Below are 115,343 nucleotides of genomic sequence, written 5' to 3' on the forward strand. Positions count from 1 at the left end.
CAAGGATTTATGGAATGAAGGGACGAATACTAGGTGAGGACTGTCTGCTTGACAATTTCCTTTTTAAAGGGGTTAGGCATTGTTACTTTTCTTCTTTAAGCTCATCCATTAATTGGTTGTGCACTTTCTCAAACTTTTCTTTTACATCATAACTACTTCCAGTTAGTCTTTTATTGTATGCTGAAAGTAGGTAATTAACATTTTTTGACCACCAAATCTTAGCTGAGATTAGAAGATCGAATTCATTTTCTTTCACAAATAAATCAGCACTTTTCTTGGGATGTGTGATTCTATTTCTGATGTCAATAGAATCTTGTAATTCTCTCCATCCATTATTTGAAAAATCAATTAAATCCTTTTCACCAGTTAGTTTCTGGAAAATTTTTAGAGTTCGTTTAATATTAGTTTTAGTTGGATGGAAGGTATCTTTTAAAATGACATCATCGTCAGTTTCCTTTGCCCTTTTATTTAAAAGAAAAAGGACTTCATCATTTGAAAGGTCAATAGCACCATTTTTGTAATGAAACAGAGTAGCTACTTTGAATTGATGGCAAGTTCCATCAATATGAGCAAACATAGTTCGAATGAATGCTCGCCATTCATAGGGATAGCCTGTTTTCTGTAAATTTCTGACACATCTGGTGAGATCTTCTTTGAAGATTTTTTGCATCTCAAGGAAGTCAAACCTGTTATTTTTCATACGAGATGATATTTATTGACTTGCCTAACTACATTGCGCATAAGCTGCGTGCAGATCAACGTCGAACTAAAAACAAAATGTACTACAGAAATTGAGGAACTAAAAATTCGGCAGGGTAGGGCGAGGCACGTCCGCTTAATGCGCTGGTTAGCAAGCTTTAATTATTTATTTTTTTACTTACTGCTTTGTTTATTTCATTTTCAGCACGGCGCTTTAATCGATTAAATTTCATATGAACTTCTTCCATCCTTTCTAGCATTTTATCTTTAAAAGAAGACCCCCAGTAAGAACTTCCTTCATTTAATATGTAATGTAATGCATGGAATATTCTGTCAATTGGAGGTTCAATTCTTGATACATTTTTAGGATCAGACTCATCCAAAATTTCTTCAATACTGACTATTACATCAGAAAATGCTGCAGGCTCAAAGAAATCTCCTTCCTTATTTTTCTTAGCTATCGAAAGTTCACGAGATAAGAATAAAATTTCTTCAAGTATATCTCGATCAGTTCTTAGATCTTTGCTATCATCGATTTCTGCCTTTTTTATAGCTTCCGATATTTTTTCTTCTAAGTCTGGCCACCATTTATTAAAGACACTATCTAAAACACTGTCATCGAGCTTTTGGTCGTCTAACTCATTGTTAATCATTTTAATTACCTTCTTCATTTCAGACTTAGAAAATTTAGCAGCCTGAAATTGAACAAGTGGACCTTCGATATCTGAAGGATCAATTCCAAAAAGTAGAGGGCAAACTTTTGATTTTTCTAAATTCTTGGAGAGGGCCCCAGCTTCGAACATAACCCATGGGCTATTAAGATTTTCTTGAGTTAAACATATTATCCCAATTTTTGATTGGTCTAACTCTTTGGAAATTTCACTATTCCATCTAGTACCTTTGGATACATCATCAGGTGAATAATAAGGTTTTGCAGCTTGGATAACTCCAGGTATCCATTGTCTAAAAATGTCTGCAATTGACTTTGATAAATCCCCTGACCAACTAATAAATATTTTCATAAGTGAATTTGAATTAAAAAAGTTTCTATTAAGCTTGCTAACCTATAATTATCGCAACAAGCCTGGTACATAATAACATTATGCTGCAGGCTTCATATATCTCAAATAATCGGTTTAAATACAAATAGCGTATTATTTGCCGATATTATGCGACGTGGCACGCCGCTCTTGTTGATATAACATGTTGACATAACATTCCCGCATACATCAAAAAAGAGTGGGTAAAACAACGACAAATAATCTCTTGATGAGCTGGATCCTCCCCAAAAAGTGGTTGGCAAATTAATTCACCGGACGGCGATTCCAGCCGCCCGATGAAAAATGTATCTATTGAATTTGAGCTCTGCCGAGGTAGTTGGTGTCGGTACCGAACCAGATAGAATTGGTCGGCTCATGGAACACCATATGCCGCACCGTTCCTCCGCCGCTCTCGATCTCTGTAGAGCTTACAAACTCTTTTGTTTCGGTATCAAATCCTACAAACAGGTTGGGATCAACACCCGTCTCAACCAGCCAGATACGATCCTGGTCATCAACGGTCACGGCATAGGGTCGTGATTCTTCACCCGAAGGCATTGGCCATTCTTCGAACGATTCGTCATTTGGATTGTACTGGCCAATATATCCGCGGGCATAATCGCCGTACCAGGTTGATCCGTCGGATGTCTGTGCCAGGCGCCGCGGACGTGCATCTTTATTGGGCAGCTCGATCTCTTTCAGCTCCATCGTCTCGGGATCCACGGTGGCCAGCTTGTTTGTACCAAACAGGCAGATCCAAGGCCGCTCCTGGTTTTGATCCATGATAATACCATACGGACGAGCCCGCTGCGTTGGCACTTCAATAATTTCGGGCTCACCGCTTTCTACATCCAGCTTGCCAACCGAGTTAGCACCCTGTGAAGTAAACCATAGATCACCATCTTTATTAAAGGCCATCGTATGCGGATCGCGGGCGCTGTTGTCATCCGGCATCATATACTTTTTAATATCACCATTTTCCGGATTAACAGTGCCGATATGATTGGCCCGGTTACCGGCATACCAGGGCGTGCCTTCATCATCGACAACAACGGTATGCGGACCCGCGCCGTCTTCGAGATCAAACTTCTGAAACTCCTCGGTATCGGGATCAAACTCCGCCACATAATGAGACCGCTGGCCTACAAACCAGATATCACCATCCGGCGCTACATAAGGGTCGCGCGGCCTCGATTCTTCCCACGGTACCTCCCATTCGGTGATGGTGACATCAACCAGAGGCTCCTCAGATGATCCCGTAAAAACAAATACTGCCACACCAACTGCTATTAAAACAAAAACCGTGATTATTTTTTTCATAACTAGACAGTTTTATTAACTATTTAAAAAATCATGAAGCACTGACAATGATTATTAGGTAAATCTGCTTTCATATATAGTATAATTAAAGCCGGACATCTCTGAAACGTTTAGCCGGGTAAAATTTATTTAATTTCAGTTTGTAAATTGCCTCTGCATATCCGGCTGTCGTTTTTACAGACAAAGTTTGTCAAAAATTAAGCTGCAGGAACTAAAATTTTGCCAAAATTACAAGTACATCTTGGTTGGCACAGGGTTTGTAATAAACAACAGTGAAGCGTGATGGACGTCCATCACACTCATGAGTAACTAGTAAACTGCTAAATGAAAACTTTAGGAGGTAATAGCTATGCTGATGAGAAGAAACACAACAAACTTTCCGACATTATTCAACGATCGAAACCGTTCAACACTTCGATTCTCTGATATGTTGGACGAAATAATGGAAGATGCATTCTCGTGGAGCAAAGGTACGTTTGTTCCTGAACTCAATGTTTATGAAACAGAAAAAGAGTTCGAGATAACACTGGCTCTTCCGGGAATGCGCAAGGAAGACATCAACATTAGCTTTGAAAACAATACAATAACTATTAGCGGTGAACGCGAACTGAAAGAAGAGGAAGGTACCAAGTACCATCGCATTGAAAGTCGTTTCGGCAAGTTCGAGCGTTCACTGCCACTGCCGAACGTGATTGATGAAGAAAACATTGACGCCACTTATGAAAATGGCGTATTGACGGTCACTGTGCCTAAGATCAAAGAAAAAGCAGGCAAAAAGATAGAGGTCAAATAACCTGTAATTACAGACATCATTAATCGAAAGCCGTGGTCTGCACCACGGCTTTTTTATTTTGAGAGATCCAGTTAGGAAAACTCCGTTGGTCGGGAGCAGAGCTACCCTCCCAACTCATAGACTAGTAAGAATATAAGAAGGATTATTTATCAGTAGCGCGCGATTTAAATCGCGCGCTATAAATAAATGCTGGAACTCGGATAGAGATTTCCTAATAATTACTTGACCTCCAGAAATTCCGGAGGTACATTTTTTGTCAACCAGATGCACGGCTCACTGTCAGACTGATAAAAATGATAGCCCTCCCTGCACATCTTCTTCGCAGGCACTTTTAATATTACCGGCTTACCATGTCGACTACCTACAAATTGTGCATCATCCGACATAATGGATAAATGCACAAAGTTCCGACTTCCTGGCTGAATGCCATCAGCAAGTATGGAAGATAGGTTTTTCTTGGCCGTACCATGGTAAAGCTCATCCGGCGGCACAGATGGATTTAGTTCCAAATTCACTTCAATGGAGTGGCCGTATCCCGCGCGAATGTATTCTCCGTCATCGCTAAGAATAAAACGCTGTTTCGAACCATTTGCCATAATTTGTTTTAAATCATTTCGCGAAATAGGTCGGCCGTGCATCTCTGCTTTCTCAATTAATTCATCAACGTTGGCCCAACCATTCTCATCCAGCTCTAACCCGATTTCCTCAGGATGATGGCGCAGTAAATAGCTGAGAAATTTGCTGGTGGATACAAGATCGGTAGAAATTGCCATGGTCATTACTTCTCTCATTACTTCTCCTTTAACAGCCTTATCTCTTAAACAATAACAGCGTGGGCGTCAATTCCCACACTATTAGCTGTTATAGGGATTTATTCAGGGCAAACTTAATTTCTCACAACGTTATCCACCTCAAGTTTGACCTCCGGCGGCTCACCACCTTCTCCTTTAAGATACTTGTCAAACCAGCGCATCATACGCAGATTGTAATCCAAACGCGCCGTAGAATTTACATTTCCGTGCCCTTCGCCCGGATACAGTACCAGTCGTACCGGCGTATCAGTACGTGTTTTTATATGACGATACATTTCGTAAGATTGACTTGGACTAACCCGAGTATCTTCTTTACCGTGCATAATCAAGAGCGGCGTTTGTGCCTGTCCGGCATAGTAGATCGGGCTGCGCTCCAGAAATCCCTGGTAATCTTCCCAAATTCGCTCGCGTGCATGCACCAGATATAACTCCTCAGGAATATCGCTGGTGCCCCATTTTGAAATGTTATTACTGATTCCGACAAACATTACGCCGCCCGCGAAACGATCAGTATAGCGTGTAGACATCCAGCCGGTGGCATATCCTCCATACGACCCACCGGTAACACCAACTTTGGAAGAATCAACCAGTCCTACGTCTATCAGCTCATCAACGCCCGCGACGATATCGTCAAATTCAGCTCCCGCCAGATCACCCTGGCTGCTTTTAAGAAACTCTTCTCCGCGACCGGTGCTTCCGCGATAGTTCGGGTAAAAGACAAAGTAACCTTTCCCGGCAGCAATTTGTCCGGGATCGGAATAGCTGGTTACCCAACCATCGTTGTAGTGGCTTTCAGGTCCGCCATGTACCACGGTTATCATGGGATATTGCTGCCCCTCTTCAAAATCTGTGGGATATACTAGGATACCCTGTAGCTCCATTCCATCTTCTGCCGTCCAGCGCACTGCTTCTTGCTGGCCAAGCTGCAGATCATCCAGCCAGGGATTACTATTTGTTATTCTAACCAACTCTTCCGTCTCGTCGAGGCGATACAGCTCGTAGGGATGATTGGCAGAGTTACCTGCAAAAATGGTAGTCCCATCAGAGGCACGCGCAAACTCTGAAAGATTTACTGATCCTCTGTCGATAATTGTACTTTTGTTTGTACCGTCTGCACTAATGCTTCCGTACGTAGACCAAACGCCCTCACTTGTAATATAGTGGAGACTGTCATTGTCAGTCCATCTAATCTGCTCAAACATTCCCTCGTATTGTGGTTGAAGCTGGGTCGGCTCTCCACCCTCAGAGGACACAACGAGCAGGCGTCCGGCTATAGGATCATGAACGTCGGCGGCAGCAAGCATTGCAAGCTGCTCTCCATTGGGACTCCATTGAATGTCGCCTAATTTTCCTTCGTGGTCTACCTCTCCGAGTACTTCTTCACCTTCCCGATTAATGATCATTACCTTTTGACTCATATAAAAGTCATCGACCAGGGGAGTGGGAGCTACCGCTATAGCTAATCGTTCCCCATCAGGACTCCATTCCATCTGATAGATAGAGCCATCAACCTGAACCTGTTTTGGATCCTGATCTCTTGAATCAACATCTTTTATATAACCGCGACGTTGTTTCAAATTCTCTTCGTAAATTTCGGGATGGTATGGTAGTGAAGATCTTTCATATGTAATGGTATCTTCGGCCATAAATGCCAGATGACTGCCATCCGAAGCCCAGGAGTAAGAAGCGATTGAAGTTTTAAATGAAAATAGCTGTTGCGCCTCCCCCCCGTCCAACGAAATTTCATAAAGACTTGTCGGCTCGTCTGAGGCCCGATTTGCGAGAAATGTTATAGAATTGCTGTTTGGCCGAAAAGCTATGTCACTCACACTCATAGCCGTTACAAATGCCGTTGTACTGTCATTCCGCAAATCAGCAAGATATAAATAGTTATTGGCCGGCTTATTTTCTTCTGTAGGATCAGCCTGTACCCTTACCGTATATGCAGCCTGATCGCCTGAAGGCGCTATAGCAATTTCATTCACCTCTTTCATTTTGGCCAGCTGCATCGGCGTTAAACCGCCTGAACTCGATTGAGCCAGGACATAGGCCGGTAACATCAAGCCGAATATCAAGAATGACAACAGCAATTTTCGTAATGACTTGGATCGCATAGTAGACCTCTCATTTTTGTTCAAGTTGAAAGGGGATATTTGCAACAGAATTTCCTGAATCACAGCTTTTATTATCAAACATCTTGATTCTCTTTTTGGAGCAGTTACTCTCTGCTGATAGGAATCTGTAAATTGGATCCCGTAATCAAAAATATAAGTATAGTAATTACTGATAAAAAAGACATCCTTTATACAGGGCTACCTATAGTATATGATTGTACATACAATTAAATTTACGAATATCCTTTAGCAAAGCTTAAACATTTCAGAGAACTCTCAACATATGGTTTTTGGTCGATGGTTCATGAAATGAGCACTGATTTTGCTATGTTTCCCGGCAGCCTCTTTCTGTTTATTGAAGGAGGCTGAAAATGCTCGATCGTCCGCACATTATCAAAAACTGAAAGTAATCAGTTCCTTTGTCTAAAATTCCAAACATATCATTTCGGGACGTAAGCTTTAGTATCGACAGTGAACAAGTGCTCGATCATTTTTCGTTTATAGCTGATCCGCACAAACACACCGTTATAAAAGGAGAGTCCGGATCGGGAAAAAGCACGATTCTCACGCTTTTATTAGGATTCAACAAGCCCGATTCCGGAACTATATCGCTTGGTAACTCAGATTGGAATACCCAGACTCTTCGCCGCCACACGGCCTGGCTGCCGCAGGATTTGAATATGGGAGATGGACAAGTCAGAGAAGTGATAGCCAACCCCTTTAAATTCGCGGCAAATCAATCCGCCCAAAAAAACCTGCGACAACAAACCAGCATATTACAACAGCTGGGGTTAAGGCCAGAAACATTGGATAAACAGTTTCGGGATCTTTCTACGGGCCAGAGGCAGCGTGTGGGGTTGGCTATCTGCCACATGTTAGATAAGCCACTAATGTTACTCGATGAACCGACATCTGCACTCGATCACAGGTCAAAACAAAAAGCCGCCGAGCTGTTACTAACCCCGGACCGGACTATCATTTCCACTTCGCATGATTCGTTCTGGGTAAATAAAGCTGATAACGTAATAGAACTAAACTGATGGAAATAATTGATCTAAGCTGGCTGCAACTGGGTATCGGATTTTTAATTTTGGTACTGCCCGCCTATATCCTTTGGAAATATAATACCGGCTTAAATAGAAAACTGCTTATCGCTTCAATACGAATGGTATTGCAGCTACTTTTTGTGGGATACTACCTGGAGTATTTATTCGAATATGACAACCCGTGGATTAATGCCGCCTGGATTTTCATAATGGTAGCCGTAGCAGATGTTGCCACCGTTGACCGCAGCAATTTGCGCCAAAAAGCCAAGGTTCTGATTCCCATTTTTGCAGCCACATTTTTGGGAATTATTGTTATCGATCTCTTCTTTCTGGAAGCAGTTATCCAACTGCCTAAATTTTTAGCAGCTCAGTATACCATCCCTATAACCGGGATGGTGCTGGGCAACTGTTTGCGTAGTAATGTTATAGGGATTAATGCGTTCTATTATAGCCTGGATGAACACAAAGAACGTTATCAATTTTATCTTTCCTGTGGAGCACAACGATCCGAAGCTCTAAAGTCTTTTATCAGTGAAGCGCTCCAGAAATCTGCAAATCCAACATTGGCCTCGATGGCAACTATTGGATTGGTATCACTTCCAGGTATGATGACCGGACAGATCTTGAGCGGCAGCTCACCGCTTATTGCTATTAAATATCAAATCATGATTATGGTAGCAATCTTCTCCGGGACAGTACTTTCGGTTTTCCTGGGGATTTTCTTTACCAACTACTTTGTGTTTAAGGATACAGATATGCTGGATGAATCAATTCTCAAAAAATAGATATTACCTAAACAGTTTGTTAACTTAATCAGGAGATTCTTTAAACCAGCCCTTACTGTTATGAAACTATGTAATATCTTATACTCGGTCATTTTGGTGGGATTTTTAGCTGTAGCCGTGGGCTGTTCATCCAGTGGCGGCGCAGCAACCCAAGAAAATTCAAAAAAATATAGCGGCGAAGAAAACTGGACTCTCAGGGATTATCTGAGAAGGGAAAGTTCGGTACGCCTTACCGGCTCTAAAGGAAGCACCAGGGTTATTATACGCGGAGAAAGTTCATTGGTGAATCCAAGCACTCAGCCCTTATTTGTCATAGATGGTCAAAAAGCAGGACGGGATTTTAACTCTGTAAATGAAATGCTTGCTGAAGGAGAAATTAATTACATTGAAGTGTTGCCACCCTCTAGAGCGGCACAATATGGCATGGAGGGGAATTACGGAGTTATCCGCATTTATACTGGTGATGAATGACTAACCAGCCTTGGTTTACTTCTTTATTACTGATTGCCGCAGCTGTTGCCATGACAGAGCTATGTGCCTGAGACATACAGGAAATACTATTTAATCAGTTAGTTAGACTGCTAGTGGTAAGCAACCTTTGGTGGAACGTCGTTTTCCTGGTTAGTGAGACACAACTCCCCATATTTCACAAATTGATCAATCTCACCCATCTTGTACAAGTACTGCGCGATACCGATCCCTTTTTGTTATAAACGATATGAATCCGTTCTGTTGAGGGGATGCACGACCTGCTATTTTCGAAGAGGCAAGCCGCCAGCATTTTTTGGATCTGAAACCGGTTCGCAGCAAAGCTTTGTGCAATTGCCACTAACAACATGAATCCAGTCCATGAATTGTACAGCGGGCGCGATATTTAAAGGCGAATCGTGAAAAGTGAAGCAAGCTCAGTTAAAAAAGGATTTACAGCTAAGTCATTTATTAGCGATAAGAAATTAAATTGCAGAAGCAGATGGATGCATCCTATACTAAAAACGCAATCTTCGGATTTTTTGATATACAATTTTTACTGTATGCTTATCACACTCACTAGCAGGAGTTGAGAACTATACAGATGTATGTTCATATATTACACTAATAACAGAAAATATTTTCTTTAAAAGGTCTCTATAGATGCAGTATATCTAAAAGCTTCAACTTTGCTTCAAAATCATCTATTATGTTCTGATATATGAAACTTTTAATTATTGAAGATAACGAAGATCTTCTGCAGAATATCCGTACTTATCTTAAGCGGGAAGGGTATATCTGTGAGGCGGCCAAGTCCTACAAAGAGGCTTTTAATAAAATAATGTCGTACACCTACGACGTGGTGCTCATCGATATCATGATTCCGGGCGGATCGGGACTGCAGGTTCTTCGGGAGTTAAAATCGGTTAATCCCAAGACAGGCACTATCATCATTTCGGCCAAGAATGCACTTGATGATAAAGTACAAGGCCTGGAGCTAGGGGCCGATGATTATATTACCAAACCGTTTCAGTTGCCTGAACTGCATGCGCGTATCAAAGCTGTCAATCGCCGGAATCAGCGTGATGGACAAGAGATCTTAACCGTCAATGAAATTACTATCAATACCGACACCATGGAGGTCAGGGTAAATGATACTATTGTCGATCTAACTCCTAAAGAGTTTGATTTGCTGCTGTACTTTGCCTCAAACAAAAACCATGTTCTGTCGAAACAAACCATTGCTGAACATTTGTGGGGCGATTATGTTGATCATCTGACGAATTTGGATTTTGTATATCAGCATATCAAAAATCTGCGTAAAAAATTAGAGGAGGCCGGCGCCGAAAATTATATAGAAAGTGTTTATGGCATCGGATATAAATTCAAAGTTACAAATCCCGTATGAAGCTGACTACTAAATTTGTGCTGATCTATATAGTGGTTACCATTCTTGTACTGGGAATCGGTGGCTATATTTCCTATTTCGTTATAAAAGGAGAAATGGATAATGAACTCAAATGGCGATTTATTGACCGCGTTGATCGCGTAACCTACCTGATGGAGCGTGGCAAGATGTTTCACAAACGAGGAGGTGACCAGGAAGACAGAAATATGAAAGTTACACAGCTTCCGAACAAGGTAGAACCAAGGGTTGAAATTCGTGATACTCTTGTATGGAATGAGCGGCTGCAACAGGAAGAAACCAATTTAAAATTGGTGGCCCATCGTAATGTTGGTGGCAATTCATATCGTATTGCGATCCATGGGGCTTTGGTTGAATCAGATGACATCACGGAAGCTGTTACAGAAATTTTACTATGGATTCTTGGGATGCAGGTTATCGGAGCTATTGGTGTGGGATTTATAGTATCGAATCGTCTCTTTAAACCTTTCAGAGATACACTAGACCGCATTAAAAGTTTTACTCTGCAGGATAAAGAACCTATTGAATCCGAAAAGACAAACGTTAAAGAGTTTGATGATCTGAATAGATTTATAGAGGATATGACTCGAAAAGCGGTAGCTGACTATATCAACTTGAAAGAATTTGCAGAAAATGCTTCTCATGAGTTACAGACCCCGCTTTCGATTATAAAAGGAAAATTAGAGCTACTGACAGAAACAGACCTTTCACCCGAACAATATAAATATGTAGAAGACAGTCACCGATCTATAAAAAAACTGTCGCGACTTAGCGAATCTTTGGCGCTGCTTACCAAAATTGAGAATCATGAATTTACCGAGACGGAAGAAGTCAATTTTACTAAGTTGATTAGAGAGAGTACGCAATCTTTTGATGAATTCATCAAGCTTAATGGGTTGAATGTTGAAACAGAACTCGAAGAAGAGGTAACAGTAGAAATGCATCCTGTGCTGGCTGATATCCTCTGGACCAACTTATTTCAAAACGCTATCAAGCATAATGTAGAGGGAGGAAGTATCAGGATTGAACTCACGGAGGAAAACCTCACTATTTCCAATACTGGTAATCCGCTGGAAACAGATCCCGATGAGCTATTCGGGCGATTTAAAAAAGATGATCAGAACACTGCTTCTATCGGACTTGGCCTTTCTATAGTCAAGCGGATTATCGATCAGAACAATTATCAAATCTTCTATGACAATGAGGAAGATTGGCATCAAATAAGAGTCAATTTTCAATAAGCAGAATCCCTGTCCTGTACCTCATATGTACATGTAAATAATTGTTATAAAGTGACCGGTCCGGGAAATCTTCAATTTTCCTTCAGGTTTCGTACAACGTTGACATAAGTTCGTTTGTTAGATTCAATTCGAACTCAAAAAAATACTTAAAACTGATTCATCTGATGAAAAAGCTATCCGCATTTTTCGCACTCCTGCTTTTTTCCGGAAGTACCCTGTTTGCGCAATCTGATAAAGCGACAGTTAACGGAACCTTAATAGATCCGGATGGTGAGCCTATACAATCTGCTTCGGTTGCAATTTATGACTCAACTGAATCGGATATTATAACCGGAGTGGCGAGCGATGAATCCGGAAGTTTTGAAATTGAGTTGGACCCCGGCAGTTATGTACTCAAAATAACCTATGTATCTTATGGTGCAGTTACACATTCGTTTGAGGTTTCGGAGGGAGAGATTTTAGATTTAGGGGAAATTGAAATGGCACAAACCTCCCAAACCCTTGACGAGGTAGTAATCCGGGGTGAACGTTCGCAAATGGAGATGAGTTTTGATCGAAGGGTTTTTAACGTAGGTCAGGATATTACCAGCCTGGGTGGTTCAGCTGTGAATGTTTTAGATAATGTTCCGTCTATCAGCACTGACATTGACGGAAATATCAGTCTGCGTGGTAATGAGTCGGTGCGTGTGCTAATTAATGGAAAGCCTTCGAGCATGGTTAGCGGAGATGTTGATGCACTGCGAAGCATACCGGCTACAATGATTAAAGAAGTAGAAATTATTACGAATCCTTCCTCGAAGTATGCAGCTGAAGGCTCCGCCGGTATTATTAATATTATTCTAACGGACAATCAGGAACTTGGACTCAACGGAAGTGCCAGCGCTGGCGGCGGGTATCCTGAAGAGTATGAAGGATCAATAAACCTTAACTACCGTACAGAAAATGTCAACTGGTTTGCAGACATTGGCGCTGATTACCGCTCTGAACCTGAAAACGGTAACTCATTTCAACGGTTTTCGGGGCCGGATACAACATATATGTATCGCGAACAGACCGATGCCTATGAATCAGAAATTGACGGCGACTTTCGCTTTGGAGCTGACTTCTACCTTTCTGATAGTGAAGTCCTGACCGCCAGTAGTTATATCAGCCTTGAGCAAGAGACCAACGATGAAGATATGCTTTATACTGATATGGAATATTCTGAAGGAGCATTCAGCGGCGATGTATTGCAACGCATCAACAGGAATACTGAAGAGGAGGGCGAAGAAAGTAATTTTGACTTTAATCTTGAATATGAAAATAAAATCGAGGGTGATGAGCATAAGCTGGTAGCTGATGCAAGTTTCGACATCAGTCGGGAAAACGCCAAAACCAACATAGAAGAAATTATTCAAGAAGGGACGGCGGACCCACTTCAGCAGCGTGCAGAGGATACGGAAGAAGAAATGGATCTGCGATTTAATGCCGAATATGAACGGCCACTGGGCGCAGATGGAAAGTTGGAAGCCGGGCTCCGAAGCGACACTGAGTGGATGGATACCGGATACAATGCAGAAACACTGGTTAACGGAAGCTGGCAGTCAGAACCAGCTTATACGCAGAACTTTCTCTATATGGAAAATGTAAATGCGGCCTATATAACTTTAGGCAATGAGTTTGGCGATTTTTCAGGGCAACTCGGCTTGCGTGTCGAAAACACGAATATCCGCACAGAAATAAAAGACACGGGCGATGTAAATGAGCAAAAATATATCGGCCTGTTCCCCAGCGTGTTCTTAAACTATTCATTCAACGAGCAGCAATCGGTACAGATAAGCTACAGTCGTCGGCTGCGACGGCCGTGGTCCCGATCATTGTTACCGGGTATAGATTTTGATGATAATCGAAGTCAATTTACTGGGAATCCCAATTTGACGCCGGAATACAGCAATTCATACGAAGCAGGTTATTTGCACTACTGGGAGACGGGATCGCTGCTAACCAGCTTTTACTATCGCTATCGGACAGACGTAATCGAAGATATCACTGAACAAAGAAATGGAGTCCAGTTTCGATTCCCCATCAACTTTGCCAGTGAAAAAGCATGGGGCGTTGAATTTTCAGCTGACCAGGAGATTGCTGACAGATTCACAATAACGGGGAATGCTAATCTATTCCGGTCTCATACAGATGGGAGCTATCAGGATTATGTATTTAGTAGTGAATCAGAAAATTTTCAGAGCCGTATGCGTCTGCGATGGGAGATAGTTGACGGATTAAATTATCAAGCCTCTATGCGCTACCGCGGACCAAGTGATACACCGCAAGGTTCGCGCGATGGTATGACGATGATGGATACCGGAATTGCTTACGATGTGTTGGATGGAAGAGCCAAACTTACCTTCAACGTCCGCGATGTATTTAATGCCCAAAATTTCAGCAATACGGTAACAACCGATGGTAATCCTAATACCAATTATTTTGCCCAGCGTGAATTTAGCTGGTCAACTCGTTCCTTCTCTCTGAACTTCCAGTATTTCTTCGGAGGCGGGCAACAAAGTCAACGCGGCGAACGCGGTGGCGGACGAGGTAACTATTGATTCTCCCCCCTGACGGTGGGCGCCTACCCCTGGCGTCTGCCGTCTCTTTTTACTCCGGATGAGGATTAGGTTTTATGCCTCTATTTCCATTTAATCTGGTTGCGTACCTCCGGTGCGCAATCTTATTTAATATTTTATTTCATTCCCAAGCTCCTGACTGGGAATGAATATCTCACAGAACTCTAAACTGTTGACCATCCCGAAACAGGAGCTTCGGAAGAGATGGGTGGGGTGATTTAAAACCTTTCCAGATTATCTTCCTTAAAAATTCAAAAGGAGCTCAAATGTGATTATCTTTGAAAAAAGGAACTAAGCCAATACTACATGAGCTCTGTTATAGATTCATATAAACTTGGGGATATCAGCGTAGAAATCAGTAAAACTGATCATCCACAGAAATTAAAAGTAGATTGCAACGATGGGAACTATCACTCAGAGTTTACCATCCGCGAATATGAATACAAAAATTATAAGCGCCATATGAATCAGCGGATCAAAAACGCTTATGATGATCAATATAAAAACGAGGAGCAAGAGTAACGGCCTAATTTTACCTCTGTTTTATCTTCTGAAGATACTATTCCCTCCTCCGGCCTCTGACTACCGTATTAAATTTTTATAGTACTTCTTGCTTATAATTTAATTACTTGCGTAATTAGTAAATATCCGCTAAAAATTAGAGGATTAACAACATCTTGAGCATTGTCAGTGGATTGATGTATAAATGGGGGATTGAGTGATGAAAAAAGTTTTATTTTCAGTATTGGGAATAATTGTATTGGGGATAGGAGGTGGCGTTATTTATTTATTTGCAGCTTTTCCTAATGTACCGCCACCGCCGCAAATAACCGTGGAAGGAACCGAGGCACAAGTCGAACGGGGTAAATATCTTGCTAATAATGTTGCCGTCTGTATGGACTGTCATTCTACGCGTGATTGGACCAAATTTTCCGGACCCATTCAACCAGGGACATTCGGCAGAGGTGGTGATGTCTTTAATGAAGATATGGGGATGCCCGGCACTTTTTATGCCAAAAATATCACTCCGCATAATCTGGGTGATTGGACAGACGGAGAGATCTATCGCACAATAACAACAGGAGTAACTAAAGATGGCCGGGCGATGTTTCCGGTGATGCCTTATCCCTCTTATAATAAAATGGATCCCGAGGATGTCAAAGCTATTATCGCTTACATTCGTACGCTGGAGCCTATTGAATACAACTCACCTGATTCTAAAGCAAACTTTCCCATGAATTTAATTTTACGCACTATGCCCCAGCCACCCGATCCGATGGATCGTCCTGATCCGGCAGATTCAATAGCCTATGGGAAATATTTAGTTACCATAGGTGGTTGTGCCGATTGTCATACTCCAAGGGATCAGGGAGCTTTTATAGAAGGTATGGACCTGGCCGGGGGATCGGAGTTTAAAGCACCATTTGGCACCGTGCGTTCTTCTAATATTACTCCAGACAAGAAAACAGGTATCGGCAATTGGAGTAAAGAGACATTTGTCCAACGCTTTAAGCAGTACGATGTGCCGGTAGATTCTCTGCACGAGGTGGACGGGAATCAATTTAACACCGTAATGCCGTGGCAGATGTATGCAGGGATGACCAAGCAGGATCTGGAAGCTATCTATGTATATTTACGAAGTGTAGCACCAGTGGAAAACTCCGTAATAAGGTTTACTCCGGCATCGGAAAGAATAGCTTCGGAGTAATTTATCGCAACATCCCGATATCTTCGATGATCGGGTGGGGATTGATCCGCAATCCGTCAGTAGTCGGTCACAATCGGGTGCGGGATGACGTTATGCAGGTCTTTCCCTGTTTCCCCTCGTTCCGAAACTCCTGCTTCGGAACGACTCTTATGAAGCTCTGCTTCCACGCAAATAAATACATTCCCAAGCAGGAGCTTGGGCATCAGGTAACCAATTCACTTTTTATGATTATTCCCTGTTGTCTAATGCCTGAAGATGAATCATCAGGCTAAGAATATAAAAATCGAAGCTCACTTTAAGTGAGCTTTTAATATATAAGTTTTACCCACGGATTCATCCGTGGGTAAAAGTAACCGTTGAAAATTCTGGCCGAAACAACTGGAATCCTGCCCTTTTTAAAACAGCTACGCCAGCCATCGGATTAGGATCTGGTGCAAAAGCTGTACTAAATGCCTCTAAAGAAAAATTGCTGCAGATGCTGAAGAGAGCCTGAGTCAAGTTCAGAACCGGGCGTGACATGAATAGTTTCCGTTACGCATCAGAGGTACGGAATGAGAATTAAGTGGTGGAATCAGTTCTTCGTTGTGAAGCTCCGCCTACAACAGAAACTACATTCCCAAGCAGGAGCTTGGGCATTAGGTAAGAGGTGTACAAATTCATTTTTTATGATTATTCCCTGTTGCCTATTGCCTGAAGATGAATCATCAGGCTAAGAATATAAAAATCGAAGCTCACTTTAAGTGAGCTTTTATTATATAAGTTCTAGCCCACGGATTCATCCGTGGGATCGGCTAGTCAAACTGGTATTCGCCCGTTCTTGCCATATGCATCAGCCGCTCCACCCGGTCTTCGGTCTCAGGGTGGGTAGAGAACAAGCTCATAAATTGTCCGCCGCTAAACGGATTCACCGGAAACATATGTGAGGTCGATCGCATAGCAGTGTCCGATACCTGCATCGGAATCTGCTGTGCAGCTTTTTCGATCGTCTGCAGTGCTGAAGCCAGCTGTTGTGGTTCTCCACTTATTTCGGCTCCCACGCGGTCTGCTTCATATTCACGGGTACGACTAATTGCTGCTTGTAACATTGTGGCGGCAATAGGCGCCGTAATTAAGACAATCAGCGCTACCAGTGGGTTCGAGCCACGGTCATTACCTCCAATCGGGATAAAATATGCGAATTGAGCTAACATCGTCAGTGCACTCACAACAGTTGTGACAATAGTTTGCGTTAGAATATCCCGATTTTGGATATGAGCCAGCTCGTGGGCAATGACTCCGCGAAGCTGCCGCTCATCCAGGGCTTGTAAAATTCCCCGGGTTACAGCTACAGCCGAATTCTCGGGATTTCGCCCGGTAGCGAAAGCGTTGGGCTGTTGTTGTGGGATGATATATACAGCCGGCATCGGCAGATCAGCCTTCCGGGCCAACTCCTCGATCATACCATAAAGTTTGGGATGTGAATTGCGATCTACCGGCTGGGCATCATACATCCGCAGCACAATCTTATCTGATTTCCAATAGCTGACAAAGTTCATAACCATTGCCAAAATAAAGGCTATAATCAATCCCGTTGAGCCGCCCAGGACCTGGCCTACCAGCATGAAAAGTACCGCGGCCAACGTCATTAAGAAGACTGTCCGTAAACTATTTCTGTTCATTGCTGTCACTAATAATTTTTTGTTCAGGTTTTATCATATCTAAAACGTAATATCTACAGCTTTGTTTTAGTTCTAAAACAATATTTACGTTTAAAAATGTTCGCTTGTTGCTACTTTCCGAGAGTGCATCTTTATGGAATGGCAATGCCTCTTCAGCTTGTTTAATGATGCTGTATTTGTGAGAACAAATATGGAACCAAATCTACAGAGGTGATTACTATGCCACTTACGATGCAACGCATATCAGCAGAAGATCTCCATACTCGAATGACGAGTACAGATCGTCCTGTTTTAATTAATGCGTTATCGGAAGAAGCCTTTAAGGCCAAGCGCATCCCAGGCTCTATTAACATCACAGAGCACAACCTTGAATGCGCGCAAAATGTAATTCCTGACAAAGATCAGGATATCGTCGTCTACTGCGCCAACTCAGACTGTGATGCCTCTCCCAAGCTTGCTGAAAAGCTCATGGATATGGGCTACAGCAATGTTTGGGATTTTGAAGAAGGCCTTGCCGGATGGCGGAGCGAAGGCTATCGCCTTGAAGGTACAGACGTAAGTTAAAAATATCACTTTCTGTTTTTTGGGGCCGCGGTGATTACGTTTGCCGCGGCTTTTTTTATTTTAGGATAAATTGCTAATCGGAACTCCTGGCGAAATTAGATGGAACAACAAATAAAGAAACTAGAGAAACAGGCAAAAAAGCTCCAAGTCCCTTCTGAACAACGTGATCGATTGTTTGAGAAAGCAAAAAATTATGGTCAGAATTTTCTCGAGGAACTGTCAGAATTGCCAGCTTTCTACGAGTCGGAAACAAAGGGACAAGCAGTCTACAATCTACCATTCCGTGATCAGCCGAGGGATATCGATCAGCTGTTGGAGAGCTTAAAATCAGAAGTCGATACACCGGGGCTTAATCCTGCTTCGGGAAAACATGCCGGCTATATTCCAGGCGGAGGGCTGTATCCTTCGGCTATTGCTGACTATCTGGCGGCCATTACCAATCGTTACGCCGGAGTCTATTTTTCCTCTCCGGGCGCAGTCCGCATCGAAAACATGTGCATTCGATGGATGTGCGATCTGCTTGGCTATCCTGGTGAAGCAGCGGGAAATCTCACTTCGGGCGGGTCAATTGCCAACTTAATAGGGCTGGTGGTTGCCAGGGACGATTCTGGTATTAAAGCCTCAGATTTCAATCGCGCCGTAATCTATACTACTCATCAAGTCCACCATTGTGTTATAAAAGCTATTAAATTTGCCGGACTCCGCGAAGCTACAGTTCGCACGATTCCGATGGATGACCATTATCGCATGAATTCAGATGCCCTTGAAAAACAGATTCAGCAAGATAAAAATGAGGGTCTTATTCCGCTAACGATCTTTGCCTCGGCCGGCACTACTGATTTAGGTGCCGTGGATCCACTTAACGAAATCGGTGATATTGCCCAACAACACAATCTCTGGTTTCATGTAGATGCGGCCTACGGCGGCTTTTTCCTGCTCTCCGATCACGGCAAAAAAAAGATGAAAGGAATCGAAAAATCAGATTCGGCTACTATCGATCCCCATAAAGGATTGTTTCTGCCTTATGGATCAGGAGCGCTTCTTGTTAAGAACGGGCAGAAACTATACGAATCGCAGCATATGACTGCCAATTACCTGCAGGATACGCTCAAAGCCACCGAAGAAGCTTCACCTGCTGATCTCTCACCGGAGCTGTCGAAACATTTTCGCGGACTGCGGATGTGGCTGCCGTTACAGCTTTTCGGTGTTCAGCCTTTCCGTGCAGCCCTGGACGAAAAGCTGCTGCTTACGCGCTATTTTTATAATCAGATAAAGGAAATTGACGGCTTTGAAGTGGGTCCCGAACCCGAACTTTCAGTAGCGTTTTTTCGGTATGTTCCTGATTCAGGCGATGCCAATAAGTTTAACAAAAGATTGACTAACGAAATCCACCGTGACGGACGTGTTTTCCTATCTTCAACACACATTAACGGGACGATTTACTTGCGGCTGGCGGTCTTGAATTTCAGAACTCATAAAAAGGAAGTGGATTTAATTCTTTCTGTCCTTCAAGAAAAAATTGAAGAGCTTGAAGGAAGCTAATATTTGTCGTCATTGCGGACTTGATCCGCAATCTCCTGCTGCACTATCTCGTAAAATTCCCAAAGTAATTTCAGCGCTGGTACCTTATCAATGCTGGCCCCCAAGCAATTTTATCAGCTTACGCCGTAAGCCAATTGAGAATCGTATCTAAAATTATTCCCTTTCTCTTTGAGTTATCACTCACATTTTCATCCGAGGAATTTCCATTCAGCATGGCTTCGTTAATACTTACTGACAATGTCGGATAATAACAGAGCGAAAATATGTTGAGCAATAAATTCTGAGGATTCACCGAAGCAATCTGGTAGTTTGATGCCGCTTCATCGAGCTCATCTTTAAATGCATGCAGTTCCAGCTGCACCTGCTCCTTAAAAATAGGTTGCAGCCAGTCAGGCTTTCGGTTGCTTTCGGTAATTACAAATGCCAACACTTCCGGATTTTCCTTCGACTTTTCAAGGCAGACATCTACCAACCGTTCTATCTTTTTAAAGAGAGGAACATCTTCTTCAATCACTTTATCCAACTCTCCGAATACTTCACTTACCGACTGGTTAAATACATGTTCAAAAAGCTCTTTCTTTGTATTAAAATAATAATGTATCATCGCTTTGGTAACGCCTATGCGATCCGAAATCTTTTGTAATCGTGCCCCTTCATACCCATGGGTGAAAAACTCTTGCCGTGCGGCCTCCATAATCTCACTACGTGTATCACTAGTCGTGTCTGGCATAGCGGAACTAATTGGTTAGTTAAAATTCGTCTCAATATAATAGCTTGATCAGACAGCAGCAACTTACCTGCCACAACAGATGAAGAAAATTGTTTCTAAGCTTATTTTGTTCTATTGTTTCCATGCTGCTTTTTAATAAGTTTAAGATATGAAGAGACTAATTTTCATAGCGTTGCTGCCTTTTTTGATCGCAAACGATGCGACTCAAACTGATACCACTGAAGCTGAACCTGACAGTGGCCCTGTTGTTACTATGATTTCTATTGAAGGATCTATTTCTCCCACCACTACAAATTACATCAACCGCGGAATCAGAATTGCTCATGAACAAAGTGCTGAACTTTTAATCATTCAGCTTGATACACCGGGCGGATTGCTTGAATCCACTAAAGATATCGTACAGGCATTCCTTCAATCTGAAGATATGCCTATCGCTGTGTATGTGGCACCTGAAGGAGCCAGAGCTGCCAGCGCGGGTACATTTATTACTATGGCTTCTCATATAGCGGCCATGGCACCAACCACCACAATCGGAGCAGCATCACCAGTGCAAATGGGTGGAGGGCAGGATTCCGTGATGCAGAAGAAAATCTTCAACTATTCTGAGAGTTTCATCGAAAGTATAGCAAACCGACGGGATCGTAATGCGGAATGGGCGCGCTCTGCTGTTCGGGACGGTGAAGCCATCACAGCCGAAGAAGCGCTGGAGCTTAATGTAATTGATCTAATAGCGAACAGTCGCGATGAATTGATCGAACAAATTGATGGCCGTGTTATAAATGATGATACCCTCAATACAAATAATGCAACAATCAATGAGGTGCCCAGGAACCTTGCCGAGAAAATTCTGGGATTTGTAATGCGTGCCGAGGTTATGCTTATCCTGACTATGATTGCCATCTATGGTATAATCGGGGAGGTCACCAATCCGGGGGGTATTATTCCAGGGGTAGCCGGCATTATCGCGCTTATTCTTGTGCTGTATGCCTCTGCCGCCATGCCGATTAATCTGGCTGGCTTTGCACTCATCGGACTGGCTATCATTCTCTTTATTGCTGAGGCTTTTACACCAACATTCGGCCTGCTCATTGCAGGGGGATCAGTCTCGTTTTTTCTGGGTGCGCTCATGCTTTTTCAGGATCTGCCGGAATCGATGAATATCTCGTGGGCATGGCTAGTGCCTGCCACTATACTTACAGCTCTGTTTTTTGTCTGGATTGTTACCGAAGGTATCCGCGCCCAATTTGCCACTCCCAACAAGACCGGCAAAGAATCAATGATTGGAAAACGGGCAGAAGTCGTTGAAACCATTAACAGCCAAAAAGGACGTGTTTTTGTTAATGGTGAATACTGGAATGCGGTAAGCGACGAGACTATTCAAGAAGGGCAAATATGTGAAATAGAATCAATCAAAGGGCTTACGATAAAGGTCAAGCCCATTTCTGATTCCGCTTAATCGACGTTATTATTATATGTATATAATTTAAAATTAACTCCACGAGGCTTCTTATGGAAGATAGCAATGCACTTTTCGATACATTAACTTGGGTCATTACAATAGCTGTTCTGGCAGCCATTATTCTGCCACAGATGTTCAAAATATTACGGGAATATGAGCGTGCTGTTGTTTTTCGACTCGGTAAATATTTAATGACTAAGGGTCCGGGCTTGATCTTCCTCATTCCCTTTATCGATAAGATTGAACGCGTTGACCTGCGGGTACTGACTATTAATGTGGACCGACAAGAAGTTATAACCAAAGATAATGTTACGGTTCATGTTGATGCCATTACCTTTTTTCGGGTTGTCGATGCTGAAGCTGCTGTCATACAAGTTGAGAAATATATTCATGCTACTTCTATGCTTGCTCAAACAACACTGCGGAGTATTGTTGGTCAGGTTGAGCTCGATGAACTATTAGCCGAGCGCGAAAAGGTCAATAAGAATATTCAGGAAATTATTGACCGTCAGACTGATCCATGGGGTATCAAAGTAGTATCAGTAGAGGTTCGTGATGTTGTCTTACCTGAAAATATGAAACGCGCTATGGCCCGACAGGCCGAAACTGAGCGTGATCGTCGTGCTAAAGTGATTAATGCACAAGGTGAATATCAAGCTGCCGAACGACTTGTTGATGCGGCTAATATGATGAAACAGGCACCGATGGCCCTGCAGCTGCGTTTCCTTCAAACGATGAATGAAATCAGCGAGGAAAATGCGACTTTTGCATTCCTTCCTCTGCCAATGGAGATGCTGGAAGTTTTCAAAGATATGTCGGGTATAGAGTTACCGTCCGGCTCTGGAAGTGGAGGTAAAGAACCAGATGAAGGATGATGATATCAGTACGAGATAAGAAGGTATTTGCCGGGGGATTTCAAAATTGCCATGATAGATTCCTCGACTTCGCTCGGAATGACGTCGGAGAGAGACAGGTTTCTGACTTTTGACGTCATCCCGATTGGAGTTCCGAAGTTTTCGGAACGTAACAAAGGGATCTATTATGGCCACCATATTTTCTCGCTACGTAATAGAAGTGGTAACTAAGTTTAATAAGAGTTGTCTGATCACATCATTTCTACATCTGTTCGAATCAGTATCTCTGGAATTACTATTATCTATTTAAACGTTATCTTTTTTAGAAGTGGCTGATCTTTTCGATCGAGTAGATATATAGATTTATTATCCACATCGTGTATGGTAACATTAGCTTGTTCCATTGAATCAATCACTCCATAATAGAGAAGCTCTCCTTCTGGATTAAATTGTTCTGCAATCAAATCCAGCTTGTCACCGGATCCATCCTCCTGCAAAGAAAAATGCATAAAAGTATCTGTCCCACTCCAGAAGAACCCTTGTGAACTGGAGTGAAACTGGGCGGCAAAACGTCCATCGGATAGCGTTAAGGGGGCATCAACACGATCAGCTTTCTCATAAGGACTAAAAGTTACTGGATTATCATGTCGTCCATATCCATCAACGGTTCCTGAAAATTGCCAGTCTCCATTTGTAAGCTTATAACTATACAGCTTTCCAGAATAAATTGAGGGTGCATAAATAATGGATTGCTTCGAAAGCATAAGAGCTCGGCCGGGATCAAATTGAATCCATATTTCTTCTAACTGCTCCTTGGTATGAAGGATATCCTCAACAGAAACCAAGCTCGCTTGCACATTCTTAAAACTGCTATCAACCAGATGTACAAGCTTTCCGCCATCATAACCGACAAGCAGATATCCACTGGCGGGCATTTCAGTAATCTGACTTACATCAGCAATAGGCAACCTGTTTGCTGATGGTAGTTCTCCTTCCAAAGAAAAAATACTAATACGACCCCGATTGGGATCTGCTGCAATCAACTTATCATTTTTGTTTATATGCAGAGCACTGATATCCTGAAACTCACCGGGTCCCGATCCTTCCTGACCGATATATCTCAGGAAGTTCCCTCTTTCATCAAAAACATGTATTCGCGCCTCTCTTGCGTCAACTATATACTGCCTACCCTTATCATCGGTCACAAATTCTGTTATGAAACTAAACAACTTATCATCAGAAGCATTGCTGCTGTCAGTATTCAAAAGTATCTCTTCAGTTGTTTGAAGATTTCTTTCGAGATCAGGTTCAGTTGCGTTGCAGTGAATTAGAAAGAGGATCAAAATACCTGCCACTAGTACATTTTGACGGAGTTGAGATTCCACAACAATAGTATTTTAATAGTATTAGTTAAGTAGTATTATAAGGATTAGCTGACTTAAATCAAGAACTGATTTGAGCAAGATGAGTCTTTTTTGGCTTGAAATAGAAAATTAAGATTTCCCACTTCGTTCGAAATGACACAAGCGGTAATGGTGAAGTGCAGCAACAGCTAAGGCACACAAAAGTCCCCCCTCGAGAGAGCCGCGACGTAGAGTTAGCATCCCTGTAAAATCTTTCGGCACGGTTGGGGTATGTTAAACAAATGAGCCTTAGCCCGGCCTTTGCCTGCCCCGAGAATTCGGGGAAAGACCGGGCTAAGAAGCAAAACATAGAAGCTGTCTGAAGACAGCTTTTTTACCTTTCTTAGCAAGAAAAAGCGGGGAGATTCATTGCGCTACAGCGGGGCACACAAAGTATCTCGTTCGTACCTCTGATGCGAAACGGTTGTTTAGTAAAATCCTTTTATAGTCATCGGATGACAAACTCAGTCATCCGATGAAGTTACTGGTATTTACGTTTTGGCTTTTCTCAGATATACATTCCCACTTACCGATTCAAGCGAAACTTCGGGCCCGCCCGTGCCAATAGAGCCTCTCAGCTCATAGCCAACGAGGGGGACATGCGGCTTTTTATTTTTGAAATTCAGATTATCCAGATTGGTAAATGCTTCCCCGGATACTGTTTTCACACTTATATCTGCTGAATTACCGGCAGGCCAGCTCATATCCACATATCCGCTTATCGACTTTGCCCGAACAGGTCCGACAAGACCCACCAGCTCAATATCTCCGCTAATGGATTCCACATCAAGATTGATATTACGGGGAACTTTAAGCTCATATCGAATCTTACTACACACTACACGGTGATCGTCATCAGTATTCCAGCTATAGTTGGAGTACTGATCAGGACAATCCTCGCGGCGTCCTTCTTTCAGCTTCTCCTCGTTATAGTCGGACGCAATTTTGAGCCCATCACCCTGATCGTATTCCAACTCCAGGGCATCATTTAACTTACCACCATTAATCTCAATTACCGCCTTAAATGCTACCTCATCTCTGTCCCAGGCACTGACATCAATGGTTTCTCCAAAGCGGAGATCAAGGCGAACCTGCTGATCCGGATGAACTTCAAACGACCGTTCTTCTACACGTTCCTGGGCAATAGCTTGCATCAAAAATCCGCAAACGAATACTGCTAGCAAAGTTAACTTCTTCATATTATAACCTCCCTCAGGATTCTGCTTTTCGCAGATAAATGTCTCCACTTACCGTCTTAAGCTCGATTTCAACGCCGCCGCCATTGAGCGTGCCCTCAATCTTTCGTCCACCGCCCAGACGCTTCATATCACCATTATTGCCTCTCATTGAAAGATCCATATTCGTATAGATCTCTCCGGAAACAGAACTCAAATACATATCCGTTGCCGTAGATGCCGGCATCGTTACATCGATATAACCACTTACCAAAGAGATAGAAGTAGGATTGGCATCAGACACGCTGGAGAACACTATATCTACATCTCCGCTGGTGCTGTTGGCAATTACCGGACCCGTAATATTCTCCAGCTCTATATCTCCGTTTTTCGACTGTATTTCTATTTCACCATTGTGATTACTGATCTTTATATCTCCGCCGCCCCAGTTTACCTCTTCAATCATAACGCGTACATTATTGGGAACTCTGACTTCATAGTCTCCACCGGAGGCCGTTGCCTGAACTATTTCGAGCGCACCATTTGTCTCTTCCACGGATAGGCCGATGCCGGTATTATCCTGACCGCCTCCATATAATGGACGCAAGCCCTCGGCTCGTTCCGGGGGAGCGCTGTAATCCCTGTTCCGAATAACCACTTCATTGCCGTCATGCCCTTCAATCGATATTTCGCTTCTTGACAGGGAAAACGTAATGCTGTTTTCACTGCTATTACTTAACTGATGGGTATATTCCTGGGCCAATGTAAGCTGCGAAGCCAAAACCATCAGGAGAACCATTACCATTATTCTTAGTTGCTTCATGATATTTATATTTGATTGTTTTCTGTTGGATTTTCTTCCGGAAGAACCCGCCGGCAACTGTGTTGTCACCGACGGGCCTTTGTATTGATCAAGTTCTTAATTCTGCAATTCCAGCTCGTAAGCGATCACGTACAATTTCGCGGGTTTCAGAATCCATAAGAAGCTTGTTCATTTCATTGATCGCCCCTTTGGCCTTTAACTGAACCAGCATATCGATCAGCGTGATCTGCATCTGCGGATTTTCTTGTTGTGTTAGTGAGTTCACCAATGCCTTCTGAATCTGAATGTCATCCCTAAAAAGGAATAAAGCTTCAGCTGCAGCCATACGTACATTCACACTTTTGTCGTTATTCATTGTATAAATCAGGATATCTGTAATCTGCTGATCCACCTCTGCCTGATCAGATACAAAACGAGTCGACGACTTCACGGCCGAAAGACGTTCTCCCGCCGAAGCCTGCCGGTAGTTTCCACCGTAAACCAGCGCTTCTTTCATCTGTTGCACTTCCTGCTGGAGAGCCGCAACCTGTTCTGTCGAAGCTTGATTGCCGTTCAAAATCTGTCCCGCTGCAAAGCCAATCAATAAAAGGAGCAATCCTGCCGCTACGCGCAATGACCATATCAGGATCTTGTTATTCGTTCCTAATCTGTTATTTGCTCCCTTCTGACTGTCTAAAGGCACTACATTTTCTTCGGATTGATCCTCGAGCTCGACAAAGGGATCGAAGCCGGATGAAGTTGATTCTTCTTTCACTGTCTCAGCGTACCGAAAGTACTCAGCATGAGACTGCAGCTCCTCGGGAATTTCTTCCCGCTGGAAGTACTCCCGTAACTGCTGCTCTTCTTTCAGTGAAGTTTGTCCCTCGTAAAATTTATTGATCAGTTGTTTAACTCTTTCCGTATTCATTGCTCTGTTTTCTTTAGATATTCGGTTCGGACGTTTTTACGTGCCCGAGAAAGTGCGACACGTATATTATTGATCTTCAAACCGGTCATATCAGCTATTTCTTCATAGCTGTACTGCTCAATATCCCGCAGCTGGATAACCAGTCGCTGTTGATCAGGCAACTGCTGAATTATTTTCTGGATATGTTGCATGCTTTCATCTAATTCCAAATTGTCTACCGGGTCATAACGGCCACCGGCGGCAAGTTGTACATGGTCCAACCCGCCGTCATTTTGCTTACGCCTGCGGTACGAGCGCAGCCGATCGATACATAAATTTTTTGTTACCGTTACCGCCAAAGCTTCTACGCTATTGTACTGTGAAAGACTGTCTCGCATATTCCACAGCTTCAGGTACGATCCTGTATAATATCCTCTGCTTCCTGCCGGCTGTTAAGCAGTCTCAAAGCCAACCGAAACAACTTGTCTTTGGTCGGCAATACGCATGTTTTAAATTCTTCTTTTGTCATCTCTGTTGGTTAGACGAGTGATCGGCAATTTCATTACACCAACGCTACGGGTTTTTGTGAGAAGGGTTGTAAGAAAACTTAATCAACAATAAAAGAATAGCCTGTTTACTCCAGCCCAAACGTACGCTCCAGCAACCTGCTCCACATTTCTTCACGGGAATCAAAACTGGGCTCAAATTGCTCAAAGCCGGTTACTCTGGTTGAATCATTATTGAATTCTAAGCGATAGTTCCAGACATAGGGGTGGGCTCCATAATTATCCAGCCAAAGGTCGGATCGGCCGAATCGTAAATCGTGAACGAATACTTCATCACCCTGCATAGAAGCGGCATAATATCCCTGCGAAAACCAGATCAATCGCTCAACCGGCAATTGATCGCGGTATGGTTCGAGAAGTGATTTGTTTTGGGGAAGCGACTGGAAAGAAATGTTTTGATCATCATCAAAAACAGAATACAAACCTGCATAGAGTGAATCATTTTCGACAGCATAGCCCGTCCATAAAAATATGGTAAACGGGGCGGGTGTGGTCATATATATTTGGGGATGAATTTGCTCGCTCTCAAAATTCTGCTCGAATACTGAATTCACGTGTGCCTTTATTCCAAAACCGGCCAGCAAATACAACGTGCTGAAGATAAGCCCGATTCTGTTGGCCCATTTTCTGTGAAGGGAATTTCTTCGGAAAAACAGCGCTGTCACAATACCTGCCATGAGCGGCAGTGTATAGAATGGATCGATAATAAAAATTGAATTCAGGCTCAATGAATAGTTGCTGAACGGCTGCAAAACCTGCGTTCCGTAACTCGTACAAACATCAATAAAGATATGAGTGAACAAGACCCAAAAAACTAACGCCGACCATCCTTTCCAGCCGGCCTGCTCTTCTTTGTAATATCGATTCAACAGCCATCCACAAAGAGGTGCTGCCAACAAACAAAAAAACAGGGAATGTGTAATCCCACGATGAATAGCCAAAGCCTGAACTTCACTCACAAATGGAGAAGTCAACACATCCAGATCGGGAATAACTCCGAAAACAGCTCCCCACAAAGGAGCTCTGTTTCCCATTTTCTTACCAAGTACAGCTTCGCCCACAGCCGCACCAAGGGTAATTTGTGTAGCGGTATCCATATAACTGATTTTTGAACAAGGGGTAAGCTCGTTCTAAGATAAAAGAACTCTGTGATAAACGGATCTACGAATACAAATCTAAATCTCCTGTCATACTAATTGGCCGAAAACCAGTATGTAAATTTAAGGCTGAAGATATTATCTCCAGTTTCGCCGAGTGCATTGACCAAATCACCCGGCTCTACAAATCGATTTTGTCGGCTCTCTGCAAAACGATTCTGTTGCCAGACAAGAAAAAATGTGCTTCCCGGACGCCATTGATAACGTAAGACAACGCTGCTACGGAACGATTTAACCAGAAAGTCATTATTTGGGACAGTAAATTCAGTGGTCCCATCATTAACTACAAAATCTCCATCTGAATTCTCCCCTTGTACATCATAATAATCCAGCTGGTAGGACTTTGGTTGTGGTAACTCTCCCGGATTATAATAGTTACCACTCGCTACAAAAGGTTCGGCATACATTTCAAGGGTCAGATCCGGAGTAAATGCATAATCCAACCTGGTTTGGAGAGAGAGAGTTGTTCGATCAATACTCGAAAAGATATATCGATTACCGTAGGTTGCCTCGCTCCCTCCGGATTCAGTTGTAATGTACTGGCGCGTCTCTGTCTCTCGAGAGAACTGTGGTTCCAATTCAAGCTCCCACTTTCCACCGGTCCTAAGCTGAATAGAAGGTCTGATGCCCACGTCCCAACCTCCAAATTCATCGCTGTCATAGCTAAGGAAAAGCTGTCCAAATATATTTGAACTTCTGTTTGTAAACAATCCAGTTCTAACACCATAGCTCGCTGGTGATCCCATTAAGGGACCGCCCCTGGCCAGACGATCATCATAGCTTCTCGGGCTATATTCGATATTGAAAAAATTTGACCAAAAATTACTCCACTCGATACGAGAACTCAGCTCAAATTCATTTCCCAGAAGTACTCCACCATAATTCCATTCTCTGTTAGCTGTAAGTTCGAATCGGTATGATTGATACCAAGAGCTCGGAGTATTTTCGCGATAGGTTAATTCAGCCCGAGAACTTATCTCGTCAGTTCGAAATAAAATGCCGGCATCATTCAAATCGAAACCCGGCGATTTAGTACTGGCTTGTACTTCCCAAAGCCAACGATCACCACTGTTTTTAGAAAATTCCAGTTGTCCACGATATCCGGAAAGAGATGTTTTGGTTGAATCGAGATCGAGATAGGAGGCATCGGGTCGTTGATAGTAACGTGCACTCGAACGCTGAGCATCAGCGATTGATGACGGCTCACCCGAAATGTAACTAAATCCAGCATCACCTGCGAGAACATACTTTCCTTCCTGGAATCTGATATTCCAGTCACTTCCTCCTGCCAGGGCCGACCTGTTTAGCATATTTGATAACTCTGAGCCCGGCTCAAGATTGCGATTTACACCAGTTAGTACCAATCCGGCTGTAGAAGCATTCCCGCCAAATTCTTGTTGTAATCTTACTATACCATAACCCGTAAGTGGTTCAACTTTTACCTCATCGTAGGTATCGGCATCAAGATCATAAACTTCCGCGTTCTCTTGTGCTGTTACAGCTGCTACACCACCTACCGACAATCCGGAAGGAAAACGACCCGATAGTTTGGAAGCACCCAGAATTGAGGTATTGTCTGTCTGGTCTACATAGTCAATACCTTCTTCATCATCATCCGGACGCAATGAAGGAGATGCACCAATCCGTCGGGAATAAAAATATCTGTCAGACCGGCCACCCCCACCGCTTAATACTTGAAACAGTTGCTGGTTTTCAGTGAAAAATGGACGCTTTTCTTCAAAAAAAGTCTCAAAAGCCGAAAGATTTACCTGTGCAGGATCGGCCTCAACTTGTCCAAAATCAGGATTGATCGTGCCATCCAGCTTCATATTCGGACCCAATCCAATTTTAAAGTCGCCGCCAATTCGGGCATCCAGGTTAAGTTTGTCAGTAAAAGGATTTTCCGGATCGGGGGATCCATCCAAAAATGCATTCCCCGCAAGATAAGGTATAAACTCAATTTGTCTCGCTCTGGATATTCCATTTATTCCCTTTAACAGACCAAACTGCGATGCCCACCCTGTTTCATCCTGGGGTATCATAACCCAATATACATCCTCATTTTTATGAGGTAAAAATCTGTTGATATTCAATCCCCATACCTGATTTTCTTTCTCGCTATAGCGCAGTTGAGAAAAAGGGATACGCATTTCAGCTGTCCATCCGACAGAATCGATATTACTCTTTGCAGTCCAAACCGGATCAAAGGAATAATCTCTACTGCGATAACTCATTTCATCTTCAGGCTGAACATAATCGGCCCTGACACCTGATGCAGTAATAACAAAGCTTCGGGCAGTTCGCCGATCAAGGTAGGCATCCAAGGAAATAACCAGTCGCTCGGCATTTCCTGTATTATCTCGTCGATTAAGCTGTGCATTTATGTTTTCAGGATCATCGCTGTACATCCGTGCACCAACGTAAAGCGCTTTGTCATCATAAATAAATGCCACCTCTGTTTTTTCGGTGGCGTTATTTCCTTCATTGGGCTCTCTTTGTATGAATCCCGAGGTGAATGATACGTTACTCCATATTTCTTCTGATAACTTGCCGTCAAGTTCTACTTCAAAACCATCTTTTGCATAAGCCTCTGCGGTCCGTTTAGGATTTTTTACCGTTTTCTCTGAGGATTGCTGTGCAAGAACTCCCGGGGCCAAATTCATTCCCCACAAAACCAAACATAACAGACTGATCAAACTTTTATCGTTGAGAATCTTTCTAGTGTGATTTAATTAAACTTTTTTTCCAAGGATATTAAAATACGATATCGCTTCGAATCATTTCGTCCGAATGCTTTTTTAATCGTAAAAACAATTTAGATGATGTAAAATCCTAATAAGTATCTTCTTCTATTTAACCTTTCAAACCACAAAAAACAGGAGGAAAGGGGGACAATTATCCATACCCTGGCAGGTAATAATAAATAGCCCAAAAGTGCGAAAAGGTACCCGCAAGCACAAACAGGTGCCAGATTTCGTGATGTCCAAACCAGTCGGGAATAGGATTCGGTTTTTCAATTCCATAGATAACAGCACCAAAGGTATAAGCGAGACCACCGGCTGCAATCCAGCCTAAAAAAGCAGGAGGCAGTTTATCAATCAGTACCGGAAAAAGAAAAACAGCAAGCCATCCCATCCCCAGATAAAATGAGGTGGAAAGCCAACGCGGCGCGCTCATCCAGAGAAATTTCTTGATGATACCTGCCACGGCTAATATCCAAACCGTGATGAAAAAGCCCCATTTCCATCCACCATCGAGCACCAGCAGGCAAATAGGTGTATAAGTGCCGGCAATAAGTATATAGATCATGCTGTGATCGATCTTCTGTAATAACTTGAGCGTTTTTTCTTTAACGGGGAGCGCATGATATAACGAACTGGCGGTGTAGAGCAGAACCATGCTCAGACCAAACATCGAGAAGGCGATAAGCTGGCTTAATGAATCGTGCTGAATTGCTTCATAGAGCAAAAAAATTAATCCAATTACGGACAAGATTGCTCCAAGTCCATGTGTGATTGTATTGATGGGTTCGCGGATGTAGCGTTTCATTTATTCAATCAAGATTTTTAGTAGTACACATAGCTAACGAAACGAAAGTTCGAATCGTTTGCAGGGGTTCAAATTAATTTTGTCCCGATTCCTGAAGTCGCTGCTCATAGACTTCTTCCATCTTTGAATGTACCGACCAAAACCCTTTGGGGGCGCATCCGTTCAGTCGATCCACTAAGATACCCAGATGTGTATGCCAGCCGGCACCTACACTAATGAGTGTTGACGGATCATCTCCCAGTCTGCGGTGTGTTAACCGAAGTAGTACTTTATTATTCTTTTTAGGAATTAATTCATAGGTCACACTGGATTCTTCTCCCGTCTCTTCGCCCCAGGTGTAACTGAGTTTGTGGGGCGGATCATATTCAGTTACTCGTCCTTCAAAATATGTTCCATCTTCCATATGCCTATACTTTCTGGGGATGGGATCATCGGATTCAGAGAGATTGCTGTGTTTGAATTTGAATTCCACTTTCCCGCCCACCCGTGGCTCCACATCTCCCGCAGCCAGCCATTTTTCTTTTAATTCCGACTTGGTTAGATAATCCCAGATTCGTTCTGCCGGACCGGGAAGCAGTCGCTCGAATTGAATGGTGCCTGGTTCAGTAAAAATGCCATAGTCATCCATGGTTTTCACTCACTTGTGTTGTAATTGTTGATGTTAACACCACAGAGTTACACGGAGGAATCCGCAGAGTTACGCAGAGGAGTTCGCAGAGAAAATGTTATATTCCTCAGGACGCCTCTAGGTTAATATTTTCAGCATAGTAGCCACACCAAGAAAAAGTTTTTCTTGGTGGTTTTTCGTGTCTTCTCTGAGGCTCTTTGTGTTACAGCATGCAAAATTAAATTAGGTTCTTCAGCATAAAATCATTGCGGATTATGGTCTGCAATCAGATTCAAATCTAAGCCGTGCTCCATCCAGGCTTTCATAGAAGAGAGCACCAGGTTCCATCCGCCGTTTTGTCCTAACATCAAGTCAATTTTTTCTTCCAATTGTTTAGCATCAGCGGGATTGGTTTTCCCGAAACCGCGCTCCCTCACTTTAACCAATGTCGATTGATCCGAATGTTGCTCAAAAAACATTTCGACAGTCGTTGTCAGCTCCCCTATAGACCAATTCAGGGAGATATATTCATTGGACTTAACTTCCAGGATATCCACGGTATCCTTTACGCCGAATTGTCCCCATTCCCATTCAAGCGTTTTGCCCGGTTCCACCCGACCACTGCCTTTGGTAAACCAAAATTTTGAAGTTATATCGGGATTAACCATGGCCTCAAATACATCCTCAACAGGTTTACGGATGAGCATCTGTGCCTCAACAATTGGATAATCGTTTTTCTTATTCATATTCTGTGTCTAATAGTTTTAAAGTTTCAGTCTTCATCTTCATCAGCCAAAGCTGCTTCCAAAGCATCCAGCTTTTCATTCCAGAATTTCTGGTACTTCGCCGCCCATTCTGCCACTTCTCTTAGCTTCCGCGGATCAGATCGATAAAATCGTTTTCGCCCCTTTTTGCGGATAACCATCAAGCCGGACTCGTCCAAAATTTTCAGATGCTTTGATACGGCCGGCCGACTAATATCAAAATTTTGTGCTACCTTATTTACTGGCATAGCCCGATCCGACAGCAGATCAATAATTTCTCTTCTGGTAGGATCGGCGATAGCCTGAAAAACATCTCGTTGCATCATCAACAAATTTATTTAGGATTTCTGCATGTTGTACCGCAGAGTTACACAGAGGAATTCGCAGGGAATGCATGAAATTCATATCCCTCAGAGTCCTCTTTTTAATATGATTCTCCGTGCCTCCTCTGAGATTATTTCTCAATAATGGACAAGTCTCAATTGGCTAAGGCAAAGATTATATGTAACCGTTCAGTTACTAATATAATTGTAACCTTTTGGTTACGCAAATATTTTCTTGAATATAAGTTCAAGTTTACTACTTGAAATCAAGGGAGGTTCTGAAAAGAAACGCTTTACTTACTAGAATATAGCTAGAACAGATCGACATTTCTTCACCGAAGATTAGTGGCGGGGAGGGATCTGCTATTACCTTGCTCAAAAAAGCAGCTTTCATTGCGGCCCGGACTCATCCGGGTAAAAGTAAAAGTTCTACTCGTTCCGAAGCTCCTGCTTCGGAACAGGCCTGAAGAAGCTCTGCTTCTACAAATAGTTACATTCCCCAAGCAGGAGCTTGGGAATGAGGGGATAGGGGTTTGCTGTAAAGCCTGAAGATAACTCATCCGGCTAAGAAGCAAAAAACCAAAGCTCACTTGAAGTGAGCTTTTAATGAAATTTTTAGCCCATGAATTTATCCGTGGGTAAAAGTTTCTATTTAGTTAAATAGCTATTGTGAATCAATAACGCAGCGGTGGGATCTTCTTCTGTTCTTCACAAGATTCAATCAATATTTTCAACCGGCGCTGACATGTCTTTTCCTGTTTCGCGCTCATTACCCAGTGCACCGATGTTCTCGTATAGCCGGGAGCCAAATCCTGGAAAAACTGCCAGGCTTTTTCATTTGATTTAAGCTTATCCCGATATTCCTTTTTCAACTCAAAGGAGTCCTTCTCATATGATGCATTGGCTGTTTGGGATGGTCTCCGCTTCTCGTAGGCCGCTCTACCCGGCACACGCATTTGGCCGTTTTCGATGAGTTCTTCAGCCATTTTAATGTTTTTCTTACTCCAGTGGCTGCCGGGTTTTCGCGGGGTGAAACGTATTTTATAGCTCTCCTCATCAATAGATTTACGCAATCCATCTATCCAGCCGAAACAAAGTGCTACGCGAACTGCTTCCTCCCATCGCATGCTTGGTTTCCCAGAAGCTACTTTATAAAGACCAACCCAAAGAACCTCTTGGTTATCGTGATTAGCTTCCAACCAGTTCCGAAACTGACTGGCGGATTCGAAGAAATTCACTTCTTTTGCCATAATTTCACCTCCTTATTCAAAGGAATAATCCAGTACCAAAGTAACCTCATCATGTGTCGCTTCATAGCTGCCCTCACCTCGAATCCCGCTGAGTTCATCCGTCCCCGAGCCGGGTACTATTTGAAACGATGATTTGGCCACACCATCCTCATGGATTCCCTCGTGATTGAGTATAAAACTTCCCGAATGTCCATCCAGCTTCCCCACAAATCGCTCTAAGCCAATAAAACTGCTGAAATCTTCGCTAAAAGTAGTTATCAGATATTCCAATGTTCCCTTGCCTTCAATATCTCCGGAATAAGATTGTGTCACGCTGGCTCGAATCAGCCTAGGCCCATCAACAACTTCACCAATTGTAGTTTCTTCCCAGCTTTCGATATTAAATTTACCCGATTCCATAATAAAATAATTGCTTTATCCTTGACTTCATTGCAATTTAGCAATTACTGATTTATTGCTATTGGAAAAATGCGACAATAGGAGTCCAGTATGGTGAAACTGAAGTCATCAAAACCCAAAGGCGTATTAAATCCCAAAGAAGCCCAACAGCATTTTACGCTGAAACGCTTTACTCCTTCGGATCCCGTTGCTTATTTCGTCGAGCATTTTTGGATTGTCCAGTGGGATTTACCCAAGGACAAAATCTTTCGTCAGGATGTGCTTTCACATCCCTCGGTTCATTTAGTTTTTGAAAAGCAAAACACAAAGGTATATGGAGTAGTCACTGGCAAATTCACCCGCGAACTAAAGGGGACCGGCAAGGTACTGGGAATCAAATTCAGGCCAGGCGGCTTTTATCCTTTTTACCAGTCACCCGTTTCTTCTTTTAGGGATGATATTCTTGCCCCAAATACTGTTTTTGAAACTGATATTAAAAATATGGAGCAGTCGATTCTTTCAGCTGATCCTGAACGAATGGCAGAGCTGGCGGAGGAGTTTCTTAATGATATACTTCCCGAAAAAGACGAGTACGTACAGCAAGTTAATGCTATTGTTGAGACAATTATTTCTGATCAAACGCTTATCAGAGTAAAACAGGTGGCAGAGCAACTCGGTATCAGCAAACGTACGTTACAGCGCAGGTTCAAGCGGTATGTGGGGGTGAGTCCCAAATGGGTAATTAAACGTTTTCGGCTTCAGGAGGCTGCCGCCAGATTGGATGAAAATCCAGAGGCAGACTGGACGGAAATTGCCCTTGAATTAAGTTATTTTGATCAGGCTCACTTCATCAACGATTTCAAATCTATTGTCGGACAAACACCTGCCGAGTATGCTAGAGATTAGCTTATTTCCCCGCACCTTCATCGGATGATTAAGTTTGTCATCCGATGAATACGAAAGGATTCTATTAATCAACCGTTTCGCACCAGAGGTACGAAACGAGATATTGTGTGTGCCCCACCATAGCAATTAATCACCATCTTATTATAGCAAGACCAAAAGAGCTGTCTTCAGACAGCTTTGGTTTTTCTTCATAGCCCAGTCTTTTAAGGCTGGGCAAAAGTGACAACTACCTGATTTTTATTAAAACCTGAGGCTTATATAAAAAGGCACCGGCTGTTAAACCGATGCCTTTTAAAGAATTAATACTCATCTATCATCAGGCGTAGCGGAAAATAGCTGCAACGGAAGAATCTTTAGGCATCTCTTCGCGATTCAGAGCATAAACGTTGCCGCTTTGGGTAATGGTTTTGATCGCTGCCATATTTATCAGATCGTGTTCGCCGTTTTTCTGCCCCTTGCTGTGGTGAACCACATCCCGTTCTTCATCAAACCACCCCCAGCTGTGTTCTCCGATAGTGACAAACAGCGAATCTATTTTACCGTAATAGGCAGCTTCCACGATCTGGGTAAGATTATCAGATTCACGTCCGCTGCCAGAAAGATCTCCCAGACGATCAATATCATTGTACATATCCTGCAGAAAATAAGATTGTATAATATCCCAGCCTTTATCTTTAAGCTGTTCATCTTTTAAATCATCGGGATTACGAATAATGGCATCATCCATCACGCGGCTGTAATGATTGATTTTTCGGTATTCTGCCACGGCTTTATTTACTCCTGCTAAAATTAACGGATCATTCCGACGCCGCATTATTGAAGTGACCTCATTTTCGATCTGTTTTAGGTAATTTATTGTCTCACGGTGATCAGTCTCTCCATCGGCTCCATGCCCATGGAAAATATCACCCTCTCCATGAGCACGTCCGGCTCCTTGTCCTGAATGATGCTGTAACGATGTCTCCTGCACATTATATTTGAGGAACTCTTCCATATTTGTTGGTGCCTCTTCCAGAGCAATGCCGGAAACTTTATCACGAGTTGCTGCCAACAGACGTACTTTTTTCTGGCTCAGAGCTAAAATGCAGAAGGTACCTTCCAGCGTGACCATAGGCAGCAGGGGAGTAATCAAAAAATGGTTATCAACCATAACACGCTCATTAAAATTCTGTGGTACACGGTAATAATCAAATCCTTCTTCACTGACAAATACTGCTAATCCCTCATCATTATTTTGCCAGAACATCTGTTGATCCAGCAGTTTCCGGGGTTCCTCGAGTAGATCATCTATCTGCTGAGGTGAAATCTCATGCTCTTTAAGCTGTTTCTCAGCTTCATTAAGTAAGTTTTTAAATCGAATGGGATCCTGCTGCACATTTTCACCCATTTTGTGCGTCGGCATATAAATAGACAAACAAACTTCCCGTTCCTTGTCTGCGATGTCGAGGATATTTTTACGTGTAATCATAAGCTATTCCTCCGAATAATTTTTCAGATCTACTTAGGTACTGGTAATCAGATAAACAACATTACAGAATTTACAATTCGCTGCGGATTCTGGTTTTAGTTTAGCTGATGTTTAATTATATAAGAGAATCTATAACAAAATAAAGCATTATTCATTGTGTAAATGATTACTGAAGATATATATGAGAAGTTCTGATATAGTTTAAAAACCGGGACATATTCAGGATGTTCCGAATCTCTGATTTTTATATGCCATAAGATAGATGCTATAAATCTAAATGATCACAATTGCTGGCAAATCCAACTGTTTAATTTCATCATGAAAATATGTATATAGTTCGATAATCGGGATTTAGAACAAACCAATAGGTATGAAAACAGCAGAGACTGAAACCAAAAGCCCTTCTACCACCAGCACCTGGGATGGAATCAAACAAAGTTTAGGACCGGGATTGTTAATGGCGGCAGCAGCCATTGGTGTTTCACATCTCGTTCAGTCCACCCGCGCCGGAGCCACTTACGGGTGGGCGCTTGTATGGGCCGTCGTGCTGGCAAACTTTTTTAAATATCCGTTTCTCGAATATGGCCCCCGGTATGCTATTGCCACCGGCGAAAGCATGATCGAAGGTTACAACCGACTGGGCAAATGGGCTATAGGAATCTTTGTGCTTTTTACCATCGGTACTATGTTTGCCGTACAGGCAGCCGTAACTGTGGTCACTGCCAGTCTTGCTGCAGAATTAACCGGAATTATATTATCGCCGGCTATATGGAGTGCCATAATATTAGCTATTTGTGTTCTATTGTTGATGTCAGGTCAATATTCTGCACTTGATGGTGCCATTAAACTCATCATGGCGGTTCTGGCTATATCTACAGTTATTGCCGTCGTCGGTGCCATATTTCAGGGTGGACATCAACCCGGCGTAGATTACTACCCGAACATCTGGAATATTGCAGGGGTCTCTTTTCTTATCGCACTAATGGGGTGGATGCCTATCCCCATTGATGCTGCAGCATGGCACTCGTTATGGACGCTGGAACGGGAAAGACAAACCCAATATCGTCCCAAGCTCAAAGAATCCTTACTTGATTTCAATATCGGCTATCTCGGCGCTGCATTTTTGTCATTGGGATTTCTTGCCCTGGGAGCACTGGTGATGTATGGCAGTGGTGAGGATTATGCCAGCAGCGGAGCTGCTTTTGCCAGTCAGCTTATCAGCTTATACACCGAAAGTTTAGGAGATTGGTCGTATACCGTTATTATTATCGCCGCCTTTACCACAATGTTCAGCACCACGCTAACTGTTACTGATGCCTATCCACGGGTAAGCCGCCGGATGCTGGAAGTACTTATGTCTGATACTTTTGCCATCAAAAATAGTACCCAGCTTTATCGCGTTCTGCTAGTGGTAATATCATTAGTCACGCTGGGTGTACTTTATTTTATGGGTGATTCTTTTACGCTAATGGTTGATCTTGCGACCACACTTTCTTTCCTGACGGCTCCAATTCTTGCATATCTCAACTACCGTTTGGTTACTGCGCATCATATGCCGGATAACTGTAAGCCGGCGCCTTGGCTTAAGTGGCTTAGTTGGAGTGGAATCGCCTTTTTAACAGGATTTGCACTTTTATATCTTTACTGGATGATTTGGTTAGGATAAATTAAATTGGTTTAAGCATCCGAAACGATAAAATAGTTTGGATTGTTTAACTAATGGCGTAAATTTCGTTGGCTAAGCCAGAAAACCCAACCCGAACCTAAATAAGAGGTGGTAAATATGGCATTACATGAGAGAAAGAAGGCAAAAGCAAATCTAAAAAACTATTACACACTATTTTTAGAGATAGGTTTGCTTTTGGTAATGGTAATATTTTTAGTAGCTACCAAGATCGAAATTCGATCTCAAAATCAGGAGGTTGACTTGGTTGAAGAACAGGAAGTTGTCCAGATGGAGGATATCGTTCAGACTGAACAGAATGAAACACCTCCTCCGCCACCACGTCCTCAAGTGCCGGTAGAAGTTCCGAATGATGAAATAATAGAGGACTCAGAGATTGCACTGGATGCTGACTTTAACATGGATCAACCACTTGAGATGCCGGATCCTCCCGAAGATGATGCAGATGAGGAAGAAGATTTCTTTGTAGCTGTAGAGCAAATGCCAGAACTCAAAGGAGGACTTGCTGGATTGCAACAGTGTGTAGAATATCCTGATATGGCGCGCAAGGCTGGTATTGAAGGCCGCGTTGTTGTACAATTTATTGTAAACGAACAAGGCAAGGTCGAAGACCCGCAAGTAATCCGCGGAATAGGCGGTGGAACTGATGAAGAAGCACTCCGCTGCGTCAAGCAGGCAGAATTTGTGCCGGGACGTCAACGCGGTGAGCCTGTTCGTGTTCAGTATAGTTTGCCGGTATTATTTAAGCTTCAAAATTAGTAAAAGCTTACCAACCATTGATGGGGTTTCGGGGATTATCCCAAATAAACCAGAGGGGTCTAACACATCCCTAAGTCCCTCCCGAAGCTTTCGGGAGGAGCTTTCTATCCTGCTTAAAAAATGAGGAGTTCTTCCGAAAGCTTTCGGAAAGGGGACAGGGGGTCGGTCAGAGTATAAATGACCACTTGCTCATGAAATTATTTGGGGCCATCGCCAGTAAAATTATAATTAATTTTACTGGTTAACTGTATGAATCCGACTCACCCTCTTCATCTCTAAATATCAACCTTCGTATTTTTCCAGAACGGCATTTACTACATTTTCAGGGGTAATCTCACTTTCACCGGTAAATGTTTGTAACTCTTTCTCCAGTAAAGCCCCGGCAGCTGTTAGTGCCTCATTTATTTCATCCCGATCATTGCTATGTAGTCTCTCTCGAAATTCATTAACAAAACCGGGATTTTCTTTAATCAATTTTGTGACAAGATCTTTTTGAAATGCCTCGAATTTGCGCATTTCCTCTTCAGTCTGCAGGTGATCATATACTTCAGCCTGTATTCCGGGAGCAAAAGAGAGAAGATCGCCGTCGGATTCAACAGCAGACTCGTATAATGTTTCACCCGAATATTGATCCAGACTTATCGCCAAATTCGAGCAGTTAGTTAAAAAGAAGGACGATCCTACCAATACGATCAACACCAGTCGTCGCGCTACAGAAGATGGATATTTATTGTTCATAGTTTTTTTCCTAGTCATTAAAGGTTTTACGTTTCCTGTTCTAAAATTCTGCTGATTTTGTGCTTTGCATTTTCCAGGTGCATGCGAGTCATTCTGTCGTCGGTTTTAGAAATAGCAGATGATATCTCTTTATTGAGCGAGCGAAGCAAATATCTTGCTATCGCAGGAATATCTGTTTTTGAGACATTGCCGGATGGACCCATCATCTCCTCAAGCAATCCATCTGCCGAGGATTGGAAGGACATCGTCAGCTCTCCCACCTTATTGATATAGGAATTCTGCAAGTTCCTGCGGTAATTGGAGATAGCTTCACCCTTTTTTAATTCTGACCACAAAGCCTGCTGTATATCCTCCATGTATTCAGCCAGGGTATACACATTTTCTTCTCCATACCTGTTGGCTGAATTATTCAGCCTGGAAAGCCTTTTCGAACTATACAGTTGGTCCATTATATAACTGGATATTTTAGAAGTAAGCTCATTTTCAGGGCTCCACACCTTGTTGAGTATGCCTTGATTATAGAGCCATTCCGGTTTTTGAAGAGCGTATTCGGCAACAAAACTCATTGCTTCTTTCTGACGCTCTTTCGGAGTAATTTCATATACTTCTCCAGACTGTCCCGATAATTTTGGCGTATAATATACCCCTCCGATATTTTCGATAACATGGAGCGTATATTTCAGATATTGATTAACTACCTCCTGATAAACTACTTTTAACGTCTCATAATCATCGCCTTCATCTGTCACCCAATCAGAGAGTCGAGGAACAAGGTATTTTAAATTTTCAATACCATAAGCACTTGCCTCCATAGCATTGTCGCCTAAATCTTCTGTTTGGGCACGGGGATCCGAACGTCCTTCTTCACCAGAAACAAATCGGAGACGAGGATCTGAAACTTTCTCGGTGGTCAAATCCGCTAAGAGTTCTTTCTGTTCTTCTTTTGTTTTATCGGGAAACCGTTTATAGCCCCATTCGATAGCCCAGAAATCATAATCATTAATGCGCGGAAATAATCCTTCGCGACCAACACTGTCTTCGGGTTGGGCCACATAATTAAAACGGGCATAATCCATAATAGAAGAAGTATGGCCATTTTCTTTCAGCCACTCTTTGTCACGCAGCTTTTCAACCGGTGTGGCGTTAGAAGCCCCCATATTATGACGAAGCCCGAGTGTATGGCCCACTTCATGGGCTACTACAAATCGTATAAGCTTGCCCATTAATTGTTCATCAAAGATATCGTTACGAGCTGCCGTATCGCTGGGAGCTGCTTGTACCAGGTACCAGTTTCGCGCCAGCTCCATCACATTATGATACCAGTTTATATGCGATTCTATGATCTCGCCACTACGCGGATCGTTAACATGAGGACCGGAAGCATTGGATATGCTTGAAGCTTTATACACGATAGCTGAATAGCGGGCATCCATCAGGCTCCAGGTAGAGTCTTCTTCGGGAGCCTCCTTTGCCATAATAGCGTTCTTAAATCCTGCTTTCTCAAATGCCTTTTGCCAGTCACTAACCCCCTTCTTTAAATAGGGGATCCACTTCTCGGGAGTTGCGGGATCAATATAAAATACGATCGGCTTTTCAGGTTCTACCAGCTCTCCACGCCTGTATTTTTCCACATCCTCCTCTTTGGGCTGCAGGTTCCAGCGTGTAATCATATACGTTTCATCTACACCCTGTGGATTGGAATCGTAATCCTTATATCCTGTGGCAAAATATCCTACTCGTTCATCATGGAAGCGAGGCTGCATAGGCTCTTCGGGTAACAGAATTATTGAGCTGTTAATTTCTAATGTGCTAATATCCGCACTTGGTGGCGTGCCCTGAGACGGAGCTTTTTGAGGCACACCTATTGCTGCTTTATTGGGATGCTTTCTCTCATATGTTCGTACCGTTTTGATTTCGGTATTTTCCGGATAGCTGTTGATTTCATTTACATAAGAGCGATCTTTTTTCAACCGTGTTAGATTCATCTGATTTTTAGCTTTAGATCCAAATGAGAATAAAGGATCATCTCGCGTTAACAGGTCTGTCATGTCTACAACAACAGACGAATCCTCACCTACAGCTTCTATATCCAATGAGTTTATTATCGGCTGCGTATTGGAGTTAAGCACCGACTGATACATTGAACTGCTGGAATCCGGAATTACAGAGTAGGAAATTGCTCGGATAAAAAGCTTCTTATCTGGTCCTTTTTCAAACCTGATGAGCGTTTTGTTAATACGATCCCCGGCATACCCAATCATACTGCTCATAGTGCCACGATCATCGGGCTGATTGTCAATAGGTGCCTTCGATAGCCGATTTACAACGAGGAGATCACGTCCCAGCAACGAGTCTGGTACCTCAAAATACCAGTTGTCATCCACTTTGTGAATATCCAGCAACCCTTCATTGGTAATAGCATCCTCGGTAATTACTTCGTCATAGGATGAAAGGTCCGAATCAGCTTTTTTGGCAGATGTTTCTTCGGATTCTTCTTTTTGGGCAATACAGCCATCTGTTGCACATCCTCCCAATACCAGACCTAATATCAAAGGAAGGAACTTTATGAGATTTAAGCTTTTGGTCATTGTTAATTTCATAATAGAACTGTAGACGGATTTAGATCACTTTTAACTTCTGATTGTATTAATCGGCAGATTCATAAAAGTCTATTGTGTTAAAAAAGCACCCGGCGGTTTTAACCATTTAAAACTGCTGCTGCTTGCTTTTTTGTATTTGATGTCAAGCATAGTGGCAATAGTTTGCACGGTGGCTTCTGCATTTTTTGTTTTCAAATCAGCGGTTAGATTTAACTCTTTAAGCTGTTCCGACTGAAATTCTATATTAACGTCGTAGATGCGTTCAAGCTTTCGGCTGATTTTCCATAGTGGCTCATCCTCAAAGGTGAGACGATTATTTATTCCAGCAGTATTATGGTTTTCCACTGATTGCTCGTCAGCTTTAATACTGTCCAGGATTCGATTAAAAACGCCTTTGGTGTCGATGTCGCGACAACGAAAGGATTTTTTATTTTCAGTTAGTCGATGACAATCCTTTCTGATTTGTTCGCGCAAAAAAGCTTGTCCTTTTCGGGTTTGAAACCAATTTAAAACCTGTATTAGCTCTTTTTCAGAGCAGTTACCGCTGAAATACTTTGTAATTAATGATGGATACAAAAATCCAGTGATTTATTTCGAATCTGTCTTACTATTTACTACAAATGGAAAAGCAAAAGTATTACGCTAAATGTGAGTTTTTTTATAACGGCAGAAATAATAGCAGTCGGAGAAAGAAAAGGAGTTAAGAACTGCTAAGGGGGATTGGTTGGGAGAGCTTAGAGAAAGCGAGTATTAATCACCAAAATAGATTCCACTGGTATGCTGTGAAATCCACTTTCTATGTTCCAGTATTCTCATCAGAATGTTCACTTACATACTCTCTGATAAATTTAGATGCTTTATAAAACTGCGACTTTACAGTGTTGACAGAGATATCCAGATATTCGGCAACCTCATTATTGGTTAATCCTTCTTTCATGCGTAATTCAAAAACTTTTTTCCGGGCCTGGGGCAGTTTATTTACAGCCTCTTCGTATACTTGTTGATATTCCGAAAAGCGGATTACAAAGTCAGATGCTTTTTCATCCTGTTCTTTATCCTTAGAGAGCTTTTCCTTCTTTCCCATCTTTCTACGTTGGGCATCAATCATATTAAGAACATGATTCTCAATAGCTGTAAAAAGGAACCCCGATAAAGACCCTGCCTGATCCAGCTTTTCACGATTATCCCACAACTTCACAAATACATCATGTACAGCATCTTCAGCAAGTTCTTTATTACGAAGATACTTTAAAGCCACAGTGTATAATTCTTCGTGATACTTCAGATAAACAGCACGAAGGGTCTTTTCGTCACCTTCTTTGAGCTTTTGTATTAATCTCTTCTCTTCATTTCCTTTATCCATATTCTCCGAGCCAAGGCAGTTTTTGTCGTTTGGGCTCTTGTTTATAACTCCTTAAAGAGGAGGGAAGATTATCTGGCTTGCTAACTAAAACGCTTACAGCAAGGCTATATTTCTTAAGAAGTTAGAGTTTACAGTCCACTTTTTTGTTTCAGGAATTTCACCTGCTCTTTTTTGATCGCAAACCAAAAAAAGCAGATAATCCAATCTTGTTGTACTGCTTAAAAATTAAACTTTCTTAAAACTATAACATCCACCTGCATTTATTTTTATTTTTATTTTCTGTTAAATAAACTAAGAGAGAGGGAGTAAGAGTGGTATGACAAAAATGAATAAGAAGTTCCGCATCACTTTTACGGTTGTCTTCCTGTGCGCATTCGTTCTTTTGCTCACATCGTTTTTATCCGACAAAAAAAGAATTCGGCAATCGATCGAAAGGGGCGGCGTGGTGTTAACTTTTGACGATGATTATGTAGACGATTGGTACAATGTTAATAAAGAGCTCCAGGAATACGATTGGAGAACAACCTTTTTTGTGTCTGAATTTCACACTTTTGAGGAAAGTGAAATCAACAAATTAAAAGAATTACAGTCGCAGGGACACGAAATTGCACTACACGGAAAAAACCATGCAAATGCTTTGGAGTTTACTTCTGAAAATTCCCTGAATGAATATATTGATACCGAAATTCTACCATCCCTCAACGCCATGGAACAAGAGGGATTTGATATAAGCTCTTTTGCCTATCCTTACGGTGCTAAAATCCGACCAAATATTTTCGAAAAGGTTAAAAGATTTCTTTATGCGGATTATAGCGATAGGATGGATTATTTACTTTTGGAACATTTCGACATCCTCAGAGGAACTACCTACGCCAGAGAAATTCCTTCCAAGCAGCGGAGTTATGCAAATGGCTCTCGTCTTGTTTTTGGATTGGGAATTGATAAAAGCTACAACAAAGATATTGACTATCTGCTTAAACTACTGCAGCATGCAAAAGAAAAAGATAAAATTGTCATCTTTTACGGACATCAACCCCGCCCCAAAATTGATACTTTGCAATATTCCATCACTTACGATATCCTGGAAAGAATCTGTCAATATGTTGTCGAAAACGACATGCATTTTTTAACCATGCGGGATCTGGTGATCGATTGACTGGTTACTTTCCTCCTATTATCCGCCCCGTACGATCATTTTTACAAGTATGGTAAAATTGTGTCAAATGATTAATACCATTCCTTCTAACTATTTGTAGATGCCAAACAGTACACCGATATTAGGTGTCTGAATTACGGATAGTTAACAAAATTCTTGTACCGGCGGGTTAAACCCAAGTTAGCTCTCTTATTTTACCTAATAAAATATAGCTTAAAAATGTATCTACGGATCTTTAATCTCCCACTCAGAACAGTAATCTTGGCGTTAATTGCCGTTGTAGCACTTCCAACTTTGTCTGTTGCCCAAACCGATTATTATTTCCCGGATGCGGATAAAACAGCATTTGATAAACAAATACCCTCTCCCAAAGAATTTTTAGACTACGACATTGGCACGCACTACACACGGCACGACCGTATCGTCGCTTATTTCAAAAAGCTGGCTGAGATTTCGGATAAAGCAAGCTTTCAGGTAATCGGAGAAACCTACCAAAAACGACCACAGGTAGTTCTTACAATTTCTGCTCCCGAAAATCATGAGAATATCGAGCAGATTCGGCAGGATCACCTTACACTACTCGACCCCGAAGCTCCGCTTTTGGATCCTGAAGAAGGGAAATCGATCGTGGCACTCAATTACAGCGTCCATGGTGATGAAACCTCCAGCGGCGAAGCAGCGCTGCTTACCGCTTATTATCTGATTGCCAATGAAAGCGAAGAGACACAACAGTTTCTTGATGAAGCGGTTGTTCATATCGATCCGGCGCAAAATCCCGACGGACGTGATCGGGCGGCACACTGGCATAATAGTTATAAATCTTTTCCACCTGTTGCCGATCCGGCCGATGCCGAACATAACCAGGCTTGGCCGCGGGGGCGTACAAATCACTTTCTGCACGACCTGAATCGCGACTGGTTTCCTATTACACAAAAGGAGAGCGCGAACCGCATCGATTTTTATCACCAGTGGTACCCCAATGTACAGATTGACTTTCACGAGATGGGTACAAACAGCACCTATTACCTGGAACCCACTCAGCCGGAGCGTACCTGGAATCCTGTCATTCCCGAGCACCACTATACTGAGATGAACCCACTACTGGCACAGTATCACACTGATGCGCTGGATAACCTGGGCGCATTGTACTGGACAAAAGAAGTCTTCGACAATATATCACCTATTTATGGTTCCACCTATCCCGATATTCAAGGTGGCGTGGGAGTTACTTTTGAGGTCGGAAGCTCGGGGGGATTGGTGCAGGAAAGTGATGCCGGAGAAGTCACATTCCGCTCTACCATCCGGAAACATTTGCATACAGGCATCGCGACCGTTCGCGGTGCGGTTGCCGAAAAGGAACGCTTCCTCGAGTATCAGAAAGAATATTTCCGGTCGGCTCTCGACCAAGCCGATTCCCAGCCGGTCAGAGCATATGTCTTTGGCGATGAGGATGATCCTTCCCTGACAAATAAATTTCTGGATCTGCTGCTCAAACATCGCTTGGATGTTTACGAAGTGGATCAGAATATCGAAGAAAACGGTAAACAGTTCGAAGCCGGAAGCAGTTATCTGGTACCGACAGAACAGGTTCATTACCGGGTGATCCACGATATTTTTGAAGCCAATACTTCCTTTCCCGACAGCGTATTTTATGACATCACCGGCTGGTCGCTGATCCACGGCTATGGCATCCAGTATGAAGAAATAGAATCGGGTAATTTTCAGGACTACCAGGGACAACAAGTAACAGAACTGCCGGAGCGAAATGGCGCAGTACAAGGCGGCAAGTCAGAGTATGCTTATTTGCTGAAGTGGTCGGACTACAACGCCTCTCCGGCACTTTATGATCTGCTGAACAATAATATTACAAGCCGGATTGCGCACCAGCCGTTTACCGCTAATACGGCTGTCGGTGAAGAAGAATTTGGATACGGAACGGTCGTCGTATCGGTCCGTGAGCAAAATCTTACAGCTGACGAGCTCTATCAAAAAATACGCGAAACAGCTGATGCTCATGATGTAACTTTTTACGCTGTGGATAGCGGTATGACGCCTGAAGGCATCGATCTGGGCAGCAATAATGTTCAGCCGGTTGATAAACCCGAGGTGGCACTTGTGATAGGTCGTGGCACAAGCAGTTATGAAGCCGGCGAAGCGTGGTTTCTGCTGAACAAGCACACTGGAATAGAAGCGACCAAAATTCGACATCCGCAATTTCCACAGACAGATCTGAATCGCTACAATACCATTATTCTTGTAGATGGTAACTATAGCGACTGGAACGAACAGACAGTCGATAAACTTAATCGCTGGGTTCGCTCCGGCGGCACATTGATTACGAATGAAGATGCCTCGGAATGGACTATTCGTCAGGATATAGTCACCGAAGATCTAATAAAAAGTTTTGAGGAGGATACCGCAGAAATACCTCCGCGCTACGACTATGAAGAACGAAGTGATCGCTGGAGAGCCAGTACGATTCCCGGCACAATTCTAGAAGCCGATATCGATATTTCGAACCCCATTGCTTTTGGCGTACCGGATCGGCGTCAGCTATTTATTAAAAATAGCAGTCTGTTTTTGAAACAGAGCCAGAATCCCTATGCTACTGTCGCAAAATATACTGACGAACCATTTGTCGGCGGATATATCAATGATGAAAATCTGGACAAGGTGCGAAATACGGCGGCTATTTCAGTGCAGAGTGCTGGAAGTGGTACAGTTGTTCTGTTTGCCGATGATCCCAACTTCCGCAGCTACTGGCATACAACCAGCCGTCTTTTTTTGAATGCAATCTTCTTTGGCCAGCACTTGTGAGATAGTTTTCACCACTAAGAACACTTAGGGCACAAAGCTAAATAATGTTAGTGAGCTTAGTGATAGTTCGTCGGGCGACTGGTTTTGTCGTTTGACGAACTATCTTATCTATTACACCACCATTTCGAAGGGAGTGAAAAATATTTGTTTTATATCTAAGACAAAAACAAAGATCTCTCCCTTGCGGTCGGTCGGGATGACAGGTAAGTTTTCTAGTTGAGAGGGAGCTCTGCTCCCAAATCTATTGCTCTGCAAGTTCACTCACCCCTGATTGCAAAGCTCCTGCTTCATTGCTTATTAACGTCAGGGGAAGGGATCACAGCAGTCACCTGACGCGCTTTTGAATAAACGTATACCGAACATGGAACCGCAGAATTATGAAGTCAGAATACTTCGGTATTTATCATTCCTTATTCAGTATTCTTCGGTTCTCTTCCCGCTTTTATTTTTAAAATCTATCCTACTTTGATACACCAATTCCTGCTCGTTTCGTACCTCCGGTGCGAAACATAATGAATTACTGACCAATAACTTTTGTGTCATTTCGAACGATCCCGAACATTTTCGGGAGAAGTGAGAAATCTTTGTGTTCTACTTCAAGCAAATACTGTTATAATTTCCGCAAGAAACGGGTTTTTGAGCCCTGTAATCCCCGTATATTATGCATAAACATTAGCTAATTAAATGAAGCTATGATTGATTACAACCGCGTGGCCAAAGCCATCAGATATATTAACGAGCATGCCACCGAGCAACCTAACTTGGATGATATAGCCGAAGCCGTACATCTGAGCCCCTATCATTTTCACCGAATGTTTAAAGCGTGGGCAGGAGTGACCCCCAAAGAGTTCCTGCAGTATCTAAGCCTGAATCATGCAAAAGAGCTGCTGGAGAAAGACGAAAGCATTGAAGAAACCACTTTTCAAACCGGACTTTCGAGCAGCAGCCGCCTGCACGATCTTTTTATAAAGATCGAAGGAATGACACCCGGTGAATTCAAAAATCGTGGAGAAGCGCTTGACATACGCTACCATTTTAGTGAAAGCCTGTTTGGATCTATCCTTGTGGCTTCAACCGGTAAAGGTATCTGTAACCTGAGTTTTGTTGGGGACAAACAGCAAGCCCTGCAAGAGCTCAATGAATGCTGGCCCAATGCCACTATAACTGAAGGAAAGGATGAACATATCGACGATCTGGAGAAGCTGTTAACCAATAACTGGAAAGACCTGGATGAGATTAAGCTCCATATTCGCGGAACCGAGTTTCAGCTGAAAGTCTGGGAGGCCCTGCTGAAAATTCCGATGGGTCAGCTGGCAACCTACTCCGAAGTCGCCCAAGCCATCGACAACCCCAACGCATCCCGTGCCGTAGGCAGCGCTCTGGCCAACAATCCTGTAGCATACCTGATCCCCTGTCACCGGGTAATCCGAAAAGTAGGCAGAATAGGAGAATACCGCTGGGCAATACCCGCAAGCAAGCAATTATTGGATGGGAATCGGCAAATGCAGATATCAAATAGCAGTTGATATAGTGAATATCCATTTGAATGCAGATGCAAAACAGACACTATAAACAGTGATTAGACAATCTGACTTAGCTCCAACTTTATCCCAACAGAAAAAGCTCGTTAGAAGATTAATTAGGAATAGGAAAATTGTGTGGGCAGGATACCAGCCGAAAAAAATATATGGGCGGCTTGGTTGTGTATCGGGAAAACGAATGAAGACTGAACATCGGGTTTTTTTCTGTAGCGAGGAGGAAGCACAGCGGAACGGGTATCGTCCCTGCGGAAATTGCATGCGGAAAGAGTATCTTCAGTGGAAAGCCGGGACAGAGCTTACTATAGATGGAGGATTTTCAAAACTCAACACCAATTGATGCTGGTCACTTAACTCAATGTCCTCCATAGATAAATGTTCAGATATGTTTCCCAGCCGGCAAAGGGGGCAAATAGTTCTACAACTTCTTTCCGGCTGGGCTTTTGATCCAGATCTAATAATGTTGACACGGCACTTTGCAAACCTGTGTCGCCATATGTAATGCAACAGCTGTCTTGAAGCGATTTCATCAATACATAATTAGCCGTCCATTCGCCCACACCTCTGATATCGGTCAGCCGATCCAGCTTTTGTTGACGGTTAGAAAGGCTTGCCAGCGATTCTTTTTCCAACTTTCCTTCAGCAAACTGGTGAGCAATTCCAATAATATATTCTGATTTACGCCGTGAAAATTGCATTTCCCTGAGCTCATCAACAGTACATTGGGCAAGCACTTCGGGCTTGGGAAATAGGTAGTGGCGCCGGCCTTCATAACTGATGAAAGTACCATAGCGCTCTACCAAACGGCGCTTCAATTTATGGGCAAATGTCAGATTTATCTGCTGGCCCACCACACACCAGCACAAAGCTTCAAACAGATCCGGAATGCCCATCAGGCGCAGACCATAGAAACGTTTCGACATCCATGAGAGCTGGTTATGTCGGCTAAGTAAATTATAAAACGGCTGAAGGTTTCGCTCCAGGTCAAACCAATCTGTAACGTACCTTTCAGCTTTCTTAACAAGCTCTTGGTTGTAGTTACCAAGGTTTAGTTTAATTTTCAGGTCATCCCTACCTCCCGATATTTCCAACAATACCTTTTCACCGTTGATACGCAGCGGTTTTTTTACAACCTCATCTTCTATCGAGTAGAGACAATCATCATAGCCTCTGTCTAAAAAATGAAGGCATTCTGAAAAGGAAAATATCTTAGGTACCGGAAGGGAAATGGTATTACTTTGGGTAGTCATAACTCTAATTCACATTATCGAAATAATTCGAGATAAACCTATAATAAGTATCACCGCGAGAAATACCACCTGAAACTTGCGCAATTGTTAGTTTTATATAAAGAGAGAAATCTATGTTTTACCTTTTATTAAACAAAGATCTCTCCGCCGACTAAAGCATCGTGATGACAAAATAAGTTTTTTAGTTGGGAGGGAGCTCTGCTCCCGAATCTTCTATGCCTTCCCAAAGCTGGACCTTGGGGGAGGGGGGGGGGCTGAGCCAACCTTAGTGGTAAATCAATACCGTTAAAACAGCTCCTCCTGTTCGCCAGGCAGTTTGGGCGGAGCCAGATCGGTATCAAGCGTCACATTTAATTTTTTGATGAAATAAGCGGAAAGCTCGGGCGACTTTTTCTCAACATTTTGATGCACGAAAAAATGGATGTTATCCAGTCCTTGCTCGTTCCACTTTTTTAGCCGCTGTACCCAGTCATCAAGCCGGCTGTAATCAGTGGGATGATTCGCGCCCACATAACGAACAAAAGCCTCATTATTGGTCAGCCGCATATGCAGCAGATCGCGGCGCCCGGCGGTGTCGGTAATTACGTTGGCAACATTATTTTCCTCCAGCAGATCGTATAACTCGTTGGCCGCTGCTTTGTCGTTATACCAGTCAGTATGGCGAAATTCAATCGCCAAGGGCACGCCCTCGGGCCAGTGTTCTACAAAATTAGCCACGCGATCCATATATTTTGGTTTGAAGTTTTCGCGCAGCTGTAAAAAGATTGTCCCCAGCTTCTTCTTAAAATGCACAACACTGTCGATATAATCGTCCGTTGCTTCCTCAATCCCTTTTAGCCACTTTAGATGACTGATATACCGGTTAACCTTGGGAAAAAACTTGAATCCTTCGGGTACCCTGTCATGCCATTTCTCAATCTGATCCTGCCCGAATGTATTGTAGAAGGTGGCATTCAGTTCCACAGCATTAAATTGTGATCCATAGTACTCCAGCTCATCGCCCACTCCATCGGGATAAAAATTCTTCAGATCCTTGCTGTTCCATTTCGCACATCCCACAAAGACTGTTGGTTTTTGGGATGATCCTTTCTCGCTTAGCAATTCTGCCGTATCCGGGTCATCGTCCGGCAGTGAAAAGTCAATTTCTTCTGGGTTTTCTACCTTTCCAAATTTCATGAAGATCTTCGTTTAAGAGTTTAAAATTTTGTCATTTAAAAAGATTCAGTAATCCGCCGGTATGCCAAAAGAGAACATTATCCGTAGCATCAAACATTCCCCGTCGGCTGTAATCGATCAGGGCACCGGCCGCCTTGGCGGTATAGACAGGATCAAGCGTAACTCCTTCAACTTCCAGAAAAGCATTAAAGGCTTCATCCGATAACTCTGTGGGGATTCCATAACCTTCGCCCACATACTGGTCATCAATAGTTAACTCATCTGCCGAGATTGGTTCTCCCGATACCTGATCCATCACCGGATTTGCTGCATCCAATATCGACTGTTTTACTTCATCGGCGGGATCATCGGCACTTATCCCAATTATTTCCAGATCATCAAATCCGAACAGCCGTTTCCCAACTTCCATCCCCGCTGTGGTACCACCGGATGAACAGGCATGGATGATGGTATCAAATTGGTTTCCGATTTTGCCTTGCTGCTCTTTCAACTCTTCCATTGCGCGGACAAATCCCCATGTGCCAATTTCATTTGATGCTCCCAGCGGAATGATATAAGGATTTTTTCCGGCAGATTTCAGGTCTTCGGCCACTTCTTCCATTTTCGGTCGACGCTGTCCGCTGTCCGAAACATAGTGAATGGGAATATCCATCAGCTCGTTAATGCGCGGATTGCCAGCCGGTTTATCGGGCTTCTCCCCGTTTTGCACCAGGATACAATCAAGCCCCAGCCGCCGGCATACCTGTCCGGTAGTGCGGGCATGATTGGAATGTACGCTGCCGCAGGTAATGATTGTATCAGCATTTTTGTCGAGCGCATCGGCCAGCGAATATTCCAGCTTACGGAGTTTATTACCCCATACCAACGAACCGATGAAATCATCCCGCTTAATATATAGGTTTGGTAGATCAGAATATTCGTCGGGCAGCCGGTCACATGGTTCAACCGGTGTAAAAAGGTTTGAAAGACTGATTCTTTTTTGGGATCGGTATCGATCTAAAGCTTCACTTTTGTTCTGCGTCATCTATCCTGAAAAATGTTTTCTATGATAAATTTATTGAGTTTTCGATCAAGCGTACGGGTTTTGCCCCAGTTATTATACGCCACTACGTAAGCCGTGTTCTCATCCGGTGCCAAATAGATATGGGATATAAAACCATTTTGTCCGCCGCTATGGCTAATCAGTCGCATATCACTTTTATCCGTAACAAAAAATGAAAGCCCCATCTGCCGAGCCGTAACGTTTTCGCGACTGTCATCATTGGGTGATATCTCAACTTGAGGCTCAAACATTTCATTGATCGACTCGCGACTCAAAACGTGCTCATAAAGCTGCTCGTCGGCATTGCCCAGCAGAAAATTCAGGTATTTGATCATGTCACCAATCGGGGCACTTAATCCTCCGTTGGAAACTGTAATGCCGGTATTAAGATCAAACCGTGCTTGCTGATAGGATCCGTCATCCTGCAGATAATAGCTCTGCGCAAGATGATCCAGCAAGTGATCGGGCGTTTTGTCAAAATAGCTGCTGTCCATCTGCAGCGGCTGTAGGATATTCTTTTCTACATAATACTCGTAGTCATCTTTGGTGATAAGCTCGATAATCCTTCCCAGGAAGATAACTCCGGGATTCGAATAGCTCCAGCGACTTCCGGGCTCAAATTTGATCTCGGTGTAGGGAAACATTGCTTCTAGCTGTCGCCAGTGCTGCGGTTCGTGCGGATGCCATTCTTCGCTTCCTCCCCACGGCCAAGTAGGGCCGCGAAATCCGGAGGTGTGGCTCATCAGCTGACGAATAGTAATTTCATCCATGCTTCCGTATTCATTATGGACTTTCTGCAGCTCGGGAATGTACTCCGTCACCGGATCGTCCAGTGAAAGCAGTCCGCGGTCGCGCAGCTGCATGATGGCAATGCCGGTAAATGTTTTGGTAATGGATGCCCAGTGGTAAATCGACTGATTATCGATCGGTGTTTGCTTTTCGAGATGAGCAAAGCCATAATTGTTGTGGTAGACGGGATCACCATCTTTAATAACAGCCAGTGAACTGCCCACAACCTGGTGCGCTTCGGCCTCTTCTTCATAAAAATCAGTAAGATCAGAAAACTTGTCGGCTTGAACTGTTGACTGGGCAAATGATGAAACAGATCCAAAAACAACAATCAGCAAAAAAAAGATGAATTGACGAATCATAGTATTTTTTAAAAAAATTATTGGTGGCACCATCAAAAAAGATAAAAAATATGGTGGTTTCCAGTATTCAAAATATTCATAATGATTTCATCGCTTGCTCTTGAAATATGACAGCCAATTCAGTAGCCTGTATACATGGAGATTGAAACCTACATACCAAAAGCAGATCTTACTCCCTGCGTTGATTTTTTCTGGTATAGCAATGAATCCAATCCAACAACTGCCAGAGAACGAGTTCTGCCCAACGGTGCCTCCCAGCTCATCATAAATCTCGGGGATAATAAATTCCGGCATTTCAGCAACTCTGACCAGCAACAAAAGCTGGAGTACAATCACTCTGTCCTTACTGGCATTCATACCAAACATATTTCTATGGATCCGTCCACGCGTCTCTCAACAGTAGGTGTCGTACTCCAGCCCGGTGCAGTAACTTCCCTGTTCGGAATTCCCGCCTCTGAATTTAGAGAACGGGTCGTTGACCTGGAAGCTGTAGTAAAAGCTGATATTTCTGCTCTGCGCCAGCAACTGATAGCTGCCCCGACAGCGGAGGAAAAATTTCGATTGTTGGAAACATTTCTCAGCCAATATATCAATTCGGATTTTCAGATAAATCCGGTGGTACCTTTCGCGGTAAACGAGATAGACAGCCGTCACGGAGTAATACAAATTTCGGACATTTTAGATAAAACAGGGTACAGTCGCCGCTGGGTCACCAGAGTTTTTAAAGAGATGGCAGGAATCACACCCAAGCAGTATGCCCGGATCAGTCGTTTCCAACATGCACTGACAGTTATACGTGAAAATAACCAGCCGAACTGGGCCGAGCTTGCCCTGTCCTGCGGCTATTTTGATCAGGCTCATTTTATCCACGACTTTAAAGATATATCTGGCATCTCTCCTTCAGAATACCGTAGTAATCAAACAGATCAGGTCAATCACCTTCCGGCATAAATACAAATTCTAAACTTCACTTTTTTACAATACTAGTTTCGGCAAGCTGGATTAAATTGGGTTAAATTCCAATTAAAAACAGGATCTTCATTATGAGAACAACAAATATTCGTTACATCGTAGATAATGTAGAGGCGGCAATCCCTTTCTACACTGAACTGCTGGATTTCGATGTTCAAATGCATCCGGCGCCCGGTTTTGCAGTCCTGGAGAAAGATGGACTCACGCTTTTGCTAAACGCACCCAGTGCTGGCGGCGCCGGACAAGCTATGCCTGACGATGAATCTCCGAAACCGGGAGGATGGAATCGTATACAGCTGACGGTAGATGACCTGCAGTCTTACTATGATAAGCTAAAAGAAAGAAGTGCCACTTTTCGAAATGAGATCACCGAAGGCAAAGGCGGAAAGCAGGTTCTTTTGCAGGATCCCTCCGGCAATCTGATTGAGCTTTTTGAATCCAACAGCAAAAAAGCGGTACAACCGATTCCCGAGGGATTTCATACGGTAACGCCCTATATCCTGGCGGATGATGCTGAAGGATTAATCGAATTTATCAAAGAAGGGTTGGGCGGAAAAGTAGAGTACATGATGAAATCGGATGATGGAAAGATAAGACATTCAACGGTCAGAATTGGTGATTCCCCTGTCATGATTTCGAGCGGAAATGAAGAATATAAGCCGAAACCCTGCATGCTGCATCTGTATGTCGAGGATGTGGATTCAGTCTATGAACAAGCTATCAATGCCGGAGGAGAAACGCTTCGCGAGCCTACGGATGAATTTTACGGCGACCGTTCGGCAGGTATTGCTGATGACTGGGGCAATCAGTGGTGGATCGCCACGCATATTGAAGATGTGAGTGACGAAGAGATGAAAAAGCGTGAAGAAGAGCTTCGGGAAAGTCAATAAAGACCCGGCATGTCTATTTCAAGCGTCCACGCTTGAAAGCAAATCGATGAAGTCAGCTAACCAATAACGTAATGAGTGACTGGCGTGGACGCCAGTCACAGCAAATAGACATGCTAAAAGCTTCTTTAGATCAAATGCTTACAGATGCTGAAACAAGTTCAGCATGACATGCGGTGGTTTTTGCAAAAGTTCTGCTTTTGAAAGAATTCACTCACACAGCTACCGCTTCTTTATTATATTTTTCTCGGTATTCATTGGGTGTTAGTCCGGTAATGCGGCGGAAGAGATTCCGGAATGATTTCGTATCAGAGTAGCCGACATCATACATCACTTCGGATACATTTTTGCGCGTGATTTCCAGATCCTTCTTGGCGGCCTCCACTTTTACGCGCTGCTTGTATTCGGTTACGGTATTGTGTGTTGCTTTTTTAAAACGCCGCTCGAGTGTTCTTCGGCTCAGAGCCAGCTGATCGGCAATCTCATCCACAGTCATATCATCCTGGTAATTATCCTCAATATATTTCTGCGCCTGGATAATCTTCTTATCCCCATGATCTTTTTGCCCCTCAAAGATGATGAAATCGGATTGGCTGTCACGACTGATGTCCAGCGAAAAGGCTTTTGATGCCATAATTGCCACCTCGCGTCCGGCATATTTCTCGATGAGGTAAAGCAGCAGATCCGTAAATGCATAGGCACCGCCACTGGTATAGATGCCATCTTCTTCTGTCATAATTTTCTCATCCACCAGATCCACATCGGGATATCGTCGTCTGAAATCATCGGCATGCATCCAGTGGGTGGAGCACTGTTTACCATTTAACAAACCGGTTTCCGCCAGGAAGAAAGCACCTACGCAAAAGCTGATCACCTCGGCACCGCGTTTATACTGGTCAACAATCCAGGGCACAAATTCTTTATTATGCTCGAACCCAGTCTCGGGATCATCATGGATGGCAGGAATGATAATCATGTCGGTTTTCTCAACGTCTTCTATGAGAGAATCGGGACTGACAGAAAATAATCCCGTAGATTGCCGGATCTCTTTCTCCAGTCCCACCAAGTGAACCTCAAAGGCTGGATCTTTTCCTTTCTGAGCCAGCATCCCATTCACCTGATTAAAAATCTGATGAGTCCCTCCGATGTTTACCACGCTGGTGTGTCCGCGAGGTATAAGAATAGATACATGTTTCATGGCCTGCTCCTCCAGTTAAGATGACTTGAATTTAATGGACCACAATCAATTGTATATTACTTAAGCCGGATGTCGCAATCAACCGGTGAGATTGACGTATTTACACCGCTCCAATTCCCAGAAAAGTTTTACCGCAGAGAGGCACAGAGGGTATCACAGAGATTCGCAGAGAAAAAATGATACTACATTTGTGTAGTTCGAATCGCCGATTGAGCTTTGCAACTCTTTGTCTTCTTTGTGGTTCTCTGTGTATAGACAGCCAACCACTAAGTCAATTGTCGCAATCAACCTGCGTGATTGGCGTATTTGCACCGCGCAGTATATCGCTCCAGCAGTTATTATGGTTGTGAAGGAAAAATCACGGAGGATTGAAATACTATGAAGCCATTATTAACACAATTCGATCTGCATCACCGGCTATATAACAACGTGTTGGATGGATTTTCAGACGAAGAGACAAACCGGCGATTGTACGATGATAAAAATATAAATCACGTAAAGTATCTGGCCGGGCACCTGCTGAATTCCCAATACGGACTGGCTAAGATTGCGGGTCTGAATCCGGAGGTGAAATGGAATGATTTGTTTGCTGTAATGGGTCAGTCCGAAGCCAAAGATGACTTTCCCTATCCCGACATTGAAGAAATTAAAGCCGAATGGAATGGGATGTATGATCAGATCCGGAAAGGACTGAGTCAACTAACCGAGGAAGATCTTAACCAAACTCCCCCTGCACCATTTGATCAGGTGGCTGAATCTGTAGGTGAACTATGGGCATTCATCAATCATCATATCGCCTATCATATTGGACAGATTGGGATTTTAAGAAGAGGATTTGGCAAAGAGCCGATGAGTTATCAATGAACAGTTCGACAGTAAGCAGTTTTCAGTTAACAGTGTCTAAAATTGAAAAATAAACAATTATGAAATCAGTAAATCCATACCTCAACTTTAACGGAAGTGCGGAAGAAGCCTTTGAATTTTATCAGTCTGTATTTGGAGGTGAGCTGGAGATCGACCGATATAAGGATCTAAAAAATAATATGGGAGCCACGGACAAAGACCTAAATCTGGTAGCAAATGCAGCTCTTTTTATCGGAGCCGGTACTACATTATTTGGATCCGATACCCTCGAGTCGCTGGGACAGAGACTGAAAAACGGAAGTAGATTTCAAATCAACCTGGAAACTGAAAGCGAAGAGGAAACAGACCAGTTGTTCGAGAAATTATCAGATAACGGTGAAATTGAGATGCCTCTGCAAAACACTGAATGGGCCGAAAAATTTGGAATGATCGAAGACAAATTCGGCATCCGCTGGATGATTTATTACACCGGATAATCGAAGGGATTATTATCATTATTGTGAGGAATCAGTATCCAATAAAAATGAAAAGCTATCATGAACAAAACTGAAGTATCACTTCCCGAAATTGTATCCCGAAAAGAGTGGCTTGCCGAGCGTAAAAAACTGCTCAAAAAGGAGAAGGAATTTACCAGAATGAGAGATGAGCTGAATGCAGAGCGGCGCCGACTGCCAATGGTGGAAATCAAAAAAGATTATGACTTTGAAGGACCAGATGGCAAAGTGGATCTGCTCGATCTATTCGAGGGACGTCAACAGCTTATTGTCTACCATTTTATGTTCGATCCGGATTGGGACGAGGGATGCCGGAGCTGTTCGGCCTGGGCGGATCAAATCGCGAGAGGCCATCTCAACCACTTGCACGCTCGTTCTACCACATTGGCCTTGGTTTCACGTGCGCCACTGGATAAAATTACTGCTTTTAAAAAACGAATGGACTGGAAGATGCCCTGGTATTCATCGTATGGCAGTGATTTCAATTATGATTTTCATGTTACGCAGGATGAATCCGTCGCGCCGGTGATGTATAACTATCGCGACAAAGCAACACTTGAACACCTGGGGCAACATTATCACACCGAAGGTGAACAGCCGGGCATTAGTTGTTTTCTGCGGGTGGATGATGCCGTATATCACACCTACTCAACATACGGCCGCGGAGGGGAACAGGTGGGCGGCGCCTACTATTTTCTGGATATGACCGCCCTCGGTCGTCAGGAAGAGTGGGAAGAGCCCAAGGGCCGCGCCACCGGACTGGGAGCACCGGCTGGCAGTGATAAAATTCTATATCCCGATGAATATTAATAAGAGGTTAAAAGAGAGGAACAACCATGTTTAAAAATACTAAAGCATTCAGCGGATTTTCTGTTGATGATCTGGACCAGGCGCAAACTTTTTACGGCAAAACACTCGGCTTAGATATCAGCAGAGAAAAAGAAATGGGATTAAATCTCAAACTGTCAAACGGTACAACCATTTTTATATATCCGAAAGGCGATCATCAGCCGGCAACATTTACAATCCTTAATTTTGTAGTCGACGACATTGATGAAGCGATGGAGGAGCTGAATGATAATGGTGTCGGTTTTTTACAATACAATGATCCAAATTTACCTCAAGATGAAAAGGGAGTACTTCGCGGATTACGTGCCGGTATGGGTCCGGATGTCGCCTGGTTCGAAGATCCGGCCGGAAATATTATATCCGTTTTGCAGGAGAAATAAGAAGGTGCATACAGCAGTAAAAGGCATTTAAACTTAATCGATCAAAGAAAGTAAAAATCCATGAAAACTGTTGCTGTCTATAAAACCAATATCGATGAACCGACTGAAGCAGAGACGATTCTGGATATTATCAGAGAGCAAATACCCAATACCGATCCAAATTTTGATCTCGAAGACCGCGACAACGTTCTTCGTGTAGAAAGCCTGAATGGCGGTGTTGATGAAGCACAGATTGAGGAAATAGTAAAAATTGCAGGATTCCGGATCGAGAAACTGGTTTAAATCCAGGACTCTGAATTCAGGAATCAGAATTCAGAATCAACAAACATAAAAGATTCAATTAAATGGAGATAAAACATGAGCAACTCAACACAAAAAATCATCCCACACCTGTGGTTCGATAATCAAGCCGAAGAAGCTGTAGATATCTATACCTCGCTTTTTGAGGGTTCAAAAACCGGAAATATCAGCCGGTATACCGAAGAAGGAAAAGAAATCCACGGTCAGGAAGCCGGAACAGTTATGACGATAGATTTTGAACTGGCGGGTTACAAAATGATTGCCCTGAACGGCGGACCGCACTTCAATTTCACACCTGCTATCTCCTTCTTCGTAACTTGTGAAACTGAAGACGAAGTCGATACGCTGTGGCAGAAACTATCCGAAGGTGGCGCAACATTAATGCCACTCGAGCAGTATGACTGGAGTGAAAAATATGGCTGGGTACAAGATAAATATGGACTGACCTGGCAAATTTCGCTGGGAAATCTTGAAGATGTGCACGGACAAAAAATAATACCTTCGTTGATGTACGTGAGTGAAAATGGTCAGGCCGAGGAGGCAATTAATCTTTACACCTCTCTTTTTGAAGATTCAAGCATCACAGGAGTCATGCGCTACGGACCCGGTGAAGACCAGCCGGAAGGCAGCGTGATGCATGCACAGTTTCGCCTCAGTAACGGAGAAGTATTCATGGCAATGGACAGCTCTCCAGACAATGCTGATTTCACGTTCAACGAGGCAATATCACTGATGATTCAATGTAAAAATCAGGAAGAGATCGACCACTTTTGGAGTCTGTCGGCTGTGCCCGAAGCAGAACAATGCGGCTGGCTAAAAGACAAGTTCGGCGTTTCATGGCAGGTATCACCGGTGCAACTTTCGGAGATGCTGAACGATTCCGATCCTGAAAAAGTAAAACGCGTAACAAAAGCATTCCTGCAGATGAAAAAGTTTGACCTTGAAGAGCTGCGGAATGCATATGAAGACAAAATTATCAACAATTAACCTCAATAATAAAAGAGAGAAATCATGGAAAAACTACATTTTTCAATTGATATAAACGCACCGAAAGAAAAGGTGTGGGATACAATGCTCGGGGAGGAAACTTACCCGCAGTGGACAGAGGCATTTGCCTCCGGCTCCCATTATGAGGGCAGCTGGGACGAAGGAGACAAAATACTTTTCCTGGCTCCGGATGAATCTGGCAAGATGGGCGGCATGGTAAGCCGTATAAAGGAGAACCGGAAATATGAGTTTATCTCTATCGAGCATCTTGGAATTGTTCAGGACGGAAAAGAAGATACAACCAGCGATGAGGTAGAAGATTGGGCCGGAGCTCTCGAAAACTATACTTTTAAAGAGAACAACGGCAAAACAGAGGTACTGGTTCATATGGATTCCGATGAGGAGTATGAGGAAATGTTCCGGGAAATGTGGCCAAAGGCCCTGCAAAAACTTAAAGAATTGGCGGAAAGATAAATCCGTTTTCGGGTTTCGCGTTGCGGATTACAGGTTACGGGCGTTGCAAGGCTGGATATCGTTTTTTTATCTACCTATACACTTTGATACAAAAATAGGAGCAGCTTACATCCTGTGCCATAACCCCAATGAACAAATTAAAAATAGCAGTTGCAGATATGGAGTCTACAATATGCACAAACTACATTTTTCAATTGATATTGAAGCGCCGAGAGAAAAAATCTGGGAAATACTGTGGAGGGAGGAGACTTTTCGCGAGTAGACAAGCGTTTTTACGAAAGGGTCGGAAGGATCATGTATCAAAAGCGACCGGAAGAAGGGTGGAAGATTTGAGTTTTGAGGCAGATACCGGCAGCTGTGTCGAAAGAATTCATATCTTTCAAACATTTGGGAGAAAAAGACGAAGAGTATCCATATGAAGAGACAAGACTGGAAAACTATACACTGGACGAAATTGATGGTGTCATAACTTTAACCTTTGAGCAGGATATACCCAAGAACATAAAAATATGTTCGAAGAGGCGACTCCTAAACACATAAATATCGATTCAGAATACATTGATATGTCAACCTCAACACCGCAAACGATTGACGATTATATACGCAACTTCCCCAACGATGTACAGGACAAGTTGGATAAGCTGCGCCAAGTAATCCACAAAGCGTTTCCGGAGGCTCAGGAAGAGATAAAGTGGAGCCAGCCGGCTTTTGTTAACGGAACTATTTTGGTGATGTTGGCGGTTTCAAAAATCATATACATGACACCCAGCTCCCTTGATTCTTTTGAAGAAGAACTTACAGAATTTAAAACCGGTAAGGGTTCGGTTCAATTTCCATACGAAGAGACATTGCCAACCGAACTGATTGCAAAAATTACGGCATACCGGGATTGGGAATACAAGAAAAAAGGTGTGAAGTGGATGTCTTAATAGATTAAAAGTAAGAGTCATGAAGAAAAATTTATCACACAAAGGTTGTCAGCAACGATCTATATAATGTAATATGAAAAAAGACGATCCTAATTTAGTTGTTACGGAAACTCCGTCTGACTCTCTTTGGCAGCAGTTAAAGGAGGCTATCCGCGGCAGTGAAGCCGACTATACAAAAATCGGGCTTCGCAAAGCGATCTTCCTGCTGGCCGTCCCGATGATTCTAGAGCTGATTATGGAATCCACTTTTGCCGTTGTGGATATCTATTTTGTTGGCAAGCTTGGGTCTTCGGCCGTGGCTACCGTAGGCCTCACCGAAACTTATCTATTCCTGTTGTACTCTATTGCAATGGGACTTGCTATGGCGGTTACGGCCATTATTGCCCGGCGAATCGGTGAAAAGAAAAAAGAGGAAGCCGGTATTGCAGCAGTACAGGCTATTTTTATTGGAATACTCATCTCTCTGCCGTTTGCCCTTGCGGGGATTTTTTATGCCGGGGAATTACTTGCACTAATGGGAGGCGATGAATGGAGCGTTACGCACGGCTATCGCTATACACAGTGGATGCTCGGAGGTAATGCCGTAATCGTTCTGCTGTTTGTAATTAACGCTATTTACCGTGGAGCAGGCGACGCCGCCATCGCCATGAAGGTGCTCTGGCTTGCCAACGGATTGAATATCATATTGGATCCAATATTAATATTTGGATTCGGCCCCATCCCTGCCATGGGTATCGAAGGAGCTGCTATTGCCACTACCATAGGCAGAGGAACCGGAGTTCTTTTCCAGCTTTGGGTTCTGTTCAGGGGCGGCAAGCATATCCGCGTGACCAATTCTCAATTAAAGTGGAGCGGTAGCATTATCCAAAAGATTATTCATACATCCTATGGTGGTATAGGGCAGATGATCGTAGGCATGACCTCCTGGATTTTCCTGATGCGAATACTTGCCGATATCGGAAGTGAGGCAGTGGCCGGTGCCACTATCGCTCTGCGCATACTCCTGTTTACGCTGATGCCAGCCTGGGGGATGTCAAATGCTGCAGCTACACTTGTGGGACAGAATCTTGGCGCCGGGCAGCCGGAACGCGCAGAGTCTTCTATCTGGAAGATTGGGATGTACAACATGATATTTATGATCTTGGTGTCAGTGGTATATTTCTTCTACAATGAATCTCTGATGCGCATTTTTACGGATGATCCCGCCGTGATTTCCATCGGGGGCGAATGGCTGCGCATTCTTTCCTACTCCTATTTTGTCTATGGCTGGTGGATGGTATCCGTGCAGGCATTCAATGGTGCTGGTGATACCATGACACCCACAAAAATTAACCTTGTGTTTTTCTGGCTGATTCAGATCCCGCTGTCATACGTTCTTGCCCTCTCACTCGATTGGCAACATTCAGGTGTTTTTTGGGGCGTGTTCGTATCGGAAACAACGGCCGGGTTATTTGCACTCTGGCTGTTTACAAAAGGAAAATGGAAACTGAAGGTGGTGTGATAACGGGTTGCGAGTTACGGGTTGCGCGTAACCCGCAACGCAAACAAAAACCAAGAAGAGGAAAAATAATGAATAAAATGAATCCAGTAGTCCACTTTGAGTTGCCTGCGGGCGACAGAAACCGCATGTCTGATTTTTATGCGGATGTATTCGGATGGCAGTCAAAAATGCTCGGCCCGGATATGGGTGAATATGTGCTTGTTTCCACAACCGAGAATGGCGATGACGGTATGCCGAAAAATCCGGGTGCCATCAATGGCGGATTTTATAAGAAATCCACCGATTCACCAGTGCAATATCCTTCGCTGACCATCAGCGTGGATGATCTTGAAGAAGCAATCATGAAAGTACAGAATGCCGGTGGACAGGTACTGGGAGAACCAGATGATATTCCCGGTGTGGGAGCGTTTGTATACTTCAAAGATACCGAAGATAACGTGATGGGAATGCTGCAGCCTGCGCCGATGGGCTGAATAAGACATAAAACATAGCGGATAGATTTAAAGATGAGCATACTAAGTTCTATTCGAACCCACCCCTGCCCTTGTGGAATCTCCCGATACATCGGGAGGCCACTTTTATGGCATTCCACAGGGCCTGTCCCCTCCCACGGAGGGGAACCGTCAAAGAATCAGCTCATCAACAAACAGACAGCAGGTGATTATGTTGAAAATGAATACACTCACTTAGTCGGTTAGAGGAATGTTTATTAAATGTTTCGTAAAATGAACTTTGCTGGATGAACAATACCCAAGCTTAGTTATTTAATAACCACAGAGGCATCGGAGGTATACGCAGAGTGCAATAGAAGAAATATATCTCCTCCATGTAACTCCATGGTAACATGAAAAACACTTAACAAGATGAGTGAAAATCAAACATACATAGCACTGCTCCGGGGTATTAATGTGGGCAGATATCATAAAGTGTCTATGGCCGATCTCCGCAAAGAAATGAAAACGCTGGAATTTAAAAACGTACAAACGCTGCTTAATTCCGGAAATGTCATATTTAACAGTGGAATGGAAGGGGATCAGGAGCTTGAAGAAAGAATAGCCCGACACCTCGAAAAGGTATTCGACTTTACGATTCCTGTTTTAGTAAGAACAAAGAATGAATTTGAAGAACTGCTTGTCCCTGACCCTTTTGAAGATGTGGAAATATCTGACGATATCCGTCTGTACACCTCGTTCTTGAAAGAAATACCTAAAAATGATCTAAGTCTGCCATGGATTTCCGAAGATGAATCGTTCCGAATCATTGAAATTCGAAACAGATCGGTTTTCAGTGTGCTCGATCTTTCCTCAACAAAAACGCCGAAAGGTATGGGCGCACTGGAGCAGCTTTTCGGCAAGGAAATCACTACGCGAAACTGGAATACAGTAAATCGGATTGCTAAAAAATTGAGTTAGGAAATTTATTCACTATGTCTGCTTATGCTGTAGCTCATCTTAGTAAAATGAACGTCAACAAAGAAGTTGTTGATTACCTCAGGCGGATTGATTCCACCCTCGAACCGTACAATGGCCGGTTCTTGGTACATGGCAAAAAGGCTGAAGTGGTAGAAGGAGAATTTCCGGGTTATCTTATCATCATCGGGTTTCCGGATATTGATCGTGCCAGGTCGTGGTATCATTCTGATGCCTACCAACAAATTGTACCGCTGCGGACCAATAATTCTGAAGGCTATGTGATTTTAATAGATGGCGTCCCCGAGAACTATCAGGCTTCAGACTTGCTGGGTAAATAGTTGTGTTATACAAAATGCACATTTGCTAAAAAACGTAGAACGATTTTGACAAATCGCTCTACGAGTTCAGTTATTCTCTGCTTCCGGTTCCTTCTTCAACAGTGGAGAGTATGTCTCCTTTCTCGGATACATCTACAATATCGAATCCGAGGTTCTGAAGTTTTTCGCGGTGGCTTTTTGCATCTCCGACCACGAGGATATACATCTCCTCTGTTTTAATATGCTTTTTCGCCAGCTCATTTATCTCGTCCTTGCTGATACGATCGATGATTTTGCGCTGCTCATCAACAAAGGATTTATCGAGATTATAGTGAACAATACGCTGCAAGAAACCGGCTTTTTGCCAGGGCGTTTCATAGCTGCGCGCATCGCGCTGACCAATGGAGTTGCGCATGAAGGTAAGTTCATCATCCGTAATACCATTTTGACGGTAATCGGTTAGCTCCTTGACAAACTCATACACCGCGCTGTCGGTAGCGGCAGCTTTAACTCCGGCCGAAGCAGTAAACGGACCGGCATCATCTTCTGAATCAAAGTATGATCGCGCGCCGTACGTCCACCCTTTATCTTCGCGCAGGTTCAGATTTATGCGGCTGTTGAAAGCACCGCCCAGCGGATAATTCATAAGGGTGGACTTGAAATATTCGCCGGTAGCATCAAACGGCAGATCAGTCATATGTCCGATGCGAATCTGTGATTGCGGGGCATCGACCTTATCCACAAGATAGATTTTTGTGTTTTCGCCGGATTGCGGTTCGGGAAGATCGGGCAAGCTTACACCTTTTTGCGTCCACGCCTCCAAAAATTCCAGTTCAGCTGTAATCTCATCCTGATTTACATCACCAACAACAACCAGCTCAGAAATTTCAGGAGCATAATACGATTCGTAGAAATTTCTCACATCATCCAGCGTAATGCGTTCTACGGTCTCTTCAATACCGCTGGTGGGTACTGAAAAAATATGCTCATCTCCATACAGCAAACGACTATAGACCTGACTGGCAATCGAAGCGGGATCTTTATAGGTCGATTGTATGCCTTCGATCTGCTGCTTTTTCACCCGGGAGAAATCAGTGGAGTCAAATTTTGGCCGGTACAAAATCTCTTCTGCCAGCTCCAGCGTGCGATCCAGATTTTTCTTGAGCGTGCGAATATTCATCTCCGTGCTGTTTTGCGAAGCAGACACATTCACCGTACTGCCTATCTTCCTAAACGCCTCCTGAATTTCTTCCGAGGTATAGTTTTCAGTTGATTCATTCATCATTGAGGCCGTAAGGGCAGCCAAACCTGCTTTGGTCGGATCGTTCATATCCATCTTGTGTCCGCCGTTAATCGTTAGCTGCAGATTCACGATCGGAATTTCCTGATACTCAGTGCCAATTACTTTGACTCCGTTATCCATTGTCTGTTTCCAGAAATCAGGGACGCTGACAAGAGGGGCGGGACCGGGCTCAGGTTTCTTACTTCGATCAAAATTGTCCCCAGTGGGACGCGTGTATTCCAATCCGGCATAGTCGGTAGTCGGGTAGGGATTTTCTCCCTCCGTCTGCGGCGTATAATTATCTGCTCTTGCCGGCTCAGTATCTTTATCCGGCAATACACTCTGGATAACAGCCGGCTTTCCTTTGATATATTTATCGTAAACACGCATGATATCTTCTTTCGTCACCGCCTGGTATCGCTCCAGGTCGCGCTTAATATAATCGGGATTATCGGCAAAGGTCTCATAACTGGCCAGCTGTGAAACTTTTCCACTTACACTTGCCAGACCATTGATAAAATCCGCCTCATACGTAGCTTTGATTTTCGTCAAATCCTCATCGGAGACGCCATCCTGCTCAAACTCGTCAAGAATAAGGCGCATCTCTTCCTCAAGATCGGAAAGCGTTTGCCCGGGGAAGGGAAGCACAAACATCGTAAATTCCCCGGCAAGCTCACTTGCGGGATGGAAGACCGAAGCCTGAATTGCTTTTTGGGGCAATACAAACTTTTTATAGAAATAGGAACTACGACCGGTACCTAAAATCTGAGACAGAAAATCCAGCGCCGGCTCATCTTCGTGGAATCTGGGCACGGTAGGATAGGTAAACAACAGCGCGGGGAAGCGGATGTTATTATCCACATAAGAAACATAGCGATCGCTATCAATGCTCACCGGATCCAGCGTCATATCCTCTACCTCAGGCCCTCGGGGTATCACGCCAAAATACTTTTCTGTAAGCTCGACAACCTCCTCTGCATTAACATTTCCGCCGACTGTCAGCGTAGCATTATTGGGTCCATAATACCGGAGAAAAAATTTCTTCAGGTCAGTAACATCAACCCGATCCAGATCTTCAAGCTTGCCGATTGTCAGCCATGAGTACGGGTGCCCATAGGGATACAGTGCAGCAGCATTTATTTCGCTCCAGCGGCCATAAGCCCGGTTATCATAATTTTGTTGCTTTTCATTCTTTACCGTTTCTCGCTGGACTTCAAATTTTTTCTGCGTCACCGCATCCAGAAAAAATCCCATACGATCGGCTTCGAGCCAGAGCATCACTTCCAGCTGGTTGCTGGGCACCGTCTCAAAATAATTGGTGCGATCGCGATTGGTGGTTCCATTCAGCGTACCGCCGGCCTCTGTAATGATTTTGAAATGCTCCTCATCCTCCACATTTTCCGACCCCTGGAACATCATGTGCTCAAAAAAGTGGGCAAAACCGGATTTGTGAAGCTCTTCACGAGCTGATCCCACATGATACGTAACATCCACATGCACCAGCGGATCCGAATGATCTTCATGGATAATCAGTATCAGCCCATTTTCCAACTCATATTTTTCATACGGGATGGCAATTTCGTCTCCCTTCTTTTCAACTTTCTCAACTAATTTTGTCTGGGCTGTTACTACACTAGACAGGAATAGCAGCAAGACAAATAGAGTTGCACTATACTTTTTCATGATTATGGATTTGAATTAGAAATGATCCTCTGGATGATTTTTTTTGCCTCCAAAGGATTTTTGATGAATTAATATTTACGATAATATGGCTCAAAAGTTGTTTGGGCACAAGAATTATTTAACAAAAGGATGTATCTGACCGAAAATTCGGATTAAAATTGCCTTTATTTTTTAAAACATTTTTCATTCATAACCTTTACACTTATAGCAGAAAAACTTTAGGCTAATCAAAAACAACAATTTATGAAACTACGTATACTCCTTTTTACCCTTTTCCTTATGTTGGTTTCGGGAAGCGTTTCGGCACAAAATCCCGCCGACGCCGAAGCGTCAATGGATTACTATTTGCCCCAGAATGTTACCTATGATTCTTCGATCCCTACTCCGGAAGATGTTTTAGGGATGGTGCCGGGTGAATGGCATGTCAGCCATCATCAGCTGGTAAAATACATGGAGGCAGTAGCTGAAGCATCTGATCGCATCACACTGCACAAATTCGGTGAAACGTATGAGGATCGACCGCTTATTTATCTTACGGTCACCTCTCCCTCAAATCATGCAAATATCGATCAGATTAAAGAAAACCATGTTGCTCTTACCGATCCCGATCAGTCCGACAATCTTAATGTCGAGGATATGCCAATCGTAATGTACTGGGGATACAGCATTCACGGAGATGAATCAAGTGGATCGAACGCCTCAATGCTGGTAGCCTATCATTTGGCAGCTGCGCAGGGTGATGAGATCGAAGAAAAGCTGCAAAACAGTGTGATACTGCTTGATCCCAGCCTTAACCCCGATGGCTTAAACAGATTCGCGAGCTGGGCCAATACGCACAAGAGCGAAAACCTGGTTTCTGATCCAAACAGTATGGAGCTGAATCAGCGGTGGCCGAGCGGTCGTACGAATCATTACTGGTTTGACCTGAACCGAGACTGGATGCTCGTTCAGCATCCCGAAAGTAAGGGACGTATTGATAACTTTCACGAGTGGAAGCCCAATATTTTGACCGATCATCACGAGATGGGAACAAACTCTACCTTCTTCTTTCAGCCGGGAATACCATCGCGGACCCATCCGATAACGCCCGAACGTAACCAGAACCTAACGCAGGCGATTGCTGAGTACCATGCAGAAAGGCTGGATGAAAAGCAGCACCTGTATTACTCAAAAGAAAGCTACGATGATTTCTACTACGGCAAAGGCTCAACCTATCCCGATGTAAATGGAAGTATCGGAATTTTATTCGAACAAGCCAGCTCGCGAGGACATGCCCAGGAGAGTGAGCATGGTGTGCTCAAGTTTCCCTTTACGATTAAAAATCAGTTTATGACCTCACTTTCAACCTGGGAAGCCTCACAAAATCTCCGTGAGGAGATCCTGAATTATCAGCGAAACTTCTACAGAGAGTCAAAGCAGGAAGGCTCACAAGCATCTGTCGGAGGATATGTTTTTGGAACTCCGCATGACAAGGCGCGAACATTTCACTTCGTTGAGATGCTAAAACGTCACGAAATCGAAATCTACGAACTGGCACAGGATATCGAAGCCGACGGCGAAACGTTCGAGGCAAACTCCTCTTATATTATACCCTCTGATCAAAATCAGTATCGTTTAATCGATGCTATGTTTGAACGCCGTACTACATTCCCCGATAGCTTGTTTTACGATGTCTCAACCTGGACCATGCCATATGCCTTTAACATGCCGTTTGCAGAGCTGGAAGGATCTTATGACAATGACCTATTAGGCACAGAAGTAGAAGAAATCCCCAATTTTCCACGGGGCGAAGTTGCCGGTGGGAAAAGCGATTATGCTTATGTTTTTGAATGGGATGAATACTATGCGCCACGCGCACTTAACCGTTTGCTGAAAAATGATGTACGCGCCAAAGTTGCCTCCAAGCCTTTTACGGGTGTTACTTCGGGAGGGACTAAAGAATTTGATTATGGCTCTATTGTAGTTCCACTAGGGCCGCAAAAGGTGGAGCAGGAGAAGATTCATCAGTTAATCCAGAAAGCCGCCGGTGAGGATGGCCTGACAGTTTATGCCATCGACACGGGGCTAACGCCCAGCGGCATCGATCTGGGCAGTGGATCTTTTGAAAACCTGGAAAAACCTGAAGTAGCCATTATGGCCGGAGACGGAGCCAGTTCATATGAAGTAGGCGAAGCCTGGCACCTGCTCGATCAGCGTTACCATATGACGCCTACTATTTTTCCGATGGATCGCGTCAATTATGCGGATCTCGACCGCTACAATGTGATTGTGATGGTAAGCGGTAGTTACAGCAATTTAAATAAAGCTGCTGCTGAAAAGATTAAAGAGTGGACCCGAAACGGAGGCACGTTAATCACTACTAAATATGCCAACAACTGGGCCGAGAGAAATGATCTGGCTAATATTTCTTATGTCTCAGAAGAAGAATCCGATGAAGAAGAGGAAGTAACGCCCAAACCCTATGCCCAAATGAGCCGTGATCGCGGAGCACAGTATATCGGCGGATCGATCTTCCATACAAAGTTGGATCTCACCCATCCGTTAGGGTATGGCTTTAACGATGAAGATTTGACGGTCTTCAGAAATAGTACTCTCTTTTTAGAAAAAGCTGAAAATCCATATGCAACCCCCTTGTATTATACCGATGATCCGCTGGCCAGCGGCTATATTTCGGATGAAAACCTGGAGCAGCTCCGCGGCACAGCCGGGATTGTGGTGAGTGATGCCGGACGAGGACAGGTGATCTCGATGGTAGATAATCCCAATTTCCGGGCGTTCTGGTACGGTACTAATAAACTATTCTTAAATGCCATCTTCTTTGGTCAGACCATCAGTGGAGGAGCTGCCAATTAAAGCTTCTTTCAATAGGATTAGTGAGGGAATCTTCTTACGGAGATTCCCTTTTCTATTTAAAGCAAAGAACATTTTAGCTTGACTACTGTTTTAAAAAATATGGGGATTAAATCCTGAATTGTGCTGATGCAATATTATATTTAGGCGGTCATTCAAATTTTTATTTGATGCAAACGCGAACTTAGAACATATTATGAAGCCAGTTTTTCAAGTTCTTGTAGCAGTAATTGTAATCGTAGCCATTGGGGCGCTTATACTTTCTTTTAGCATGGACAGAATGATAAAATCAAATATTGAGCAAACAACCAGCAATATGCTGGATACTTCAGTTGAAGTGAATGATGCCAGCATCTCTATTTTGGATGGAACGGGATCCATTGACGGCATCACCATTCATAACCCCGAAGGATTTAGTAATAATCCAGCGGTTAAGCTTCAGCAAATCAACATCAAAATGGATTTGGCTACCATTCTCTCTGATACGGTGGTTATTGAAAGTATTGAAATTAAACAACCAGAAGTGTATTTCGAGCAAAAAGGTGCAACAGTTAATCTTGAAAGGCTTTCAGAAAGCTTGAATGAAGGGCCATCCACCGATATTAATCTTGTTGTTGATTACCTGCTGGTGGAAGAGGGACAAATTTTTCTAAGCTCTGAGCTAGAAGAAGCTGATTCAGTAAGAACCACTTTTGATCGTTTTGAACTTACCGGTGTTGGCAGAGAAGGTAATAATACCATAGAACAAACTGTTCGGCAGATATTGAGACCCATACTGGAACGAGCTGCTCAAGAAGCTGTAGAACAGGGATTAATGGATGCTGCTAAAGACAAACTAAAAGAGGTTTTTGAGAATTGAATAACAGAACTTGGAAACTTTTCACCCACGGATGAATCCGTGGGCTGAGAATTTTATAAAAGCTCACTTAAGTGAGCTTCTTTTTTTATTCTTAGCCTGATGATTCATCTTCAGGCTTTAGTTACTACATAACAAGCTCGCGCTCCAACTACACCAACGACAACCTTCCTTCGGTTGAGAGGGAGTTGTACTTCAGGTTCTGCGATAAATAATACACGAGGGGTTCCTGCCACTAATAACCTTATCTCCTCCTTCCGAAGCTCTTCCTCGCGAATGTAACTATCTGTTGGAAGCAAGCTTATTCAAAGACCGATCCATCCTAAGCAGGAACTTCACTATATAGCGATGGGTGAAGCTTACAACGTACTAGAGTCGGGAGCAGAGCTCCCTTCAAACTTAAAGGAAAGGTAAACAAAGATTTCTCAATCCGTTCGAAATGACACAAGGGGTGTTTATTATCGCTCGTGCTGGAATAAAAAGTTTATTGAGCCTGTCCTGAAAGGAACTTTGTTAGCACTTCAGAAGCTAAATGTCTGTATTATCCGAATGCTCTGAATCCCTGGATAGTACATTACCATAGGTCGCGCTCCAGAGGAACGCGACCAGACGAAATTTCCCGTTACGCACCCGAGGTACGTAACGAGATAATCATCATCTCGGTGACTAAAAAGAGCATTAAAACAGGGTGTCATCCTGATCCGAAGCCTTCGGGGAAAGCATGACATAGGTCAAAGGTGGTTTTTCAAAGCTCCGTATTTTAAACCAACCGAACATATCCACCAGCCGCAAAATCAGCTGCAGGTGGATTCAATGATTGCTGCAAAAAATGAATCTACAACGCGTTATGAATTTTATCGGTATAATCGAGTTTTTCCCAGGGGAATTCCTTACGGCCAAAATGTCCGTAAGTAGCAGTTTTAAAATAAATAGGACGCTTCAACTGGAATCGATCGATGATACCTGCAGGTGTCAAATCAAAGGTATGCTGGATTGCCTTGGCCAATCTTACATCCTTCACTTCACCTGTCCCAAATGTCGAAACATTAATAGAAACCGGTTGCGGGATACCAATAGCATAAGCCAGTTGCACGAGGCATTCTTCGGCTAAATCGGCTGCTACAATATTTTTAGCTATATGTCGCGCCGCATAAGCAGCACTTCGATCAACCTTAGAAGGATCCTTACCCGAAAACGCGCCACCGCCATGTCCACCGCGGCCGCCATAAGTATCGACAATAATTTTACGTCCCGTTAATCCGGTATCACCGTGCGGGCCGCCGATCACAAACTTTCCTGTAGGATTAACATGAAAAATAGTTTCAGGATCCATCAGCTTGTCCGGTATTACTTCCGGGATAAGATGCTTTTTCAAGTCCTCTTTTATTTGCTGTTGATTTACATCATCATCGTGTTGGGTAGAAATTACTATCGTATCAACACGCTCGGGATTTCCTTCATCATCATACTCTACCGTTACCTGGCTTTTGCTGTCAGGACCAAGATAGGGTAACAAGGCAGTCTTTTTACGAATATGGGCCAATTTCCGAAGCAGATCGTGAGAATACTGCAGCGTCATAGGCATATAGGTATCTGTTTCTTTGGTGGCATAGCCAAACATCATGCCCTGATCGCCAGCTCCCATCTGTTCACCTTCAACCCCCTGCGCGATATCAGGACTTTGCTGATGGATAGACGTTAACACTCCACATGATTCAGAACTAAAACGATATGAATTTTTGGTATAACCAATTTTTTTGATGACCTCTCGGGCTACTTCCTGCACATCTACATAAGCATCCGTCGTTACTTCACCGGAGATCACAGCAAGGCCCGTAGTAACCATCGTTTCTACGGCTACTCTTGATTCTGGATCTTCGCCGATCATGGCATCGAGAATAGCGTCTGAAATCTGATCGGCCACTTTATCTGGATGTCCTTCCGAGACCGATTCTGAAGTAAAAAGATTTTTCATGTTTACAAATTCGTATAAAAAAGTTGAATATTATGAAGCCCTGAAGCTACAAAAAACTCTGTAATATTGCAGACGCTATATTTCACAGAAATAAAAAAGCCGCACTTGAATACAAGTGCGGCTTGATACAAAATATTGGTGAAGTATCTGCCTAAGTAAAACGTAAGTTAGTTATCGGAGGGAGACAGAACACCATCAATAATGTGAACAACTCCATTGGTACCTTGCAAATCTACTGTAACAACAGAAGTTACATTTCCAGCTTGATCTGTAAGGGTAACATTTCCGGCGTCATCGACATCAATTTCTAATGTAGCTCCATTAACTGTTTCTACAGTAGCGGGCTCAATATCCTCTGATAATATCTCTTGCGGGATTACATGGTAGGTTAAGATATCCTGCAGTTCTTCCTGTGATAATCCTGAAAGATCGACATCTTCGAAGGCTTCATTATCAGGAGCGAATATGGTAAAAGGCCCATCATCTTTTAGGGTCGAAACCAAACCAGCATCAATAACAGCATCTTCCAATGTTTGCAAACTATACCTTTTTGATATAACTCCAACTACATCCGAATAAGTGTCAGGAAGAAGCACTTGGTCAATAGCATGAATTACACCATTGGAGGCTTCAATATCGGCATTTACAACCGTAGCATTATCATTAACAACTACATCACCATTTGTGGTGATAAATATTTGACCCCCTTCCAAAGCATCAACTGATTGTTCGGTCTGAAGGTCTGTTGAAGCTACCTCAGAGTCTATAACGTGATAGCTTAATATTTCTGCTAACTGCTCTGTTGATAAGTCTGCAACAAAACCCTCTGGTAATGCTGCAAAAGCTTCATTCGTGGGGGCAAATACTGTAAAGGGACCTTCATTTCCCAGAGTGGCTACCAAATTGGCATCTTCAAGAGCAGATACCAGATCGGTAAAATCATCATTTGAACTGGCTACTTCTACAATACTTCCAGTGTCATCTGCATCCGTTGGGCTGTCATCATCATCGTCACAAGCTTGAATTAGGAAAATTGCCAGCATAATAACGAGTAGACTTTTAAACCTCTCTCTCACATTTTCTATAGGATAGTACATGTTTTTCATCTCTTTGTTGATTGGGTTAAGTGATTACAACTATTGATAAATCACTTCTCCTGATTATTTGTTCCCAAAACTAAAATTATTTTAGAGAAGAGAACGATAGCTCAAGAATGGGTTTTGTGAGCAAATTGATTCTCATCAATCTTTTAAGGAAAACTAATCAAAAAGATCAGCCTCTTTTTTATCAGGATCTATACCCAAATACTCGAACGCTTTGCGGGTTGTAACACGTCCCTTAGGAGTACGCTGCAAAAACCCTTCTTTGATCAGATAGGGTTCATAAACTTCTTCAATAGTGCCTTTATCTTCGCCTACGGCAACGCCCAGGGTGCCCAACCCCACTGGTCCGCCATCATAATTTTCAACAATGGCCTTTAGGATGCGAATGTCCATTTCATCCAGACCATTTTGATCCACATCCAAGGCATTAAGTGCGGTATCGGCAATCTCATCATCGATGGTGTCCATATCTTTCACCTGCGCAAAATCGCGTGTCCGGCGCAATAGTTTATTAACGATACGCGGAGTACCCCGACTGCGTCGCGCAATTTCATGGGCTCCGGTTTCAGTAATACCCATATTCAGGATAGAAGCTGTGCGTAACGCAATACGCTGAAGTAGCTCCACGTCATAATAATCCAGCCGCATATCGATACCGAAACGTGCTCGCAGCGGCGCTGTAAGCAATCCCTTGCGCGTTGTAGCTCCCACCAACGTAAAGCGATTAAGCTCAATTTGAATACTGCGTGCATTCGGTCCGGAATCAATTACGATATCCAGCTGATAATCTTCCATCGCCGAATACAGGTACTCCTCAACCACTGGATTCAACCGATGAATTTCATCAATGAAAAGCACATCACCCTCTTCAAGGTTGGTAAGCATCCCCGCCAAATCACCTGGCTTCTCCAGAACAGGTCCTGTGGATGGTTTTATTTGAACGCCCATCTCATTAGCAATTATATGGGCAAGCGTTGTTTTACCTAATCCAGGAGGACCAGAAAGGATAACATGGTCGAGAGCCTCGTCCCGCTTTTGGGCAGCTTTTATAAAAACAGAAAGGTTCTGAATAATCTTTTCCTGCCCGATAAACTCACTTATGCGAGTAGGACGTAACGATTGTTCAAAATCTTCATCATTGTCAGAAGCATCTAAAAGAGGGTTTTGCAAAACAGACTGTCTAATGAGTTATCTGAAGGCTTACAACTTATAAGCAAAAGTAACTCATTATTTGCAAAGTTTCGAAGCAATATTATCCGTCTTTCATTTGCTGTTCAAAGTCATCGAAATCAACATTGCCGAGCTCATTATCAAGTTTTCGCAGCAAACGATACGCCGATTTGCGATAGATACCATCCATACTATAGACCTTGTGAATAGCCTCTCGTGCATCAGTTAACTTTTCGATGTTAATATATGCATTACCAAGATACCAGTACGCCTTTTCGGTAGTAACCGGCGCATCTTCTACATTATCGAGAACGGCCTCAAAAGAAGTGATGGAATTCCCAAAATGACCGGCATTGTATTGAATTATGCCTTTATTTAGATGTGCCTGAACAGCAGCAGATTCACCGCTGAACTCTTCAATGATTTGATCGTACATCTTCACAGCTTTATCAATATTCCCCGAAATAGCTGCCTCAAATCCACGATTCAGCAAAGAATCTGCCGGAGTCTCATCAGATTTTTGGGATCGCAGAATGGGTGCAGAAGAGAGGTTTTCTGCTATGTTAATTTCGTTAAGCGCCAATTCACTGATATTCTGATTCGTATCTATTTGCAGAATATTAACAGCTACAACAAGAATTGCCACAGCCGCAGCGGCAGCAAGCCACTTTTTGGAACGCTGCAGTGAATAAATGATGCTGCTTTCTTCTGCTGAATCCGGAAGGTCTGAATCGTTTTCAGATGAAGATCGCTTTTGAATAATTTCTTTTACGCCTAATTCTGTTTCCAGCAGTTCAATATAATCGGGTCGCTCAAGAAGCTGTTCCCAAAGCTGCAGGGCTTCTTCTTCGTTTAGCTTGCCTTTCACATAGGCATCCATTTTTTTCTCCAGCTCTATATCTCTCGAAAAATTGTTCATAATAGATTTCTTTATTTCGTGCTTAAAACACTCTAGAAGTGGTATCGTTTCAAGGGTCTGTTAGTAAGACCCTTGAAAGAGGAAATCCTTACATTATAATTTGCTTTTTTTTCGATAACACTCATTTAACTTTTTGATTAATCGATGTTTTCGTGTCCAAGCATTGTTAACAGAGATACCAAAGTGATCGGCTACTTTTTTTGCATGAGCATCCGGATGATCAAACCAGTATTGCATAAACCTTTGATATTTTTCTTTTAGCTGATCTAAACACCATTCTAAAAGTTGCTGCTGTTCTTTATCAAGAATCGATTGCAGCTGACGTGGTTTATGCTGATGTTCATCAGGAATTTCATCTATCGATTCTTCGCGCTGTTTCTTCTGCATTTTTAAATAGTTATTCCGGCAGGTAGACAAGACATAAGAAACAACACGATCCGGGTTTTCCAGTCGTCCCTCTTTGATAACTTCTATAGATGTCAACAGCGAATCCTGAGCACAATCTTCGGCATCAGCTCGGCTGGCATTCATATGAGATTTCAAAAAAGCCATTAGTCGGGGTCGTAACGCCTCGATCAACTCATTCACCTTTTTGGAATCCCCCTCTTGCAAAGCTGTAACTAATTCTGAAAAATTCATATTTATATCCCTTTCAAAACCAACTGTAGCTAAAAGTATAAAAAGTTAGGCAATAAACAACAGTTGCATTAACTTAAGCCGAATTATTGATGAAAATAAGACGCAACTTTGGAGTGAATAGTACGAGTTAAGTGGGAAAAGCTTCAAAAATTTCCTTTTTTCATAGATGAGTAATAATATCTGCAGGTAAGATCATCCAAGTCAGAATTAATGTATCGCGTACAGCTTAAAAATTTCGAAGGTCCGCTCGACCTGCTGCTCTTTTTTATTAAAAGAGATGAGCTGGATATTTATGATATTCCTATCTCTTATATCACCAAGCAGTTTTTAGAATATTTAAATCTGATGGAGGAGCTGGATCTTGATGTTGCCAGTGAATTTATCCTCATGGCCAGCATGCTGATGTCGATCAAAGCCAAAATGATGCTTCCCCAGGAAGATTCCGATGAAGAGTTGGATGAACATGATCCGCGCTATGAGCTGGTGCAGCAACTGTTGGAGTATAAGCGCTACAAAGAGATGGCCGGCAAAATGGAGAATATTGCCGAAGAGGCACAAAAGAGGCGTTTTCGCGGTTATCACGAGATCGACCAGGTAAATAAACAATCACAACAAGCATCAGGGGAAGCTCTACAGGATGTCACAATGTTTGACCTGATGTCGGCGTTCAAGAAAGTGCTGGCTGATATCAAAAAGCAAGATGCTATCCATCGCGTAGAAAAAATTGAGTTTAGCATTGAAGATCAGACGGAATATGTGCTTAACCGCCTGCAGGAAAGCGGTCGTACATCCTTTCGGGCGATGTGTATAGAACTAAAAAACAGAACACAAATTGTTGTTACTTTTCTGGCGATACTGGAAATGCTTAAAGAACGTCAAATCAATCTCTATATTGAAGATGATGATCCAACCGCTTTTCATCTGGATTTAAAACCCGTAGACGAGATAATACAGACACCGGAATCAACGTAACACAACAATCACCAAAAATATGCAATCAAGAGTAAAAACTAATCTTTTGGGACTGCTCATTCTTATTGTGGGCTGTACCGGATCCCAAACATCAACAGAAAAAGAATCGCATAATCCCAGCACCGATACAGAACAGCTGTTAACATTTCAGGATAACATCAGCGTTGACTTCTTAAAGCAACATCTCTCTGCTTTTGCGGCCGACTCTATGGAGGGGCGCGGAACAGGCACAGAAGGACTGGAAAAAGCTGCCGAATTTCTGTCAAGGCAATATCGTGATATGGGGCTACAGCCTGTTGGTGACAACGGAACCTACTTTCAGAACTTCAAGCTGAATGCTACGCAAAACGACAGTATTGTTTTTGAAACATTCGTCGAGCAGAATGGCGAAAAAGAACTTCTCGACCGTTCGGTAGCCAGTGAATCCAGCACGGCAAATTATATCCGCGGCTTTGGCGGTACCGACTCGCTTTCTGGCGAAATAGTATTTGCAGGATTTGGCGTAGATGATACGGCAAGAGGTGTTGCTCATCTCGAAGAGGCTGACCTGAAGGGGAAATGGGTGATGGTATTTCAAGAAATTCCGCATGTTGTCGAAGGTGATACGCTCGTCAATCCATCCATTGATAACCGCGCTCGATTTCAGTCGATTGTTAAAAAAGGAGCAGAGGGCATCCTATTGATTCCGGAGATGAGTGCCGAAGAGTTCAAAGCCACAGCCAAGGAACAACAGTTTGATTTTAATAAACCTTCGAGCATGCAACTGGCTTATCGTAATAACGGATCTGGCGGATTTTCCGGTGGATACAATTTAATAAATCCTGAATTGGCAGCTCGTATGCTAAATGTTGATTCTATCGAATCATATAGAAACAATGTGATTGAAAATATTACCGATTTTGAGCCGCAACTGTTGGATTATAGTCTGAATCACATCCCATATTCAGAAGAGATCACAATCGAAACACAAAATATCGCGGCCTATTTTGAGGGCGCCGATCCGGAGTTAAAAGATGAAGTTGTTGTACTGACATCTCATTATGATCATGTAGGGGTTGGTCAGCCCGACTCGACCGGTGACCGTATCTATAATGGAGCTGATGACGACGGCAGCGGTACGATTGGGCTGTTGAATATTGCACGGGCACTTTCAGAGGCGGCCGACAATGGCGTGAGGACAAAACGAAGTATTTTGTTTCTTAATGTCTCTGCTGAAGAAGTAGGGCTGCTGGGTTCACGCTACTATTCCGACCATCCTATTTTTCCGATGGATAAAACCATTGCCAATATCAACGTTGATATGATTGGGCGTGTTGATGAAGAGCACGAAAAACAGGGGATTGAAGAGTATGCCTATATCATCGGGGCAGAAATAATTTCTTCGGAGCTTGACAGCCTGATTAAAGTAGCAAACAACCAGTCAGGACAAATTGAGTTTGACAAAAAATACAATGACTTAAACGATCCCAACCAGTTCTATCGTCGCAGCGATCACTGGCACTTTGGCCGAAAGGGTGTGCCGTTTGTATTTTTCTTTACCGGAATTCACGAAGACTATCACCGTCCATCCGACGAAGTGCACAAAATCCGTTTTGAAAAAATGGCTGAGATTGTCCGCACGATGTATGCCTCTACCGTAATCATAGCTAATACTGAAAACCCACCAGCTGTGGATAATCAGGAGTTTATCGAGATTACGAAGAGTGATAATTAGGGAATAGGGGAATAAGGATATAAGGCTCCGTAATCCCTTATACCTTATATCCCAATATCCTTATACCTAAACTCTACCGTCCAACCACAATAAACGGGGCCCAATAGATCGGGTGATTAAAAAGCGGATGTTTGATCATTCGCAGTTTGGCCTCTCGCATTGCAGATGCTTTTTGTCCGAAAGGAATCGATTCATCCCAGCCAACCCACCGCAGCATACTGGTGGTCCAGCTTTCTTCTGAATTGCTGTTGATAAGTGATTTGTAAAACTCATTCATAAATACAGCGGTAGAACGATCATAAACATTCCAGAGACTTACCACGACCGTAGAAGCACCGGCATAGAAAAAGGAACGCTGCATACCCAGCATACCTTCCCCATCCACAATCTTACCCAGCCCGGTATTACAAGCACTCAAAACTACCATTTCCGAATCTATATCAAGTCCGAAAATCTCCGACGTCCGCAGCAAACCATCCTCTTTCGAAGAAGGGGTGATCTCTCCCTTGGCAGAAAGAGCCAGGCCACTGCGATTGGGACGCTCTTCATCAATAATTCCATGTGTCGCCATATGAATATATCGGTAGCTGTTTTGACGCAGAAGCTCTTTCAGTGCTTCTTCAGACACTTCATCATCTTTGAGAGTAGAAGCCTGGGGAAAGTGAGTCGCAATGGAATCGACTTCTATAACAGTTGAGGGCAAGGCCGCCAGGTTAGCCGATCGTATGGCATTATTATTCTCTCCTGAAATTTGAGAACCCGCCACGGCCAGCAGCTCTTTGCGATTTAGAGATTCCGGTTCATCCAAGAGCGTTAACGTAGTGAGGGAGGGTTCATACTTGATATTAAAATTTTCAACCAGGTACTGATCACCCTGTGAGATAGCTTCAAAAGGGAGATAGGCCAGTGCACCATCAGGTATAATAATTAAGTTATTAAATTTATCAAGCGTCTCCTCAAAGGGTTTTAGCAATACATTATACAGCTTTCCAGACTGCGACCGGAGCTCCGCCCGTGAAGCATTTGATATGATTGCGTCTTTAAAATCAGTAACCCGCTCGGTCAATTCAGCCCCTAACTCTTCTTCAGTAGGTAGTGCAAATTGCTCTACATGAACATCATTCTGACTGATTAGGAACATCAGAAGCTGATTACCCGCCAAAGCATATTCCAGCACTGCCGTATTCTCATCTACAGCTCGCTGGGCACGATCGAGTGATATTGGGTTGGGCATGTCCAGTGATTTATACTCAGGATATTCACTGTGGACCTTGTTTTCGTAAGCTGCAAAATCAAGTTCAGCCATGCGAATCTGATCCTGGAGTTTTGCCCGCCGCTCTTCATCAACCGTGCGTTCAAGTTCGGAGTACAGTGAATTAATACGATTGTTTTTCTCATTACGCGTAACCCGTACTTCTTCAGGTAGTTTCTGATCTATATTCTGGGATGCCTTGGCCAACTCCTCACTAAGTGACCGTGCTTTCGCCTGCTCAACAAGTTTATAGGCTCGGGCAACGTCTGATTCGTACTTTAACATCCACGAGGCCAGTTCCGCATAAAAGTCAGTATGGCGCCCAAAAAACCCAGATCGTAGCTCCGAAGTAGCCCCGGCATTAGAACGCTGTTCTTCAATAAGATCGATAACCTGTTCTCCGAAGTAAATAGCACTGTCAGAATCCATTTTATTGTACTGGTAAGCAAGGTCCTCCAGAGAACTCAACTTTTTGGACGGAGAAAGATAGTCGCTGTAAGCCAAGGCTTTTTTATAATGACTGATCGCGTCGCCGTGATTTCCCAGTTGTGCATTTATTTGTCCCCAGTACCGTGCTGCAAAAAGACGGATTCGGTAGTTATCTGTTGAATCCGCAGTAGCTTGTATTTCACTAGTATATTGCCGGGCCCTTTCGTAGTCATTATCTTTTAGTGACAGTTCGACCATGGTGTTAAGGGAAGAAGCAATGTCGAAGGGATTACCTGCTTGTTTACGAAGCTCCAGGGCTTTATAGTAGTATGGTTCCGCTTCTTTGTATTTTTCCTGGTCCCAAAGAAGTTTACCGACATTTTTTGTGGTGGTGGCAATGGAAGCAGGATCTGCATTTTCTTCTTTTATCGCCAGACTTTGCCGGTAGTAGTCCATAGCTTTATCATATTCTCCCAGGTTTTTATACAGCAATCCGATGTTGTTAAGCACGTTAGCTATTCGAAGGGGAGTCCCTGCCTGACGGCTTAGTTCAAGACTTTTTTGATAGGAAACCAATGCCTGATCATAATTACCTAGTTCCCGTTGAATACTTGCAATGTTATTATACGTTGATGCCAATAAACTGACATCACCTAAATCTTTTTGAATTGTGAGAGCTTTATAATAAAACTCAAGAGCTTCATCATATACATTCAGGTCTCCGTAAATCCTGCCCAGGCTATTTAAAGTCATTGAAATATTTCTTTCCCTGTTCAATCCCTCAAAATAAGGAAGGGCTTTTCTTTCCTGGTCAATGGCTTTTGAATAATTGCCGCGGGCTCTATGCAGACTACCCAAATTACTGTGGACAACCCCGATAAGAAGACTGTCACCAGATTGTTCTGCCAATGCCAATGACTTGTGATAGTACTGTTCGGCTTGCTCAATATTGCCGGCACGTCTTGACGACAACCCCATGCTATTAAGGATATCCCCGCGGTTGTAGGCATTGTTAGCTGGATGATCTATATCAAAAAGATCTTTGTAGAGCTCCATTGCCTGGTCATGTTTGGAGCGCCACATCATAGCGCTGGCATATTCTTTCCCCGCCTCAAGTATCAAAGCAGTATCCTGGAATTTCCGATATAAATTATAGGCTTCACCGTAGTAGAATTCGGCCTCCTCCATATTTCCCCCAATGTCATATCGCTGACCAGTCTGGAACAGGGAGTCAGCCAGTTGAACGGACTGCCCCATGGAAAGATGGGGAAGAACAAAAAGAGAAACTACAATTAATAAAAGCCGTTGAATACCATTCATTTGTCGACAATCGTATTGATCACAGATCTGCTAATACCGTGGATATATACATAGATAACCATTAAAAGTAAACAGCTTGAGATTGATGATAAATAATTGAACCTTAGGAGTACCTCTCGTATTTGGGAGTGCATATCAACCAATTTAAATAAAACCAGGAGATCATTATGTTCGACCTTTTAAAAGAAAATCCTTTCTCGTCAGTTCTATTCACTATGCCGGATCAAGACAATGGTTCTACCGATGAAGATGATGACGATACTAGCAAATAACAATTAACTTAAATAGTTAAAGCCATGCCTTTTCGGTATGGCTTTAATTATTTCAAGGAAATTATTGCCCCCTCCCAATTATTATAAATGGAGCCCAGTATTTAGGATGTGAGTAGAGGCCATTATTGATCATATTGCGTTTTGCTGTCCGCAGTGCTATCGCCATTTGCTGATCTTGGTTCTGCTTATAGAAATCCACCATTATTCGGGCTGTGGAACGATCGCTCACATTCCAGAGCGAAACCAGTAGATTTCGGGCGCCTGCGTATTGAAAAGCCCGGCTGAGACTTATCATTCCTTCTCCCTCTGCAATCGCCCCGAAGCCTGTTTTACAGGCACTGAGTGTAACAAGGTGAGCATTGAGCTGCAGGTTGTAAATTTCATTGGCATAAAGGGTTCCGTCCTGGCTGTTATTGTCTGTAGCGCTGAACAAGATACCTGACCGCTCCGGCTCGCTTTCAGATACAAAAGCATGAGTCGCCAAATGGAGATATCGGTAACTATCCAACGGCAGATTTTTGAATGTTGATTCAGATGCCGTATCCCCGATAAAAACATCTGTTTCGTTCTGCTTTGGTTTTAGAAAAGCCCATAATCCACCATTGTCATCAAATAAATCTTTCAGATCTTCGACTTCTTTTTTGCTGAGCGGCAAAGATGAAAGTGAGGGCTCATAATCGGGATATAATTCACGTTTTTCAGAAGTAGTAATTCCGCTAAAATCCGGTGCGAAACCAGCTAGCTGCTTTTCGTATTCAAGATTATCAGCCGATCTGCTCAGTTCCAGGAAACCCGCTGAAGACGCATAGTTTATTGAATGATCCAGCAACAGATATGGGAGGTTGTGAAAACGCGCCGACTGTGGCTCGGTGACTTCATCTGATATAAGAGTTTCAAACGGCAGGTAATGCAATGCTCCGTCTGGTATTATTAACAGATTTTTTCCATTTATGAGATCAGCAATGGGAAGGATGAGTTTGTTATACAGATTGTAGCTTTTTTCGGCAAAATCTGAAGGTGAGTTAGTCTCTAAAATAATTTTTCGGAAATCCTGGATATCCTGCTGAAGAACTGAATTATCAGCATTCAGATTCCGGATTTCAAAAGAGTTTCTCGAAATGATAAAAGCAAAAAGTGATTCATCACCAAAAAAATATGAAATCATCACTTGGTCTTCCGCTAATATATTTTTTTGGATCTCTTCTGCACTCGTAAGCACCGGCGAATATTTCAGTTCATGATATTTGGGATACCAAGATTCAAGGTGCCGGATATGTTCTTCCAACTTTTTGCGAAGATGAAACAGAGAATCCTGAAGTGCTACCCGCTGCACCGAATCAGCTTCCTGTGGTGTTTCTGCCAGATCAGATAATTCAGCCTGTAAATTATTTATTTGTATCTGCAGCGATTGCTCTTCATCGATAAGCGAGTCGGGAATCTGAGCCAGATCACGCGCATTGATTCGTTGCACCTGCTCCAATAAAATCTGGTTTCGGCTCTTTTCAGCAAAATAGAAAGCATACTCCTTATATTGTGGATCAGCTGTCTGCTCTTGCAATAGATAGGCGGTTTTAAATCCCTGCTTATAAATATCGACTGTACGTTTCCGAAGCAAAAATTTTGACTTTTCCCGACTGTAGCTCTGCTGGAGATGATCAATGAGCTTCACGGCTTGCAGGTGTGTTTGCAGAGATCGTTCAAGCAATTCTCTGCGATTTGATTCTTCACCATACGTCAAGAGCGTTTTTCCTTTCGAGGATAGTGTTTCTAATAACAAATAGGGATATGCCATCTCCTGAAAAGGTGTATTTTGATATCCGCTCTCTGCGCTAAAACTCCCTATAAAAACCTCCAATGCTTTTTGGTATTGGTTGATCGCCAGATCATAGTTTTCAATTTTGGCGTACGTATCCCCAATTTTCCTGTAAGTATCACCAATAAATGGATGATCACCACCCATTGATTCAAGGTTGATATTCAGATCTTTCTGGTAGTATTCCAGCGCCAGCTCATACTCTTCTTTGGCTGCATACGCTTCACCCAGATTAGCATACACGTTGGCCAGCTCGGGGTGTCCCTCGGCAAATTTCTTCAGATGCCGAGCCTCTGCCTCTTTGTTATATTCAATGGCGCGGTCGTATTGTTGCATATCGTAATAGATGGCACCCAAATTTTGATAACCGATCGCCACATCAGGATGATTTGCCCCCATTACCTGCTCTTTGATTTCCAGCGCCTTCTCGAGGTATTCAGTGGCTTTTTCCAATTCACCGATCTCTGAGTAAACAATTCCCACATTGTTATATCCCGCGGCTACCAAGCTGTGTTCTTCTCCATAGAATTTGGCCAATACATTTACCGCATTTATAAAATAATCGAGGGCGCGCTGGTAGTCACCCTGATAGTAATAAGAAATTGCTATATTGTTTTGCTTTCTGGACAAGTCAGGATGCTGCGCCGGCAAAATCTCCCGATCTATCTCCAGGGATTTCCTGAAATATTTTAAGGCTTGCTTTATATTTCCGTCGTGTCGATGAGATTCGCCATAGCTGTTATAGATTTTGCTTAGCAGGCGTCTGTTTTTAACTCTGTTGCGGCTATACAGAGTCAATGCCTGAGCCAATTGATCAATTGCTTTTTGCGAATTGCCCTGCGCTATTTGTACATCCCCAATCGCATGCAACAGTTTAATCTTTAGCGGAATGTAATCCTCGGAAGCATTTGACACCAGTTCCAATCCCTTTTCGGCCCATTCCAGTGCATCCTCATAATTCGCCTCTAGTTCGGCGATAACAGCTTTCTGATAATGGTACTTAATCTCAAGAGCCGGCGCTTCTAATCCTTTGGATTTAAGAACTGAGAATGCTCTGTCCAGATGTTCAGCGGCTTCTTTGAGCTGGCCCTGCTCACTTTTGTTCAGACTGATTTTATACAGTACCTCAGCCTTTTCGTGCCAATCCCCGTGCTGATCAAAAAGGTCGGCAGCGTGTTGATAAAGAGCATTCGAGGAATCAAAACGGGCAACCTGGCGAAGGGAATCTGCTGTTTGAACCACTGATGCTTCAGATCTTTCGGGAAGATCACGAGACTGAGTCCATCCAATTACCGGAAGTGCAAATAATAACACACCAATAAGCTTCCCGGAATCCATAATTCCCCCAGCTAAAACCCATTTAACTGTAAGTTTAGTACAAATGTCCTTTAACTTTACTTTATCACAAAATGAGGAAAAATAAAAATTGAAATCATAGTTGCTATCCGGGAATTAACAACTGATCAAATTTTTAATCACTGAACATGGAATTGACGAAAAGCTCGCGGTCGAACACCTGCAGATCTTCTATCTCTTCACCAACGCCAATATATTTTACCGGTACATCCAACTCGTTTGAAACACCAATAACGATACCACCTTTGGCCGTACCATCAAGCTTTGTCAGCACAAGTCCGGTAATATCTACAAAATCGGTGAACGCCTGTGCCTGTTGCATGGCATTTTGACCCGTAGAGGCATCGAGCACGAGCAGTACTTCATGCGGAGCTCCATCAACAACCTTGCCCATCACGCGTTTTATTTTGGCAAGTTCTTCCATCAGCGATTTCTTATTGTGCAGGCGCCCGGCTGTGTCAACCAGTGCGATATCTGCGCCGCGAGCCTTGGCAGATTCCACAGTATCGTAGGCTACCGCCGCGGGATCGGCATTTTGCCCCTGCTGAATTATGGGCACCTCGGCACGTTCACTCCAGATTTTAAGCTGGTCCACAGCTGCCGCCCGAAAGGTATCAGCGGCGCCAAGCATCACTTTCTTGCCGGCCTTCCTGTATAGATGGGCAAGCTTGCCTATGGTAGTTGTCTTACCCACACCGTTAACACCAACGATCATCACGATATGTGGCTTCTGGGGAAATTCAGCGTCAAATTCGGCCGGTTTACCGGGGGCGTGATCCTTGAGGAGCGCGATAATTTCTTCACGCAAGATTCGCTGAAGCTCATCACTGTTCAGGTATTTTTCTTCAGCTACCCGTGCCTCGATACGATCGATGATTTCGAGCGTAGTCTTAACTCCGACATCCGAGGTAATTAAAATTTCTTCCAGCTCGTCGAGCACTTCGGCATCCACCGTATCTTTGCCAACAATAGCTTTGCCGATTTTACTCATTATGCCCGAGCGGCTTTTTTCAACGCCTTTCTCGACTTTTTCTTTTTTCTTAAGTCCTAATTTTTCTAAAAAACCCATAAGCTAATATTTGTCAGAGCCACTAAGAAACACGGATTTACGTGATTCTGTGACTTTATATTTTTCAATTAAATTCTACCCCTTTACGGATCAGATTGAACCGGTGAAGATAATCAAAGAAGGAGAAAAACATAAGTGCCAGCGCTGCTCCCATGAGCATCTGATGGACGGCCACAGCCCCGGGATAGAAAAAGGCAGACAACCAGTACAATCCCAATACATTGACACTTATTTTACCGGACATTGCCGCCATTGCAACTTTGCCGCGCAACTTTTGAATGTACATTGAACCGAGGAGAATAAACGCATCGCGGCCGATCTCTAGTATAAAGAACCAAAGCGGAATGATATCGATATAAACGGCATAGAAGAACAGGAAAAAAGCACAGAATTTATCAGCGACAGGATCCAGAATCTTTCCCCATTCGGTAACCTGATTTGCTTTGCGGGCAACATAGCCGTCCAGAAAATCCGAGACGATCCCGTACAAAACAAGAATGGTGATAGTGATTGTAACCTGCTGACCGTTCGTATAGTGAAGATAAATAATGGGGAACGTTACTAAAATACGCGATAATGATATCGCATTCGACCATGTCAGAAGGTCTTCTTTAACATCAATATTCTGTTGATCTATGTTGAATGTTTGTGACAACGTAAACCTAATACTTTTTTATTTTGAGTTACCCAAGCTGATAATGACGTCTCTGTTCAAGTTATAATATATAAGATACGCAAAATTCTTTCTATGAACGACTCACATAAACTTGTTGAACGCACCATATCCTCAAAGGAAGTTTTTAATGGACGTTTGCTACACGTATTTTTTGATGAAGCGCAACTGCCCGACGGATCAACTTCTACCCGCGAATGGATTAAACATCCCGGAGCATCAGCCGTAGTTCCTGTCTTTGATAATGGTGATGTAATGCTTATTCGCCAATTTCGCTATCCGATGTCGCAAATATTTTACGAGGTCCCAGCCGGTAAAATTGATCCCGACGAAGATGCCGATTCGACGGCACACCGCGAGCTCAAAGAAGAAGCAGGACTGTCATGCGAAAAGTTCCAGTATGTCGGACACCTGTATCCGGGAATAGGCTATTCGGATGAGATTATACATTTATACACAGCCTGGAATATTACCTCATATAATCAACAGGTAGAGGATGATGAATTTGTACTTAAAGAACGACTGCCCTTTTCTGAAGTTGTACAAATGGTGCATAACGGTGAAATTTCCGACGGTAAATCTATGGTTGCAATCTTGCGGGCCTGGCACTGGTGGCAAAGTGAAGGACCGTTTTCAGTTAGCAGTTAACAGTGATCAGTAAAAACAAAACCAGGCTATATATTTAACTGCCACCTGGCCACTGCCTACTGCTTACTGGATAATCCCTTCATCAACCGACAGATCATAGAGCGACTGGTGCAGATCCGAATCGGTGATGTCACCACGGTTGATAAGCTCTTCTACTTCATCACCCCGGAGTAGTAAAATACAACCCATTTCATTAAGCACTTCGTCAAATTTTCGCGGGTCGGCATTCGACAGTTTTTCCAGATCGATACCGTCGGGACTTTTTCGGGTATTTACCAGGCAGTAAAAGGTATCTTCCTCATCGTCATCATCACCGAATCCGAAAATCTCGAGCTTGGTATCATCTTTTTCCAGCATAGCTTTATTTATTTTAAAGTTACATCCTAAAGTTGAGGTATAAGATCTATCGCAGTTATTTGTGACGTTCAAGGAAGTCACGGGCTTTGATCAATTCTACGACTTCGTCTGTTTCGCGATCTACAACAGCAATCTGAAACAAGCTCACAATAGCTTGATTGTCGATACATTCTATCGTTTCCTCGACAGTCTCGCACTCTTCCTGCTCACTTACCAGATCGTTTATTCCTTTAACAATATACCGATAATTTTTAGGATTTTTGGATGAGACAGAAGTAGTTGTCCTGCTTGGTTCATTAAAATATTCCCGCAATGCTTCTTCGGTCACATACCATTTTACACCAAGTTTCCGACCCCGAATTTTTCCGTCCCGCAGATAAGCGCGGATTGTCATTTTACTGAGTCCAAGCTGTTCATTCAGATCATCGACCGAATAGAGTGTTAAATTACCTACTTGTTTGGGCATCGTGCACAATAGATCTTTAATGAGTATATAATAGTGAAATTTCAGAGGTCTCATAAGATAACAATAGTCTATTGTCAGGTAAAGCTTACCTACTGTTATTTATTGATTAGTTACAGGTTATTTGATTGATATCAGAAAAACTTGTTCTGTGTTGGGTGATCGTCTTATATTGTAAATAGTTGATTCAAAAAGAGCTCTGCAAACGCAGGGCTTTTTTCTTTTTGTACCTTTCTAAGTTGGTGTTTTATTTTTCTTGGCTTCTCTTTTCTTCAACACCAAAAAGCTCTAAAGAAACCAGTATATTTAGGTGAGATTATAAAGTACAGACCGTTTTCTCATAAGTTTCATCCTAATTTTCTAATCAGACACTACTTGTCGGTTATGGAATCAAAATCTGTAAGAGAATTACTGCTGGAACAGCTTGAGGGGAAAAATGCACATGTTGATTTCAATCAGGCAGTACAGGGGATAACATACAAGCAGGCCGGAATCAAGGTTGAGGGATTGCCTCATACCATTTGGGAACTTATTGAACATATCCGTATCGGACAGGACGATATCCTGGAGTTCTGTAAAAATCCCGATTATGAGGAGATAGACTGGCCTGAAGATTACTGGCCGGAAACCTCATCCCCTGAAGATAAACAGGAGTTTGAAGAATCTGTACAAGCAGTTCGTGACGGATTGGATGAGATGCGATCCATGATCCAAGACACGGATAAGGACTTACAGCGTCCATTTCCACACGGAGACGGGCAAACACTGTTTCGCGAAGCCATGCTTATTGTTGATCATAATGCCTACCATATTGGTCAGATTGTACAAATCAGACGCTTGCTTGGGAGCTGGTAATTGCTACTTTTTAAATAAATATGAATAAACTGCCACTCCATTAAATTATGAAAGAGATTATTCGCTTTTTGCGCGAAGCCAGGATGGGCTACTTGCTATTCACTTCTCTCATCATACTGGGAGTGGTTTACGGTGCGACAGAAATTATTGAGCAAACATTCTTTTCAGATATTTCTGAAGACACCATGCGTTGGTTGTACTTCAGTCGGGGCATCTTTGTTTCTCTGGTGTTGGTAGTGTGGGCGGCATGGACGGTATATAATTACCGCGAATATTACGAAGATCAGCTCGAGGCTACGAAGATGCGCTACAGTGATATTATCGAACATTCGGCCGAAGCTATCATCTCTCTTGATAATGAGGGTATTATCACTTCATGGAATCGGGGAGCCGAAGATATTTTCGGATGGAATCGAGATGAAATCATCGGTGAGCCAATTACAAAGATTGTCCCTGACGATCTTATTGAGATGCAGGAACTGGAGTGCATCGACTTTGGAATGCAGTACAAGGGATCGGTACAAAATTATGAGACGGAACGTCTGACCAAGAGCGGAGAACGAAAACTGGTAAATTTAACAGAATCCTTTATCCGGAGTGAAGATGATGAAGTTGTGGGATACTCGCAGATATTGCGAGACTTAACGGATATCAAAATGCGAAAAGAGCAAATTCAGCAATCCGAGCGTCTGGCCACGATAGGGCATATGGCAGCAGGAGTAGCTCACGAGGTCGGGAATCCATTGACTGCTATCTCTTCGCTGGTACAAGTATGCCAGCGTAAGACTGATGACGAATTTGTACAGGATCAGCTGAAAAAGGTACGAGAACATATACAACGGATTAATAAAATTGTACGCGATCTGGTTGATTTCTCACGTCCCTCGAGTATGCAGGAAGAGAATGCCAATATAAATGATATTATAAACTCTGCCGTGGGGCTGCTGGAGCATGATGCCCGATGCCGTGATGTGAATTTTGAACGAAACCTTGCCGATGACCTGCCGATGATCTCGATAGTGCCCGATCAAATTCACCAGGTATTGGTGAACTTATTGCTTAACGCCGTTGACGCCATGAAAGAGGAGCAAGACCCGAAGGTTGTGATATCCACAGCAAAAGAAGATTCGCAAATTTTGTTGAAAGTCACCGATAATGGAAAAGGCATAAAAGAAGAACATCAATCTCGTATATTTGAACCGTTCTTCACGACAAAGGAAGTGGGGAGCGGCACCGGGCTGGGACTTGCTGTAAGTCACGGAATCATCAATAAGATGGGGGGCACCATTCGCGTAGAGTCGGAATACGGCAAAGGGACAACATTTTTTATCACCATTCCTATAGAAAAATGAGAATTTTATGACAGGATCAATTTTAATAGCAGATGATGAATCCAGTATCAGAGAATCACTAACTATTGTTCTTGAGGATGAAGGCTATAACTGTACAACAGTTCAAGATGGGGAGGAAGCCATCAAAGCGATCGAGAAAAATAGTTTTGACATTATTATAACTGACTTGAAAATGCCTAAGACCGACGGACTGGGCGTGCTGGAATATGCACTGCAACACTCCTCGGATACGCTGACTATCATCATAACTGCCCATGCTACTATTGAGACTGCAATCCAGGCACTGCGAAAAGGTGCAGCAGATTACATCCTGAAACCACTGGATTTTGATGAAGTACTTATTCGTATAGAAAATCTCCTGGAGCATAAAAATCTGGTCCAGGAAAACAAATACCTGCGTGAACAGATCGACCAGGAGTACAACTTTAACCACATTATTGGTGAAAGTGAAGCCATGGAGGAAGTTTATAGAATGGTGGATCGCGTGAGCAATGCCACTAGTAATGTGTTGATTACCGGAGACAGTGGTACGGGAAAAGAACTGGTAGCCCGAGCTATACACTTTCATGGCAATCGCGCTAAAAAACCGTTTCTGGCGATTAATTGCGGCGCTATTCCCAAAGATCTCGTTGAGTCAGAGCTTTTCGGCCATAAAAAGGGAGCTTTTACCGGCGCCGACTCTGAAAAGGAGGGTATTTTTGTAGCTGCAAATGGCGGTACTGTTTTTTTGGATGAAATTGCCGAAATCCCGTTAAATCTGCAGGTAAATTTATTGCGGGTACTGCAGCAACGAGAAGTGAAACCGGTAGGTTCGAATAAAACCATCAGTTTTGATACGCGCATCATAGCGGCCACAAATAAAAATCTGGAAGAGGAAGTAGAAAAAGGCAACTTCCGTGATGACTTGTACTATCGTCTTAACGTGGTGGAGATAGCACTGCCTCCCCTCCAGCAGCGCCGCGAAGATATTCCGCTGCTGGCCCATCATTTTTTGAGCAAATATAACAAGGAGTTAAAGCGAAATCTCAAGGGAATATCCAGCGAGGCGATGAGTGCGATGATGGCCTATCAGTGGAAGGGTCAGGTCCGGGAACTTGAAAATGTTATTGAGCGCTCGGTATTGCTGAGCGATAATGAATACCTGAGGCTTGAGGATCTGCCCGCCTCCATCCGTAACACCTCGGGAGCTGATGAGGTGGATATGAACACTGATAAGTTAGAGGAGGCAGTTCAAGGGTTCGAAAAACATCACATTCAGAGTATGCTTAACCGAACGGATGGAAATAAATCAGAGGCGGCGCGGCTGCTCGGTATCGATCCGTCGACGCTGTATCGCAAGATGGAAAGGCTGGGATTATCCGAATAAATTACCAGATTTTTCACCCAATTTTTTTACCGCAGAGTTTCGCAGAGGTATCCGCGGAGTTGTTGAGGTAGAATCCTATATTTATCATTCCTTCTTATGCTGGCCCTATCTCTCGTTAAAAAAAACTTTAAAAGTTTTCCATATGAATCAAATGTGTCTCTTCCCCTGCGATAGTAGAGGAAGAACAAGAAGGGGTCAACAAGTAGCATTACCGCAGAAAGGTATCAAGCAGAGTTTTGCAAAGGTAAATCTGGGCTATCTCTGGTAAATAATAAATGAATTAGCGATTATTATAAGCAGTTGAATCTGTTAGGGCTACCGTTACATCAAAATGCACAGTCAGATCTTTGCTGGCCCGGACAAGCCCAAACATCTTACTCGGCGGATCAATGTTGTAGGTATCCATGTGGATTTCTTTGGTGCCTTTCACACGAAACTTGTTGTTTTCAATGACCTTGCCTTTTACTGTAACAGTGGTAGTATCTTCTACGCCTGCTATTTCCATAATTCCCCGCGTTTGTATGTTCATCCATTCACCCTCACCGGATAGCGAATTCACTGTCTCCTTGTTTAATGAAGCTTCAAGTACCTGATAGTTAATCACCGGATACTCCTCGGCTTTCAGAGCTCCGTACATATCTCTGTTCATAGCCCTTTTGCCGCAGTTAAGGGATTTAACCGGCAGGGCTACCGCAATATTTATTCTACCATCTTCAGTAAGCGTTGCCCGGGGATTTTGGGGAGTTGTAATTTCACCTTTTCCCGACAGTTGTTCCGCTTTGCAACTAAAATCTACAGGACCCGCCGTACCCTCAATCCATATATTACCACCTTCAAGGATGGTAATATCACCAGATGATTGCGCCCCGCTCATGCTCGGGATAAGCAGTATAACTGACAGAACTAAGAGGAGTTTGAGGGAAGTGTTTACGGGGCGCAGCATCTTCTTATTGTTCGTTTATTATCCTTGCTCGAAAAACAATTCAAATGATACAGTCACCATCTCTCCACTTCGTACAGCTCCAAACATCGCCGACGGTGGATCTACATCGTAGTTTTTCATATTGATTTCGTAACTGCCGGCAAATCGGTAAGTACCGTCTTCCATAACAGTTCCTTCTACCGGAAAGCTGACTTCTTTTTCTACTCCCGCAACAGTCAGCATACCCGTTACATTGAGCTGAAATGAATTATCCGAAGATCCTTCAGCTATCTCTGATGAAGAAAGTTTAAAAGTAATATTCGGGTGATCATCTTCTTTAAGTGCACCATGCATTCTGCGGTCAAGGCCACCTTTTCCGCTTTTCATCTCTTCAACAGGTATAGTTAGTGTGAGAGCTTCTACCGGACTGGAAGGTGATTCTGACTCAAGAGCTGATGCATTAAAATCAATATCAATGTTAACTTCTTCAACATCTGCTTCCCAATCGTGCACATTGGATGTGCCTTCTATTTTCATGGTACTCTTGTCGAGCATAGAAATATTACTTTGTGCTACTGCGAATCCAAATGAGATAAATAAAAATACAAACGTGGTGGTTAGTAAAGATTTCATAACAGGCTTGTTTATGTTAATAAGTTCTTTAGATAATAATAGTGCAACCACCGTTCCAAAGTGTGAAAAACCAGAAGAAAATTTAACTGTAATTATCCTCTACTCTAGCTATCTGACAAGGAATTTATATCGATACTAAAACTAGTATCTTTTCTGGTGAATATGCTTTTGCACGTCTGCAATCCATGATTATAAAGGCATTGCATGTTTGCAAACTCTCGATCCTATCCTGTGGAATTATCTAGTGCACCACGATAATTAAAACCTCTTATAAGTCCATTAACAGCTATAACGGCTGATAAATAAATTACTGCACTTATATGAAAAGTATGGCCTGCTAATTGCTTCTATAACAGTAAAGCTAGATAAATTAACTCTAACACTTAAGACAAAATGCAATCGCAAGCCATCCTTGTTTTTGATCAAGAAGAAGCCATTAGAGATTCGCTACAGTTGGTCTTAAGCGATGAAGGGTATCAATGCTTTACATCCGGAAATATAAATGATGCACTTAATCAATTAGCCCACCAGGATATTTCTATAATTATTCTGGACAGTGAATTAGCAGTGAAAACAGATTTTTTTAAGAGAATAAGCAATCAATATCCAGAGGTTAAATCTATTGTTATAAGTTCTTATGCGGCATTAGAGTCCGACCAGCGTGCATTGATGTATGTCGCCGATGAGTTCATCTTGAAGCCATTGAACTTTGACGAACTAATTGATCGGATTAAAAAGCTTCTGGCTCCTTCCAAAATATAAAAGCGGATTGCAAATACCCCTCTATAGCCGTTTATATCACCGGTTTGTATACATACCCATAAATATTTAGTTTAACATTGAACTAAGTGTTGCCGTTTTCCTTTTGCTAACGTGAACAAAAATAATGGGGCAAATATGCTTTCTACTATAGGACGATATTTATACGCTTTACCATTTGGTGTATTTGGATTATTTCATTTTATGAATGCCGAACAGATGTCCGGCATGGTACCCATACCCGGAGGGCAATTTTGGGTATATCTCACCGGATTGGCCATGCTGGCAGCATGTATCAGTATTCTAATTGAGAAGAAAGCACGCTTGGCCTGTATCTTGTTGGGAGTGTTACTTCTCATTTATGTGGTCAGTATTCATATACCTGCAATCGTAGGCGGAGAAATGCAGCCTGCTATGACAAACTTGCTTAAAGATCTGGCATTGGCTGGAGGAGCTTGGTTTTTGGCAGGCAGTTACGAAGAAGAGGATAGCTTGAATATGGCGTAATTCCAGGATAAAATATCTGTAGATTGAAGAAGCCCATCAGCTTTATTTGCTGGTGGGCTTTTTCTATTGGTGAAAAAATAACGATGCCGCCAGATCATGGCGGCATCGCTCAGAGGATGGTGGTTTGTTTAGGATTAGGGGACCTATGACAAATCACCCTATGCTTAGTATGGTTAAAAACTGATTACAGCCTCGAGCACAACTCCGTTGAACTCACCGTCTTCATACTTTGTGCCAGTATATCCGTCACCATCATACGACTGGGTTACATACTCAAGCTTGGTTAGTACATTTTTAGTGAGGAACCAGCCACCGCCGATGTTGAGACGAGAAATCTCTTGGTTGGTATCGGATCCGTCTACGAGGTTGTAGCGTACACCAAGATAGAAGTCTTCATCAACTCCGAAACGGTATAGTGCTTCTGCGCCGTACTGGTTGTATGTACGTGTGTCAGATTCAGTAGCCAGTTTACCACTTATGTTTTCATAGAGTCCGAAGAACTCAAGTCCGCCATACTTAACGAAGGGGTTGATCATAATAGAAGTCAATTCGCCGGCAATTGGTCCACCTGGTGCTCGGCCTGATACGGTGAATCCAGGATCAAAACGGCCACTTCTGAACCCGTCGTCCATTACGTTGTAATATCGAGATCCGGCACGGTCTCCACTATACAAATATTGATAGTCAGACTCAGCGCTGGTCCACAGCGAACCTGTTAAGCGGTAACGAAATTTTTCATTAGCCTGCTTGTCAACACCCAACTTGGTGTAAAACGTGACACTGGCATTTTCTTCAATGGTGCTTTGATTTAGTTTACCGTTGGTAAGGCCTACCATTCCAAATAAGTCACCACCATAAATGTAAACCTCACCTGCAACCTCCGTAGTAAAGGAATCCATAATATAGTTGCCAACAAATGGATTATGGATGGCAAATGCGTTATCTGTACGTCTGAAGTGAGCATCACCATAGTTTGGCTCCATGTGACCAACTTTGATGCGGATATTGTCCATAAGACCTGAAGCAAACCCTTCAGAAATAAAGTCAAGCCTGTCTACCTGCAGATATCCTCCCTTTACATACGCTTCTGGGTGGTGCTGTGAAGACAAGTATGTTCGCAAGTGCATACGCATACCGTTTGCTAACGCTACATCAAGATCTAAGTTTGATGTAGCAAGGTTGAAGTTATTTTCAAGTTCTGGAAGTGTGCTCATAATGGGATTCCCATTTTCGTCAACCCCTGTTTGGTATGGGCCCGCATTATCTTGGCTAATTCCTTGGAATTGTAGTGTGTTTGAACCTCCAATGCGGACATTCAGGCCGTCAAACTCTACATCAGTTTCAAATGGAGCTTCAAACTGGTTAAGTCCGGTTTGGTCAGGATTAGTGTAATACTGCAGCGAGCGGCTTTGCTGTGCAAATACACTGCCTGCCATCACGAAAAATGACAATAGAAATAATGTGATATGTTTTTTTGTGAGTTTCATGGTAGTACCCGTTTATAATTTAGATTATACTTTTGGTCGAATTAATAAAATCCGTATCAATGATTTTTTTGTTCGTGTTTTGAATTACAATGCTAGTAATCTCTTTCTGCTCATTAGTATTACAACTACTGTTCCAAAGCTGAATTAATTGAATAATAATATTTACAGTTGGCAGAAAGGCCGATTCAGAGGTATAGAGGCAGGTATACAGGTTTATTTTACAGGATAATTTTCCTAATCATTGCAGATCTGCAAGAATACTATATGGCAAAAGTGCAATCCTGCAAGTTTTATTAATCATCTGCAGACCAGTGGATTAATTAACCGCAGAGTTTCGCAGAGCGATACAGAGATTTTATTCCCTCTTTTCATTACTGGTTCGAGTTTGAAACTTGGGCCAGCAACAGGATAGAGAGGGGTAAAAGTATAAGTCACAGACTTATGCTAGCTGTGGGTAACCTTCCCAAGCAGGAGCTTGGGAAAGAGGGAATATTATCGCAGAGTAACACAGAGGTTTGCATCACACTCACGTGAAAGAGTCTGCTATGCTTTCTTGAAAACTACAATTCCGTTGTGACCACCAAAGCCGAAGGTATTGCTCATCGCGACATCTACCTCTTTTTCAATCGCGTCGCCCAATACAATCTGAAGTCCTGAAGGAATCTCTTCATCGATATTTTCCGTATTGATGGTCGGCGGTATTACTCCCTCATTAATGGCTTTTATACTGGCAATAGCTTCTATCGCACCCGCCGCACCCAGCAAGTGCCCCATCATCGATTTTGTTGCACCTATATAAAGATGATCAGGATTTTCTCCGAATACATTGGCAATTGCCTTAGTTTCACTGATATCACCCACAGGCGTTGAGGTAGCGTGCGTGTTCAGGTAATCTACGTCTTCAGGATTTAGTTCACTGTCATTAAGCGCTTGTTTCATGGCAGCAGAGGCACCTTTTCCTTCGGGATGGGTAGCCGTCATATGATGAGCATCAGCAGTCATTGCAGCACCGGCAACCTCACCATAAATTTTGGCTCCGCGCGCTTTGGCGTGTTCATATTCTTCGAGGATGAGGGTGGCTGCTCCTTCTCCCATGACAAAGCCGTCGCGGTCTTTATCAAACGGTCGAGATGCTCCTTTTGGATCATCGTTGCGCTGTGACATTGCGCGCATCGCCGAAAATCCGCCGAATGAGGCTTCGGTTATTCCCGCTTCCGATCCACCGGTGATCATCACTTTAGCTTTCCCCCAGCGGATGTAATTCATGGCATCCATAATAGCAGTATTCGATGTCGCACAAGCCGAAACCGTGGCATAATTAATCCCCATTAAGTTATACTTCATGGAAATAAGACCCGGCGCCATATTCGTTATAAGCTTTGGAATAAAAAACGGGTTAAATCGCGGCGTATAATCATTCTCAGCGTAGTTTCGTACTTCTTCCTCAAATGTTTTCATGCCACCCTGGCCACTGCCCCAGATTACGCCGGTGTCAAAAGGATCCATCTCCTCAAAATCGAGCCCGGAATCTTTCACAGCCTCATTGGTAGACACCAGTGCGTATTGACTGTAGGGGTCTGACCGGCGTATCATATTATGTTCCAGGTGCTCGCTAACGTCGTAATCCTTGAGTTCGCAGGCAAAATGGGTGCGAAATTCCGAGGGATCAAAATGAGTGATGCGATCGGCGCCGCTGACTCCCTCGACAAGATTATTCCAAAAATCGTCTACCGAATTGCCAATAGGCGATAGTGCTCCCAGTCCGGTAATGACAACTCTGTTTGGCTTGCTCATGGTGAGAATATAATTAGTTAGAAATAAAAATAGTGTGTGGTAGTAATTGATGAAGTAAGGGCGCGAAAATTACGGATTATCTGTGGTCCAACCAATTGAAAAACCGTAACTGAATCTGTCTGAAAAAAATCCATTAAAAAAGCCCTCCGAAGGGGAGGGCTCCAAAAAATGCCGCTGAATAAACTTGGATCAGCGTCTATGAAATGAAATTAACTATCCTGTGTAGCATAAAAACGCTCGGTAGAAATTTCATCGCCGTCCCAGTGCTGTACGGCTACCTGTTCCATAGTGGTAGGTTCATCTGCTCCTTTAAAAGTAACGGTCATAGCAGATTCCACTGATGTAATCCCTTCCTCTTCATTTGAAGTAATCCCGGAAACGTCGATACCATGAAACTCTTCAACACTGCCAAAGAACTCTTTTTCGCGTTCGCGGTTGGTATCTTTTCCTTCAACTTCGGTGCCGTCTTCCAGTATCATAGTGACATCTTCGGCATAGTATTCTTCAAAAGCATCCATCGCTGTGCCTTGGCCAATATGATCATAAATGTCGTTGATCTTGTCTAAGTAGCTCATAAATCTAAATTAGTTTAATATTGAAGTATTTGTGAGGAAGGTATAACGGAGCTTGGAAAAAAATCGTTTACGGAATTAGAAAATATTTTATTGCAAGATTCCCGCTTCAATCTATATTTTAAATCAGCTGAAAAAATAATCGATTATAACCTATCTATAATGGCTAAAGTAAAATTGATTGAAATTGCGCACGGACGCAGCGGAGACAAGGGAGACGGTAGTAACGTCGGAGTAATAGCACGACATCCGGAAGTGTATCCATTTTTAAAAGAGAACCTGACGGCCGATATTGTTAAGGAGCATATGAAGCATATCTGCAAGGGAGAAGTTGAGCGCTATGAATTACCAAATATTGGAGCACTGAATTTTGTACTGCACGAAAGCCTGGGTGGCGGGGGTACAGTATCGCTAAAGCTGGATGCCCAGGGCAAAACACATGCTTCTATGCTACTTCGTATGGAGATGGAAGTACCTGATGAACTGCTCCAGAAAGTTCAGGAGATAAGGAAAATTAGCTATAAATAGTTATGAGGCACTTTGGTTCTCTCCTACAAACCTGATCGGTATATCGACCCTCGTCTGATCCCATTCCATAACAATAGATGTTGAATCTCCCATAACTTCTGAAAACTGAATAGTAAAGGCTTCGGTAATGCTTTCTTTTTCTTCGGATGCCGCTTCGATGCGCATCACGTCAAAAGATTTATTATAGTCGAAAGCACCCCACTGCCCCAGCTCTTCATTTAGGATGATGGTCCAGGGTTCATCTTCCCGAGGTATAGTAAACAGCGCATAGGTTCCCGCTTCCAGTTTCTCATCTCCAAACATGATATCGCCGGTAGTTGTCAGTTCCGTAGCTTCATTGGCTCCGGTGCGCCATACTTCATCATAGGGGACCAGATCACCGAAAATTTGGCGACCTCTCTTATAAGGTTGTCCATATACTATTTTGATATATGTTTTTGTGGGGGGATGGGTAAGCTTGGCAATAGCGATCGGACTTTTCCGCCGTACTGGCTCGCTATCCTGTGAATCTTGCTGATTGCAGCCAGTGACAATGAACAGTATCAGAAGTAATAAATAGCCGGTAATTTTTATAGGGTGAGCTGACATGAAAATAAATAGTTATTTGGGTCTGTAATTTAACACAACAAAGTATATACTTAAAAATCTCCTATAAAAAATTGAGTGCGTTCTCGTGTGGGTTCATAGCCAAAACCTACGCCAATATCGAATGCAAGGTTTGACAGGCGAAACCGGGCTCTCAAACCAATACCGAATACACTTCGCGAGCCTTCCTGCCAATCATTGAGCATTGGATCGGTAACTGTATCTGAAAAAGCAACCAGATAAATATTGCTCAGATACAGCGGAAGCAAAAATCCTCCATCATCAACAAACATCAACGGAATGGTATATCGGGAAGAGAAGCTGATAAGATTGTTTGAACCTACTAAAACAGACTCAGAAAATGCATTGGATACAATAGATTGATTATCAAATACAACACCTGATTGCGTAACGCCCCTCAATCCAATTCGCAGCGATTGATTCCACCGCCTCAGTGGAGAAAAATATGTAAAGATCCCGCCACGCAGGGCAGAAACTTTCTGAAAATCTATCTCAGCGTTCTGATTCCCGACCGGTAGCGTAGTTTCACCCGCCGAAAGATAATGTTCCCATTCCGAAAACAGCATAATTCCTGAATTTGGCTGTAGATCACGAATATTCTGTTGCAGTCGATAATTAAACTGTCCATACAAATTGGCAATGCTTGTATTTGCGTAATCTGAAGAAGTCCCGGCTGGTAAAAGACTATGAAAACGTACCTGGGACTGACGGATTTCAGGCTCAAAGAAAAGTGAAGTGTTGTAAATATTTTGATTGAAACGATACTGCAAGGGCACACTCAATGCGAGTCCGCGCCGTTGACGTAGCAGTGTTGTCTGTGGAATATCTTCATTTTGTACAGTAATGTATGACGGCTGGCTAAACAGGCGCGCTTTAAAACCGGGATAAAACATTTTATTCTGATAGGTGATATCATACCAGCCACGCTGCTCGGCATAGCTGAATTCAGCTGTATAACTCTGATCCGCAAGTAATGTGTTACTATGCAATGAACCCCCAGCCTGATAAACATCAGTATTGGATATTTCTTCGAAAACAGGCAGTACTGTCCGGGGTTTCAGCCATCCGATACCAGCTGAATAATCACCGGTTTCCCAGTCACCCGACTGCATAATTGTAGAATCGGCAACCACAGGGCGCTCCATAAAATCCATTTTGGATTCTGAAGATTGCCACAGATCCGGATTTACTGTTGAATCTGCAAAATTTTTGCTTTCCACTACTGCCGGAAGTCGTTCATTTTTATCTTGCCTGATATAAGCAATACGTTCACCATCAGGACTATAACTACCTTCAAAAGCACCGTAGGGATCGTTCGTCAACTGGCGTATTTCCTGTTGATTCTGATCATACTCATATAGCTGCATAGTGCCCGAAAAATCACTGCTAAACATGATCTTTTCTTCCCTGGGATGAAAAGCCGGATCGAAAACAGATCCCTGATCAAAAACAATATCCGGCGATTCCTTCAGTCTTTGTTCCAGTTCATCAGGTTCTGAAATCCACAGCGCCTGCATACCGCGTTTATTTACCACAATGGCCAATTGGCGGCTGTCTGGATGAGCGGTAACGGCCGTAATCTCGTGATCACCAGCTGATAATATCTCCTGAATTTCCTGAGTTTGATCTTCATCCTCTTGAACTGCAACAAGGGAAGATGAGGCCGGACGCGTTTGCAGAGCAAGAATATCATCCCCAAAATAAACGGGAGCATACAACCGCCCGTCTTTGCTAATCTGTTTTTTCTGATGAGTATCAAAATCGAATTGTACCAGCTCGGCCTTGGCAGTATTGTTGTAGATGGGATCGGTATCGTAATAGCTGAAAATCATGGATGAGCGATCTGCACTCAAATCGTAGCGATAATCACTGACGGTATTTGTCGTTGTCAGATGCTCTATATCAGAGGATGAAACGTTATAGCTATAAAATCCGGGACGTGCATTGTAAAAAGATCCGTAGAAGACAATGGTAGAATCGGACTGCCATTTCGGCCGGCGTATTTCGCGTCCTTTATAAGGAATTTCTAGAGCAGTACTTTGTGCAGATATCTGCCTTTTTTCTTCCAGCAGTTTTTCCTGGTCTTCTTCGTAGCGATTGTAGAGCTGCCCCGGCCAATAGCCGGTAGCGTGGCGGAGGGCAACGCCGTATCCCAAAAAGGGGAAGTCCATATAAAAATCGAGGGCATCGCGGGTGGTTTCACTTCCGTATCTATCTTGCATCCAGGAAGTAAATTTATATCCGCCGATATAGTGGCGGTTAAATGGACGCGTATCTGTTGATGTTTGCACGTGTTGTCCCATCGACCAGCGTTGATCGCTGTTGAATGTTGCATCAAACTGGCCGGTAAAAAAGGGGAGATTTCCACGTCCGCCGTTTGGAGCAACATTTTTAGTTTCATGATGTACGGCAACACCTTCTAAAATTCCAAAGGGAATAGCACCGTGAAAAGAACGGGCCAGGTCGGGCGAAAAAAGACTCACAAACCGGGGAAGATTATAGTCGCCGAGATTGCTAAGCTGCATTGCGTGAACGAGCTCGTGCGGACCTACATTTTCGAGCCAGTTACCAGTCTGAGGATTAAGTACCTTACCTTTAATCGGCGGTAGTTCAATTTCTGATCGAAAGTGAATAGGGGTGACAAAACCATTTGAACGGTCGTTATAATCATTAAGAATCACCGGAAAATTGCTAAGCTCTCCACCTACTAAATCTCGAACCGTACTATACTGTTCTTCGAGAATACGTCCCATTTGCAGAGCTGAGGAATCATTTCCGCTGGCATACACTACTTTAAAATGCGGTGTTTGCAGAAACTGCCAATCTTGATTGGGTGGTCTATGTTGAGTGGGATAAAATTGAGCAAGACAGGATGTACCAAGAAGGAGGAAAAAGCCTGTTAACAAAAAAAATCTTCGGATCATAGACCATAATCTTAATTAATGGAGAATATAGATTTAGTACTCCAATGTTAGACAAACATTATTCACTCCACGGTGGTACTATTCCACTCATCCGTGCGTAAGCAATTGCTTGTCCCACATGCTCACTTTTATGTGTGATCAGCTGCATCAGTACTGCTTGTCCGTTAACAGTTCTCCCATACATTTCTGTTTCTTCCTTCAACTTTGAATCCGGCATATTTTCAACTGCTTTTTTAACATGATCTATCGATTGCTCCAGGATCTCCACCACTTCTTCTTTGCCTGTGATAGATTCAATATTTTCGACATCGACATCGTCCGGAGCCGGAATATCAAGAGAATTTTCCAGATAATAGTAATTATAGCGGGCGATATGGGTAAAGACTCTTTCTACTGAATATACTTCATCATCAGGACGCCATGAATATTTATCTGCAGGCATAGCTTCTGCCAGCGAAAGCACACGTGAGGCGTAGTCGAAGTGTTGGCTGAACTGCTCTTTAAAATTGTTACTGTTGTCTTGGGCATTCAGCGATTCCATCCCAATTAAAACAATCGCTAAACCCCATACTATTAGGCTGGTTAACTTTTTCATAACGATGAGATCAGATTAAACTTACCTTTTATCATGATTTACTGCATATCGACTCTGTACAAATCCATTGTCAAAGGATTTGGTTGTAATGTGATTTAATTTAATATCCTTTTCCACGGGACCAAAAAGAGGAATTCCCTCACCAATAAGCACTGGAATACGTGTTATTGTTATTTCCTGAATAAAACCCGCTCGCAAAAAATGCTGAATTGTTTTGCCGCCGTCAATATACAAGTGCTCGTATCCTTCTTCGGCAAGCTGATCTACAATCTCTTCCGGAGATCCTGATAAATGGCTTACCTGCTTCTGCAAACGATCCGGAATATCAAGCGATTGGCTGCTTAAAACAATAACTTTGTTTTTATACGGCCATTGATCAAAACTTACCACTTTCTCAAAAGAATGGCGCCCCATCACCAATGCATCTATAGAAGCAATAAAATTGTAGTAGCCGAAATCTTCTCCTGTTTCTTCACCCTCTGTTAGCCAGTCAATATCTCCATTGGATCGGGCAATGAACCCATCCAGGCTGGTAGCAATAAATACCGATTGTTTTCTCATTTTTTGTAGAAAATTAACTATTTCTGCTCTGCAAAAGAAGATTTAACAGCCTCGGAATATCCTCATTTTCATAATAATGCTCTCCAATTTCCAACAGGTCAAATCCTGCTGCAATTGCTTCATTTACATACTCCGAAACGGAATGCGTAAAGGCATCCACCAACACCTCTTCGCCTGTTTTCTGACTGATGAATTTTGCCTGGGAATCCTGCAGCTGCTTGTACGGATGAAGTTCTGCAATATATAGTTTTCCATTGGGATTTAAGATCCTGAATGCCTCTGAAAAAACATGAGACAGCTGTTCGATATGCTCCAATACAAGGTTAGCAACAATTAAGTCAAAAGACTCATCCGAAAACTGCCAATCTTGTGTGATATCGGCAGTTTTAAAATGAACATTATCAGCCTCTATACGCTGACATGCTTTTTGCAACATCTCTTCAGAGATATCCACGCCCACCACCTTTTCAGCGTGCTGTGCAAGATATTTAGTATTGAGCCCCGTTCCGCACCCGATCTCCAATACTTCTTTTCCCGCTAAATCCAGTTGTGCTTCACGTATAGCCTGATAGTTTAAATCGCGAGTTGGATTTTTGTTACTATCATAAATTTCTGCCCATTCATCGTAAGCTTGCTGGATACGATCTGTTTCTGCTGTCATTTAAGACTCCCCTCTACTATTGTAACTGATATTGTAACAATCCATCTTCACGCATTATCTGTTCAATTGATTCAATATCCCGCGGTAAGAAATCACTCATGATTTCAACTCCCTCATCAGTAACAACAATGATATCTTCCAGGCGGATATAAACTCTATCATCGGGAATACGGAATTGAGGTTCGATGACGAATACCATCCCTTCTTCAAGCGGAGTAGTATAATCCCCGACATCGTGTACAGCCATTCCAACACCATGTCCCAGACCACGATTGTTATTTTCTGTTGAAGCCCGGAAATCATCAACAAAAGATTCAGCTGCTTCCCTGAATTTTGGTTTGGAGAATGAAGTAGCATCCATCAAACTATCAATTTCAACCAAAGCATTCTTTTTAATCTGCTGCGGTGTTAGCCCCTTTTCAATGTTGTATAGTATGGCCTCATAGAAATCTAAATAAAAGGAATAAAGCTCTTTTTGTGTTTTGTTGAAACGCCCATTCGCCGGCCACATACGTGCCAGATCGCTAGTGTAATATTGATAATCACCGCCATAATCCATTAAAATCATATCTCCATCCCGAGCAGGACGGACACTCCCATGATAGTGATTCATATAAGCATCTGGGCCGACGTGAACTAGTGCGTAATAGGCATCTCCCTGGTATCCATTTTTCTGATAAATAAACTTTCCTATAGCTTCTAATTCAGTGGGTGTTACACCTACTTCAGTAGATCTGATTGACTCCTCAATCACTTGCGCCTGAAGCTTCATAGACTCCCTGATTAAATCCAATTCCCGCTCACTTTTAATTTTTCGCAATTCATCTACAATGGGAGATAAATCTTCAATTGGCATTCCATTGGTATGCTGTTGCAGTTGATTCTTTAAATGCTGGTAGCGAGCAACACGATTATCTAACGGATCCTCATCTACATCCTCCCATTTTCTTTTAGCCATAGATCGAGTCATGGCCAAATTTTCATAAGGATTTAAATGCGTATATAAGGATCGAATTGACTCTTTATTACTTACTGTTAGTAGATCTGCCTCCAATTCTTCGATTGATCTTACCTCTTCAATTCCAGAGAGTTCTTTAACAAGTGAATCGTCCTCGGCAGCCAATACTTTCCCCTCACCATATTCCCTTCGTTCTTTTCTCGGAGGTAAATATACGGTAGTTGTTTCTGACTGACCGTCCATTAGTAAATAGGCGTGTGGTGCCTCAATACCAGACAAATAATAAAATTCATTATTCTGACGGAAATGCTCAAAACCATCAGGAGTAGGTGCCCCAGCAACAACTACAATTGCATTTTCACCAATGGCGTCGAAAACATTGGTTCTTCGCTGGGCAAACTCTTCAGGTGGAAACTGGGTAGTAAAAAGCGGTCGTTCCTCTTTTTCTTTAGAAGTATGCCAGTCACCGTCAGGTCGTTCATTATGCGTACAGGATATTAAACTGATCCCTAAGAATATTATTCCGAGGTAACTTGTTATTCTGGTTTTTATCATTTCTGTATTTTATTTGTTTATGTGGTAAGTGAAAAGATTAGAAATAGAATTACTTTTCAATGACTCCCATCTCAATTATTTCTTCATCCATCTCTTCAACTATCTCTTTCACATCATCAGCGGCGTCCGGATTTACAATTGCAATGAGTCCGATACCAAGATTAAAAGTTGCCCGCATATCGTCTTCAGGTACATTCCCCAGATCCTGAATAAGCTTAAAAATTGGCGGACGCTCCCAACTCTCCCAATCTAACTGAATGGTTAGTTTATCCGGAGTAATACGCTTTGTATTTCCGATGATTCCACCGCCCGTTATATGTGAAAACCCGTTTACGCCATCCAGAGAGCGTAATTCCCTGATAATAGGCAAATAAGATTTATGAACTGCCAACATCGCATCCCCAATGGTTGTATCTAATTCATCAACATGATCTGTTACTTTATATTCTGAAAACAGCACTTTTCGCGCCAGGGAATAGCCATTCGTATGTAAGCCGGTGCTGGGGAATCCGAGTAGAAGATCACCCTCCCGAATATCGGATCCGCTAATAATATTTTGTCGATCGATCATTCCGACAACTGTACCGGCCAGATCGAATTCTCCTTCGCTGTAGATATCCGGCATTTCTGCTGTCTCACCTCCGATTAGTGCTACTCCGTTTTCTTTGCAGGCTTTCGCAAATCCTTTAACCACCTGGTAACCCACATCCTGCTCAAGTTTACCGGTAGAAAAATAATCCAGAAAAAAGAGGGGATCCGCACCGGATACTGCTATGTCGTTTACGCAGTGGTTAACAAGATCCTGACCGACGGTATCATATTTTTTGGATTTAAAAGCTACAATCAGCTTGGTACCAACGCCATCAACGCTGCTTACAAAAACTGGATCTTCATAGCTATTTAAGTCAGGTCGAAAAAACCCTCCGAATCCACCAATATTGCTCAAAACTGAGTCACTGTGAGTCTGCTGTACCAATCCCTTGATAGATTCAACCATTTCTTCTCCGGCTTCAATGTCGACACCGGCGTCTTTGTACGTAAATTTTTTCTTAGACATCAGAACTGAATTTTTGGATAGAGTTGTGCTTTTAGACTGATATGAATATAGCCAACTCGAATCTCCTTTTTAAGAAATATTTCTCCACATTATCCACCGGAAACCCTTTGTAATAATTAGATTTAAATATTTGTAGTACATAGTAGTACCTGTGGATAAGTGGAAAACTTTTTACTTCACAAAATTTTAGTTCTAAAATCACAATTGTGGATTATTTTGTGGATAACATTGTCAATAAAAACAATACTTTAGAGGAATTAATTTTAAGTTATCCACAATCCACAAAAAAGTGAATGTCAAGAAAAAAATGTTATAGACAGGTAATTTTTGTTTGATAACCTGTGGAAAATAATATTCAGTTGTTGAAAGCTGTGGAGAAATTTTGTTGGTTTTGATCAATCAATTTTGAGAAGAAGTTTTACACATACTTTTCCACATAATTGTTAACAGAGATAGATATGAAAATAGTACTACAAAGAGTATCCGAAGCGAGTGTTTCAGTTGATAATGAGAGTATCGGTGCAATCGATCAGGGCTTAGTGCTGCTGGTGGGTGTCCACGAGGAGGATTCCGAAGAGCAAATGCAGTGGTTAGCTGATAAAATTTTAAAACTGCGCGTATTTGACGATGCAGATGGAAAGATGAACCTGTCGGTGCAGGATGTAAACGGCGAAATACTGGTGGTTCCACAGTTTACTCTGTACGGGGACTACGAGCAGGGTAATCGGCCCAGTTATTTTGAGGCAGCGGGTCCTGATAAGGCTGAAAAGTTATATGAGAATATGATTACTTATTTTATGAGCAATTCTGATCTCAATATTGAAACTGGTAAGTTTGGCGCCTATATGGATGTGCAGATCCGTAATGACGGCCCGGTTACTTTGGTTTTAGAAAGATGATTTATTGTACAAAGAGACGGATTTAGAAGATACAAAACAAAGAAATTCTGTGTACAGGGTTATAGTTTTACTTATAGCTCTGTGTGAAACAGCTTAAAGGATATGGCAGTAATTTTTTTATTTATCGACGGCGTCGGACTTGGAAAAGAATCCCGTTCCAACCCCTTTATACATCGAGAGTATCGGGGTTTTACTGCCATGGCTGGAGATCAACACTTTTCAAAGAATGCACAAGAACTGAACGAATCTAACCATTTGTTTAAGAAGGTTGACCCGACACTTGGAGTAGAGGGGTTACCACAGAGTGGTACGGGACAGGCAGCGCTCTTTTCCGGAGAAAATGCAGCCAAAGAAATAGGTAAACACTTCGGCCCATTTCCACATTCTGGTATAAAACACTTGCTAAAGGAACAGAGTTTATTTTTAAAAGCACAGCGGATCGATAAGAGCTGTAATTTCATGAATGCATATCCGGATATCTTCTTTGAAAAAGCAAGGAGGAAGCAACGTTGGACATGTACCACCTTAATGACTAAAAGTGCAAATATTGCGTTGAATACCGCGGAAGAAGTTAAAAAGGGAAAAGCATTAACTGCAGAGTTAACGCAGGAAGCCTGGAAAAAGCAGCTTGGTATTGATGTGCCGGAAATTTCTCCCGAAACTGCAGCAGATCGCCTTCTGGAGCAATCCGAAAGGTACGATTTATTACTGCACGAGTATTATCTCACCGATAAAGCGGGCCATAGCAGGGAGTTAGATAAAGCAGACGAGTTTTTGAAAGTTTATGATCGTTTCATTTGGCACTTAATCGATCATAAAAATAAGGATATAACAATTGTACTTTCGAGTGATCATGGGAATGTAGAGGATTTATCAGTAAAAACACACACCTTCAATAAAGTTCCGCTTTTTGTTTATGGTCCCGGTGCAGAATCCTTTAGAAAAGCCGAGAGTATCATTGATGTAACCCCGGGAATTATAGAAGTGTTAAAAACTAATTAATTGTTTAATTAGTAAAAAAACCGTTGCCATCACACTACTCCTCTTCTTCCAAAGCGTAGGTAATGCGATCAAAAATTTCATCAATGGATCCGACTCCGTCAATGACTTTGACTACATTTTGTTCTTTGTAATGATTAAGTACCGGCTGTGTTTCTTTCCAATAAACATTCAGTCGATTTTTTACTTTTTCCGGAGTGTCGTCGGACCGCCCTTCGCCGCGGCTCATGATGCGTTCTATAAGCTCTTCTTCGGGGACATCGAGCTGTAGAAAAGCGTCCAGCGTTTTTCCTTTTCTATCCAGAATGGAATCAAAAGCCTCAGCCTGGGGAACGGTGCGGGGGAATCCATCCAGGATATAACCGTCATCATATTTTTCATCCTTGAGCTCTTCCTCTACCAGCGCTACTACCTTTTCGTCTGGAACCAGATCGCCGGCATCCAAAATAGATTTTACTTCTTTACCGAGCGGAGTCTCATTCTTGATGGCCGAGCGGAAAATCTCTCCCGTTGACAGGTGTGGAATATCATACTCATCGCTTATTTTTTTTGCTTGTGTTCCTTTGCCGGCGCCCGGAGGTCCAAAGATGATGATACGCATAAAGTTATGATAGAGGTTTAGATCTTGTGTGTTTGGTGATGCTGAAAATAGCGCAATCGGCAAGTATATTCAATGATTAATAGCAGCAAATTTCTCCTAACTCTTTTTGAATATTGTAGAGGGTTTATTTTTTGATTATCGTATAAGTTAAAATGAAACACACTGATTATGACCTGGGAAGAATTCTTTAGTTACGTAGGGGATGTATTGAACTTTCAGCTGTTTAAAGTAAGTGATGCGCCGGTAACGGTAGCATCAGTTTTAGTTTTTTTACTGCTCTTAACCATCTTCATTGTACTTGCAGTTTTTGCCAGGAGAGCCTTAAATCGTCGAATTTTCCGACGATTAAAAATGGACAGAGGCACGAGCTACACGCTCTCGCGAATTACACAGTATATCATTATCACCATTGGTGTTTTAATATCCTTCAATTTTGTGGGGATAAACCTCAGTAGCCTTGCAGTGATTTTTGGATTACTTTCGGTGGGGATCGGCTTTGGACTGCAAAATGTGACCGCCAATTTTATATCCGGATTGATCATCCTTTTTGAGCGCCCGATAAGTGTAGGAGATCGCGTCATGGTCAATGAAATTGAAGGGGATATTATGGAAATTAACATTCGTTCAACGATGGTGCGGACGGTAAACAATATTTTTATTATCGTGCCAAACTCTGATTTTGTATCGGAAGATGTTATCAATTATTCCCATGGTGATCCCACTTATCGGCTGGATATTGACGTAGGTGTCTCATATGGTTCTGATCTTGATACAGTGCTGAAAGCCCTTAAAGAAGTGGCGGATTTAAATAGTAATGTGATGCAGAAACCGGAGCCGGAAGTACACTTAATAGAATTTGGTGATTCAGCATGGAATATGCAGCTGCGGTCGTGGATTCCCGACGTAAAGCAATACCCGCGGATTCGCAATGAGATTAATCAGTCTATCGTACGAACTTTCAAAAAGTACGATATAGAAATCCCGTTCCCTCAGCGCGATCTTCACGTGCGCAGCTCGGTAAAATTGCCTATGAGTAATGAATAGCTACTCTAAACCTGACGTGAAAGGAATGCAGTGGGCAAGAAATGCCCCGAATCCGCCAGTTAGCGGACATAGTCAAGGAAGTAATTTTACTGGTGAGAACGCCGCTTTACCCGCTTGAGATTCTTCTTCGTCCGCTTTACTCCCTCATCAGAATGACAAATCATTGAAGGGGATTTAATAACATTCGGTTGTTACCGGCAGCTTTGCTGAATTATTGTACACGAATAAAATTACAAGACATCCCTCGTCTCTTCAGTCCTCGGGATGGTAGATTCAGAGATGGATAGCCCAGGCGTTAACGCCTGGGCTATCGAATTTTATCTTCTGTAATAGATTAGTTTTCAATAGGAATAGCTTCCTGCTCGATTTCCTGAATAAGTTCAGATGCCTCACCACGAAGGATTGGCTCAACCTTTTCAAATTGTGCATCAACACGGTCCGCTAAGTCCTCATACACAGCATATTGCTGCTCGGTAGGACGTCCGTCACCAGTACCAACAGTGCTGGCCAGGGAGGCAAGTTTATTATTAAGCTTGATAGGATAGTTGAGTACATCCTGGAACGACTCAGCCTTGGTTTGCATCAGCTCTCCTTCAACCTCTGTAAGGGTATTTAGCATACCATCTACTCGTTCCTGTACCTGCTCATTATCAGGATATTCAGATTTGATATCTCCCAGCTCTTCACGAACCTCACGAATTCTGTTGATGGTCTTATGAGTTGTATCGAGTTTTGAAATAATTGTCTGGTGTAACTCAAACTGCTCCTCAAAGTCTTCCTGAGAAACATCAATACGCGGATCCTTGGTGATATCGAAATCTTGGCTCATGACGACTTCATCATCAACAATCAATCGTACCTCGTACGTGCCGGGAACGGCCGTTGGCCCGGCTGTTGATCCAGCCCATAAAATTTGTCGTCCATCCAAGTCAGCAGCTCCGGGATAGCGCATATTCCAGACAAACCTGTTTTGTCCCTGTTTTGTAGTCAGTACATCATGAGGTACTTCATGTTCTTTCTCGTGAAACTTATCTGATTCTTTGATTTCGTTTCCATCAAGATCTTCTTTGCTGGAAAAGGTGCGAATAACATCGCCACCCGATTCGGCAAATTGTAGCTTAACCTCCTGATCCGATATCTCATCGTTAATATTGTAGTGCACAACAACTCCATCCTCGGGATTTTCGCCAAGCGTTTCTCCGGGATCGGGTTCGGTGTGGTTACCGAAGAGATAGGTCGTTTCCGGCTGATACAGGTAGTAATCGGATTGTGTAACCTGATCTCCCAGCTGATGAAGTACGGAAAGATCATCCAAAACCCAGAAAGAACGCCCCTGTGTAG

The 115,343-nt window shown here is 42.9% G+C and carries 105 protein-coding genes (1 of these 105 running past the window's edge); 48 read left to right on the forward strand and 57 right to left on the reverse strand.

Features of this window, described 5'->3' with window-relative positions; genetic code table 11:
- Window positions 1-82: 82 nt before the first annotated feature.
- From ACT3ID_RS07965 to ACT3ID_RS07975, 3 genes are all read right to left on the reverse strand, one after another.
- Window positions 83-700: a hypothetical protein gene (locus ACT3ID_RS07965; protein WP_491541481.1), complete on the reverse strand. Its 618-nt coding sequence runs from the start codon at window positions 698-700 to the stop codon at window positions 83-85.
- Between the two features lie 157 nt (window positions 701-857).
- Window positions 858-1,721 (reverse strand): toll/interleukin-1 receptor domain-containing protein, encoded by an 864-nt coding sequence (locus tag ACT3ID_RS07970; RefSeq protein ID WP_491541482.1) that lies wholly within the window; start codon window positions 1,719-1,721, stop codon window positions 858-860.
- Window positions 1,722-2,048: 327 nt separating this feature from the next.
- Window positions 2,049-3,059 (reverse strand): Vgb family protein, encoded by a 1,011-nt coding sequence (locus tag ACT3ID_RS07975; RefSeq protein WP_491541483.1) that lies wholly within the window; start codon window positions 3,057-3,059, stop codon window positions 2,049-2,051.
- Window positions 3,060-3,414: 355 nt separating this feature from the next.
- Between ACT3ID_RS07975 and ACT3ID_RS07980 the strand changes: the two genes are divergently transcribed.
- On the forward strand, window positions 3,415-3,852 hold the full coding sequence (locus ACT3ID_RS07980) for an Hsp20/alpha crystallin family protein (protein WP_491541484.1): 438 nt from the start codon (window positions 3,415-3,417) through the stop codon (window positions 3,850-3,852).
- Between the two features lie 218 nt (window positions 3,853-4,070).
- On the opposite strand, the gene ACT3ID_RS07985 is transcribed toward ACT3ID_RS07980, so the two are convergent.
- Together ACT3ID_RS07985 and ACT3ID_RS07990 are read right to left on the reverse strand one after the other, a co-directional pair.
- Complete coding sequence (locus tag ACT3ID_RS07985; RefSeq protein WP_491541485.1) at window positions 4,071-4,643, reverse strand: RNA 2'-phosphotransferase; 573 nt, start codon at window positions 4,641-4,643, stop codon at window positions 4,071-4,073.
- A 95-nt stretch (window positions 4,644-4,738) separates the two neighbouring features.
- Entirely contained in the window at window positions 4,739-6,778 is a 2,040-nt protein-coding gene (locus ACT3ID_RS07990; RefSeq protein ID WP_491541486.1) for a S9 family peptidase, read from the reverse strand.
- Window positions 6,779-7,197: 419 nt separating this feature from the next.
- Between ACT3ID_RS07990 and ACT3ID_RS07995 the strand changes: the two genes are divergently transcribed.
- The 8 genes from ACT3ID_RS07995 (at window position 7,198) to ACT3ID_RS08030 (ending at window position 16,052) form a co-directional block, all read left to right on the forward strand.
- Complete coding sequence (locus ACT3ID_RS07995) at window positions 7,198-7,818, forward strand: ABC transporter ATP-binding protein (protein WP_491541487.1); 621 nt, start codon at window positions 7,198-7,200, stop codon at window positions 7,816-7,818.
- On the forward strand, window positions 7,818-8,609 hold the full coding sequence (locus ACT3ID_RS08000; RefSeq protein WP_491541488.1) for an ABC transporter permease: 792 nt from the start codon (window positions 7,818-7,820) through the stop codon (window positions 8,607-8,609). The genes ACT3ID_RS07995 and ACT3ID_RS08000 overlap by 1 nt, the downstream gene beginning before the upstream one ends.
- Before the next feature lie 60 nt (window positions 8,610-8,669).
- A complete protein-coding gene (locus tag ACT3ID_RS08005; protein WP_491541489.1) occupies window positions 8,670-9,080 on the forward strand; it encodes a TonB-dependent receptor plug domain-containing protein in 411 nt (136 codons plus the stop codon).
- A gap of 718 nt (window positions 9,081-9,798) precedes the next feature.
- A complete protein-coding gene (locus ACT3ID_RS08010; RefSeq protein ID WP_491541490.1) occupies window positions 9,799-10,485 on the forward strand; it encodes a response regulator transcription factor in 687 nt (228 codons plus the stop codon).
- Entirely contained in the window at window positions 10,482-11,744 is a 1,263-nt protein-coding gene (locus ACT3ID_RS08015; RefSeq protein WP_491541491.1) for a sensor histidine kinase, read from the forward strand. The genes ACT3ID_RS08010 and ACT3ID_RS08015 overlap by 4 nt, the downstream gene beginning before the upstream one ends.
- Before the next feature lie 164 nt (window positions 11,745-11,908).
- Window positions 11,909-14,326 carry a TonB-dependent receptor domain-containing protein gene (locus ACT3ID_RS08020; protein WP_491541492.1) on the forward strand — a complete coding sequence of 806 codons (2,418 nt, stop codon included), beginning with the start codon at window positions 11,909-11,911 and terminating at the stop codon, window positions 14,324-14,326.
- A gap of 324 nt (window positions 14,327-14,650) precedes the next feature.
- Window positions 14,651-14,866 (forward strand): hypothetical protein, encoded by a 216-nt coding sequence (locus ACT3ID_RS08025; RefSeq protein WP_491541493.1) that lies wholly within the window; start codon window positions 14,651-14,653, stop codon window positions 14,864-14,866.
- Window positions 14,867-15,065: 199 nt separating this feature from the next.
- Window positions 15,066-16,052, forward strand: a complete 987-nt coding sequence (locus ACT3ID_RS08030) for a c-type cytochrome (RefSeq protein ID WP_491541494.1) — start codon at window positions 15,066-15,068, stop codon at window positions 16,050-16,052.
- 56 nt (window positions 16,053-16,108) lie between these two features.
- Here the strand turns inward: ACT3ID_RS08030 and ACT3ID_RS08035 are convergent, their stop codons facing one another.
- Together ACT3ID_RS08035 and htpX are read right to left on the reverse strand one after the other, a co-directional pair.
- A complete protein-coding gene (locus tag ACT3ID_RS08035) occupies window positions 16,109-16,255 on the reverse strand; it encodes a hypothetical protein (protein ID WP_491541495.1) in 147 nt (48 codons plus the stop codon).
- Window positions 16,256-16,843: 588 nt separating this feature from the next.
- Complete coding sequence (gene htpX, locus ACT3ID_RS08040) at window positions 16,844-17,710, reverse strand: zinc metalloprotease HtpX (RefSeq protein ID WP_491541496.1); 867 nt, start codon at window positions 17,708-17,710, stop codon at window positions 16,844-16,846.
- 219 nt (window positions 17,711-17,929) lie between these two features.
- Here htpX and ACT3ID_RS08045 point away from each other — a divergent pair, with 219 nt between their 5' ends.
- Window positions 17,930-18,274, forward strand: a complete 345-nt coding sequence (locus tag ACT3ID_RS08045) for a rhodanese-like domain-containing protein (protein ID WP_491541497.1) — start codon at window positions 17,930-17,932, stop codon at window positions 18,272-18,274.
- Between the two features lie 99 nt (window positions 18,275-18,373).
- Window positions 18,374-19,816, forward strand: coding sequence for a pyridoxal phosphate-dependent decarboxylase family protein (locus ACT3ID_RS08050; protein ID WP_491541498.1), 1,443 nt, complete (start codon window positions 18,374-18,376; stop codon window positions 19,814-19,816).
- 118 nt (window positions 19,817-19,934) lie between these two features.
- Here the strand turns inward: ACT3ID_RS08050 and ACT3ID_RS08055 are convergent, their stop codons facing one another.
- Window positions 19,935-20,546 (reverse strand): TetR/AcrR family transcriptional regulator, encoded by a 612-nt coding sequence (locus ACT3ID_RS08055; RefSeq protein ID WP_491541499.1) that lies wholly within the window; start codon window positions 20,544-20,546, stop codon window positions 19,935-19,937.
- Window positions 20,547-20,694: 148 nt separating this feature from the next.
- On the opposite strand from ACT3ID_RS08055, the gene ACT3ID_RS08060 reads away from it, so the two are divergent.
- A complete protein-coding gene (locus tag ACT3ID_RS08060) occupies window positions 20,695-22,002 on the forward strand; it encodes an NfeD family protein (RefSeq protein ID WP_491541500.1) in 1,308 nt (435 codons plus the stop codon).
- A 53-nt stretch (window positions 22,003-22,055) separates the two neighbouring features.
- The gene (locus ACT3ID_RS08065; RefSeq protein ID WP_491541501.1) at window positions 22,056-22,880 is read left to right on the forward strand and encodes a slipin family protein; all 825 of its coding nucleotides are present in this window, start codon (window positions 22,056-22,058) and stop codon (window positions 22,878-22,880) included.
- A 281-nt stretch (window positions 22,881-23,161) separates the two neighbouring features.
- On the opposite strand, the gene ACT3ID_RS08070 is transcribed toward ACT3ID_RS08065, so the two are convergent.
- From ACT3ID_RS08070 to ACT3ID_RS08130, 13 genes are all read right to left on the reverse strand, one after another.
- Window positions 23,162-24,244, reverse strand: coding sequence for a 6-bladed beta-propeller (locus ACT3ID_RS08070; protein ID WP_491541502.1), 1,083 nt, complete (start codon window positions 24,242-24,244; stop codon window positions 23,162-23,164).
- Between the two features lie 509 nt (window positions 24,245-24,753).
- Window positions 24,754-25,461, reverse strand: coding sequence for a DUF4097 family beta strand repeat-containing protein (locus ACT3ID_RS08075; RefSeq protein WP_491541503.1), 708 nt, complete (start codon window positions 25,459-25,461; stop codon window positions 24,754-24,756).
- A gap of 13 nt (window positions 25,462-25,474) precedes the next feature.
- Complete coding sequence (locus ACT3ID_RS08080) at window positions 25,475-26,329, reverse strand: DUF4097 family beta strand repeat-containing protein (RefSeq protein WP_491541504.1); 855 nt, start codon at window positions 26,327-26,329, stop codon at window positions 25,475-25,477.
- Window positions 26,330-26,348: 19 nt separating this feature from the next.
- On the reverse strand, window positions 26,349-27,167 hold the full coding sequence (locus ACT3ID_RS08085; protein ID WP_491541505.1) for a PG0215 family putative anti-sigma factor: 819 nt from the start codon (window positions 27,165-27,167) through the stop codon (window positions 26,349-26,351).
- On the reverse strand, window positions 27,164-27,544 hold the full coding sequence (locus tag ACT3ID_RS08090) for a GFO_1088 family ECF-type sigma factor (RefSeq protein ID WP_491541506.1): 381 nt from the start codon (window positions 27,542-27,544) through the stop codon (window positions 27,164-27,166). The genes ACT3ID_RS08085 and ACT3ID_RS08090 overlap by 4 nt, the downstream gene beginning before the upstream one ends.
- A gap of 236 nt (window positions 27,545-27,780) precedes the next feature.
- Window positions 27,781-28,809, reverse strand: a complete 1,029-nt coding sequence (locus ACT3ID_RS08095; protein WP_491541507.1) for a metal-dependent hydrolase — start codon at window positions 28,807-28,809, stop codon at window positions 27,781-27,783.
- Window positions 28,810-28,904: 95 nt separating this feature from the next.
- Window positions 28,905-31,532, reverse strand: a complete 2,628-nt coding sequence (locus ACT3ID_RS08100; RefSeq protein ID WP_491541508.1) for a DUF5916 domain-containing protein — start codon at window positions 31,530-31,532, stop codon at window positions 28,905-28,907.
- Window positions 31,533-31,764: 232 nt separating this feature from the next.
- The gene (gene trhA, locus ACT3ID_RS08105; protein ID WP_491541509.1) at window positions 31,765-32,418 is read right to left on the reverse strand and encodes a PAQR family membrane homeostasis protein TrhA; all 654 of its coding nucleotides are present in this window, start codon (window positions 32,416-32,418) and stop codon (window positions 31,765-31,767) included.
- A gap of 73 nt (window positions 32,419-32,491) precedes the next feature.
- Window positions 32,492-33,046: an SRPBCC family protein gene (locus ACT3ID_RS08110; protein WP_491541510.1), complete on the reverse strand. Its 555-nt coding sequence runs from the start codon at window positions 33,044-33,046 to the stop codon at window positions 32,492-32,494.
- 242 nt (window positions 33,047-33,288) lie between these two features.
- Window positions 33,289-33,771, reverse strand: coding sequence for an SRPBCC domain-containing protein (locus ACT3ID_RS08115; protein ID WP_491541511.1), 483 nt, complete (start codon window positions 33,769-33,771; stop codon window positions 33,289-33,291).
- A 26-nt stretch (window positions 33,772-33,797) separates the two neighbouring features.
- The gene (locus tag ACT3ID_RS08120; RefSeq protein WP_491541512.1) at window positions 33,798-34,115 is read right to left on the reverse strand and encodes an ArsR/SmtB family transcription factor; all 318 of its coding nucleotides are present in this window, start codon (window positions 34,113-34,115) and stop codon (window positions 33,798-33,800) included.
- A gap of 671 nt (window positions 34,116-34,786) precedes the next feature.
- Window positions 34,787-35,362, reverse strand: a complete 576-nt coding sequence (locus ACT3ID_RS08125) for a YdeI/OmpD-associated family protein (RefSeq protein WP_491541513.1) — start codon at window positions 35,360-35,362, stop codon at window positions 34,787-34,789.
- A gap of 12 nt (window positions 35,363-35,374) precedes the next feature.
- A complete protein-coding gene (locus tag ACT3ID_RS08130) occupies window positions 35,375-35,761 on the reverse strand; it encodes a DUF3224 domain-containing protein (RefSeq protein WP_491541514.1) in 387 nt (128 codons plus the stop codon).
- 90 nt (window positions 35,762-35,851) lie between these two features.
- On the opposite strand from ACT3ID_RS08130, the gene ACT3ID_RS08135 reads away from it, so the two are divergent.
- Window positions 35,852-36,646 (forward strand): DUF6597 domain-containing transcriptional factor, encoded by a 795-nt coding sequence (locus ACT3ID_RS08135; RefSeq protein ID WP_491541515.1) that lies wholly within the window; start codon window positions 35,852-35,854, stop codon window positions 36,644-36,646.
- Between the two features lie 316 nt (window positions 36,647-36,962).
- Here ACT3ID_RS08135 and ACT3ID_RS08140 read toward each other — a convergent pair whose 3' ends face one another.
- The gene (locus ACT3ID_RS08140; RefSeq protein WP_491541516.1) at window positions 36,963-38,114 is read right to left on the reverse strand and encodes a baeRF7 domain-containing protein; all 1,152 of its coding nucleotides are present in this window, start codon (window positions 38,112-38,114) and stop codon (window positions 36,963-36,965) included.
- A 370-nt stretch (window positions 38,115-38,484) separates the two neighbouring features.
- Between ACT3ID_RS08140 and ACT3ID_RS08145 the strand changes: the two genes are divergently transcribed.
- On the forward strand, window positions 38,485-39,780 hold the full coding sequence (locus tag ACT3ID_RS08145) for an Nramp family divalent metal transporter (protein WP_491541517.1): 1,296 nt from the start codon (window positions 38,485-38,487) through the stop codon (window positions 39,778-39,780).
- 117 nt (window positions 39,781-39,897) lie between these two features.
- Window positions 39,898-40,557, forward strand: a complete 660-nt coding sequence (locus ACT3ID_RS08150) for an energy transducer TonB (RefSeq protein WP_491541518.1) — start codon at window positions 39,898-39,900, stop codon at window positions 40,555-40,557.
- A gap of 282 nt (window positions 40,558-40,839) precedes the next feature.
- Here the strand turns inward: ACT3ID_RS08150 and ACT3ID_RS08155 are convergent, their stop codons facing one another.
- From ACT3ID_RS08155 to ACT3ID_RS08170, 4 genes are all read right to left on the reverse strand, one after another.
- Window positions 40,840-41,295 (reverse strand): sporulation delaying protein family toxin, encoded by a 456-nt coding sequence (locus tag ACT3ID_RS08155; protein WP_491541519.1) that lies wholly within the window; start codon window positions 41,293-41,295, stop codon window positions 40,840-40,842.
- Between the two features lie 26 nt (window positions 41,296-41,321).
- A complete protein-coding gene (locus ACT3ID_RS08160) occupies window positions 41,322-43,895 on the reverse strand; it encodes a zinc-dependent metalloprotease (protein ID WP_491541520.1) in 2,574 nt (857 codons plus the stop codon).
- Between the two features lie 69 nt (window positions 43,896-43,964).
- Window positions 43,965-44,471 carry a FecR domain-containing protein gene (locus ACT3ID_RS08165; RefSeq protein ID WP_491541521.1) on the reverse strand — a complete coding sequence of 169 codons (507 nt, stop codon included), beginning with the start codon at window positions 44,469-44,471 and terminating at the stop codon, window positions 43,965-43,967.
- Window positions 44,472-44,691: 220 nt separating this feature from the next.
- Complete coding sequence (locus ACT3ID_RS08170) at window positions 44,692-45,258, reverse strand: RNA polymerase sigma factor (protein ID WP_491541522.1); 567 nt, start codon at window positions 45,256-45,258, stop codon at window positions 44,692-44,694.
- Window positions 45,259-45,583: 325 nt separating this feature from the next.
- Between ACT3ID_RS08170 and ACT3ID_RS08175 the strand changes: the two genes are divergently transcribed.
- The 4 genes from ACT3ID_RS08175 to ACT3ID_RS08190 all read left to right on the forward strand — a co-directional run bounded on the left by ACT3ID_RS08175 (window position 45,584) and on the right by ACT3ID_RS08190 (window position 51,109).
- Window positions 45,584-46,414, forward strand: a complete 831-nt coding sequence (locus ACT3ID_RS08175) for a polysaccharide deacetylase family protein (RefSeq protein WP_491541523.1) — start codon at window positions 45,584-45,586, stop codon at window positions 46,412-46,414.
- A 219-nt stretch (window positions 46,415-46,633) separates the two neighbouring features.
- Window positions 46,634-49,231 carry a M14 family zinc carboxypeptidase gene (locus ACT3ID_RS08180; protein WP_491541524.1) on the forward strand — a complete coding sequence of 866 codons (2,598 nt, stop codon included), beginning with the start codon at window positions 46,634-46,636 and terminating at the stop codon, window positions 49,229-49,231.
- A 692-nt stretch (window positions 49,232-49,923) separates the two neighbouring features.
- Window positions 49,924-50,757, forward strand: coding sequence for a bifunctional transcriptional activator/DNA repair enzyme AdaA (locus tag ACT3ID_RS08185; RefSeq protein ID WP_491541525.1), 834 nt, complete (start codon window positions 49,924-49,926; stop codon window positions 50,755-50,757).
- A gap of 130 nt (window positions 50,758-50,887) precedes the next feature.
- Complete coding sequence (locus ACT3ID_RS08190; protein WP_491541526.1) at window positions 50,888-51,109, forward strand: Ada metal-binding domain-containing protein; 222 nt, start codon at window positions 50,888-50,890, stop codon at window positions 51,107-51,109.
- Between the two features lie 10 nt (window positions 51,110-51,119).
- Here the strand turns inward: ACT3ID_RS08190 and ACT3ID_RS08195 are convergent, their stop codons facing one another.
- The 4 genes from ACT3ID_RS08195 to ACT3ID_RS08210 all read right to left on the reverse strand — a co-directional run bounded on the left by ACT3ID_RS08195 (window position 51,120) and on the right by ACT3ID_RS08210 (window position 55,388).
- A complete protein-coding gene (locus ACT3ID_RS08195) occupies window positions 51,120-52,019 on the reverse strand; it encodes a DNA-3-methyladenine glycosylase family protein (protein ID WP_491541527.1) in 900 nt (299 codons plus the stop codon).
- Between the two features lie 285 nt (window positions 52,020-52,304).
- Window positions 52,305-53,195, reverse strand: coding sequence for a DUF72 domain-containing protein (locus ACT3ID_RS08200; protein ID WP_491541528.1), 891 nt, complete (start codon window positions 53,193-53,195; stop codon window positions 52,305-52,307).
- Between the two features lie 31 nt (window positions 53,196-53,226).
- Window positions 53,227-54,219 carry a 1-aminocyclopropane-1-carboxylate deaminase/D-cysteine desulfhydrase gene (locus ACT3ID_RS08205; protein ID WP_491541529.1) on the reverse strand — a complete coding sequence of 331 codons (993 nt, stop codon included), beginning with the start codon at window positions 54,217-54,219 and terminating at the stop codon, window positions 53,227-53,229.
- Window positions 54,216-55,388 carry a serine hydrolase domain-containing protein gene (locus ACT3ID_RS08210; RefSeq protein ID WP_491541530.1) on the reverse strand — a complete coding sequence of 391 codons (1,173 nt, stop codon included), beginning with the start codon at window positions 55,386-55,388 and terminating at the stop codon, window positions 54,216-54,218. Before ACT3ID_RS08210 ends, ACT3ID_RS08205 begins: the two co-directional genes overlap by 4 nt.
- Before the next feature lie 135 nt (window positions 55,389-55,523).
- On the opposite strand from ACT3ID_RS08210, the gene ACT3ID_RS08215 reads away from it, so the two are divergent.
- Entirely contained in the window at window positions 55,524-56,339 is an 816-nt protein-coding gene (locus ACT3ID_RS08215; RefSeq protein WP_491541531.1) for a DUF6597 domain-containing transcriptional factor, read from the forward strand.
- A gap of 92 nt (window positions 56,340-56,431) precedes the next feature.
- Window positions 56,432-57,250 (forward strand): VOC family protein, encoded by an 819-nt coding sequence (locus ACT3ID_RS08220; protein ID WP_491541532.1) that lies wholly within the window; start codon window positions 56,432-56,434, stop codon window positions 57,248-57,250.
- Window positions 57,251-57,461: 211 nt separating this feature from the next.
- Here ACT3ID_RS08220 and ACT3ID_RS08225 read toward each other — a convergent pair whose 3' ends face one another.
- Window positions 57,462-58,445: a GlxA family transcriptional regulator gene (locus ACT3ID_RS08225; protein WP_491541533.1), complete on the reverse strand. Its 984-nt coding sequence runs from the start codon at window positions 58,443-58,445 to the stop codon at window positions 57,462-57,464.
- Window positions 58,446-58,823: 378 nt separating this feature from the next.
- Between ACT3ID_RS08225 and ACT3ID_RS08230 the strand changes: the two genes are divergently transcribed.
- The 12 genes from ACT3ID_RS08230 (at window position 58,824) to ACT3ID_RS08285 (ending at window position 66,973) form a co-directional block, all read left to right on the forward strand.
- Window positions 58,824-59,309, forward strand: a complete 486-nt coding sequence (locus tag ACT3ID_RS08230; RefSeq protein ID WP_491541534.1) for a DinB family protein — start codon at window positions 58,824-58,826, stop codon at window positions 59,307-59,309.
- 59 nt (window positions 59,310-59,368) lie between these two features.
- Window positions 59,369-59,785: a VOC family protein gene (locus ACT3ID_RS08235; RefSeq protein ID WP_491541535.1), complete on the forward strand. Its 417-nt coding sequence runs from the start codon at window positions 59,369-59,371 to the stop codon at window positions 59,783-59,785.
- 60 nt (window positions 59,786-59,845) lie between these two features.
- Complete coding sequence (locus ACT3ID_RS08240; protein WP_491541536.1) at window positions 59,846-60,613, forward strand: DUF899 domain-containing protein; 768 nt, start codon at window positions 59,846-59,848, stop codon at window positions 60,611-60,613.
- Window positions 60,614-60,639: 26 nt separating this feature from the next.
- Window positions 60,640-61,032, forward strand: coding sequence for a VOC family protein (locus tag ACT3ID_RS08245; protein WP_491541537.1), 393 nt, complete (start codon window positions 60,640-60,642; stop codon window positions 61,030-61,032).
- A 60-nt stretch (window positions 61,033-61,092) separates the two neighbouring features.
- On the forward strand, window positions 61,093-61,314 hold the full coding sequence (locus ACT3ID_RS08250) for a hypothetical protein (RefSeq protein WP_491541538.1): 222 nt from the start codon (window positions 61,093-61,095) through the stop codon (window positions 61,312-61,314).
- Between the two features lie 75 nt (window positions 61,315-61,389).
- Window positions 61,390-62,319, forward strand: a complete 930-nt coding sequence (locus ACT3ID_RS08255; protein ID WP_491541539.1) for a VOC family protein — start codon at window positions 61,390-61,392, stop codon at window positions 62,317-62,319.
- 24 nt (window positions 62,320-62,343) lie between these two features.
- On the forward strand, window positions 62,344-62,793 hold the full coding sequence (locus ACT3ID_RS08260; protein WP_491541540.1) for an SRPBCC family protein: 450 nt from the start codon (window positions 62,344-62,346) through the stop codon (window positions 62,791-62,793).
- A gap of 563 nt (window positions 62,794-63,356) precedes the next feature.
- The gene (locus ACT3ID_RS08265; RefSeq protein ID WP_491541541.1) at window positions 63,357-63,722 is read left to right on the forward strand and encodes an iron chaperone; all 366 of its coding nucleotides are present in this window, start codon (window positions 63,357-63,359) and stop codon (window positions 63,720-63,722) included.
- Window positions 63,723-63,795: 73 nt separating this feature from the next.
- Window positions 63,796-65,223, forward strand: a complete 1,428-nt coding sequence (locus tag ACT3ID_RS08270; protein WP_491541542.1) for an MATE family efflux transporter — start codon at window positions 63,796-63,798, stop codon at window positions 65,221-65,223.
- 77 nt (window positions 65,224-65,300) lie between these two features.
- The gene (locus ACT3ID_RS08275; RefSeq protein WP_491541543.1) at window positions 65,301-65,696 is read left to right on the forward strand and encodes a VOC family protein; all 396 of its coding nucleotides are present in this window, start codon (window positions 65,301-65,303) and stop codon (window positions 65,694-65,696) included.
- Between the two features lie 390 nt (window positions 65,697-66,086).
- Window positions 66,087-66,635: a DUF1697 domain-containing protein gene (locus ACT3ID_RS08280; protein ID WP_491541544.1), complete on the forward strand. Its 549-nt coding sequence runs from the start codon at window positions 66,087-66,089 to the stop codon at window positions 66,633-66,635.
- Window positions 66,636-66,649: 14 nt separating this feature from the next.
- Window positions 66,650-66,973, forward strand: a complete 324-nt coding sequence (locus tag ACT3ID_RS08285; protein WP_491541545.1) for a DUF1330 domain-containing protein — start codon at window positions 66,650-66,652, stop codon at window positions 66,971-66,973.
- Window positions 66,974-67,043: 70 nt separating this feature from the next.
- Here ACT3ID_RS08285 and ACT3ID_RS08290 read toward each other — a convergent pair whose 3' ends face one another.
- Window positions 67,044-69,917 carry a M16 family metallopeptidase gene (locus ACT3ID_RS08290; RefSeq protein ID WP_491541546.1) on the reverse strand — a complete coding sequence of 958 codons (2,874 nt, stop codon included), beginning with the start codon at window positions 69,915-69,917 and terminating at the stop codon, window positions 67,044-67,046.
- 243 nt (window positions 69,918-70,160) lie between these two features.
- Between ACT3ID_RS08290 and ACT3ID_RS08295 the strand changes: the two genes are divergently transcribed.
- Entirely contained in the window at window positions 70,161-72,770 is a 2,610-nt protein-coding gene (locus ACT3ID_RS08295) for a M14 family metallopeptidase (protein ID WP_491541547.1), read from the forward strand.
- 193 nt (window positions 72,771-72,963) lie between these two features.
- On the forward strand, window positions 72,964-73,626 hold the full coding sequence (locus ACT3ID_RS08300) for a DUF748 domain-containing protein (protein WP_491541548.1): 663 nt from the start codon (window positions 72,964-72,966) through the stop codon (window positions 73,624-73,626).
- Between the two features lie 832 nt (window positions 73,627-74,458).
- Here ACT3ID_RS08300 and metK read toward each other — a convergent pair.
- The 5 genes from metK to ACT3ID_RS08325 all read right to left on the reverse strand — a co-directional run bounded on the left by metK (window position 74,459) and on the right by ACT3ID_RS08325 (window position 79,429).
- The gene (metK, locus tag ACT3ID_RS08305; RefSeq protein WP_491541549.1) at window positions 74,459-75,598 is read right to left on the reverse strand and encodes a methionine adenosyltransferase; all 1,140 of its coding nucleotides are present in this window, start codon (window positions 75,596-75,598) and stop codon (window positions 74,459-74,461) included.
- Window positions 75,599-75,765: 167 nt separating this feature from the next.
- A complete protein-coding gene (locus tag ACT3ID_RS08310) occupies window positions 75,766-76,695 on the reverse strand; it encodes a fasciclin domain-containing protein (protein ID WP_491541550.1) in 930 nt (309 codons plus the stop codon).
- A 162-nt stretch (window positions 76,696-76,857) separates the two neighbouring features.
- Entirely contained in the window at window positions 76,858-77,871 is a 1,014-nt protein-coding gene (ruvB, locus tag ACT3ID_RS08315) for a Holliday junction branch migration DNA helicase RuvB (RefSeq protein WP_491541551.1), read from the reverse strand.
- An 82-nt stretch (window positions 77,872-77,953) separates the two neighbouring features.
- Window positions 77,954-78,790 (reverse strand): tetratricopeptide repeat protein, encoded by an 837-nt coding sequence (locus tag ACT3ID_RS08320; protein WP_491541552.1) that lies wholly within the window; start codon window positions 78,788-78,790, stop codon window positions 77,954-77,956.
- 93 nt (window positions 78,791-78,883) lie between these two features.
- Window positions 78,884-79,429 (reverse strand): RNA polymerase sigma factor, encoded by a 546-nt coding sequence (locus tag ACT3ID_RS08325; RefSeq protein WP_491541553.1) that lies wholly within the window; start codon window positions 79,427-79,429, stop codon window positions 78,884-78,886.
- 210 nt (window positions 79,430-79,639) lie between these two features.
- On the opposite strand from ACT3ID_RS08325, the gene ACT3ID_RS08330 reads away from it, so the two are divergent.
- Window positions 79,640-80,401: a segregation and condensation protein A gene (locus ACT3ID_RS08330; protein WP_491541554.1), complete on the forward strand. Its 762-nt coding sequence runs from the start codon at window positions 79,640-79,642 to the stop codon at window positions 80,399-80,401.
- A 19-nt stretch (window positions 80,402-80,420) separates the two neighbouring features.
- Window positions 80,421-82,115: a M28 family peptidase gene (locus ACT3ID_RS08335; RefSeq protein WP_491541555.1), complete on the forward strand. Its 1,695-nt coding sequence runs from the start codon at window positions 80,421-80,423 to the stop codon at window positions 82,113-82,115.
- A gap of 73 nt (window positions 82,116-82,188) precedes the next feature.
- On the opposite strand, the gene ACT3ID_RS08340 is transcribed toward ACT3ID_RS08335, so the two are convergent.
- The 4 genes from ACT3ID_RS08340 to ACT3ID_RS08355 all read right to left on the reverse strand — a co-directional run bounded on the left by ACT3ID_RS08340 (window position 82,189) and on the right by ACT3ID_RS08355 (window position 90,281).
- The gene (locus ACT3ID_RS08340; RefSeq protein ID WP_491541556.1) at window positions 82,189-85,116 is read right to left on the reverse strand and encodes a CHAT domain-containing protein; all 2,928 of its coding nucleotides are present in this window, start codon (window positions 85,114-85,116) and stop codon (window positions 82,189-82,191) included.
- 333 nt (window positions 85,117-85,449) lie between these two features.
- A complete protein-coding gene (locus ACT3ID_RS08345; RefSeq protein WP_491541557.1) occupies window positions 85,450-88,539 on the reverse strand; it encodes a tetratricopeptide repeat protein in 3,090 nt (1,029 codons plus the stop codon).
- Window positions 88,540-88,672: 133 nt separating this feature from the next.
- Complete coding sequence (gene ftsY, locus ACT3ID_RS08350) at window positions 88,673-89,626, reverse strand: signal recognition particle-docking protein FtsY (RefSeq protein ID WP_491541558.1); 954 nt, start codon at window positions 89,624-89,626, stop codon at window positions 88,673-88,675.
- Between the two features lie 64 nt (window positions 89,627-89,690).
- On the reverse strand, window positions 89,691-90,281 hold the full coding sequence (locus ACT3ID_RS08355; protein ID WP_491541559.1) for a CDP-alcohol phosphatidyltransferase family protein: 591 nt from the start codon (window positions 90,279-90,281) through the stop codon (window positions 89,691-89,693).
- Window positions 90,282-90,374: 93 nt separating this feature from the next.
- On the opposite strand from ACT3ID_RS08355, the gene ACT3ID_RS08360 reads away from it, so the two are divergent.
- Window positions 90,375-90,947 carry an NUDIX domain-containing protein gene (locus tag ACT3ID_RS08360; RefSeq protein ID WP_491541560.1) on the forward strand — a complete coding sequence of 191 codons (573 nt, stop codon included), beginning with the start codon at window positions 90,375-90,377 and terminating at the stop codon, window positions 90,945-90,947.
- Between the two features lie 63 nt (window positions 90,948-91,010).
- On the opposite strand, the gene ACT3ID_RS08365 is transcribed toward ACT3ID_RS08360, so the two are convergent.
- Window positions 91,011-91,304 carry a hypothetical protein gene (locus ACT3ID_RS08365; RefSeq protein ID WP_491541561.1) on the reverse strand — a complete coding sequence of 98 codons (294 nt, stop codon included), beginning with the start codon at window positions 91,302-91,304 and terminating at the stop codon, window positions 91,011-91,013.
- A 55-nt stretch (window positions 91,305-91,359) separates the two neighbouring features.
- Window positions 91,360-91,770: a helix-turn-helix domain-containing protein gene (locus tag ACT3ID_RS08370; protein ID WP_491541562.1), complete on the reverse strand. Its 411-nt coding sequence runs from the start codon at window positions 91,768-91,770 to the stop codon at window positions 91,360-91,362.
- A 381-nt stretch (window positions 91,771-92,151) separates the two neighbouring features.
- Here ACT3ID_RS08370 and ACT3ID_RS08375 point away from each other — a divergent pair, with 381 nt between their 5' ends.
- Genes ACT3ID_RS08375 through ACT3ID_RS08385 form a run of 3 tightly spaced genes read left to right on the forward strand, consistent with a single transcriptional unit; the run spans window position 92,152 to window position 95,340 of the window.
- On the forward strand, window positions 92,152-92,622 hold the full coding sequence (locus tag ACT3ID_RS08375; RefSeq protein WP_491541563.1) for a DinB family protein: 471 nt from the start codon (window positions 92,152-92,154) through the stop codon (window positions 92,620-92,622).
- A gap of 47 nt (window positions 92,623-92,669) precedes the next feature.
- The gene (locus ACT3ID_RS08380; RefSeq protein WP_491541564.1) at window positions 92,670-93,974 is read left to right on the forward strand and encodes a two-component system sensor histidine kinase NtrB; all 1,305 of its coding nucleotides are present in this window, start codon (window positions 92,670-92,672) and stop codon (window positions 93,972-93,974) included.
- A gap of 7 nt (window positions 93,975-93,981) precedes the next feature.
- Window positions 93,982-95,340 (forward strand): sigma-54-dependent transcriptional regulator, encoded by a 1,359-nt coding sequence (locus ACT3ID_RS08385; RefSeq protein WP_491541565.1) that lies wholly within the window; start codon window positions 93,982-93,984, stop codon window positions 95,338-95,340.
- A 280-nt stretch (window positions 95,341-95,620) separates the two neighbouring features.
- Here ACT3ID_RS08385 and ACT3ID_RS08390 read toward each other — a convergent pair whose 3' ends face one another.
- Both ACT3ID_RS08390 and ACT3ID_RS08395 read right to left on the reverse strand, forming a co-directional pair.
- Window positions 95,621-96,214: a hypothetical protein gene (locus tag ACT3ID_RS08390; RefSeq protein ID WP_491541566.1), complete on the reverse strand. Its 594-nt coding sequence runs from the start codon at window positions 96,212-96,214 to the stop codon at window positions 95,621-95,623.
- An 87-nt stretch (window positions 96,215-96,301) separates the two neighbouring features.
- The gene (locus tag ACT3ID_RS08395) at window positions 96,302-96,895 is read right to left on the reverse strand and encodes a YceI family protein (protein WP_491541567.1); all 594 of its coding nucleotides are present in this window, start codon (window positions 96,893-96,895) and stop codon (window positions 96,302-96,304) included.
- Between the two features lie 393 nt (window positions 96,896-97,288).
- On the opposite strand from ACT3ID_RS08395, the gene ACT3ID_RS08400 reads away from it, so the two are divergent.
- Both ACT3ID_RS08400 and ACT3ID_RS08405 read left to right on the forward strand, forming a co-directional pair.
- On the forward strand, window positions 97,289-97,657 hold the full coding sequence (locus ACT3ID_RS08400) for a response regulator (protein WP_491541568.1): 369 nt from the start codon (window positions 97,289-97,291) through the stop codon (window positions 97,655-97,657).
- A gap of 135 nt (window positions 97,658-97,792) precedes the next feature.
- Window positions 97,793-98,161 carry a DoxX-related protein gene (locus tag ACT3ID_RS08405; protein WP_491541569.1) on the forward strand — a complete coding sequence of 123 codons (369 nt, stop codon included), beginning with the start codon at window positions 97,793-97,795 and terminating at the stop codon, window positions 98,159-98,161.
- Between the two features lie 173 nt (window positions 98,162-98,334).
- Here ACT3ID_RS08405 and ACT3ID_RS08410 read toward each other — a convergent pair whose 3' ends face one another.
- The 3 genes from ACT3ID_RS08410 to ACT3ID_RS08420 form a co-directional block, all read right to left on the reverse strand.
- Window positions 98,335-99,648, reverse strand: a complete 1,314-nt coding sequence (locus tag ACT3ID_RS08410) for a hypothetical protein (protein WP_491541570.1) — start codon at window positions 99,646-99,648, stop codon at window positions 98,335-98,337.
- A 543-nt stretch (window positions 99,649-100,191) separates the two neighbouring features.
- Window positions 100,192-101,442, reverse strand: coding sequence for a beta-ketoacyl-ACP synthase II (gene fabF, locus ACT3ID_RS08415; RefSeq protein WP_491541571.1), 1,251 nt, complete (start codon window positions 101,440-101,442; stop codon window positions 100,192-100,194).
- A gap of 209 nt (window positions 101,443-101,651) precedes the next feature.
- Window positions 101,652-102,017 (reverse strand): SnoaL-like domain-containing protein, encoded by a 366-nt coding sequence (locus tag ACT3ID_RS08420; protein WP_491541572.1) that lies wholly within the window; start codon window positions 102,015-102,017, stop codon window positions 101,652-101,654.
- Between the two features lie 159 nt (window positions 102,018-102,176).
- Between ACT3ID_RS08420 and ACT3ID_RS08425 the strand changes: the two genes are divergently transcribed.
- On the forward strand, window positions 102,177-102,542 hold the full coding sequence (locus ACT3ID_RS08425) for an AtuA-related protein (protein ID WP_491541573.1): 366 nt from the start codon (window positions 102,177-102,179) through the stop codon (window positions 102,540-102,542).
- On the opposite strand, the gene ACT3ID_RS08430 is transcribed toward ACT3ID_RS08425, so the two are convergent.
- Genes ACT3ID_RS08430 through purM form a run of 7 tightly spaced genes read right to left on the reverse strand, consistent with a single transcriptional unit; the run spans window position 102,543 to window position 110,459 of the window.
- On the reverse strand, window positions 102,543-103,130 hold the full coding sequence (locus ACT3ID_RS08430; RefSeq protein WP_491541574.1) for a DUF2911 domain-containing protein: 588 nt from the start codon (window positions 103,128-103,130) through the stop codon (window positions 102,543-102,545).
- A gap of 50 nt (window positions 103,131-103,180) precedes the next feature.
- Window positions 103,181-106,072: a hypothetical protein gene (locus ACT3ID_RS08435; RefSeq protein ID WP_491541575.1), complete on the reverse strand. Its 2,892-nt coding sequence runs from the start codon at window positions 106,070-106,072 to the stop codon at window positions 103,181-103,183.
- A gap of 58 nt (window positions 106,073-106,130) precedes the next feature.
- Window positions 106,131-106,667: a DinB family protein gene (locus ACT3ID_RS08440; protein WP_491541576.1), complete on the reverse strand. Its 537-nt coding sequence runs from the start codon at window positions 106,665-106,667 to the stop codon at window positions 106,131-106,133.
- Between the two features lie 21 nt (window positions 106,668-106,688).
- The gene (locus tag ACT3ID_RS08445; RefSeq protein WP_491541577.1) at window positions 106,689-107,228 is read right to left on the reverse strand and encodes a dihydrofolate reductase family protein; all 540 of its coding nucleotides are present in this window, start codon (window positions 107,226-107,228) and stop codon (window positions 106,689-106,691) included.
- Window positions 107,229-107,241: 13 nt separating this feature from the next.
- A complete protein-coding gene (locus ACT3ID_RS08450) occupies window positions 107,242-107,889 on the reverse strand; it encodes a class I SAM-dependent methyltransferase (protein ID WP_491541578.1) in 648 nt (215 codons plus the stop codon).
- A gap of 16 nt (window positions 107,890-107,905) precedes the next feature.
- Complete coding sequence (locus ACT3ID_RS08455) at window positions 107,906-109,402, reverse strand: aminopeptidase P N-terminal domain-containing protein (RefSeq protein ID WP_491541579.1); 1,497 nt, start codon at window positions 109,400-109,402, stop codon at window positions 107,906-107,908.
- Window positions 109,403-109,451: 49 nt separating this feature from the next.
- Complete coding sequence (gene purM, locus ACT3ID_RS08460) at window positions 109,452-110,459, reverse strand: phosphoribosylformylglycinamidine cyclo-ligase (protein WP_491541580.1); 1,008 nt, start codon at window positions 110,457-110,459, stop codon at window positions 109,452-109,454.
- Window positions 110,460-110,917: 458 nt separating this feature from the next.
- Between purM and dtd the strand changes: the two genes are divergently transcribed.
- Window positions 110,918-111,358, forward strand: a complete 441-nt coding sequence (gene dtd / locus ACT3ID_RS08465; protein WP_491541581.1) for a D-aminoacyl-tRNA deacylase — start codon at window positions 110,918-110,920, stop codon at window positions 111,356-111,358.
- Window positions 111,359-111,460: 102 nt separating this feature from the next.
- Window positions 111,461-112,360 carry an alkaline phosphatase family protein gene (locus ACT3ID_RS08470; protein ID WP_491541582.1) on the forward strand — a complete coding sequence of 300 codons (900 nt, stop codon included), beginning with the start codon at window positions 111,461-111,463 and terminating at the stop codon, window positions 112,358-112,360.
- Between the two features lie 34 nt (window positions 112,361-112,394).
- Here ACT3ID_RS08470 and ACT3ID_RS08475 read toward each other — a convergent pair whose 3' ends face one another.
- Entirely contained in the window at window positions 112,395-112,958 is a 564-nt protein-coding gene (locus tag ACT3ID_RS08475; RefSeq protein ID WP_491541583.1) for an adenylate kinase, read from the reverse strand.
- A gap of 168 nt (window positions 112,959-113,126) precedes the next feature.
- Here ACT3ID_RS08475 and ACT3ID_RS08480 point away from each other — a divergent pair, with 168 nt between their 5' ends.
- A complete protein-coding gene (locus ACT3ID_RS08480) occupies window positions 113,127-114,002 on the forward strand; it encodes a mechanosensitive ion channel family protein (protein WP_491541584.1) in 876 nt (291 codons plus the stop codon).
- A 334-nt stretch (window positions 114,003-114,336) separates the two neighbouring features.
- Here ACT3ID_RS08480 and ACT3ID_RS08485 read toward each other — a convergent pair whose 3' ends face one another.
- A protein-coding gene (locus ACT3ID_RS08485; protein WP_491541585.1) for a WD40/YVTN/BNR-like repeat-containing protein crosses the window boundary here: on the reverse strand, window positions 114,337-115,343 show its 3' end. 2,224 nt of this gene lie beyond the right edge of the window; 1,007 of the gene's 3,231 nt are visible here — the last part of the coding sequence; its start codon lies off the right edge, out of view; the stop codon is at window positions 114,337-114,339.

The organism is Fodinibius sp. GM108, assembly GCF_058386985.1.

Excerpts from the sequence above, each read along its gene's own strand:
- ACT3ID_RS08400 (WP_491541568.1), top strand. The coding sequence starts at position 97,289 with ATGCAATCGCAAGCCATCCTTGTTTTTGATCAAGAAGAAGCCATTAGA.
- ACT3ID_RS08475 (WP_491541583.1), bottom strand. The coding sequence starts at position 112,958 with ATGCGTATCATCATCTTTGGACCTCCGGGCGCCGGCAAAGGAACACAA.
- ACT3ID_RS08285 (WP_491541545.1), top strand. The coding sequence starts at position 66,650 with ATGTCTGCTTATGCTGTAGCTCATCTTAGTAAAATGAACGTCAACAAA.
- ACT3ID_RS08270 (WP_491541542.1), top strand. The coding sequence starts at position 63,796 with ATGAAAAAAGACGATCCTAATTTAGTTGTTACGGAAACTCCGTCTGAC.
- ACT3ID_RS08280 (WP_491541544.1), top strand. The coding sequence starts at position 66,087 with ATGAGTGAAAATCAAACATACATAGCACTGCTCCGGGGTATTAATGTG.
- ACT3ID_RS08360 (WP_491541560.1), top strand. The coding sequence starts at position 90,375 with ATGAACGACTCACATAAACTTGTTGAACGCACCATATCCTCAAAGGAA.
- ACT3ID_RS08295 (WP_491541547.1), top strand. The coding sequence starts at position 70,161 with ATGAAACTACGTATACTCCTTTTTACCCTTTTCCTTATGTTGGTTTCG.
- ACT3ID_RS08245 (WP_491541537.1), top strand. The coding sequence starts at position 60,640 with ATGTTTAAAAATACTAAAGCATTCAGCGGATTTTCTGTTGATGATCTG.
- ACT3ID_RS08095 (WP_491541507.1), bottom strand. The coding sequence starts at position 28,809 with ATGGATACCGCTACACAAATTACCCTTGGTGCGGCTGTGGGCGAAGCT.
- ACT3ID_RS08100 (WP_491541508.1), bottom strand. The coding sequence starts at position 31,532 with ATGAATTTGGCCCCGGGAGTTCTTGCACAGCAATCCTCAGAGAAAACG.
- ACT3ID_RS08275 (WP_491541543.1), top strand. The coding sequence starts at position 65,301 with ATGAATCCAGTAGTCCACTTTGAGTTGCCTGCGGGCGACAGAAACCGC.
- ACT3ID_RS08035 (WP_491541495.1), bottom strand. The coding sequence starts at position 16,255 with ATGCCCAAGCTCCTGCTTGGGAATGTATTTATTTGCGTGGAAGCAGAG.
- ACT3ID_RS08320 (WP_491541552.1), bottom strand. The coding sequence starts at position 78,790 with ATGAACAATTTTTCGAGAGATATAGAGCTGGAGAAAAAAATGGATGCC.
- ACT3ID_RS08140 (WP_491541516.1), bottom strand. The coding sequence starts at position 38,114 with ATGATTACACGTAAAAATATCCTCGACATCGCAGACAAGGAACGGGAA.
- ACT3ID_RS08145 (WP_491541517.1), top strand. The coding sequence starts at position 38,485 with ATGAAAACAGCAGAGACTGAAACCAAAAGCCCTTCTACCACCAGCACC.
- ACT3ID_RS08240 (WP_491541536.1), top strand. The coding sequence starts at position 59,846 with ATGAACAAAACTGAAGTATCACTTCCCGAAATTGTATCCCGAAAAGAG.
- ACT3ID_RS07970 (WP_491541482.1), bottom strand. The coding sequence starts at position 1,721 with ATGAAAATATTTATTAGTTGGTCAGGGGATTTATCAAAGTCAATTGCA.
- htpX (WP_491541496.1), bottom strand. The coding sequence starts at position 17,710 with ATGAACAGAAATAGTTTACGGACAGTCTTCTTAATGACGTTGGCCGCG.
- ACT3ID_RS08125 (WP_491541513.1), bottom strand. The coding sequence starts at position 35,362 with ATGGCAAAAGAAGTGAATTTCTTCGAATCCGCCAGTCAGTTTCGGAAC.
- ACT3ID_RS08390 (WP_491541566.1), bottom strand. The coding sequence starts at position 96,214 with ATGAGCGGGGCGCAATCATCTGGTGATATTACCATCCTTGAAGGTGGT.
- ACT3ID_RS08020 (WP_491541492.1), top strand. The coding sequence starts at position 11,909 with ATGAAAAAGCTATCCGCATTTTTCGCACTCCTGCTTTTTTCCGGAAGT.
- fabF (WP_491541571.1), bottom strand. The coding sequence starts at position 101,442 with ATGAGCAAGCCAAACAGAGTTGTCATTACCGGACTGGGAGCACTATCG.
- ACT3ID_RS08010 (WP_491541490.1), top strand. The coding sequence starts at position 9,799 with ATGAAACTTTTAATTATTGAAGATAACGAAGATCTTCTGCAGAATATC.
- ACT3ID_RS08300 (WP_491541548.1), top strand. The coding sequence starts at position 72,964 with ATGAAGCCAGTTTTTCAAGTTCTTGTAGCAGTAATTGTAATCGTAGCC.
- ACT3ID_RS08395 (WP_491541567.1), bottom strand. The coding sequence starts at position 96,895 with ATGAAATCTTTACTAACCACCACGTTTGTATTTTTATTTATCTCATTT.
- ACT3ID_RS08215 (WP_491541531.1), top strand. The coding sequence starts at position 55,524 with ATGGAGATTGAAACCTACATACCAAAAGCAGATCTTACTCCCTGCGTT.
- purM (WP_491541580.1), bottom strand. The coding sequence starts at position 110,459 with ATGTCTAAGAAAAAATTTACGTACAAAGACGCCGGTGTCGACATTGAA.
- ACT3ID_RS07980 (WP_491541484.1), top strand. The coding sequence starts at position 3,415 with ATGAGAAGAAACACAACAAACTTTCCGACATTATTCAACGATCGAAAC.
- ACT3ID_RS08015 (WP_491541491.1), top strand. The coding sequence starts at position 10,482 with ATGAAGCTGACTACTAAATTTGTGCTGATCTATATAGTGGTTACCATT.
- ACT3ID_RS08455 (WP_491541579.1), bottom strand. The coding sequence starts at position 109,402 with ATGATAAAAACCAGAATAACAAGTTACCTCGGAATAATATTCTTAGGG.
- ACT3ID_RS07990 (WP_491541486.1), bottom strand. The coding sequence starts at position 6,778 with ATGCGATCCAAGTCATTACGAAAATTGCTGTTGTCATTCTTGATATTC.
- ACT3ID_RS08175 (WP_491541523.1), top strand. The coding sequence starts at position 45,584 with ATGAATAAGAAGTTCCGCATCACTTTTACGGTTGTCTTCCTGTGCGCA.
- ACT3ID_RS07985 (WP_491541485.1), bottom strand. The coding sequence starts at position 4,643 with ATGAGAGAAGTAATGACCATGGCAATTTCTACCGATCTTGTATCCACC.
- ACT3ID_RS08075 (WP_491541503.1), bottom strand. The coding sequence starts at position 25,461 with ATGAAGAAGTTAACTTTGCTAGCAGTATTCGTTTGCGGATTTTTGATG.
- ACT3ID_RS08410 (WP_491541570.1), bottom strand. The coding sequence starts at position 99,648 with ATGAAACTCACAAAAAAACATATCACATTATTTCTATTGTCATTTTTC.
- ACT3ID_RS08335 (WP_491541555.1), top strand. The coding sequence starts at position 80,421 with ATGCAATCAAGAGTAAAAACTAATCTTTTGGGACTGCTCATTCTTATT.
- ACT3ID_RS08435 (WP_491541575.1), bottom strand. The coding sequence starts at position 106,072 with ATGATCCGAAGATTTTTTTTGTTAACAGGCTTTTTCCTCCTTCTTGGT.
- ACT3ID_RS08155 (WP_491541519.1), bottom strand. The coding sequence starts at position 41,295 with ATGAACAATAAATATCCATCTTCTGTAGCGCGACGACTGGTGTTGATC.
- ACT3ID_RS08235 (WP_491541535.1), top strand. The coding sequence starts at position 59,369 with ATGAAATCAGTAAATCCATACCTCAACTTTAACGGAAGTGCGGAAGAA.
- ACT3ID_RS08120 (WP_491541512.1), bottom strand. The coding sequence starts at position 34,115 with ATGATGCAACGAGATGTTTTTCAGGCTATCGCCGATCCTACCAGAAGA.
- ACT3ID_RS08180 (WP_491541524.1), top strand. The coding sequence starts at position 46,634 with ATGTATCTACGGATCTTTAATCTCCCACTCAGAACAGTAATCTTGGCG.
- ACT3ID_RS08130 (WP_491541514.1), bottom strand. The coding sequence starts at position 35,761 with ATGGAATCGGGTAAATTTAATATCGAAAGCTGGGAAGAAACTACAATT.
- ACT3ID_RS08310 (WP_491541550.1), bottom strand. The coding sequence starts at position 76,695 with ATGTACTATCCTATAGAAAATGTGAGAGAGAGGTTTAAAAGTCTACTC.
- ACT3ID_RS08340 (WP_491541556.1), bottom strand. The coding sequence starts at position 85,116 with ATGAATGGTATTCAACGGCTTTTATTAATTGTAGTTTCTCTTTTTGTT.
- ACT3ID_RS08090 (WP_491541506.1), bottom strand. The coding sequence starts at position 27,544 with ATGCGAGACAGTCTTTCACAGTACAATAGCGTAGAAGCTTTGGCGGTA.
- ACT3ID_RS08025 (WP_491541493.1), top strand. The coding sequence starts at position 14,651 with ATGAGCTCTGTTATAGATTCATATAAACTTGGGGATATCAGCGTAGAA.
- ACT3ID_RS08375 (WP_491541563.1), top strand. The coding sequence starts at position 92,152 with ATGGAATCAAAATCTGTAAGAGAATTACTGCTGGAACAGCTTGAGGGG.
- ACT3ID_RS08445 (WP_491541577.1), bottom strand. The coding sequence starts at position 107,228 with ATGAGAAAACAATCGGTATTTATTGCTACCAGCCTGGATGGGTTCATT.
- ACT3ID_RS08005 (WP_491541489.1), top strand. The coding sequence starts at position 8,670 with ATGAAACTATGTAATATCTTATACTCGGTCATTTTGGTGGGATTTTTA.
- ACT3ID_RS08195 (WP_491541527.1), bottom strand. The coding sequence starts at position 52,019 with ATGACTACCCAAAGTAATACCATTTCCCTTCCGGTACCTAAGATATTT.
- dtd (WP_491541581.1), top strand. The coding sequence starts at position 110,918 with ATGAAAATAGTACTACAAAGAGTATCCGAAGCGAGTGTTTCAGTTGAT.
- ACT3ID_RS08160 (WP_491541520.1), bottom strand. The coding sequence starts at position 43,895 with ATGAAATTAACAATGACCAAAAGCTTAAATCTCATAAAGTTCCTTCCT.
- ACT3ID_RS08290 (WP_491541546.1), bottom strand. The coding sequence starts at position 69,917 with ATGAAAAAGTATAGTGCAACTCTATTTGTCTTGCTGCTATTCCTGTCT.
- ACT3ID_RS08430 (WP_491541574.1), bottom strand. The coding sequence starts at position 103,130 with ATGTCAGCTCACCCTATAAAAATTACCGGCTATTTATTACTTCTGATA.
- ACT3ID_RS08000 (WP_491541488.1), top strand. The coding sequence starts at position 7,818 with ATGGAAATAATTGATCTAAGCTGGCTGCAACTGGGTATCGGATTTTTA.
- ACT3ID_RS08255 (WP_491541539.1), top strand. The coding sequence starts at position 61,390 with ATGAGCAACTCAACACAAAAAATCATCCCACACCTGTGGTTCGATAAT.
- ACT3ID_RS08385 (WP_491541565.1), top strand. The coding sequence starts at position 93,982 with ATGACAGGATCAATTTTAATAGCAGATGATGAATCCAGTATCAGAGAA.
- ACT3ID_RS08230 (WP_491541534.1), top strand. The coding sequence starts at position 58,824 with ATGAAGCCATTATTAACACAATTCGATCTGCATCACCGGCTATATAAC.
- ACT3ID_RS08170 (WP_491541522.1), bottom strand. The coding sequence starts at position 45,258 with ATGGATAAAGGAAATGAAGAGAAGAGATTAATACAAAAGCTCAAAGAA.
- ACT3ID_RS08085 (WP_491541505.1), bottom strand. The coding sequence starts at position 27,167 with ATGAATACGGAAAGAGTTAAACAACTGATCAATAAATTTTACGAGGGA.
- ACT3ID_RS08200 (WP_491541528.1), bottom strand. The coding sequence starts at position 53,195 with ATGAAATTTGGAAAGGTAGAAAACCCAGAAGAAATTGACTTTTCACTG.
- ACT3ID_RS08225 (WP_491541533.1), bottom strand. The coding sequence starts at position 58,445 with ATGAAACATGTATCTATTCTTATACCTCGCGGACACACCAGCGTGGTA.
- ACT3ID_RS08325 (WP_491541553.1), bottom strand. The coding sequence starts at position 79,429 with ATGAATTTTTCAGAATTAGTTACAGCTTTGCAAGAGGGGGATTCCAAA.
- ACT3ID_RS08425 (WP_491541573.1), top strand. The coding sequence starts at position 102,177 with ATGGCTAAAGTAAAATTGATTGAAATTGCGCACGGACGCAGCGGAGAC.
- ACT3ID_RS08135 (WP_491541515.1), top strand. The coding sequence starts at position 35,852 with ATGGTGAAACTGAAGTCATCAAAACCCAAAGGCGTATTAAATCCCAAA.
- ACT3ID_RS08405 (WP_491541569.1), top strand. The coding sequence starts at position 97,793 with ATGCTTTCTACTATAGGACGATATTTATACGCTTTACCATTTGGTGTA.
- ACT3ID_RS08220 (WP_491541532.1), top strand. The coding sequence starts at position 56,432 with ATGAGAACAACAAATATTCGTTACATCGTAGATAATGTAGAGGCGGCA.
- ACT3ID_RS08260 (WP_491541540.1), top strand. The coding sequence starts at position 62,344 with ATGGAAAAACTACATTTTTCAATTGATATAAACGCACCGAAAGAAAAG.
- ACT3ID_RS08250 (WP_491541538.1), top strand. The coding sequence starts at position 61,093 with ATGAAAACTGTTGCTGTCTATAAAACCAATATCGATGAACCGACTGAA.
- ACT3ID_RS08440 (WP_491541576.1), bottom strand. The coding sequence starts at position 106,667 with ATGAAAAAGTTAACCAGCCTAATAGTATGGGGTTTAGCGATTGTTTTA.
- metK (WP_491541549.1), bottom strand. The coding sequence starts at position 75,598 with ATGAAAAATCTTTTTACTTCAGAATCGGTCTCGGAAGGACATCCAGAT.
- ACT3ID_RS08470 (WP_491541582.1), top strand. The coding sequence starts at position 111,461 with ATGGCAGTAATTTTTTTATTTATCGACGGCGTCGGACTTGGAAAAGAA.
- ACT3ID_RS08065 (WP_491541501.1), top strand. The coding sequence starts at position 22,056 with ATGGAAGATAGCAATGCACTTTTCGATACATTAACTTGGGTCATTACA.
- ACT3ID_RS08330 (WP_491541554.1), top strand. The coding sequence starts at position 79,640 with ATGTATCGCGTACAGCTTAAAAATTTCGAAGGTCCGCTCGACCTGCTG.
- ACT3ID_RS08055 (WP_491541499.1), bottom strand. The coding sequence starts at position 20,546 with ATGCCAGACACGACTAGTGATACACGTAGTGAGATTATGGAGGCCGCA.
- ACT3ID_RS08060 (WP_491541500.1), top strand. The coding sequence starts at position 20,695 with ATGAAGAGACTAATTTTCATAGCGTTGCTGCCTTTTTTGATCGCAAAC.
- ACT3ID_RS08150 (WP_491541518.1), top strand. The coding sequence starts at position 39,898 with ATGGCATTACATGAGAGAAAGAAGGCAAAAGCAAATCTAAAAAACTAT.
- ACT3ID_RS08370 (WP_491541562.1), bottom strand. The coding sequence starts at position 91,770 with ATGCCCAAACAAGTAGGTAATTTAACACTCTATTCGGTCGATGATCTG.
- ACT3ID_RS08345 (WP_491541557.1), bottom strand. The coding sequence starts at position 88,539 with ATGGATTCCGGGAAGCTTATTGGTGTGTTATTATTTGCACTTCCGGTA.
- ACT3ID_RS08450 (WP_491541578.1), bottom strand. The coding sequence starts at position 107,889 with ATGACAGCAGAAACAGATCGTATCCAGCAAGCTTACGATGAATGGGCA.
- trhA (WP_491541509.1), bottom strand. The coding sequence starts at position 32,418 with ATGAAACGCTACATCCGCGAACCCATCAATACAATCACACATGGACTT.
- ACT3ID_RS08110 (WP_491541510.1), bottom strand. The coding sequence starts at position 33,046 with ATGGATGACTATGGCATTTTTACTGAACCAGGCACCATTCAATTCGAG.
- ACT3ID_RS08265 (WP_491541541.1), top strand. The coding sequence starts at position 63,357 with ATGTCAACCTCAACACCGCAAACGATTGACGATTATATACGCAACTTC.
- ACT3ID_RS08185 (WP_491541525.1), top strand. The coding sequence starts at position 49,924 with ATGATTGATTACAACCGCGTGGCCAAAGCCATCAGATATATTAACGAG.
- ACT3ID_RS08480 (WP_491541584.1), top strand. The coding sequence starts at position 113,127 with ATGACCTGGGAAGAATTCTTTAGTTACGTAGGGGATGTATTGAACTTT.
- ACT3ID_RS08030 (WP_491541494.1), top strand. The coding sequence starts at position 15,066 with ATGAAAAAAGTTTTATTTTCAGTATTGGGAATAATTGTATTGGGGATA.
- ACT3ID_RS08210 (WP_491541530.1), bottom strand. The coding sequence starts at position 55,388 with ATGATTCGTCAATTCATCTTTTTTTTGCTGATTGTTGTTTTTGGATCT.
- ACT3ID_RS07965 (WP_491541481.1), bottom strand. The coding sequence starts at position 700 with ATGAAAAATAACAGGTTTGACTTCCTTGAGATGCAAAAAATCTTCAAA.
- ACT3ID_RS08045 (WP_491541497.1), top strand. The coding sequence starts at position 17,930 with ATGCCACTTACGATGCAACGCATATCAGCAGAAGATCTCCATACTCGA.
- ACT3ID_RS08380 (WP_491541564.1), top strand. The coding sequence starts at position 92,670 with ATGAAAGAGATTATTCGCTTTTTGCGCGAAGCCAGGATGGGCTACTTG.
- ACT3ID_RS08205 (WP_491541529.1), bottom strand. The coding sequence starts at position 54,219 with ATGACGCAGAACAAAAGTGAAGCTTTAGATCGATACCGATCCCAAAAA.
- ACT3ID_RS07975 (WP_491541483.1), bottom strand. The coding sequence starts at position 3,059 with ATGAAAAAAATAATCACGGTTTTTGTTTTAATAGCAGTTGGTGTGGCA.
- ftsY (WP_491541558.1), bottom strand. The coding sequence starts at position 89,626 with ATGGGTTTTTTAGAAAAATTAGGACTTAAGAAAAAAGAAAAAGTCGAG.
- ACT3ID_RS08115 (WP_491541511.1), bottom strand. The coding sequence starts at position 33,771 with ATGAATAAGAAAAACGATTATCCAATTGTTGAGGCACAGATGCTCATC.
- ACT3ID_RS08365 (WP_491541561.1), bottom strand. The coding sequence starts at position 91,304 with ATGCTGGAAAAAGATGATACCAAGCTCGAGATTTTCGGATTCGGTGAT.
- ACT3ID_RS08420 (WP_491541572.1), bottom strand. The coding sequence starts at position 102,017 with ATGAGCTACTTAGACAAGATCAACGACATTTATGATCATATTGGCCAA.
- ACT3ID_RS08050 (WP_491541498.1), top strand. The coding sequence starts at position 18,374 with ATGGAACAACAAATAAAGAAACTAGAGAAACAGGCAAAAAAGCTCCAA.